72 protein-coding genes and 1 tRNA gene (1 of these 73 running past the window's edge) are annotated in these 83,165 nt (G+C 61.7%); 47 read left to right on the forward strand and 26 right to left on the reverse strand.

Annotated features, from left to right (window positions below; all coding sequences use genetic code 11):
* Positions 1-397 carry the 5' portion of a Cna B-type domain-containing protein gene (locus tag ZBI01S_RS05670; protein ID WP_066057622.1) on the reverse strand. 1,922 nt of this gene lie to the left of the window's left edge, so only the first 397 of its 2,319 coding nucleotides appear in the window; its start codon is at positions 395-397; its stop codon lies off the left edge, out of view.
* Between the two features lie 363 nt (positions 398-760).
* Between ZBI01S_RS05670 and ZBI01S_RS10115 the strand changes: the two genes are divergently transcribed.
* Positions 761-1,501, forward strand: coding sequence for an antibiotic biosynthesis monooxygenase (locus ZBI01S_RS10115; RefSeq protein ID WP_245610548.1), 741 nt, complete (start codon positions 761-763; stop codon positions 1,499-1,501).
* A 68-nt stretch (positions 1,502-1,569) separates the two neighbouring features.
* On the opposite strand, the gene ZBI01S_RS05680 is transcribed toward ZBI01S_RS10115, so the two are convergent.
* A complete protein-coding gene (locus tag ZBI01S_RS05680; protein ID WP_083524548.1) occupies positions 1,570-3,159 on the reverse strand; it encodes a succinic semialdehyde dehydrogenase in 1,590 nt (529 codons plus the stop codon).
* Between the two features lie 99 nt (positions 3,160-3,258).
* On the opposite strand from ZBI01S_RS05680, the gene ZBI01S_RS05685 reads away from it, so the two are divergent.
* On the forward strand, positions 3,259-4,611 hold the full coding sequence (locus tag ZBI01S_RS05685; protein ID WP_245610549.1) for an alanine racemase: 1,353 nt from the start codon (positions 3,259-3,261) through the stop codon (positions 4,609-4,611).
* Positions 4,611-5,948: a D-arabinono-1,4-lactone oxidase gene (locus tag ZBI01S_RS05690; RefSeq protein WP_066057625.1), complete on the forward strand. Its 1,338-nt coding sequence runs from the start codon at positions 4,611-4,613 to the stop codon at positions 5,946-5,948. Before ZBI01S_RS05685 ends, ZBI01S_RS05690 begins: the two co-directional genes overlap by 1 nt.
* Positions 5,949-6,048: 100 nt before the next feature.
* Here ZBI01S_RS05690 and ZBI01S_RS05695 read toward each other — a convergent pair whose 3' ends face one another.
* Positions 6,049-6,963, reverse strand: coding sequence for a VOC family protein (locus tag ZBI01S_RS05695; protein ID WP_066057628.1), 915 nt, complete (start codon positions 6,961-6,963; stop codon positions 6,049-6,051).
* Positions 6,964-7,119: 156 nt separating this feature from the next.
* Here ZBI01S_RS05695 and ZBI01S_RS05700 point away from each other — a divergent pair, with 156 nt between their 5' ends.
* From ZBI01S_RS05700 to ZBI01S_RS05735, 8 genes are all read left to right on the forward strand, one after another.
* Positions 7,120-7,563, forward strand: a complete 444-nt coding sequence (locus ZBI01S_RS05700) for a YbaB/EbfC family nucleoid-associated protein (RefSeq protein WP_066057631.1) — start codon at positions 7,120-7,122, stop codon at positions 7,561-7,563.
* Positions 7,551-7,883: a type VII secretion target gene (locus tag ZBI01S_RS05705; protein WP_066057634.1), complete on the forward strand. Its 333-nt coding sequence runs from the start codon at positions 7,551-7,553 to the stop codon at positions 7,881-7,883. Before ZBI01S_RS05700 ends, ZBI01S_RS05705 begins: the two co-directional genes overlap by 13 nt.
* Entirely contained in the window at positions 7,883-9,748 is a 1,866-nt protein-coding gene (locus ZBI01S_RS05710) for a hypothetical protein (RefSeq protein WP_066057637.1), read from the forward strand. Before ZBI01S_RS05705 ends, ZBI01S_RS05710 begins: the two co-directional genes overlap by 1 nt.
* Positions 9,749-9,788: 40 nt before the next feature.
* Positions 9,789-10,292 (forward strand): DUF6301 family protein, encoded by a 504-nt coding sequence (locus ZBI01S_RS05715; protein WP_159421419.1) that lies wholly within the window; start codon positions 9,789-9,791, stop codon positions 10,290-10,292.
* A 97-nt stretch (positions 10,293-10,389) separates the two neighbouring features.
* The gene (locus ZBI01S_RS05720) at positions 10,390-10,800 is read left to right on the forward strand and encodes a DUF6301 family protein (protein ID WP_159421420.1); all 411 of its coding nucleotides are present in this window, start codon (positions 10,390-10,392) and stop codon (positions 10,798-10,800) included.
* Between the two features lie 112 nt (positions 10,801-10,912).
* Positions 10,913-11,491: a hypothetical protein gene (locus ZBI01S_RS05725; RefSeq protein ID WP_159421421.1), complete on the forward strand. Its 579-nt coding sequence runs from the start codon at positions 10,913-10,915 to the stop codon at positions 11,489-11,491.
* 166 nt (positions 11,492-11,657) lie between these two features.
* A complete protein-coding gene (locus ZBI01S_RS05730) occupies positions 11,658-12,083 on the forward strand; it encodes a hypothetical protein (protein ID WP_066057649.1) in 426 nt (141 codons plus the stop codon).
* A 209-nt stretch (positions 12,084-12,292) separates the two neighbouring features.
* Entirely contained in the window at positions 12,293-13,270 is a 978-nt protein-coding gene (locus ZBI01S_RS05735) for an SPFH domain-containing protein (RefSeq protein WP_066057652.1), read from the forward strand.
* Between the two features lie 129 nt (positions 13,271-13,399).
* On the opposite strand, the gene ZBI01S_RS05740 is transcribed toward ZBI01S_RS05735, so the two are convergent.
* Positions 13,400-13,759: a DUF2200 domain-containing protein gene (locus tag ZBI01S_RS05740; protein ID WP_066057654.1), complete on the reverse strand. Its 360-nt coding sequence runs from the start codon at positions 13,757-13,759 to the stop codon at positions 13,400-13,402.
* A 77-nt stretch (positions 13,760-13,836) separates the two neighbouring features.
* Here ZBI01S_RS05740 and ZBI01S_RS05745 point away from each other — a divergent pair, with 77 nt between their 5' ends.
* The 5 genes from ZBI01S_RS05745 to ZBI01S_RS05765 all read left to right on the forward strand — a co-directional run bounded on the left by ZBI01S_RS05745 (position 13,837) and on the right by ZBI01S_RS05765 (position 19,110).
* Positions 13,837-14,625 carry a siderophore-interacting protein gene (locus ZBI01S_RS05745; RefSeq protein WP_066057657.1) on the forward strand — a complete coding sequence of 263 codons (789 nt, stop codon included), beginning with the start codon at positions 13,837-13,839 and terminating at the stop codon, positions 14,623-14,625.
* Positions 14,626-14,796: 171 nt separating this feature from the next.
* Positions 14,797-15,843, forward strand: coding sequence for an alcohol dehydrogenase catalytic domain-containing protein (locus ZBI01S_RS05750; RefSeq protein WP_066057660.1), 1,047 nt, complete (start codon positions 14,797-14,799; stop codon positions 15,841-15,843).
* Positions 15,844-15,950: 107 nt separating this feature from the next.
* On the forward strand, positions 15,951-16,301 hold the full coding sequence (locus tag ZBI01S_RS05755) for a DUF488 domain-containing protein (protein WP_066057663.1): 351 nt from the start codon (positions 15,951-15,953) through the stop codon (positions 16,299-16,301).
* Complete coding sequence (locus ZBI01S_RS05760) at positions 16,298-17,044, forward strand: aminotransferase class IV (RefSeq protein ID WP_066057665.1); 747 nt, start codon at positions 16,298-16,300, stop codon at positions 17,042-17,044. The genes ZBI01S_RS05755 and ZBI01S_RS05760 overlap by 4 nt, the downstream gene beginning before the upstream one ends.
* Positions 17,041-19,110 carry a chorismate-binding protein gene (locus ZBI01S_RS05765; protein ID WP_066057668.1) on the forward strand — a complete coding sequence of 690 codons (2,070 nt, stop codon included), beginning with the start codon at positions 17,041-17,043 and terminating at the stop codon, positions 19,108-19,110. The genes ZBI01S_RS05760 and ZBI01S_RS05765 overlap by 4 nt, the downstream gene beginning before the upstream one ends.
* A gap of 35 nt (positions 19,111-19,145) precedes the next feature.
* On the opposite strand, the gene ZBI01S_RS05770 is transcribed toward ZBI01S_RS05765, so the two are convergent.
* Together ZBI01S_RS05770 and ZBI01S_RS05775 are read right to left on the reverse strand one after the other, a co-directional pair.
* A complete protein-coding gene (locus ZBI01S_RS05770; protein ID WP_066057672.1) occupies positions 19,146-19,595 on the reverse strand; it encodes a DUF6892 domain-containing protein in 450 nt (149 codons plus the stop codon).
* Positions 19,596-19,762: 167 nt separating this feature from the next.
* The gene (locus ZBI01S_RS05775) at positions 19,763-21,193 is read right to left on the reverse strand and encodes a dicarboxylate/amino acid:cation symporter (protein ID WP_083524550.1); all 1,431 of its coding nucleotides are present in this window, start codon (positions 21,191-21,193) and stop codon (positions 19,763-19,765) included.
* A gap of 269 nt (positions 21,194-21,462) precedes the next feature.
* On the opposite strand from ZBI01S_RS05775, the gene ZBI01S_RS05780 reads away from it, so the two are divergent.
* Entirely contained in the window at positions 21,463-22,251 is a 789-nt protein-coding gene (locus ZBI01S_RS05780) for an alpha/beta fold hydrolase (RefSeq protein ID WP_083524551.1), read from the forward strand.
* Between the two features lie 93 nt (positions 22,252-22,344).
* Positions 22,345-23,058 (forward strand): MOSC domain-containing protein, encoded by a 714-nt coding sequence (locus ZBI01S_RS05785; RefSeq protein ID WP_083524552.1) that lies wholly within the window; start codon positions 22,345-22,347, stop codon positions 23,056-23,058.
* A gap of 55 nt (positions 23,059-23,113) precedes the next feature.
* On the opposite strand, the gene ZBI01S_RS05790 is transcribed toward ZBI01S_RS05785, so the two are convergent.
* Together ZBI01S_RS05790 and arsB are read right to left on the reverse strand one after the other, a co-directional pair.
* The gene (locus ZBI01S_RS05790) at positions 23,114-23,551 is read right to left on the reverse strand and encodes an arsenate-mycothiol transferase ArsC (RefSeq protein ID WP_066057682.1); all 438 of its coding nucleotides are present in this window, start codon (positions 23,549-23,551) and stop codon (positions 23,114-23,116) included.
* Positions 23,552-23,611: 60 nt separating this feature from the next.
* Positions 23,612-24,763 carry an ACR3 family arsenite efflux transporter gene (gene arsB / locus ZBI01S_RS05795; RefSeq protein ID WP_066057685.1) on the reverse strand — a complete coding sequence of 384 codons (1,152 nt, stop codon included), beginning with the start codon at positions 24,761-24,763 and terminating at the stop codon, positions 23,612-23,614.
* Between the two features lie 214 nt (positions 24,764-24,977).
* On the opposite strand from arsB, the gene ZBI01S_RS05800 reads away from it, so the two are divergent.
* The gene (locus ZBI01S_RS05800; RefSeq protein WP_066057688.1) at positions 24,978-25,754 is read left to right on the forward strand and encodes a class I SAM-dependent methyltransferase; all 777 of its coding nucleotides are present in this window, start codon (positions 24,978-24,980) and stop codon (positions 25,752-25,754) included.
* A 75-nt stretch (positions 25,755-25,829) separates the two neighbouring features.
* On the opposite strand, the gene ZBI01S_RS05805 is transcribed toward ZBI01S_RS05800, so the two are convergent.
* The 4 genes from ZBI01S_RS05805 to ZBI01S_RS05820 form a co-directional block, all read right to left on the reverse strand.
* Positions 25,830-26,789 carry a diaminopimelate dehydrogenase gene (locus ZBI01S_RS05805; protein WP_066057691.1) on the reverse strand — a complete coding sequence of 320 codons (960 nt, stop codon included), beginning with the start codon at positions 26,787-26,789 and terminating at the stop codon, positions 25,830-25,832.
* 35 nt (positions 26,790-26,824) lie between these two features.
* The gene (trpB, locus tag ZBI01S_RS05810; protein WP_245610550.1) at positions 26,825-28,081 is read right to left on the reverse strand and encodes a tryptophan synthase subunit beta; all 1,257 of its coding nucleotides are present in this window, start codon (positions 28,079-28,081) and stop codon (positions 26,825-26,827) included.
* 259 nt (positions 28,082-28,340) lie between these two features.
* Positions 28,341-29,366: a DUF808 domain-containing protein gene (locus tag ZBI01S_RS05815; RefSeq protein ID WP_066057694.1), complete on the reverse strand. Its 1,026-nt coding sequence runs from the start codon at positions 29,364-29,366 to the stop codon at positions 28,341-28,343.
* A gap of 131 nt (positions 29,367-29,497) precedes the next feature.
* Positions 29,498-30,673: a pyridoxal phosphate-dependent aminotransferase gene (locus tag ZBI01S_RS05820; protein WP_066057697.1), complete on the reverse strand. Its 1,176-nt coding sequence runs from the start codon at positions 30,671-30,673 to the stop codon at positions 29,498-29,500.
* Positions 30,674-30,760: 87 nt separating this feature from the next.
* Here ZBI01S_RS05820 and tpx point away from each other — a divergent pair, with 87 nt between their 5' ends.
* On the forward strand, positions 30,761-31,258 hold the full coding sequence (gene tpx, locus ZBI01S_RS05825; RefSeq protein WP_066057832.1) for a thiol peroxidase: 498 nt from the start codon (positions 30,761-30,763) through the stop codon (positions 31,256-31,258).
* Positions 31,259-31,350: 92 nt separating this feature from the next.
* On the opposite strand, the gene ZBI01S_RS05830 is transcribed toward tpx, so the two are convergent.
* Positions 31,351-32,295: a patatin-like phospholipase family protein gene (locus tag ZBI01S_RS05830; protein ID WP_083524564.1), complete on the reverse strand. Its 945-nt coding sequence runs from the start codon at positions 32,293-32,295 to the stop codon at positions 31,351-31,353.
* Positions 32,296-32,359: 64 nt separating this feature from the next.
* Between ZBI01S_RS05830 and ZBI01S_RS05835 the strand changes: the two genes are divergently transcribed.
* The 12 genes from ZBI01S_RS05835 to ZBI01S_RS05890 all read left to right on the forward strand — a co-directional run bounded on the left by ZBI01S_RS05835 (position 32,360) and on the right by ZBI01S_RS05890 (position 46,771).
* The gene (locus ZBI01S_RS05835; RefSeq protein WP_066057700.1) at positions 32,360-32,926 is read left to right on the forward strand and encodes a hypothetical protein; all 567 of its coding nucleotides are present in this window, start codon (positions 32,360-32,362) and stop codon (positions 32,924-32,926) included.
* Between the two features lie 149 nt (positions 32,927-33,075).
* Positions 33,076-33,558, forward strand: a complete 483-nt coding sequence (locus ZBI01S_RS05840; protein ID WP_159421422.1) for a hypothetical protein — start codon at positions 33,076-33,078, stop codon at positions 33,556-33,558.
* Between the two features lie 71 nt (positions 33,559-33,629).
* Positions 33,630-35,048 (forward strand): MFS transporter, encoded by a 1,419-nt coding sequence (locus tag ZBI01S_RS05845; protein WP_066057706.1) that lies wholly within the window; start codon positions 33,630-33,632, stop codon positions 35,046-35,048.
* Positions 35,049-35,095: 47 nt separating this feature from the next.
* Positions 35,096-35,557 carry a Rieske (2Fe-2S) protein gene (locus tag ZBI01S_RS05850; protein ID WP_066057709.1) on the forward strand — a complete coding sequence of 154 codons (462 nt, stop codon included), beginning with the start codon at positions 35,096-35,098 and terminating at the stop codon, positions 35,555-35,557.
* A 128-nt stretch (positions 35,558-35,685) separates the two neighbouring features.
* Entirely contained in the window at positions 35,686-37,857 is a 2,172-nt protein-coding gene (gene malQ / locus ZBI01S_RS05855) for a 4-alpha-glucanotransferase (RefSeq protein ID WP_066057712.1), read from the forward strand.
* Positions 37,854-38,780 (forward strand): CPBP family intramembrane glutamic endopeptidase, encoded by a 927-nt coding sequence (locus ZBI01S_RS05860; RefSeq protein ID WP_066057715.1) that lies wholly within the window; start codon positions 37,854-37,856, stop codon positions 38,778-38,780. Before malQ ends, ZBI01S_RS05860 begins: the two co-directional genes overlap by 4 nt.
* A gap of 106 nt (positions 38,781-38,886) precedes the next feature.
* The gene (typA, locus tag ZBI01S_RS05865; protein ID WP_066057717.1) at positions 38,887-40,800 is read left to right on the forward strand and encodes a translational GTPase TypA; all 1,914 of its coding nucleotides are present in this window, start codon (positions 38,887-38,889) and stop codon (positions 40,798-40,800) included.
* 8 nt (positions 40,801-40,808) lie between these two features.
* Positions 40,809-41,393: a hypothetical protein gene (locus ZBI01S_RS05870; protein WP_159421423.1), complete on the forward strand. Its 585-nt coding sequence runs from the start codon at positions 40,809-40,811 to the stop codon at positions 41,391-41,393.
* Positions 41,390-41,710 carry a ferredoxin gene (gene fdxA, locus ZBI01S_RS05875; protein ID WP_066057724.1) on the forward strand — a complete coding sequence of 107 codons (321 nt, stop codon included), beginning with the start codon at positions 41,390-41,392 and terminating at the stop codon, positions 41,708-41,710. Before ZBI01S_RS05870 ends, fdxA begins: the two co-directional genes overlap by 4 nt.
* A gap of 279 nt (positions 41,711-41,989) precedes the next feature.
* The gene (locus ZBI01S_RS05880) at positions 41,990-43,276 is read left to right on the forward strand and encodes a citrate synthase (RefSeq protein WP_066057725.1); all 1,287 of its coding nucleotides are present in this window, start codon (positions 41,990-41,992) and stop codon (positions 43,274-43,276) included.
* A gap of 190 nt (positions 43,277-43,466) precedes the next feature.
* The gene (locus ZBI01S_RS05885) at positions 43,467-44,768 is read left to right on the forward strand and encodes a putative hexosyltransferase (RefSeq protein ID WP_159421424.1); all 1,302 of its coding nucleotides are present in this window, start codon (positions 43,467-43,469) and stop codon (positions 44,766-44,768) included.
* 164 nt (positions 44,769-44,932) lie between these two features.
* A complete protein-coding gene (locus tag ZBI01S_RS05890) occupies positions 44,933-46,771 on the forward strand; it encodes an AMP-binding protein (protein WP_083524554.1) in 1,839 nt (612 codons plus the stop codon).
* A 347-nt stretch (positions 46,772-47,118) separates the two neighbouring features.
* On the opposite strand, the gene ZBI01S_RS05895 is transcribed toward ZBI01S_RS05890, so the two are convergent.
* Positions 47,119-47,721 (reverse strand): superoxide dismutase, encoded by a 603-nt coding sequence (locus tag ZBI01S_RS05895; protein ID WP_066057730.1) that lies wholly within the window; start codon positions 47,719-47,721, stop codon positions 47,119-47,121.
* 361 nt (positions 47,722-48,082) lie between these two features.
* Between ZBI01S_RS05895 and ZBI01S_RS09550 the strand changes: the two genes are divergently transcribed.
* Positions 48,083-48,253 carry a DUF3117 domain-containing protein gene (locus ZBI01S_RS09550; RefSeq protein WP_083524555.1) on the forward strand — a complete coding sequence of 57 codons (171 nt, stop codon included), beginning with the start codon at positions 48,083-48,085 and terminating at the stop codon, positions 48,251-48,253.
* A gap of 110 nt (positions 48,254-48,363) precedes the next feature.
* Here ZBI01S_RS09550 and ZBI01S_RS05900 read toward each other — a convergent pair whose 3' ends face one another.
* Entirely contained in the window at positions 48,364-48,996 is a 633-nt protein-coding gene (locus tag ZBI01S_RS05900) for an O-methyltransferase (protein ID WP_066057733.1), read from the reverse strand.
* Between the two features lie 103 nt (positions 48,997-49,099).
* On the opposite strand from ZBI01S_RS05900, the gene ZBI01S_RS05905 reads away from it, so the two are divergent.
* A complete protein-coding gene (locus ZBI01S_RS05905) occupies positions 49,100-49,528 on the forward strand; it encodes a twin-arginine translocase TatA/TatE family subunit (protein WP_083524556.1) in 429 nt (142 codons plus the stop codon).
* A gap of 67 nt (positions 49,529-49,595) precedes the next feature.
* Here ZBI01S_RS05905 and ZBI01S_RS05910 read toward each other — a convergent pair whose 3' ends face one another.
* The 3 genes from ZBI01S_RS05910 to ZBI01S_RS05920 are packed head-to-tail and all read right to left on the reverse strand — an operon-like array spanning position 49,596 to position 52,793.
* Positions 49,596-50,708: an Mrp/NBP35 family ATP-binding protein gene (locus ZBI01S_RS05910; RefSeq protein ID WP_066057736.1), complete on the reverse strand. Its 1,113-nt coding sequence runs from the start codon at positions 50,706-50,708 to the stop codon at positions 49,596-49,598.
* Between the two features lie 17 nt (positions 50,709-50,725).
* Positions 50,726-51,427 (reverse strand): DUF1003 domain-containing protein, encoded by a 702-nt coding sequence (locus tag ZBI01S_RS09555; protein WP_083524566.1) that lies wholly within the window; start codon positions 51,425-51,427, stop codon positions 50,726-50,728.
* Positions 51,420-52,793 (reverse strand): magnesium transporter MgtE N-terminal domain-containing protein, encoded by a 1,374-nt coding sequence (locus ZBI01S_RS05920; RefSeq protein WP_083524557.1) that lies wholly within the window; start codon positions 52,791-52,793, stop codon positions 51,420-51,422. Before ZBI01S_RS05920 ends, ZBI01S_RS09555 begins: the two co-directional genes overlap by 8 nt.
* Positions 52,794-52,947: 154 nt before the next feature.
* Here ZBI01S_RS05920 and ZBI01S_RS05925 point away from each other — a divergent pair, with 154 nt between their 5' ends.
* The 3 genes from ZBI01S_RS05925 to ZBI01S_RS05935 all read left to right on the forward strand — a co-directional run bounded on the left by ZBI01S_RS05925 (position 52,948) and on the right by ZBI01S_RS05935 (position 55,321).
* Positions 52,948-53,724 (forward strand): YflT domain-containing protein, encoded by a 777-nt coding sequence (locus ZBI01S_RS05925; RefSeq protein ID WP_066057738.1) that lies wholly within the window; start codon positions 52,948-52,950, stop codon positions 53,722-53,724.
* A 230-nt stretch (positions 53,725-53,954) separates the two neighbouring features.
* The gene (locus tag ZBI01S_RS05930; RefSeq protein ID WP_066057741.1) at positions 53,955-54,320 is read left to right on the forward strand and encodes a PadR family transcriptional regulator; all 366 of its coding nucleotides are present in this window, start codon (positions 53,955-53,957) and stop codon (positions 54,318-54,320) included.
* Positions 54,321-54,334: 14 nt separating this feature from the next.
* Positions 54,335-55,321, forward strand: coding sequence for a permease prefix domain 1-containing protein (locus ZBI01S_RS05935; RefSeq protein ID WP_159421425.1), 987 nt, complete (start codon positions 54,335-54,337; stop codon positions 55,319-55,321).
* A gap of 78 nt (positions 55,322-55,399) precedes the next feature.
* On the opposite strand, the gene ZBI01S_RS05940 is transcribed toward ZBI01S_RS05935, so the two are convergent.
* A complete protein-coding gene (locus ZBI01S_RS05940) occupies positions 55,400-56,839 on the reverse strand; it encodes an aminopeptidase P family protein (protein WP_066057747.1) in 1,440 nt (479 codons plus the stop codon).
* Positions 56,840-56,947: 108 nt separating this feature from the next.
* Complete coding sequence (locus ZBI01S_RS05945; RefSeq protein ID WP_083524558.1) at positions 56,948-57,985, reverse strand: endonuclease/exonuclease/phosphatase family protein; 1,038 nt, start codon at positions 57,983-57,985, stop codon at positions 56,948-56,950.
* 149 nt (positions 57,986-58,134) lie between these two features.
* Here ZBI01S_RS05945 and ZBI01S_RS05950 point away from each other — a divergent pair, with 149 nt between their 5' ends.
* Positions 58,135-58,992 (forward strand): PHP domain-containing protein, encoded by an 858-nt coding sequence (locus ZBI01S_RS05950; protein ID WP_370664370.1) that lies wholly within the window; start codon positions 58,135-58,137, stop codon positions 58,990-58,992.
* 43 nt (positions 58,993-59,035) lie between these two features.
* Here ZBI01S_RS05950 and ZBI01S_RS05955 read toward each other — a convergent pair whose 3' ends face one another.
* Positions 59,036-60,526 (reverse strand): DEAD/DEAH box helicase, encoded by a 1,491-nt coding sequence (locus ZBI01S_RS05955; RefSeq protein ID WP_066057756.1) that lies wholly within the window; start codon positions 60,524-60,526, stop codon positions 59,036-59,038.
* 205 nt (positions 60,527-60,731) lie between these two features.
* Here ZBI01S_RS05955 and ZBI01S_RS05960 point away from each other — a divergent pair, with 205 nt between their 5' ends.
* Positions 60,732-61,367, forward strand: a complete 636-nt coding sequence (locus ZBI01S_RS05960) for a hypothetical protein (RefSeq protein WP_066057759.1) — start codon at positions 60,732-60,734, stop codon at positions 61,365-61,367.
* Between the two features lie 109 nt (positions 61,368-61,476).
* Here the strand turns inward: ZBI01S_RS05960 and ZBI01S_RS05965 are convergent, their stop codons facing one another.
* The 3 genes from ZBI01S_RS05965 to ZBI01S_RS05975 all read right to left on the reverse strand — a co-directional run bounded on the left by ZBI01S_RS05965 (position 61,477) and on the right by ZBI01S_RS05975 (position 63,955).
* Positions 61,477-63,285: a helicase HerA-like domain-containing protein gene (locus tag ZBI01S_RS05965; RefSeq protein WP_066057762.1), complete on the reverse strand. Its 1,809-nt coding sequence runs from the start codon at positions 63,283-63,285 to the stop codon at positions 61,477-61,479.
* Between the two features lie 113 nt (positions 63,286-63,398).
* Positions 63,399-63,728 (reverse strand): hypothetical protein, encoded by a 330-nt coding sequence (locus ZBI01S_RS05970; protein WP_066057764.1) that lies wholly within the window; start codon positions 63,726-63,728, stop codon positions 63,399-63,401.
* 2 nt (positions 63,729-63,730) lie between these two features.
* Entirely contained in the window at positions 63,731-63,955 is a 225-nt protein-coding gene (locus ZBI01S_RS05975) for a DUF3107 domain-containing protein (RefSeq protein WP_066057766.1), read from the reverse strand.
* A gap of 210 nt (positions 63,956-64,165) precedes the next feature.
* On the opposite strand from ZBI01S_RS05975, the gene ZBI01S_RS05980 reads away from it, so the two are divergent.
* Positions 64,166-67,792 carry a PD-(D/E)XK nuclease family protein gene (locus ZBI01S_RS05980; protein ID WP_066057769.1) on the forward strand — a complete coding sequence of 1,209 codons (3,627 nt, stop codon included), beginning with the start codon at positions 64,166-64,168 and terminating at the stop codon, positions 67,790-67,792.
* Positions 67,792-71,235, forward strand: coding sequence for an ATP-dependent helicase (locus ZBI01S_RS05985; protein WP_066057772.1), 3,444 nt, complete (start codon positions 67,792-67,794; stop codon positions 71,233-71,235). Before ZBI01S_RS05980 ends, ZBI01S_RS05985 begins: the two co-directional genes overlap by 1 nt.
* Here ZBI01S_RS05985 and ZBI01S_RS05990 read toward each other — a convergent pair.
* A complete protein-coding gene (locus ZBI01S_RS05990; protein WP_066057774.1) occupies positions 71,232-72,446 on the reverse strand; it encodes a phosphotransferase in 1,215 nt (404 codons plus the stop codon). The two genes, ZBI01S_RS05985 and ZBI01S_RS05990, sit on opposite strands and share 4 nt — an antisense overlap.
* A 168-nt stretch (positions 72,447-72,614) precedes the next feature.
* Here ZBI01S_RS05990 and nudC point away from each other — a divergent pair, with 168 nt between their 5' ends.
* Both nudC and ZBI01S_RS06000 read left to right on the forward strand, forming a co-directional pair.
* The gene (gene nudC / locus ZBI01S_RS05995) at positions 72,615-73,667 is read left to right on the forward strand and encodes an NAD(+) diphosphatase (RefSeq protein WP_245610551.1); all 1,053 of its coding nucleotides are present in this window, start codon (positions 72,615-72,617) and stop codon (positions 73,665-73,667) included.
* Positions 73,664-75,433 (forward strand): ATP-dependent helicase, encoded by a 1,770-nt coding sequence (locus ZBI01S_RS06000; protein ID WP_066057780.1) that lies wholly within the window; start codon positions 73,664-73,666, stop codon positions 75,431-75,433. Before nudC ends, ZBI01S_RS06000 begins: the two co-directional genes overlap by 4 nt.
* 925 nt (positions 75,434-76,358) lie before the next feature.
* Here ZBI01S_RS06000 and ZBI01S_RS06005 read toward each other — a convergent pair.
* Positions 76,359-77,780 carry a zinc-dependent metalloprotease gene (locus ZBI01S_RS06005; RefSeq protein ID WP_066057783.1) on the reverse strand — a complete coding sequence of 474 codons (1,422 nt, stop codon included), beginning with the start codon at positions 77,778-77,780 and terminating at the stop codon, positions 76,359-76,361.
* A gap of 188 nt (positions 77,781-77,968) precedes the next feature.
* On the opposite strand from ZBI01S_RS06005, the gene ZBI01S_RS06010 reads away from it, so the two are divergent.
* The 4 genes from ZBI01S_RS06010 (at position 77,969) to ZBI01S_RS06025 (ending at position 83,013) form a co-directional block, all read left to right on the forward strand.
* Positions 77,969-79,216: a YlbL family protein gene (locus ZBI01S_RS06010; protein WP_066057786.1), complete on the forward strand. Its 1,248-nt coding sequence runs from the start codon at positions 77,969-77,971 to the stop codon at positions 79,214-79,216.
* A 209-nt stretch (positions 79,217-79,425) separates the two neighbouring features.
* Positions 79,426-82,335 (forward strand): UPF0182 family membrane protein, encoded by a 2,910-nt coding sequence (locus ZBI01S_RS06015; protein ID WP_083524561.1) that lies wholly within the window; start codon positions 79,426-79,428, stop codon positions 82,333-82,335.
* Between the two features lie 134 nt (positions 82,336-82,469).
* Positions 82,470-82,546 (forward strand) — tRNA-Met (locus ZBI01S_RS06020).
* 263 nt (positions 82,547-82,809) lie between these two features.
* Positions 82,810-83,013: a hypothetical protein gene (locus ZBI01S_RS06025; protein ID WP_066057788.1), complete on the forward strand. Its 204-nt coding sequence runs from the start codon at positions 82,810-82,812 to the stop codon at positions 83,011-83,013.
* Positions 83,014-83,165 lie beyond the last annotated feature (152 nt).

The raw sequence follows: 83,165 nt of genomic DNA on the forward strand, positions 1-83,165 counted from the left end.
GGGCTTCGGTACCGCGTGCGTTCACGTCGGCGTTCAACGTGAGCGAGCCACCGGCATCGACCTGGACAAGTACACCGCGGAAACCGTCGGCGCGTGCGAGCTCTGAAGCGTCACCGTTTGCGACGATCTCGATGTCAGCGCCGGCCGGGATGCGCAGGGTTTGCGTGAGTGCGGTGCGGTCGGTTCCCAGCGTGATGGTCGTTGGAGTGGACCCCGCCTGCGTAATCGCATCGCGAAGCGCAGCGTCGGTGCAGGGCGTGCCGCAGTCAACCTGGGCGCGGGCGGCACCCTGTGCCGATGGCACCGCGCCGGTAACGACACCCGCAATTGCGAGCAAGAAGATAGATGCGATCGCGAGCAATCGGAAATAAACCGACCGCAACGAGGTACTACTCATTACCTAATAATCCTTCGCTAGGCGGTGAATTCGTGACGGGTGGTGCTCCTGGCATCAGCCGACGAAATTCAAAAGCAATTACCAGCTTAGCCAACCGCGTGTAGGAAGTCATGGGGTTCATTTGCAGTATCTGAACTGGCAATGAGCACTAGATCGATTCAGGATGCGATCGCTCGATCTGCGTAGGAATGCGAGGAGATTGCGTGCCAGCGATGATCGCCCTAACCTTGCTCTCCCTGGTGCCGCTGGTCTGGGTGCTGCGTCATCAAGAACAAGTGCCCGAGAAAACTCCGGGGCGGTGCAGCCAAGAAAATGCACGACGACGAAACCAACACGTGCCGCGAATGCAGCACAATGAATGGCATGAATCGCAGTGACAACGTTGTGCTCATCGGCGAGCTCGTCTGCCGCAATCCCGACGAACTGCGAACTGTGCAACAACACGTTGCCGAACACATCCGGCTGTCACGGGCAGAGCCCGGATGCACTCGGTTCAGCGTCGAGCAATCGCGTGAGCCGCTCGTCTGGTCGGTCAGTGAAATCTTCACCGACAGCGCTGCATTCGACGTACACCAGCAGCGGGTCCGAAACAGTGATTGGGGTCGGGCGACAGTAGCCATCACACGGCATTTCGTTGTGCGGCAAGGGGAACACTGCTGGGTGAAAAGCACGGATGTGCTCGGCACCGAATTTCACACGGCACAGCTAGGGGCATACGCATTTCCAGGACCGCTACGTGATCAGCTCGTCGACGCGATCCGTTGCGGTAAGAAAACCGCAACCGCATCCCTGTTCGAGGAACATCACCGATTCGAGGTGCCGTTACCTCAAGTGGGCGATCTTGAAGTGGTTATTGATTCTTATGGCAAGCCTGCGTGCATAACCCGAGTTACTGAGGTCCGTACCGTGCGGTTTGTCGATGTTTCCGATGCGCATGCGGTCGCTGAGGGCGAGGACTACGACACTGCCGAGGGGTGGCAGGATGCGCATCGAGGGTTCTGGACCGATCCAGAATTTCTCGATTACATGGGCCAGCCCACCGTTGAGATCAACGACGACACTGCCGTAGTGCTCGTGCAAACTGAGCTGCTTGCCAAGTTCTAGATCCCTAAACGCGTAACGGCCCGGCAGCTCGTGTGAACTGCCGGGCCGTTACAGGATTCGGAGCGGGATTACCGCATCCGCAGCGCGTTCATCGCCGCAAGTCCGAGGCTCATCACCGTACGGAACCGCTCCGGCGGCAGCAGTGGCGACGGTGCCAACGGCATACCGCGCTGCTGCGCAATTGTGCGGGTGTGCGTAAACGTGCGCAGCCCGGCAACTCCATGCCGGTGCCCAACACCCGAGTGCTTGATCCCGCCACTGGGCGCGGCAACCGAACCGTACGCCGCCGCGATCGCCTCATTGATGTTCACCATGCCCGCCTCCAACTGACGCGCGACCGCCCACGCATGGCGCGCATCCGCCGACCACACGCTTGCGTTCAACCCGTACGGCAGTGCGTTCGCCGCGGCAATCGCCTCGGCATCGCTCGCCACCCGGTAGATCGACACCACCGGTCCAAATGTCTCTTCGGCCGCCAAGGATGCGGTCGGCGGCACATCAACAAGCACGGTCGGTTCGTAGAACAACGGTCCAAGATCTGGTCGCGCACGGCCACCTGCCAGCACTCGCGCCCCCTGCGCCACCGCATCCGCCACGTGTGCCTGCACGCGTTCGAGTTGCCGAACCGAGGTGAGCGAGCCCATGTCGTAATCATCGCCAAACCCGACGCCCAAACGCACCGCCGTCGCAGCCGCCGCGAACGCCGAAATGAGGTCATCGGCGACCGCCTCATGCACGTAAATCCGCTCGAAGCTCAAGCACAATTGCCCGGCCGACGAGAAGCACCCGCGCACCAGCCCCTCGACCGCGCGATCGATATCGGCATCGGCGCAGACAACGGCGGCGTTCTTGCCGCCAAGCTCCAAGCCAAACGGCATCAACCGCTCTGCCGCACGGCGGGCAATACCAATACCGGCGCGCGTCGACCCGGTGAAATGCACGCCGTCGGCGTGATCGAGCAGTGCATCACCAACTTCGGCCGCGGGCCCAGGCACCAACTGCCACACGTCGTCAGGAAGACCGGAAGCCAACGCAAAGCGCCGCAGCACGATCGTCGTCAACGTGGTTTGTGTATCGGGCTTGTGCACCACCGCGTTACCGGCAACAAGCGCGGCCAGCACATCGGTGGCGAGGGCGGCCGGGTAATTCCACGGCGTGATGATCGACACCACGCCAACGGGCGAGTGCACCACGCGTGTCTTCGTCAGCACCGGCAACGCACCCGTCGTTGTCTCGTCGCGCAACGCTTGCTGGGCTGCGTTGGCGTAGAACCGGGAGCAGTTGTAGACCTCCATGACCTCGTCATAGGCATGGGCTCGCGACTTACCCGTCTCGAGCTGCACGATATCGAGCAGTAGCTGCTCGTTACGCGAAATGAGTCGATGCATCCGTCGCAGCACCTGTGCCCGCGCGGCAATCGAGCGCTGCGACCATTCGCGTTGCGCGATTCGGGCGCGCGAAAATGCGGCCGCGACATCGTCGGCGCCAGCCTGGGGGAGCGAGACGAGTTCCGTACCGGTCCACGGCACAATCGTTGCTTGTGCAGGGCCCGTCCCACGCACATCCAATTGCGGTACGGAGCCGAGCAGCTCGGTGAGCGCGTCGGTAGTTGCGGCGCGCGCGGCGGGTTCGGTTGTTGGCGACTGCGTTGACGTCATGGATGCATCGTGCCAGGTTGCGCTGGCAGCGAGCCAAATTCACCGCCGGAATCATTGATATTGGCGTGCACACTGGCCGTTCGTCGTAAACTCATCGGCATGCAATTCCCAAAGGCAATGACGCCGACCACGGGGCAGCGCGCGAAATCGGCCACGCCCGATGCTTGGGCTGCAGGAATCCGTCGCACTCGATCCGACGATGTGCCGCGCGAATTGCGTGCGGCGATCGCCAAGTTCGCGCGTGACCGTGTTGTCGCTGGCGAATCGGCGCAGCGATCAGCGCCGCTTAGTAGCACGGGACCGCTCGGCGTGCTCAACCTGGATGCATTGCGCACCAACGTCGCGGCGTTGCGCGAGCGCGCGTGCGGGCTACCGATCCGCGTGGCCTCCAAGTCGATTCGCTGCGTCGAAGCGCTGCGCTGGGTGCTTGATCAGGACGGCTATCGCGGCGTGCTCGGGTTCAGCGCTGCCGAAGCGATTTCGTTGGTCCGCGCCGGATTCCGCGACGTTGTCGTTGCCTACCCGAGCGTCGACCGGTTCGCGTTGCAGACCCTGTTGCAGGATGCACAGCTGCTGCAAGAAATCACGCTGATGGTCGATTCGACCGCGCACCTCGACCTGCTCGCATCCCTGCAGCGCGAAACTACCCAGGCAGCCGCCGACCTGCGCCTGTGCATTGACGTCGACGCCTCGCTGCGCGTGGCGGAACGCGCCCTTGGTGACCGCCTGCATGTGGGCTCGCGCCGGTCTCCAATTCGAACAGCCCCGCAAGCAGTTGCCCTTGCCGAAGCGATTGCCTTGCAACCCGGGATGCGTTTGGTCGGGTTGATGGCGTACGAAGGGCAGATCGCGGGCGTCGGTAACCGTCGTGACAGCGCGATGGGCCTGGTCATGTCGGCCCTGCAGCCCTGGTCGGCACGCGAGCTAGCGCAGCGACGCGGCGAGATCGTGGCTGCGGTGCGTGGCATCGCCGACTTGGAGTTCGTGAACGGCGGCGGCACCGGGTCACTTGAATCCTCGGCCGCCGACAGCTCCCTTACCGAACTCGCCGCCGGATCAGGCCTGTATTCACCCGGACTCTTCGATGGCTACGCCCACTTTCGCCATCGTCCGGCGGCCTTCGCTGCGTTGCCGGTGGTCCGCATCCCCGGCCCCGGTTGGGTCACCGTGTTTCAGGGCGGATGGGTTGCGTCGGGTCCCGCGGGTACGGACCGTTTGCCGGTGATCGCGTGGCCACCGGGCGCGCGATACGGTGCGAGCGAAGGTCCAGGCGAGGTGCAGACGCCGCTTACGGGGCCGGGCGTTTCGCAATTGCGTCTTGGCGACCATGTGTTTATCCGTCATGCGAAAGCGGGTGAGCTTGCCGAACATCTCGCGAGTTTCGCCATCGTCGACGGCGATCAGGTCACCACGTTGTGGCCAACCTATCGAGGAGAGGGCTGGGTGTTCTGATGCCGGGAACGTACCAATTTCAGAACTGGTCGGGTGCCGTAACCGTGGCGCCGAAACGTTACGTGCAGCCAGCAACGCAGGATGAACTTGATTTCGTGCTCGCTGCGGCCACGTCGGCGCACCTGCCGGTTCGCGTGGTCGGTGCCGGGCACTCCTTCACCCCGGTTGCCGCAACCGACGGGGTGCTGATCAACCTCGATCGGCTCTCGGGCATCATCTCGGTCGATCGCGCGCAGCAGCGCGTTCGGTTCCACGCCGGCACGCGATTGCGCGATGTGCCGGATCTCCTGGCACCATACGGCTTGGCGCTGGCGAACCAGGGCGATGTGAATCCGCAGTCGATTGCCGGGGCCGTTTCGACCGGAACGCACGGTACCGGACTCGGCTACACCGGGTTTGCCGGGATGGTGACGGGCCTCACGCTGCTGCTCGCCAACGGTACCCTGCGTCGATTGAGTGCGACCGAGCATCCGGAACAGTTTAACTTGGCACGGCTCTCACTCGGTGCCGTCGGTATCATCACCGAAGTCGAGCTGCAGTGCACTTCGGCATTCGATCTCATTGCCCAAGAATCGGTCGAAGACTTTTGGGAAATGGTGACGACGTTCGCCGAACGTAGCCGCCGGCACGACCACGTCGAGTTCTTCTGGTTTCCGTACACCTCGCAGGTCATGGCGAAGACGAATACGCGAATTGCACCGGATGCGCGGGCAGACTGGTCGGGCACGCGCGAGCCTGCTCCGCGGTCACATGCCGGCCGCTTCATCAGCGAAGAGCTACTCGACAACGGCGTTTTCCACCTGAGCTGCAGACTCAGCACCGCAGCCCCACGACTCACTCGGGCACTTAACCGCGCGGCAACGACCCTCGGATCCCAGCGTTGCTATCGCGGTCGGGCGCACGAAGTGTTCGTGTCACCCCGGCGCGTGCGATTCAACGAAATGGAATACGCGGTGCCGCTCGAGGCACTCGTCGACGTCATGCAAGACATTAAACGAGCATTCAAGCGACACGGCTGGCCGATTGGCTTCCCAATCGAGGTGCGTGCAACCGCGGCGGATGATGTGCCGCTGTCGACCGCATACGGTCGCGAATCGGCGTATATCGCGGTACACCGCTACATCCGGCAGGACTACGAGTCGTACTTCGCCGCGATGGAGTCGATCTTCGTGGCACACGGCGGGCGTCCGCACTGGGGCAAGATGCACACGCGCACGGCAACCGAACTTACCGAACTGTATCCACGATTCACCGACTTCACCGAACTGCGTCGCGAACTCGACCCGCAAGGAGTGTTTGCGACCCCGTACCTCGACGACCTATTCGGGGGTCGCTAATTCGCTGCACGCTAGTTCGGTGCACGCTAGTTCGGTGCACGCTAGTTCGGTCGGGTGGCTGATCACGACGCTAGTCGGGTTCGCTGCTTAGCGGCACAGCCTAGGCAGCGAGTAGTTCGTCTGCCGACTCGACCGGGAGCCCGAGCGTAATTTCGGTGCCCCACGGGTCGCGGGTGGTGACCGAGCGGCCGTCGTCTTCGGCAACGGCACCCCGAGCGCGCAACCGCGACACGGCCGCATCCAAATCGGCACGGGTCGGCACCGTGATCGCGACGTTGCCGAGACCGAGGCTTGCGGCACGAGGGCCGGCACCCTGGCTGTTCCACGTGTTCATGGCCATGTGGTGGTGGTAGCCGCCGGCCGACACGAACAAGGCGCTCGAGATCTGGTCAAAGGTCACGTCGAACCCGATCGCGTTGACGTAGAAATCGCGAGCCCGGGCGATGTCACCAACCTGCAGGTGAACGTGACCAACGACGCCCGGCTGTACTTCGGCGCGGTCAACGTCGGCCTCGACCAGGTGGCGGGTCAGGTAGGCCTTCGGGTCGAGGTAGAGCGTGTCCATCTGCGTTTGCCCATTGATGATGGTCCAGGATGCGCGGGGTCGGTCGCGGTAGAGCTCGATACCGTTTCCCTCAGGGTCAGTGAAATAGAAGGCTTCGCTCACGAGGTGGTCGCTGGCACCAGCAAATAGACTGCGCGGGTCGCGAGCTGCGCGGTACGCGGTTGCGGCGAGGCTCGCTTCGTTGTCAAACAGGAAAGCGCTGTGAAAGAGCCCTGCTGCCCGGCGGTTGGCAAGTGGTAGATCGCGCTGTTCAATCAGGCGCACCATCGGCACATTGCCGCGTCCGAGGACGCGACGTAGCGAGCCGGATGCGGTGGATTCTTCGAGCGGCTCGAGTGCGAGTGCCTGTTCGTAGTACGAGCTCATGTTCTCGAGGTTGCCGACGAGCAGCGTGACCGTGTCCATGTGCGTGTCAGCGGCAATTCGCTCGGGTGCAGCGGCGGAAGTCATGAGGAGCCTTTCATCGAATCGTCTGCGTGCAGCAAGGCACATTCCAGGATTCGACCAGGCTTTGAGCGGGGCATTCGGGTCATTCTCTGGGTGGATTCCGCTTCGAAACTGTCGATTCGCCTCGCGGATGAAACATGCAGTTTTTACACTTCCGGGGTGACTTCTGCAGATAACCAATTGTTCAACGATCCCGAAGCAATGCGTCGCCGCGTCGCCGAGCAAATCGAACAGGCGCAGCAGCGTGCCGAGAAAATGACTGATTTCACCGACCGGCTCAAGGCGCTCGAAGCGGAAGCGACGACCCCTCACGATGATGTTTGGGTGCGCGTAAATTCCGCCGGGCTGTTGCTGGATATTGCGTTCTCTGACCGGGCCCTCGAAGGTACTGCCGATCAGCTTTCGGCAATGGTGAAGCAGGTTTACCAGGATGCACAGCGCAAGGTCGCGCAGGCAGCCGTGGAATTTGCACAGCAGGAGATGGGTGACGACATCGCTGGGCGTATGCGCGGCGATTATGAATCGCGCCTAGGCGAACTAGACGAGGACGACGACACTGACGACTACCGTGACGGACTGCGAGGAATGCAATGGAACCGCTAAACGTAAGCCCTGACCGACTACGAACTCAAGCAACTCACGCGCGAACCGGATCCGCTGCGATTGGTGAAGCCCAGTCAGCGATCGGCTCGATGAACCTCACCGGCGGGGCCTTCGGCATCATGTGTTCATTCCTCGTCCCACCAGCCATGCTCGTCACCGGCGCCGCGTCGCTCATGCTTGCAAGCGCCAAGGGCATGCTCGATCGCGAAGCGACTGCACTCGACGAGACTGCAGGCGACTTCGAATCCACCGACTCGAACCGCGAAGGTCACTTCAACTCAGCCGACACGGGTGAGAACACCTCGGGAGCGTACCGCTGATGACTTCAGACCTCGTTGCTGCCCCGGTTGATGTGTCTTCGCCATTTGGCGGTCTGCTGGTAATTGAATCTGGTGCTGATCTTGCCGAAGCAATCGGCAATGGTGACTGGGCGATGGGTGTGCTTGCCGGTGCCGGTTTTGCCTTGGACGCAGTTGCGACCGTGATCGACCCACTCGGTTCGGTTATCGCGATGGGGATTGGTTGGGTGCTCGAACATGTCGAGCCACTCAAGTCGTGGTTTAACGAACTCACCGGTGATGCCGGCGAAGTTGCCGGGTTCGCACAGACGTGGGCGAACATCGGAACCCACCTGCAGACTGCCGGTCAAGAACTCTTGAACTCGCTCAATGAGGTGCAGGACCTCACCGGCGAGACCATGAACGCGTACCGTCAGCTTCATACGGACGCGGCAAATCACGTGATCGCGGCTGGTGGCTGGTCGAACGGAATTAGTGGCGGCATGCAGGCCGCGTCGACAATTGTGCAGATTGTGCACGAAGTGACCCGTGATGCACTGTCCGAGGTTGTGGGCACCGCAATTTCAGCTGCGATTGAAACGGCTTGCACATTTGGACTGGCAACGCCGCTGGCGATTTCGCAGGTTACGACCAAAGTTGCGGCGTTGTCGGCCAAGGTTGGCCGCTATGTTGACGATCTCTTGGCCTCGATTCGCAAGCTTTCGAAGCACCTGGATGAGCTCATGGCGCTTATTGAGAAGGCTGCGGGTGCGTTCCAGTCGGCAGTTCGCGGCGGCAACGGGGGCCCAATTCCTGCGACTGCAGGTGGTCCAAACGCTCCGGGGTCGACGTCAAATCCGAATGCACCCTCGACGCCCGGCGGCTCGTCAAGTGGACCATCGACTCCGGGCGGGGCACCAAGCGGTCCAGCAACGCCAGGCGGATCAACATCCCCGAGCTCGCAAGATTCGCCAACACCAGACCAGCCGGCGAACCCTGACGGGCCATCATCGACTGACGCAGCGGGTAGCTCGAATGCGCCAGACTCAACGCACCCCTCCGACGCGAAACCGGACGCTGCAGAGGGGGTGGAGTCGCCAAACTCATCCGAGGCGGCTTCGACGCCTCCGGAAACGACCCCTAATCGGGGAGACCGAGAACGGCTTTACGATGACGGCAACATTCCTGAGGATTTGAAGGAGCATGCGAATGCACGTCAAGAAGCTGTCGATACCGCAACCGAGACACAACAACGGTTTGACGAAGACCTAGGTGCGTTCAACAAGAGCCTCAACGAAGCAGGGTTGGGGGATATCGAAGCGAACCCTAAGGATTTCACCCAAAGAAACATTGATCGTACGGTAACGAAATACCAAGACCAGCTCGAAGACTATCCAGAGCTTCAAGAACAGTTCGATGACCTTCGGGACCTGCAGGCCGAAAGGCGCGAGGCGTTGGCAAATCAGCGCGACGCAGGTGAGGCGTTTGGTGAAGCAGCAGGTGAGGTAGCCGCTCGAGAGCACGGATTGGAGCCGGTCCTGACAGATCGCAATGCAGGGACTGGAACATTTGATCAGGTTTATAAGAGCCCGGATAATAGCTCTCTGGTCATTCAAGAGGCTAAGGGGCCATCAGCAAGCCTCGGTCCTCGAGACGCTGTCATCGACGGGGTGAAGGTTGAAACTAGGCAAGGGTCTGAGGCGTATCTCTACGATGTATTACGTCACGATGAGGGGCTCCGGCAGGCGGTTCTGAACGATGAAAAGTTGGCTCAGGGTCTGCTTGACGGCTCTACGAAGCTTGAGTATCGGATGGTGAAGCCAAATGCAGATGGCGTAGTGACGATCACGAACTTCGAGATTGACACAAATAAAATGGACATTGAGGGATGGCTGACCGGTAAATAAGTCTGCGTGACGGATATAAATGAACATGAGGTGGTAGGAAATGTCGAATATTAACGTGGTATCTGTAACTGAGCTCAGGCCAGTCCTTGAAGCACTGGACGAATACGAATGGCCGGTACCCTTTGACTCCGCGGACGGCCTGTTTCAGCGTCTCGGGTGGGAAAGGCAGCGTAAAAAGGGTGGTAGGACAAACTTCGCGGTGTCAAAACCATTTGTTGCTATCGGTGATCTTCACGGTGAACTTTCGCGAATCGAGTTTCGTGTATCCGACACCTATCCGGAGGCGACTGCCGAGGTAAAAGCGTCAATGCTGACGAAAGTTGAAGAACTCCGAGGTGTAGTTACGGAGGTGGTCGGTTTTGGTCCAACTGGCGCTCCTTGGACAGTTCCCGGGTATGTCTGGGACTTTGCTGATGGGCGTCAGATTCAGCTGAAAGCAATTGATCGCCTCATCGAGCTTCAGTACTGGTCGAAACGGTACGCAGATATTGAGCGTGCTGAACGGCGACAGCATGTCGACCCGGATAAGAACCTTGAACCGTAAATAACCGAGACAGGGAATGAACGAGTTCAAGCCCTATTCGAGTTGTTGCTTCGCCGACGGTTCAGGGGATTCCGCGCGAGAAGCGGTATGAGCCGTATTGGAAGCGCTCGGCTGGACGAAAGAACGGCGACGGGGCGGAAAGACCTCTTTCCCGATCAACTTGCCGATGGTGTCGGTAGGTGAACTCCGTGGCAACGTTTCCAAGATTCGATTCCGGATCTCGGACACGATCGCCAAACGTGGTGAGGCAACGAGCGAGGCGGTTCGGCAAGCATTTCCTGAAGCCGTCTCACGCATTGCCAGCTGTCTAGGGTTCGAGCCAACGGGTAAGCCCTGGGTGGATGAAGGTGCTGATTGGGACTTCGAGAACGGCAGCCAAGTGCGACTGTTGATCGGTGAAAACATGCTTGAGATCCAAGTTCGTTCAAAAGAAATCGCTGACAACGAGCGTTGGGAGCGCAGCCGAGGCATCGATCCTTCGGACAACCTTGCCAACCGTCCCGAGTAGAAGCGTCCAAGTTTGCGAATAGGTAGCCGCTAGTAAACAGCGGGGATGCATCTCATATCGGAGTTTCGATAAATCTCCACACTCAAACTCAAATCCGTGCTCGACGCACGGCATGAATTTGCCCGACCAATTCCATCCGCAACTGCAGAAGAAATTACTGGAAGCTCGGATGGACTCGACAGCGCAATACAGGTTGCGGCCAGATGCCGTTGAAAGCGAGGACTCCGTGAACGCTTGGGACCCGACACACTGTCTCGAGGTTAATGGCTCATCCATTAATGAGATCTCGCCATTGCTTGGGGCCGAACGTGTAGTTCGCCGTGCACCGACGTTGCTCGATGGACGGTCGCAGTTTGCGATCTCGCTGTGGCGTTTGCCTGAAGGTAAGCGGCTTTGGGATGAACGCCCAGGCGGTTGGCCTGTTCATTTTGTGCAAGCCGCTGGTAGTGCTGAACGCATGATGATTGAGGTGGCGCTCGACGATGTCAGCGGAGATTGGCACCTGTACCGATTGGGGCATGCGGAAAGCGGTGAGGGTGAAATCGAAGTCGCCGAAATTGAATGGGGAGAGCGAACAGATCACGTAGCAGCGAACGAAATGTTTGACGCAACTGAAGCGGGCGACATCTTCTGGCACTATTACGAAAACGGCAATGTGCCTTCCAAATTTCAGCTAAACGAGATCGAGTAATCGCGTTTATCCGTAAAGGCCGCTAACCGTTTCGAGCGCATTTGGACAAGTGCAGACTTCGAAGTAATGAATTGATGTCATCCGGGCGGCCCATTTACCCGGCCGCACGTTGACGGCGAGGATACGCTGGCTGCAACGGAACCTACGCAGCAGTTGGAGTGCATCCATGAACCGACGAACACTACTCGGCGCAGCGCTATTGGTGCCGCTCATCGCATCAGGATGCGCGCCCACAGCACCTGCGCGGCCCGAGTATGAACTCGTCATCAGCGCCACGTCGTGGGGATACGGGGAAGACGGATTGCACACCACCGACCGGAAGTATGCCTTCGACGTTTCGCCAAACTCGAGTTTTTCCATCCCCGGGTTCATCGAAGACCAGCTCACCTTTACCGTTACCGAGATCCGCGACGGCGAAGTGAAATTCACGACGAGCGAACCACTGGCGCCTGGAGGGGACGCCAGTGGGCACGACTACCGAAACACGCGTACTCACTGGCGCGCGACACTGAGCACGCCGGCATCATTCGCGACGCCCAGCCTAGACGCGGGCGTGAACTACGAAGTGCACCTCGAACGAACCGGTGGCTAATCCCGATCGGTGCGGAATCGTGCCGTCAGCCCTGCTCCTCGTAGTTGGCGTGGATGCGAGCAGATCGTGCCGCAGTGCACGCGAACCCGCTTGGTACCGGGATTGGCCGCCGGAACGGTGAAAATCGTTCCGTCTGCTGATTGCTTGGGGCGGTCCCGTGCGCGAAAATGAACGCGATACCACCGAGAACACTGAAAGGCAGTCGAACCATGGAAGACATCATCACGCAAAGCATGGGGCTGATCGTCGCCGCCCTCGTGGTGCTGCTGCTCATCCCGCAGACGTTTGTGACCACTCGATCGGCAACGAACAAGATCATCGAACGATTTGGAAAGTTCGTGCGTGTCACCCAGCCGGGTCTCACCGTCAAGATCCCGTTCATTGACCGCATTGCCGTGGTGATGGACCTTCGCCTGAAGCAGCTCAACGTCATGGTCGAGAGCAAGACCAAGGACAACGTCTTCGTCAACATTCCCGTGGCCGTGCAGTACCGCCCGCTGTTCGACCGCGTGCCCGAGGCGTATTACTCGCTGTCGGCACCCGAAGACCAGATTCGCTCGTACGTTTTCGACACCATCCGCACCACGCTCGCCGCGCTGACGCTCGACGAGGCCTACTCGAACAAGGACGCCATCGCGAACGACATTGAAAGCCGCCTGCAGCAGCAAATGGCCCAGTACGGCTACCAGATCGCGAACACGCTCGTCACTGACATTTCGCCGACCGACCCGCGCGTGCGCGAATCCATGAACCGCATTAACGCCGCACAGCGTGAACGCGAAGCCGCAAGCGCCGAGGGTGAGGCCGTCAAGATTCGCTCGATCAAGGCTGCCGAGGCCGAGGCCGAAACGAAGCGCCTGCAGGGTGTGGGTGTTGCCAGCCAGCGCAAGGCCATCGTTGAAGGTCTGGCTGAGCAGTACGAGGTGCTCCGCAAAATCGGCATCGAAGAGTCGCCCGAGCAGCTGCTTATGATGACGCAGTACTTCGACACGCTCCGTGACATCGGTACCCAATCGCGCACCAACACGATTTTCGTACCGTCGAACGCCGGCGGGCTGTCGAGCTCGCAGGAAGAAATTCGCAATACGCTGCTTGCGGTCGCCGCGCAGAATCAGCCGACGCCGCCGCGCCGCCGCGCCGAGTCACACACCCAGGAGTCCTTCGATGACACCGAACTCGGCGAGTAGGTTTTCGCAACCGTAATTCTCGCAATCGCGATGCCGCGGGCGCACACCGAATCAGTTGACATCGACTCACTGATCGGCTGGCGCTCGCGGCATTTGCGTTGACGGTCGCGCCGTTGCACGCAGGCTCGGCTAGCTACGGGGTGCGCGCATGATCGAGGCAATCTTCTTGCCGCGCGCGAGTTCATCCACGACCTTGTCCATGTAGCGGATCTCGCGCATCAGGGTGTCGTCGATGTCTTCGACGCGCACACCACAAATCACACCGGTAATCAGTTCACGATTCGGGTTGAGCGCAGGAGCCTGCGTGAAAAATTCGCGCAGTGTCAGCGCGGCCGTTGCGTCGTCGGCCAGCTCGGATGCGGTGTACCCGGTCAGCCAGGAAAGTACCGTGTCGAGTTCGTCGCGCGTGTGCCCCTTGCGCTCAACTTTGGCGAGGTAGAGGCGGTAGATGTCGCCGAAGGGATACTCGAATACACGATCGGAATTCATGCGCTAAGTTTGGCATAGCGGCGTATCCCGGCACCGCAAACGCTGCTAAGTTAGGGGAACCTAACTTAAGGAGATTCATGGTTCAGCTCACGTCACCCGCCACTGAAACCCAGCGCTTCGCACTTCGTCGCCGGTTGGTCAGTGTGGATGCGGTCGAATCGCGCGGTGCGGGAATGGTGCGCTGCTGGTTCCGTGGCGATCTTGCGGACTTTGTCTCACCGAACGCGACCGACCACGTGAAGCTGCAGGTGCCGAACGCGAGTGGAGCACTCGTGGAACCGGTCCGCGATCCGGAAACCGGCAACATCCTGAACCGTGCCGAGCTTGGCCTGCGCGACATGACGCCGCGCATCGTCGTCGACGGCCGCGTCGCCATCGACTTCGTGCGACACGAAGGTGGCGCCATTGGTTCCTGGCTGCAGCGCGTCAATGTGGGCGATCCGTGCGCGTTCTTGGGTCCGCGGGGGAGTAAGTCAATTGTTGAGTCGCTCGATTCGTTCGTTGCCGTTGTCGACCTGAGTGCGCTTCCGGCTGCCGAGCGTCGAATTGCCGACCTCGATCTTCCTGGGGTGCTGCACCTGGTTGGCAATGGTGTGGATGCGGTCGCCGTGCCGGATGCGGTCACCGTGGTGCACCATGCCGAAGTCCAAGGTTGGGGTGAAGTCGTGGCAGCGGCAACCGCGTCCATTCCCGAAACTGGTCGGGTTCTGGTTTGGGGTGCCGGTGAAGCGGCCGGTGTATCGAACCTGCGAGCGGCAGTGCGGGAATGCAATCGCGACGGGCTGTTTGCGCAGTTCAATGGCTATTGGCAGCGCGGGGTAGATGAATACGACCACCACGCTGAGCTACCGGCGCCATCGCTCTAGGGATGTTTGCCGAGGGGGAGCACGCTCGTTCGTGACCCGGGTGTTGTGCTTGCTCGCGCACAAGGTATGCGCAAAACATTAATGTGTTGCTGTCCAGGGGTTATTTATCCAAATTGGGCAATCTGGTCGTGCCATCACTGGTCGCAGGAATGCTGAACAAAGGAGCACGACATGAAGGCGCTTGTTTACAAAGGTCCAGGCAAGAAGGCCTGGGAAGAAGTCCCAAACCCCGAGATTCTTCACCCGACCGATGCCATCGTCAAGATTGACACCACCACGATCTGCGGCACCGACCTGCACATCCTCGGCGGCGACGTTCCTGCCGTAACCGAGGGCCGCATCCTCGGACACGAAGGTGTTGGACACGTCATTGCTGTGGGCGACAGCGTCACCAACTTCAAGGTTGGCGATCGCGTCATCGTGTCGTGCATCTCGAAGTGCGGCGTTTGCGAATTTTGCCAGAAGGGTTTCCCTGACCACTGCCAGTCAAACGAAGCCGGCGTTGGCTGGATCCTCGGCCACATGATCGACGGTACGCTCGCCGAGCAGGTTCGTGTTCCATTCGCTGACGGTTCGCTGCACCACTTGCCTGACCACGTCACCGACGAGCAGGCCGTGTTCCTCTCGGACTCGCTGCCAACCGGTTACGAAGTTGGTGTGCTTGCCGGTCAGGTTCGGCCCGGTGACACCGTTGCCGTTGTCGGTGCGGGTGCCGTTGGTCTGTCGTCGATCCTCACCACCTCGCTCTGGGGTGCGTCGAAGGTGATCGCGATCGACACCAACGAGTTCCGTCTCGAAAAGGCACTCGAGTTCGGTGCAACCGACGCCATCCTCTCCGACGAGAACACCCGCGAAAAGGTGCTCGCCCTCACCGACGGCCTGGGCGTCGACGTGGCCATGGAAGCGGTGGGCTACCCCGAAACCCTGCAGCTGGCCGCATCCCTCGTGCGCCCACGCGGCCACATCGCGAACCTCGGCGTGCACGGCAAGCCGGTGGAACTGCCGCTGGACACCATGTGGATCGGTAACTACACCCTCACCATGGGTCTCGTGGACGCTACCTCGACGGCGACGCTGCTGAAGATGGTTGCCTCGGGCAAGCTGCCGAGCGAGAAGATGGGTACGCACGAGTTCAAGCTCGACGAGATCGAGAAGGCCTGGGACGTCTTCGAGAACTCGGCCAAGGAGCGTGCGCTGAAGGTCGTGCTCAAGGCCTAACCTGCCCACGGTCAAGCGGGCGCGGTGTATCGAATGTGGATGCACCGCGCCCGTTTGCGTGGCGGCGGCGAACGGTTGCAGAACGGGATGCACGTAAGCTGGGATACATGACTACGGTGCGCGTGAAATCGGTGCGTGACGAACCCGCATCGACCGACGGGTACCGCATCCTCGTCAATCGGCTTTGGCCGCGCGGTATCAGTAGAGAACGGGCCGCGATCGATACCTGGTGCAAGGACATCACGCCCAGTACCGAGTTGCGCAAGGACTACCATGCCGAACGCATTGACTTCGAGGTGTTTCGCGAGCGCTACCTCGACGAAATTACCGAGAACGCGGCAGCCGCGGCCGAGTTTCGCGCGCTCGTTGCCGAACAGGGCACGGTCACGCTTGTCTACGACTCCAAGCTCGAAAACAACCACGCCACCGTGCTGCGCGAATGGCTGGCGAACGAATGACGGCATGCAACGCGACCGGCGGTGCGATGTCGCTACCCGCACCGATTTTTGAGTCGTTTCTCGTGCTCGACGGGCGCGTGACGGCATTTGACCTGCACGTTGCGCGATTTACCGCAGCGGTCACCGATGCGTTTGGTGCCAACGTCGCCGCGCAGATTCCCGCGGTCGTGGCCGAGCTTCGTGCCGGATGCGGTGCGGGCGCGCGGTTTCCGAAACTTGTCGCGACACCCGACGGCGTGCACTGGCAAGACCGCCCGGCACCACCCCGCACCGCGACGCTAACGGTCGCACCGCATCCGGTAACCGACACCAGAATGCATCCCCAATTCAAGGGACCAGAGCTTGCCTGGCTGCAGGAACAGATGGCCGCAGCAGGCAACGATGTTGTGCTCGTCCGCGACGGCGTCGTTGCCGAAACCGCGACCGCGGCCATCCTCGTTACAGAGGACTCACACGGCGGGGCGGGCACGCGCATCCTGACCCCAAACGCGCCCGCACTCGCCTCGACCACGCTTGCCTGGTTCGCCGCGACCATTGCCAAACCCGAACGCGCCGCGATCACCTGGCACGAGCTATCTGCTGCCGCGGCGGAAGGCCGCGCCGTTGCGCTGAACGCGTTGCACGGCCCGCGCACGCTGCAGATTCGCGGCATCGAACCACCGGCATTGCTCGCGCGCGCAGCCCAGCAGCGCGCCGATGCTTGGCGTGAGCGCTGGTACTCCGACGGGCAGCCATGCACATGACCCGGTTACTGTGCATCGACTTTCACGACTCGTTCACCTACAACCTGCGCGACCTCGTCGTGCAAGCCAGCGGTATCTTGCCCGAGGTCGTGCCCTTCGATGATCCGCGACTTACTGCGGCCTTCCTCGCTGAATTCGACGCGATCATCCTCTCACCTGGACCGGGCGACCCGAACAATCCTGCCGATACCGGCCGCATCCCGCAGCTCATTAGGGCCTATCAGGGGCCGGTGCTCGGAGTCTGCTTCGGCCACCAAATTCTCGCGCTCTTGAGCGGCGCTACCGTCGGCCGCATTACGCCGCAGCACGGCTACTGCTCGACCCTGCGCGTTCCCGAAGCCACGAACCCCGGTGCGGTGATCGTGCGCGACGGTCAGCAGGTCGTTCGCTACCACTCGCTCGCCATCACCGGTGGTACGCAGCGCCTCATCGTTGACGCGGTGGCCGAAGACGGCAGCATCCAGGCCATCCGGGTACCCGACCGACGCTGGTGGGGCGTGCAATTCCATCCCGAATCGGTGAAATCCCAAGACGGTATCGCGCTCATCAAGCGGTGGATGCACGCCGCCGCGCTCACCCAATCGGTCACGTCCCAAACGCCATCGGTTACGGCCACCGCACCACAGCCCGTCGCTTCCGATCAACCCGCGCCACCAGCAGGTCGCAACGTCCCGCTCCACTGGCGCGAAATCCCCAGCCCGCGCCGCACCGCGCCCGAAGCGTTCACGGCCATTGCTAACGGTGCCAGTGCCGCTTTCTGGCTCGACAGCGCCGCACTAACGGCCGGCGCTCGGTGGTCGTTCCTCGGTCTGGCGGGCGAAGTGCTCACCGCCGACGCACACGAAGTGACGGTGCGGGATGCCGACGGCCGCGTCACTGCCCGCGAACCGGGCGGCGCGATCGCAGCGCTACGACGCCGGGACATTACGGGAGTAGGTGGGCCCGACGGTGTGCCGCTACTCGGTGGCTGGGTCGGCGCGCTCGGCTACGAGGCCCGGCGTGAATTCGGGTTTGCAACCACCAAGACACCCAACGAGCCCGAGGCAATGTGGCTGCGTGCTTCGCGCTACCTGGCATTCGATCACGAGTGCGGGCGCGTGTGGGCGATTGCGGAGGTGCAGGGACCGGCGGCAGAAACGTGGCGACCCGCTGCGGCATGGGTTGACGCCATTACGCAGTGGATGCAGACGCCGGAAACGGAAACCGAAGCGGCGCCGCGGCTGCCTGCGGGGCAGCTTGACCGCATCCGCCAACTGCCAGAGCACCGCGCCGCCGATGACGCCCGCTACCGTGCACTCGTTGCGCGAGCGCAGGAATCGCTGCACGCCGGCGACTCATACGAGGTCTGCCTGACGACGACGGCCGAGCTCGACATCGACCTGACGCCCACCGAAACGCTGGCCCTGTACCTGCAGCAGCGGGCCGCGAACGCCGCACCGTACGCCGCGTACTTGCGGGCATTCGACACGGCCATTATGTGCTCGTCACCGGAACGCTTTCTGCAGATTCGCGACGGCTTCGTCGAAACGAAACCAATCAAGGGCACCGTTGCGCGCAGCGAGGATGCAGCAACCGACGCGCAGCTTCGCGAGTGGCTGCAGCACGACGCCAAGACCGGTGCCGAACTGCTGATGATCGTCGACCTCTTGCGCAACGACCTCTCACGCGTGTGCGTACCGGGCAGCGTCGTGACGCCGGATGCGGCAATCGTTGAAACGTACGCCACCGTTCATCAGCTACTCGGACGCGTCTGCGGCCAACTGCCTCCGGAGGCGAACCCCTGGGATGCGATCGCCGCGGCATTCCCGGGTGGATCAATGACCGGCGCACCCAAAGAACGAACCTGCGACATCATCGACGAACTCGAATCGCGCGCTCGCGGGTTCTATGCCGGCACGCTCGGCTACGTGAGCGGCAAGACCGCCGACCTGAACATCATCATTCGTTCATTGACGTACCACGCGGGGACGCTGCGTGCCGGTGCCGGGGGAGCCGTGGTGCTCGCATCCACACCCGAAGGCGAACTCGACGAGATGCTCGTTAAGCTCCGCGCCGCGATTCCCTAATGCGGTAGTTGCCAGAACAACGGCAGCGCCAGTGCTTAGAAGTCGAAGATCTCGACGCCCGCGGCAGCCAGTGGTTCGCGTACCGAGGCGTCGGGCTCATCGCAAGCACCGTAGCCGAGCTGCTGCAGGTTCGGGAAGTTGGCCACGGTGACCTCGGCCCACGACTTGACGGTAAACAGCTCGGTTTCACCATCCCACGATGGGCACGCGATGCCGTACAACTCGTTGCCGCCGTCCCAAATGAGTTCGGTGATGGCGGCGAGCTGCTCGGGTGTGAAGTCGACGTCCTTGATCCACGCTTCGGCAGCGGGGAGCAGCTTGTCGTATAGCTCTTCGCCGTAGATCAGGTCTTCGGCGCCGTCCCAATCAACGTTGTACGCGGCCTCAACCCAGTCGTGACCGTGGTCGTACGGGGGAGCGATCTGTTCAAGCTCCATCAGCGCATTTACCACGAGCGCTTGAACGCCAAAGTCTGCAAACTTCACGGTTACTCCAATTGGTTCGGCACCAAGTCGGTGGCTGCAATGTTGCGAGGCCCATGGCCCGGAAACCCAGGCGGCCACGTTTCACCAGGAGCGTAGGTGCTCGCGGTGAAACGTGGCCGAGAATCCCGCCGTGTCAGAGCAGATTCAGTCCAAGAGCGTGGTCGATATCAGTTTCGGGTCGGATGCAGTTCGGCGCGTTCGTCATCCGTGGGTTCGATGACGTCATGGTCGCTGGTCGACGGCGCGAGGTTGCCGCTGAATGCGTCCGGAGCGTTGTACACGTCGAGGTCGAGCGTGCCGTCGCGCTTTGCGACGATTACGGGTACCAGCGCCTGGCCCGCCACGTTCAGGGCCGTGCGGAACATGTCGACGATCGGGTCCACGGCCAGGAGCAGTCCGAGGCCTTCGAGCGGCAGCCCGAGGGTGGAGAGCATCAGTGTGGTGATGACCGTGGCGCCGGTCAGCCCGGTAGTTGCAGCAGAGCCGAGCACGGACACGGTGATGATGAGGAGGTAGTGGTAGGCCTCGAGCGGAATGCCGTAGAAGTTCGCCACAAAGATCGTGGCAATTGCCGGGTAGATTGCGGCGCAACCGTCCATCTTGGTGGTCGCTCCGAGCGGAACGGCGAACGACGCGTAGGCCTTGGGCACACCGAAGTTCTCGATGGCGACGGCGCGGGTGACGGGCATGGTGCCAAGCGAAGAGCGCGAGGCGAACGCAAGCGCCACGGCCGGCCAAACTCCCGAGAAGTAGCGGCGCACCGACAATCCGTTGAGCTTAACGATTACCGGATAGACGATGAACCCGACCGCGAAAATTCCGATAAGCAGGGCCGTGATGAAGGTGCCGAGGCTGCCGAGTGTGGTCCAACCGTAGGCAACTACGGCGTAACCGAGCAGTGCAGCCGTACCGATCGGTGCGAGTCGAATGACCCACCACAGGGCCTTTTGCACGATTTCGAGCAGCGAATCAACGACCTTCAGGAACGGAGCCGCCGCATCCCCAACACGCAGCGCAGCCACGCCGGTGGCGATCGAGATCACCAGGATCTGCAACACATTGAATCCGACCCTGGCGCCGTCTTCAGATACGGAGACCGTCAGTCCAAGGAAATTCTGTGGAATGAGCCCCTGCAAGAAGTCGAACCAGCCACCGGTCTTGCTCGGCGCCTGTGCTTCGCTCACGACGAGGTTCTCACCGGTACCCGGGTGGAACAGCAACCCCAGGCCGATGCCGATCACCACGGCAATGAGCGAGGTGATTGCAAACCACAGCAGCGTGCGCCAGGCGAGGGACGCGGCGTTGGTGACGCCACGGAGCTTCGCGATCGATGACACAACGGCCAAGAAGATGATCGGTGGCACCAGGAGCTTCAGCAGCGTAATGAAGCTCGAGCCGACGGTGTCGAGCGTGGTAGTGAGCCAGTTGGGAGCTTCGACTGCGTCAGTGCCGGCAGTTGGCCCGATCTGCGCAGCCAATAATCCGAGACATACGCCAACCACCAGGCCGATGATGATTTGGGCACCAAACGGCACGCGGAATCGACGGATGCGGCCGGTATCGCCGCCTGCTGGATTAGTTGTAGTTGAAACAGTCACCCGTGAAGCGTACGACCAATACGTGTGCGCGCATACGTTTGTTACTTCAGATGACGATCTGTGACGTCACATTGCAGCGGTTGCGCGAGGTTGGAATCGACAGGTTGAATGCTGTGTCGACACTGTTTATTTGTTACCTCGGGTCAATCCGGTGAATGCCGGTCGCCACTGGTGAAGGATGCGGTCTGGCTGGTGAGCTACATAGTCGGCCCGCTCGGCCTTGCTATTGGCTGAGCTAGCCCCGAAAACCATGGCGTACAGTCATAGCTGTGACTCGCATTGCCTCATCCACCGTCGGATCCGGCCCGCAGCGAGTGGTGTTCATCCACGGTCTGCTTGGGCGCGGAAAAAACTTCAACGCAATCGCGCGGGCGCTTGGCGATCGCTGTACCAGTCTGCTGATTGACTTGCCGAACCACGGTGAGTCTGAGTGGACTGAGCGCTTCGATTACACCGAGCAAGTCGACATTGTGGCCGACTTTCTGCGCGCCGACTTTGCCAGCGCTGGTCCCGTTGCGGTTGTTGGGCATTCGATGGGTGGCAAAGTGTCGATGCTGCTGGCGTTGCGCTATCCAGAGCTCGTCGAACGGCTAGTCGTTGTCGACATGGCGCCGAAAGACACCGGCGAAGCCTCGGATGCCATCAAGGGCATCATCACGGCCATGCGCGACCTCGACCTCAAATCGCTGAAATCTCGCGTCGAAGCCGATGAGATCCTGCAAGCCTCGATCGAATCGCCTGCGGTCCGAGCATTCGCGTTGCAAAACCTGCGCCGCGTCGACCTCGGATTCGGCTGGCAGCCCAATCTAGAGGTGCTCTACCACTCGCTCGCGATCATTCGGGACTGGCCAGACATGTCGTCGTATACCTACGACGGCAAGGTGCTGTGGATCGCCGGCGGTCGCTCGGCGTACACCAGCGAAGAAGACGCGCAGGCGATGCGGCGCCTGTTCCCGAACGAACGTCGATTCGTCATCAAAGATGCTGGTCACTGGGTGCACTCCGAAGAACCGGCGATCTTCACGCAGGGGCTGCGGCGCTTCCTCGAACGCGTGTAACCGCTCGCCGCGAGATTCCGGCGTATTCGGGTGCCATGCATCCGGATTCGCGTAGGCTCCCAGCAGACCATTCCCGGTAACAAAGGAGTTCCTATGGACACGCAGCAACCAGTCGACCCGCAGCTTGCCGCGCTGCAGGGCAGCGTTGTTGTGGTGCGGGTTGGCAAAGTAGCACCACGGTCGTGGAGCGGGCGTTCGTTTGATTCGGCTGCCGTTAAAACGCCGCAAGCGGATGCGGTGGCGATTGGCACGCTCGGATTGGCCGGTGACGAACAAGCCGAGAAGATTCACGGCGGCCCCGAGAAGGCCGTACTCATGTACGCGCAGCATCACTATCCGGCATGGCAGTCCGAAGGATATGACCTGCCCGAGGGCGCGCTGTTCGAAAACATTACGATGACCGGTCTCGACGAGACGTTGATCCACCTCGGGGACACCGTGCGTGTTGGTACTGCGTTGCTCCAGGCCACGCAGCCGCGACGCCCCTGCTACAAGATTGCCGCGCGTTGGGGCATCAAGAATCTGCCGCGATTGGTGCAGGGTAAAGGGCGAACTGGCATCTACTTTCGGGTGCTCGAACCGGGCGAAGTGCGCGCGGGGGACCGCATCCAAGTGCTCGAACGACTCGAGAACTCGGTGCCTGCCGCAGAGGTTAATCGCATCATGAACGTCGACCGCGACGATGTCGCCGGCATCCAGGCGCTGCTCGCAAGCCCCGAGCTGCCGCCGCGGTGGCGCCAGCAGCTCGAGCGCAGGCTCGAGGGGCACTTCGAAAGCGACGCAGCGCGCCTGGGCGAAGACGACTAGTTCGGTTGCCTATTGCGTGGGATTTGCGCAGCAGGCAACCGAAGTCAGCAGCTCGTTAGTGCTGCGTGAGCTCTTCAATCAGCGCGAGCACACGACGGTCAATGTCGTCGCGCACCAGTCGCATCCGTTCTTCGCCATCGATACCGCGTAGCGACGGCTCGTCGATCTCCCAAACCACGGCTGGGTGGCGCAGCTCGAGCGCCGGGTCGAGCTGCGCTTCAGTACCAACGAGCACGATGCGATCCATGCGTGCCGTCAGCGCCGGGTCCATGGGCTTCGGGATTTCGCCGGCCATGGATGCACCGAGTTCAGCAACGCTTTCGGCCGACAGCGCGTTGATGGTGCCGCCAGGTGTTGGCGCAGTACCGGCCGAGTGAATCTCTAAGGTATCGCCCGCGTGCAGCCGTGCCAGGGCGGCGGCCATCTGCGATTTGCCACCGTTCTTGACGCAGACAAACATGACTGCGGGTTTCGCGGCTGGGGTGTTGTTCATGGTGAAGTCCTTTGATCGTGAGTGCTGGGCTGATGGTGAATTTTGGATACGTGGTCGGCGTTAACCACGCGGGGCACGGTCGGGGAGCGCGGCCTTGGCATCAGCTGGTTGCGGATGCGGGAAGTTGCGTCGCAGTGCAAGCGATACGTAGACGAGCGCCACGAGAATCGGCACTTCGATGAGCGGACCGACAACGCCGGCAAGCGCTTCACCCGAAGTGACACCGAACGTGCCGATAGCGACGGCTATGGCGAGCTCAAAGTTATTGCCCGCCGCGGTGAATGCGAGGGTGGTCGTGCGCGCGTACGACATGTGCAGCAGGCGTCCAGTCAAGTAGCCGGCTCCCCACATGATGGCGAAGTAGCACAGCAGCGGCAGCGCAATTCGCACCACGTCGAGTGGGCGACTGGTGATCTCGCCACCTTGCAGCGCGAACAGAATCACAATCGTGAACAGCAAACCGATCAGCGCGAACGGCGAAATCACCGGCAAGAAGCGCGACTCATACGCTTCGCGGCCAGCGCGGGCCTCGCCGATTCGGCGCGAGAGGTAACCAGCCAACAGCGGAATGCCTAAAAAGATCAGCACCGACTTGGCAATTTGCAAGGGCGAGGCGTCAAGGCCCTGAGTTGGCAAGCCCAGCCACGAGGGCAGGACATCGAGATAGAACCAGCCGAGCACAGCAAACATCAGCACCTGGAATACCGAGTTGATCGCGACGAGCACCGCGGCAGCTTCGCGATCACCGCAGGCCAGGTCATTCCAGATAATCACCATGGCGATGCAGCGGGCGAGGCCAACGATGATGACGCCGGTGCGGAACTCGGGAAGATCCGGCAGGAACAGCCATGCCAGCGCAAACATGATCGCGGGGCCGAGTACCCAGTTGAGCACGAGCGAGGATGCGAGCAGCTTGCGGTCGTGCGTGACGGTGTCGAGTTCGTTGTATCGCACCTTCGCAAGCACCGGGTACATCATCACGAGCAACCCGATCGCGATTGGCAATGAGACGCCGTCGATCTCGATTGCGGCGAGCGCGTCATTGAGCCCCGGAATAAACCGGCCCAGTGCGAGCCCAGCGAGCATGGCCAGCAAGATCCAGACCGGTAGGAATCGGTCAAGTGCCGAGAGTTTTGGGGTTTCGCTGGATGCGGTGCTCGAGGCAGCCGCGGACGTCGCGCAGCTTGTGGCCGACGATGGCGATTCAGGCATAGGGCAATTCTCGCGTTCGGCATCCGGCATCACAATGGCGAATCGCCGCCATTATTCCGCTATTGGCGTTTGCTCGGGCAGCACGTCAAGTTAGTGAGAATGATTCACAACAGGTACCCTGACGGCACCGTCGTGTCACACCGTGCTCGTGCAGCGTGTCGATGCGGCAAACCCCGAATCACGGAGCCACATCAACAACACGCGAGGAGCTTGCATGAACGAGATGCTGTCAACGATCTGGTGCGCGAGTGACTACACCCCGACCGCACACCGGCTCGAACGGGTGGTGCCGCAACTTGCCGACCGCATCCGCAGCTTGGTGCCCGCAAGCGGCACGCCACACCTCGTTGACATTGGTGCGGGACATGGCGAGCTCGCACAGCTACTCTGCGACAGCGGATATCAGGTCACCGCCATCGAGCCGGCGTTCCGGATGCGCGAAACCGCAGCCGCACGAGGTATCGCCCGGCAGGCAACGTGGTCGGATGCAGTTGGCGAGGCGACCGGCTTGGAAACCGGCAGCGTCGAAGGGATCGTCAGTAATTTCGGGGCATTCATGTGCCGAGTGCCGGAAGGCCCCGCCGAATGGGCTCGCATCCTGAAACCTGGCGCGCCACTCGTATTTTCTGCCTGGGACAACACCGGATTTCTGTCGGACATGACCGACCGCATGCTCGCGGTGTCTGGTGGCGAGGCACCCCACCTGCACTGGCGTGAACACGTGCACGAACGATTGGGCGAGGCCTTCACCCAAGTCCAGGTCGACCGATACGAAATGCCGTGGGAATTCGATTCGGTCGAGGCGGCCATCGAAGAAAACGAAACCGGTAGCCCCGTGCACGCATTCATGATGTTGGCGCTGGGGGAGCGTGCCGGTGAACTGCGCGAAGCGCTGCGCACCTGCTTTAGCGAATACGTTGACCCGTCAACCGGCCGAGTACGTGGCACTGCCGCCTACCTGATCGTGCAGGCACTGCGCGCGGCTGCCTAACCACACGCAAAACAAACGGTGGGCTGGATGCGAATACCTGCATCCAGCCCACCGTTATCTTGGGTGCGCCCCGCGTTACAGCGTTGACGCTACGAGGTCATCAAGCGACTTCGGCGAGAGGAGGTATGGTGCCACCTCAAATGGCGTGATTGCACCGACGGTGCCCTGCGCCCGCAGACGAGCTGCGGCACGGCCGTAGGCGACCATGACGGCACCGGTGAAGTCAGGGTTGCGGCCGAGCTCGAGCTCGAACGAAACAGCGTTGTGCGAGTCAACGAGCTGACCGGCGGTAATAACCTGGCCACCGTGCGGCATGCCGGTGTGGTTGGCTTCGAACTCTGCTTCGCTCACGAATTCAACCGTGGTGTCGTAACCGACGAAGTAGTCGGGCATGGTCACGATGGTTTCGCGGATGCGGTCGTGGTCGGCGGCGTCGGCCACGATGACACACTGACGCTTGTGCGCCGCCTTCGGGTCAACCGGCTGGCCGGCCTTAGCGGCTGCGACGGCGTCTTCGCTCGGCACGGTGTACTGCACGCCGCGCTTGACGCCTTCAATGCGGCGGATGGCATCGGAGTGGCCCTGCGATACGCCAAGGCCCCAGAACGTCGCCTGCTGCGGCTGTGGGAACAGCGATGCGGCGAGCACGCGGTTGAGCGAGAACAGGCCCGGGTCCCAACCGGTGGAGATCAGCGCGAGGTTGTCGCCTTCCCGTGCAGCCGCATCCATCTTGGCGCGGTGCTCAGGAATGAGGTTGTGGTTGTCGTAGGTGTCGACGGTGGTGAACTGCTTCGCAAACGAAGCGGCCTGTGCTGGCATGTCCGTGGCGCTACCGAGGCAGAGGAAGAGCACATCGACTTGGTCGCGATGTGCGGCAATGTCATCTACCGAAAACACCGGGGTCTGGGTGTCGAGCGAGTCGCGGCGCGAGAAAATACCGTGCAGGTCCATGTCGGGCTGCTGGGCGATCAGTGCTTCGACACTGCGGCCGAGGTTGCCGTAGCCGACAATGCCGGCGCGGATATTGGTGGTCATGGAAGTCCTTAGGTAATTCGAGTTAGACCCGGCCGTTAACTGCGGCGGGCTGCGAGTCGTTCGGCAACAAAGTCAACGTCTTTGTCGCCGCGGCCCGAGAGGTTGGCGATGACGATGTCATCGCTCGAGAGCGTCGGCGCAAGCTTGCAGGTGTAAGCAATGGCGTGCGACGACTCGAGGGCAGGAATAATGCCTTCGGTGCGCGAGAGCGTGCTGAACGCATCGAGGGTTTCGTTGTCATCAACCGAGACGTAGGTGACTCGGCCGAGGGTCTTGAGGTGCGAGTGCTGCGGGCCAACACCCGGGTAGTCGAGGCCAGACGCGATCGAGTGCACTGGCGAAGGCTCACCCTGTTCGTCTTGCAGCACGATGGTCTTCATGCCGTGCAGGGTGCCGGGGGTACCAAGGGTCATGGTTGCGGCGTGACGGGTGCCTTCGAGGCCTTCGCCGGCTGGCTCGACACCGAAGATTTCGACCTCGCGGTCATTGAGGAAAGCGTCGAACAGTCCCATGGCGTTTGAGCCACCGCCAACGGCAGCGACCAGGGCATTCGGCAGTCGACCTTCTGCTTCGAGAATCTGCGCACGGGCTTCGCGACCGATGATTGACTGGAAATCCCGAACCATCGACGGGTAGGGGTGTGGGCCCACAACGGAGCCGATCGCAAAGAAATACTCGTGGTACTTGGCGGCATAGGTTGCAAACGCCGAGTCAACGGCCTCCTTGAGCGAACGGCCGCCTTCTTCCACGGCGACGACCTTCGCGCCGAGCAGCTCCATGCGCACAACATTGGGGTGCTGCTTGGCAACGTCAATGGCGCCCATGTGAATTTCACATTCGAGGCCGGTCAGCGCGGCCGCGGTGGCGAGCGCAACACCGTGCTGACCCGCGCCAGTTTCGGCAATGAGCTTCGTCTTGCCCATGCGCTTGGCGAGGAGTGCTTCACCGAGGCAGTGGTTGATCTTGTGCGCACCGGTGTGGTTCAGGTCTTCGCGCTTGAGGTACACCTTGGCACCGCCGAGCTTGGCGGTGAGGTTCTCGGCAAAGTACAGCAGCGATGGGCGGCCAACGTACGTGCGCAGCAATCGCTCGTACTCGCCCATGAACGTCGGATCCTGGCGGGCTTCCGCATACGCATCCCGAACCTCAGCAATCGGCTCGACCAAGAACGGCGGCAGCTCGGCGCCACCGAATTCGCCGAAGTATCCGTCGTCGTTGGCGCGATACTGCGGGTTCGGCACGTGCTGCGTTGCGGCGGCGTCGGCGGATGCGTCGTGTTGGGTATCAGTCAATTTGGGCTCCTTGCCTCGTCACGGTGCCACCTCCCGGAAACCAAACGAATCGCCTCCGAAAAGGGGCGATTCGAACAGATTGCAATGTTGAAGAACCGCCTCTCAGGCGGCCCACCAATTCCGTGCAATTTGCATGCTGAAAAGCGTAGCACCAGACACCCCGAAAACCGCGGCATATCGCGATTCACGCACACGAACGTGATTGCCGGTGCACTGTTCGAGCGCCGCAACTGTGGGTGCAGCGCTCGAACACTGTCGCTTAGGACTCTTGGTCGGAGGCAGGCGTACCTGCCGCCGAAGTGGTTGCCTCGGGCGTTTCCGCGTCGGCTGCGGCGTGCCCCTCGTGCTTGCCGTGGTGGTTACCAAACGGCAACACGTGCAGCACACCGACGATGATCGAACCGAGAATGAGGCCGAATACGAGCGAGCAGCCGGTGTTAATCAGCCAGCCGAGCAGTCCGCCGATGGTGGGTACTGCCGCGCCCATCAACTCCAATTGGTGCACGAGCGAATACGGTGCCGAAACACCCAGCGAGTCGAGCCCGACCAAGAACAGGTGGCCACCGACCCAGAGCATGGCCACGGTGCCAACGATGGAGATGACGTCGAAGACCCGCGGCATGATTTGTACGAGCCACAGACCAAACTTGCGCTTGCCTGCACGGCCGCTTTCGGCCATCCGCAGACCGATGTCGTCAACCTTCACCAAGAACGCGACCGCACCGTAGACGGCAGCGGTGATCACGATGGCAACGACCACCAAGATTGCCAAACGCTGCCAGAACGGCTGGTTCGACACCTCGTTGAGCGCGATCACCATGATTTCGGCGCTCAGGATCAGGTCGGTGCGAATGGCGCCCGAGGTAATCGCCTTTTCGTCTTGCGGATTGTTGTCGGCAACCGCGGGCGTTTCTTGTTCGGCGTGGTGTCCCGAGAACTTTTCGATGACCTTTTCGGCGCCTTCGAAACACAGGAACGCGCCACCGAGCATGAGCAGCGGCTGCAACAGCCACGGGATGAACTGGCTCAGCAGTAGCGCCACCGGCAGGATGATGAAGAGCTTGTTGATGATCGAACCGCGGGCGATCTTCCAAATGATCGGCAACTCGCGGCTCGGTTCGATTCCCTGCACGTACTGCGGCGTCACCGCCGCATCGTCGACGACGACACCGGCAGCCTTGGCCGAGGCCTTGACCGCGGCGGCGGCAACATCGTCGATGCTGGCCGCGGCAGCGCGTGCCAGGGCCGCAATATCGTCAAGGAGCGCAACAAGACCCACAGACATCTGCGTGGTTCCTTTCGTATGTCTCGAATACTGTGTGCAGTGACCGAGACGGTGCGAGAAATGAACCACTTACTTTACGCGGTAATGGTGTCGTTACGACGATGAATTTCGAGTGGCGGCGCCGGTCTGCGCTAGGGAAGCCGACCGAGTGAGCGCGCTAATTGCCGGAGCCGTTCGCCGGCTTCGCGCAGCACCTGCGGCTGCTTACTAAACGCAAATCGCACCAGTGTGGGTGCAGCGGCCGCATCACGGTAGAAGGGCGACATCGGAATGGCCGCCACACCGATCTGTCGGGGCAATTCCTCGCAGAATGCGCGGCTATCGGTGAATCCGAGCGACGCAATATCGGCAACGACGAAATAGCCGCCCTCGGGAACGAACGGCTGCAGGCCCGCGCGAGTCAACGCATCCAACAGCAGGTCTCGCTGCGCTTGCAGACCATCGCGAATTGCGGCGATGCGGTCGGCGGGCAGGGCTAACCCAGCGGCAATGCCGCGTTGCATTGGGGCGGGGCTCACAAAGGTCAGGTGTTGCTTCACCGTGGCGATCGCGGCAATCAGGTTCGCGGGGGCCGTGATCCAACCGACCTTCCAGCCGGTGGTCGCAAACGTCTTGCCGCCAGAGCCGACCGAAACGGTGCGTTCGCGCATCCCGGGCAGGGATGCGATCGGCAGGTGCTGCCGCCCGTCAAACGTCAGGTGCTCGTACACCTCGTCGGTGAGCACAACCAGGTCGTGCGCGCGGGCAAGCTCCGCAATGTGTTCGAGCTCCTCGCGGCGGAACACGCGTCCGGTCGGGTTATGCGGTGAATTGCACAAGATCATGCGCGTGCGCGGGGTCACGGCTGCCGCGAGTTCATCGGCATCGAACCGAAACTCTGGGGCGTGCAAGCGAACTGGCACGAGCGTCGCACCGGCGAGTGTGGCGCCCGCGTCGTATGAGTCATAGAACGGCTCGAAGGCAATGACCTCATCACCCGGTTCTAATAGCGCCAATTGTGTTGCCGCCAGGGCTTCGGTGGCGCCGACGGTCACCAGGATTTCGGAATCGGGGTCATAGCGCAGCCCGAAGAAGCGGGATCGGTGCTCGGCGATCGCCTCGCGCAGCGCGGGAATACCTCGTGCGGGGGGATACTGATTTTCACCGGCAAGGATGCTGCGGCTTGCGGCTTCGAGTACCTCACGCGGGCCATCGCCGTCGGGAAAGCCCTGGCCGAGGTTGATGGCACCGTACTCGGCCGCCAATGCCGACATCTCGGCAAAGATCGTGGTCGTAAAGCGTTGCATGCGTTCGTTCAAGCCAGCCATTGCGACAGCCTAGCGAGGCGCACCTTGGTCGATCCGCGGCGCACGTAACCCAAGGTCATGTTCAGCCTGGCTTGCCAAACTCTGCGCATGGCTACTACTGCATATCAAGGAACCACCATCAATCTCGTCGGCATGCTCCCGAACGTGGGTGATGCCGCCCCCGACTTCACCCTCACTGGCGAAGAGCTCAACGACGTCACGCTGCAGGACTTCGCGGGTAAGCGCGTCGTGCTCAACGTGTTCCCTTCGATCGACACCCCGACCTGTGCTGCATCGGTTCGCCGCTTCAACGAAGAAGCCGCATCGCTCGATAACACCGTCGTCATCACCGCTTCTAAAGACCTGCCGTTCGCGCTCTCGCGTTTCTGCGGTGCCGAAGGCATCGAGAATGTTGTCGCCACCAGCGCTTTCCGTTCGACGTTTGGTGTGGACTACGGCGTCGAACAGGGCGACGGCGACATGCACGGGTTGTTCGCGCGCGCGGTGATCGTGGTGGATGAGTCGGGCAAGGTCGCGTACACCCAGATCGTTCCCGAGATCGCCGATGAACCGGACTACGAACCGGTACTCGCAGCACTCAAGTAGAACAACGAGACGACGACCCAGCACGGTGGTGCTGGGTCGTCGTTGTCTAGAGCTCGGTGGCGAAATGCTGCGAGGCGAGTGGTCAGCCGTTGTTACTCACCCGCGTGGATGAAGTCGAGCATGGCCGCCTGCTCGCGCGCGGTTTGGATCTCGCCGAGTCGGTACTGGTGCTCAAGCTTGGCGACATTGGTTTCGCTATTTGAGATCGTCAGGTTCTCGGGGCAGAAGAGATAGGCGCGGCCTTCCTTCTCCAAATCAAAGAGTTCCGCCCGCGTGTGGTTGTAGCGTGCCGGACGCTGCAAGATGCCGTTAATGACAGCGGGATGCTTGCGGAACACCTGGCGAATCAGGGTCGATACGCGTGCCGGTGGTTTGTAGTAGTCGCGCGACCGAGTCATCACCACCAGGAACCGTTCGTACCCAGCCCGCTTTGCCGCATCCAGCGCAAACCCGCCGGTCGGACCGAGCGCACCGTCGACGAACACATTGTCGCCAATTGTGACCGGCGGCATCAGAATCGGCAGCGATGACGAAGCTCGCACCCGAACCAACAAGTCTCGCATCACCGATACATCGCTGCGTGACCAGTAGTGCATCTTGCCCGTGCGCATTTCAAACGCACCGATGCCGAAGTCGGTCTGGTTCGCCTGATACGTCGCCCAGTCATAGGGGAATGCCTGGTGCGGTTCGGCTGTTTGCTCGTAAATGTATTCCGCCGAGAACCGGCCCTTGCCTTCGAGCCAGGTGCGCCACGACCCGAAGTTTGGGTCGGCCGCGAAATCAACAAACGATTCTTTGGCACGCTTCGCGTCACGCGCCAGGTAGCTCGCCGAAAGGCTCGAGCCAGCTGAGATGCCACCGACCCAGTCAAACCAGACGCCCTCGTTGATGAGCATGGCGCAAACTGCCGAGGTGTACGCCGCACGCATGCCACCGCCTTCAAAAATCAGTGCGGTGTTGTGCACATTCGTGGGCAATACGGTTGCCGGCACGATCGACTCGGATGCGGGCGACTGCGGGTTCGGTGAATCGTTCACGTGCACCAGTGTGACAGCACCACATGACCACCGCCGCCGACCGACATGCTGTTACCGTGCATCCATGCCCGCAAATGCTTTGCCACGCAACGACGACGCCAACGCGCTCGACGACCTATTACAGCGCGTCGCACGTGATGCGCGCGACCGCTGCGTCGCAGCCGGTATTCCGCTCGAGCATTTGGCCGAGTACGTGCCACCAACCAGACGGTTGTTCGGGATGCGCCCGGCACGGTTCGCGTCGATCGGTCGCGGCTGGCGATTGGGCGTCGTGGTCATCGATGAACACGGACAGCTCTGGCGCGCCGGTGCGACGCTTCGCGCTCACGAGCCACCACCGCACAAGGGGTACACCGCAGAAAGCGCTCGCGCCCGAGACGAGATGCGCCACGCAGCGATTCGCGGCGGATATGCCGAGGGAACGGTCGTGCATTACGACTGCCGCGAGATCACGGCGGCGTCACTGCAACAAGCTAGCGCAGCCGGTGACGCGTCGCCCGCCGACGGAGACCAGCCCGTAGTGCTGCGCGGCCAGGCAATCTACGTTCGTTGGTCGGCACACTGCGCCATCGAGAATGCTGTTCCGCTGGAGCAGTACCTCGCTGAACGGCTCGAACTCATCGGTGCTTAGCACGCGCCTGATGGTTTGTGCTTGTGCCGAGCCACCAAGAAACTGGCTAATCACACGGAAAGGTGCCACCATAGGGCACCGTGCCTAACGGAACCGCGCAATTGACGAACCTAGTCGGTAGTGTCCTGAAGCCCGGGGAGACCCCTCTGGTGATGCAACCGGCTCGCTTTGTCGAATGCGAATTTGAGCTCACCGACCACCGCTTTGCTGACGAAGACGAACACGCTGGTGAAGACACGGCAACCGACCGCGCCGCCGCATTGCAGCAGCCCGGCGAATCGGATGCACAGTGGCAGAAGCGCGTCGTGGCACTGCTTGAGGATGGCTCGTACTACGGCTGGTCGGGATGCGAAGCCCTCGCGTTGCGCAAGGCGCTCGACGCACCAACCACCAACATCCTGGTCACCGATGACCGCGTGCTCGTCATCGACGTCAACAATGTGGACGAACCAGAAATTGAGTGGGAGCAGTCCCGGACCGCAATGCACCGCGTGTGGAAGCACTCGCGGTTCATGGAACCCGGCCGCGTCATTATGGTCTTGAGTGATGGGTCGGTGCTGGTTGTGCACGTCGGCGTTCTTGGCGGCAAGCGGGCTGAGAGCTTGGTCACGGCCTGCACCGAAGCTCGCTAGCGAGACGGATCCAGCGAGGACGGTACCTATGCGCCGTCAACGACTGCGCGGTTTCGGCCTAGCATTGATGCATGGCTGACCCCGCAACACCGGTCACCGCAAGTGACCTCACCCGTAATGAACGTCTAGACCGACTGCCCTACGGCAAGCGTCACAACCGCATGCTCTTCGGGTCGGGAATTGGCTGGGCGCTCGACGCCATGGACGTCGGGCTGATTTCGTTTGTCATCGCCTCGCTCATCAGTCAGGGCCTCATTACCAAGGGCGAGGGTGCGCTGCTGGCGTCGATCGGTTTCGCGGGCATGGCCGTTGGCGCCACTCTCGGTGGGCTGTTCGCTGACCGAATAGGTCGCCGCCAGGTATTCGCGCTGACGCTGGTTATCTACGGTGTCGCAACTGGTATCTCGGCGCTTGCCGCCGGCGCCTGGATGCTGACGCTGCTACTCGTGCTGCGGTTCTTTGTAGGGCTCGGACTCGGTGCGGAACTTCCCGTTGCGGCAACGCTGGTCTCGGAGTTCGCACCTGCTCGCATTCGCGGTCGCGTGGTCGTGTGGCTCGAATCGTTTTGGGCGGTCGGATGGATTCTGGCGGCAGTTATCGGCACGTACGTGATCGCCCCGCACGCCGACGGCTGGCGCTGGGCACTCCTGCTCGGCGCGGTTCCGGCTGCCTACGCACTCGTCGTGCGCATGGGATTGCCTGAATCGGTTCGATTCCTCGAGTCCAAATCACGCCACGACGAAGCCGAGCGCATCGTACGCGACTGGGAACGCGCCAGCAGGATCACCGCGACGATCGAGCAGGCCGAGCTCGATCGCATCCGCAGCCAGCGTGAGCGCGAGCAACGCGAACTCGAGCAGCTCGGTCGTGACGTTAACGACGCCTCACGCACCACGATCTGGTCGCCCAGGTATCGACGCCGCACGCTCGGGCTTTGGATCATCTGGTTCTGCATCAACCTCAGCTACTACGGTGCGTTCATCTGGATTCCAAACCTGCTGGCTGGCGCTGGGATGTCGCTGGTGAAGTCGTTCACCTTCACCCTCATCATGACGCTCGCGCAGCTTCCCGGCTATGCGGTGTCCGCAGGGCTCGTGGAACGCTGGTGCCGCCGTAGCACGCTGGCGACGTTCCTCGCCGGTTCGGCGCTTGCCGCGGCATTCTTCGGTTGGTCCGGGCTCGAAGGCAACACCGGTTTCGTGATCGCGGCCGGATGCTTGCTTTCATTCTTTAACCTCGGTGCCTGGGGTGCGCTCTACGCCATTGGGCCGGAGCTCTACCCGACGGCGATTCGTGGCACCGGCTCGGGCGCGGCCGCTGGCTTCGGGCGCATTGCCTCGATCATCGCGCCGTTGCTGGTGCCGTTCGTGTTGGATAAGACCGGCGGCGCGACGATCGTCGTGTTCATCGTGTTTGCGATCGCCTTTGGCATTGCCGCGGGTGCGGCATTCCTGCTGCCCGAGCAGCGCGGCAAGCAGCTTGCCGACTAGCGCGGCGCCTGCTGGCAGACGCAACGTGCGCTGGCTAGTCTCGAAGCATGACTGATTCAGCTGCTGCCGCATCCTCGCAACCGACTCCGCGCATCCCGAACGTGCCGCTCACGCGCCGCGCGCTCGTGCGCAACACCGCACTCGTCGGTGGCGGTACCGCCGCAGCCATGCTGCTCAGCGGCTGCAGCGAACAGGGTGGCGGTAGCCAGAAGGCCGCCGAACCGTTCGAAATTGCTGCAAGTGAGGTGCCGGTTGGTGCCGGCATCGTGCTGGCGCAGTACCGCGCCGTGGTGACGCAGCCACAGGAAGGCACGTTTAAGGCGTTCAACGCCGAGTGCACCCACAAAGGCTGCCTCGTTTCGGAGATTCGCGAAAAGGGTGCGTTCTGCGGCTGCCACTCGAGCTACTTCGACATCAACACCGGTGAGGCCGTGTCGGGCCCGGCCCAGCTGCCGCTGCCAGAACTCACCGTGACGAAGAACGGCGACATGCTCTCGGTAACGCCGTAATCACGGGCGTCGCAACCGCACCAGCCAATAGCAGCGTCGTCACCTGGCGACCCATGACGTCCTGACCGTCGAGCGATACGTGCTCGGCGGTCAGATTTCGTTCGAGCACGCTGCCTACACTCGCGAGTGTGACTGAAACGGTAACGCAACAGGTCTTGGTCGAACTCGCTCAGCAGTACGGCATTGCCACTCGCTATTTCGATTGGCGCGGCAATGAAGTCACGGTGAGCGATGCCACGCTCAGCGCCGTGCTCCGCGCGCTGGATATCGATACGTCATCGCAGGCGGCGGCCGAACAGGCGCTCGACTTCGCTCGCTCCCGTCACTGGCGACAGGTACTGCCACCAACTGTGGTTATGCGAGCCGGATGCGACCACGACGTACTCGTACACGTTCCGGCAGGTGCCCCGGTCACCGTCGAGGCCGTGTGCGAAACCGGTGACCGCATCCAGCTCGAACAGCTCGAGCACCTGGTCGCCAACGGCAATGTTGAAGGCGTCGAGATCGGTGAAGCCAAGTTCCGGCTGCCGGGGCAGATCGCCGCTGGCTGGCACGAACTCGAAGCCCGCATCCCGGCCGCTGCCGTGAACGACCACACCGCTGGTGTCATGCTGCTGGCCGAACAAGACGGCGAAGAGGTGATTGCGCGCAGCACACTGATTTGTGCGCCGCAGCGCAGCTCGTTTGCCGTTGACGAACCGGCCTGGGGCATCATGGCGCAGCTATACCAGGCGCGCAGCGAATCATCGTGGGGGATGGGCGACCTCAGCGACCTGCGAACCCTCGGTACCTGGGGCGCCGAGCGCGGCGCGGATTTCGTGCTCGTCAACCCATTCCACGCGCCATCGCCGGTGACACCGCTGGAGCCGTCGCCCTATCTGCCGACTTCGCGGCGGTTCGTCGACCCATCACTCATTAACGTCGATGATGTGACCGGCCAGATCGACCTTCGCGACACCGCGGCCACGCGCATTGCAGAACTCGCTGAGATCGCGCGTGCCACCGCATCCCGCGACGAAATCGACCGCGACACCGTATGGACCGCCAAGCGCGAAGCGCTCGGCCTGTGCTTTGCGGCAGCGCACGAAAACGCGGATCATTGGCACGACTTCGGCGCGTTCTGCGAAACCGAGGGGCAGGGACTCATTGACTTTGCGACCTGGTGCGCGCTATGCGAAACCCACGGCTGGAACTGGCGCGACTGGCCCGAGCCGATGCACTCGCCGCGCACCCACGCCGTTGACGAGTTCCGACAGGCCAATGCCGACCGCATCCAGTTCTACTGCTGGTTGCAATTCGTTGTTCGCGAGCAGGCGCTCGCGACACAGCAGGCGGTGCGCGACGCCGGCATGCGCATTGGCGTGATGCATGACCTCGCCGTGGGTGTTCACCCGTCGGGCGCCGATGCTTGGTCGCTCGATGATTCGCTCGCGCGCGGAGTTTCGGTGGGCGCACCGCCAGACGCATTCAACCAGCTGGGCCAGGACTGGTCGCAGCCACCGCTTCGCCCGGACGCCCTCGAACGTACCGGCTATGCGCCGCTTCGAGACATGCTTCGCGCGGCATTCACCGGTTCGGGAGCGCTGCGTATCGACCATATCCTCGGCATGTTCCGGCTGTGGTGGGTACCGACCGGGATGCACGCCGGTGCCGGTACCTATGTCACCTACAACCACGAAGCCATGATTGGTGTGCTGCTGCTCGAAGCTGACCGCGCCGGTGCGCTGGTGATCGGTGAAGACCTTGGCGTCGTGAGTGATCTGACGCGATCGGTCATGACGGAACGTCACGTGTTTGGCACACAGATCATGTGGTTTGAGCGCGACGAACACGATGCACCGATCGCGCCGAGCGAGTACCGCACCGAATGCCTCGCCACGGTCACGACGCACGACCTGCCGCCAACGGCGGGATACCTCGAACTCGCACATGTGCGCATCCGACACGAACTCGGGCTGCTCTCTCGAACGCTCGATGACGAACTTGCCGCCGAGCGCGACGTGGTCGCCGCGTTTGTGCAGCAGGTAGTGGATGCGGGGCTTGTGGCTCCGAATGCTTCGACCGATGACCAGGTGGTCGCGTTGCACGAATACTTGGCCAAGGGTGCGTCGAAGCTGTTCGGTGTGTCACTCGCTGACCTTGCGGGAGACCGCCGGCCGATTAATCAGCCGGGAACGTTCCGCGAATACCCAAACTGGACGCTGCCTTTGGCCGGAGCTGACGGCACACCGCTCATGCTGGAAGCCGTGCTGGCTACGCCCCAGGCAGAGCGGATCGCTGCCGCATCCCGTCGTCGATGAGCGCCGGCCCCGAGTCGCCGACGCCTGCACCACACGCGGCACCCGCATCCGTCGACGCGACACCCGTTGTATCGACGGTGCATCGAGGGGTGCGGCCGTGGCTGCGGGCCACCCGTCAGCGTGTTCGTGCCGAGATTTGGATCGTGCTCGCGTGTTCGCTGATTCCCTCGGCATTGCTGGCCGTACTGCGGCTTGTCGAGTACCTGCTCGCACCGGAACCAATTGGCCAGCAGCAGGTGGCGCTGAACGACCCGACGTCGCAGGCGATCGTGTTCGACCTCATCCGTCGCACCATTTACGTTGCCGCGAGTCTTGCTCCCGTAGCGTTGGCAATGCTGCTGCTGAGCAATCGGTTTCAACACGGGTTCACCCGGCTCGGTATGAACCTTGGTGCCGGGGTTCGCGTCGACGCTAGTGATCGTGCGCAGGTTCGGCGGATGCGCGTGTTCGGTCGCGATTTCGGTCGCGGTGCGCTTCTGGCCGCTGCGATTGGGATCCCTGGCCTTGCGCTCTATGTGATCTCGCGTGCTGCCGGGCTCACGGTGCAAGTTGCGGCGGGTGATGTGACGTTCCGATGGTCGACGCTCATCGCGTTGGTGCTGGCGGCACTTGAAGCCGCGCTGCTCGAAGAAATCATCGTTGTCGGGTACCTCTCGCTGCGGCTACGCACGCTGGGGTGGTCGGTGTGGGCGATCATTCTCGTGTCATCGTTGCTGCGCGGAAGCTACCACCTGTACCAGGGCGTGCCGATGGCGTTGGGCAACGTCGTCATGGGGCTGGTGTTTGCGAGTGCGTATTGGTTCTGGCGTGCTTCGGACGGTCAGCGGCGCGTGCTTCCGCTGATCATCGCGCACGCGATTTTGGATGCGGTGGCCTTTATTGGCTACCCGTTCGCGAAGCAGATTTGGCCCGGCGTCTTCTAGATTCAGCAAAAATGCACACAAGTTTGCCCGAATACATATCGCTAACCCGGGGTACTCACCTAGACTTGACGGTCTAACCGCATATAAGAAAGCACAAGAAACGCGTATGACTTCATCGCTTACCCACCGTAACGACCTCCGAAACGTGGCCATCGTCGCCCACGTTGACCACGGCAAGACCACCCTGGTGGATGCGATGCTCAAGCAGACGCACACATTCGGTGACCACTCCGTTCACACCGACGAAGACCGCGTCATGGACTCGAACGACCTCGAGCGCGAAAAGGGCATTACGATCCTCGCGAAGAACACGGCCATTCGCTACGAAGGCGAACACGCGAGCGATGGTCCGATCACCATCAACGTGGTCGACACCCCGGGTCACGCCGACTTCGGTGGCGAGGTTGAGCGTGCGCTCTCGATGGTTGACGGTGTGGTTCTGCTCGTTGACTCTTCGGAGGGCCCGCTGCCGCAGACTCGCTTCGTGCTTCGCAAGGCACTCGAAGCGCTGCTGCCGGTCATCCTGCTTGTAAACAAGACCGACCGCCCTGACGCTCGCATCGACGAGGTCGTTGGTGAAGCCCACGACCTGCTGCTCGGCCTGGCAAGTGACCTGTCGGATGACGTTCCTGACCTCGACGTCGACTCGATCCTCGACCTGCCGGTGCTGTACGCATCCGGTCGTGCCGGTGCCGCGTCGACCAACAAGCCTGCCAACGGCGAGCTGCCCGACAATGACAACCTCGAGCCGCTGTTCCAGGCCATCCTCGAGAACATCCCGGCGCCCAAGTACGAGGCCGACGCTCCGCTGCAGGCGCACGTCACCAACCTTGACTCGTCGCCGTTCCTCGGTCGTCTCGCGCTGCTGCGCGTCCACAACGGCGTTCTGAAGAAGGGTGAAACGGTTGCTTGGGTACACGAAGGTGAAACCCGCACCGTGCGTATTACCGAGCTGCTCGAAACGAAGGGTCTCGAACGCGTACCGACCGACTCGGCCGGCCCCGGTGACATCGTGGCAATTGCCGGTATCGAAGACATCACCATTGGTGACACGATTGCCGACCTTAACGACGTGCGCCCACTGCCACAGATCAAGATTGATGACCCGGCCATCTCGATGACCATCGGTACCAACACTTCGCCGCTCGTGGGCAAGGTCAAGGGCCACAAGCTCACCGCACGCATGCTGAAGGATCGTCTCGACCGCGAACTGGTCGGTAACGTGTCGATTCGCGTACTCGACATCGGCCGCCCAGACGCCTGGGAAGTACAAGGCCGTGGTGAGCTGCAGCTCGCAATTCTGATTGAGAACATGCGCCGCGAGGGCTTCGAGCTCACCGCCGGTAAGCCGCAGGTGGTTACCAAGGAAATCGACGGCAAGAAGCACGAGCCGTTCGAGCACGCCACGATTGACGTGCCCGAGGAATTCCTTGGCGCGATTACGCAGCTGATGGCGAACCGCAAGGGACGCATGGACAGCATGGAAAACCACGGCTCCGGCTGGGTTCGCATGGAGTTCACTATTCCGGCCCGAGGCCTGATTGGTTTCCGCAGCGAGTTCATGACCCTCACCCGCGGTACCGGTATCGTCAACTCGATTGCGGCTGGCTACCAGCCGTGGGCCGGCATGATCACGACTCGTACGAACGGCTCGATTGTGGCCGACCGTGCCGGTGTGGCAACGCCGTACGCCATGATGGCGCTGCAGGAACGCATGACGTTCTTCGTCGACCCAACCGATGAGGTCTACGAGGGCATGGTCGTTGGCGAGAACTCGCGTGCCGATGACATGGACGTGAACATCACCAAGGAAAAGAAGCTCACCAACATGCGTTCGGCAAGTGCCGACGAGCTTGAGCGACTTACGCCACCGCGTCAGCTCACGCTGGAAGAATCACTCGAATTTGCCCGCGACGACGAGTGCGTTGAGGTTACGCCCGAGAAGATCCGCATCCGCAAGATCGAACTCGACTCGAACCTGCGCGCCCGCGCAACCGCTCGCGCAAAGCGTGGCGAATAGGCGGTTTCTTGCGAACGCAACACCACAACAGCGATGGTCAGGTAGTGAACCGGATGCGGATGCATCGGTTCGGTGAACGCCTGGCCGTCGCCGTGTCGTACGGTGCCTTCGGTGTGCTCGCCGGTTCGTTGGGAACGGCGATGCACCGAGCACGCGTGCTTGCGGGGGAGACGTACCTCTGGTTTGGCGTCATTGCGGCGCTGCTTGCCGTGACGCTCACGGCTTTTGGCCTGCGCTGGTACCTGCGCGATCGCCTGACGAACGTGGCATTTGCTGCCGGTGTGTTGATTGCGGTGCAGCTTCTGGCGATGCCAGGAATCGGCGCATCGATCGTGATTCCCGCCGACCCAGCCGGTGGCCTTGGTGTCGGTGAAGTCTGGAGTTTCGCCGCCCCGGTTATCGCCTTCCTGCCAGCAATTTGGCCGGATTTGCGTGCGGCTCGCGCGGAGGGCGAAGCAAGAGCGGCACGTGCGCGGTACGCTATCCATCAGCAGGAGGCACAGACCTCTACTGGTGCTGCCGCTGCATCCCCGCAGCCGCAGACGGCACCAGACCCCGTTTTGTCAACGATCCCTGAGGAGGACCGCTCATGACCTACGTCATCGCTCTGCCTTGCGTCGACCTTAAGGACCGCGCGTGCGTAGACGAGTGCCCCGTGGACTGCATCTACGAGGGTGAGCGGATGCTCTACATCCACCCCGACGAGTGCGTCGACTGCGGTGCGTGTGAACCGGTTTGCCCCGTCGAAGCGATCTACTACGAAGACGACCTGCCCGAAGAGTGGGCCGACTATTACCAGGCCAACGTCGATTTCTTCGAAGAAATTGGTTCACCTGGCGGTGCCGCAAAGCTCGGTGTGCAGCCATTCGACCACCCGCTTATTAGCGCACTTCCGCCACAGGGCGAATAGGCAGAGAAATGCAATAAACGGCTGCAGCGAATTCTGCGGCCGTTTATTGGTTGTGCGGTAATGAACGCGTTGCCGCGATTGTAGTGAACGTCAATCACTCGGTGAATGCATTGTGGTTCACCGGTACACCAGGAATCAGGGGTTAGGCTTGGTGAGGTTGTTCGGGCATTGAGGCCCGTCCAAACTCGAGTCCATGGCTTGCCAAAAGGAGGATCAGTGAGCGAATCAACTCACTCACACAAGGACGCACCGCCAGTTGCGACGCTGACCTACCCGGAGATGGATGGACATGCAGGCGGCTCCGTAGATCTGCCGATCTTGTCGTCGACCGAAGGCAAGCGTGCCATTGACACCTCTGGCCTGCTCAAGCAGACCGGCCTGACCGCGCTCGACTACGGCTACGTCAACACGTCATCGACCCAATCGTGGATTACCTACATCAACGGTGATGAGGGCATTCTGCGGTACCGCGGTTACCCGATCGAAGAACTCGCCGCACGCTCGACGTTCCTTGAAGTAGCGTTCTTGCTCATTTACGGTGAGCTGCCAACAAAGGAACAGTACGAAGCATTTGAGCAGCGCGTCACCCGGCACACGCTGCTGCACGAAGACATTAAGCTGCTGTTTGAGGCGCTGCCGTTCACGGCGCACCCAATGTCGGTGCTGTCGAGTGCCGTCGCGGCGCTGGCAACGTACTATGAAGACTCGCTTGATGTCCACGATCCCGAATCGGTAGAAATCAACACGATTCGCCTGCTCGCGAAGATTCCGGTCATCGCCGCCTATGCGCACAAGAAGTCGATTGGCCAGGCCTTCCTATACCCCGACAACTCGCTGAGCTTCGTCGACAACTTCCTTAAGCTCAACTTCGGCAACTACGCCGAGCCGTACGAGGTTAACCCGGTGCTCTCGCGCGCCCTGGACCGCCTGCTGATTCTGCACGCTGACCACGAACAGAACGCATCCACCTCAACGGTGCGTTTGGTTGGTTCGACCGAAGCGAACATTTACGCATCGATCTCGGCCGGTATCTCGGCGCTCTACGGTCCGCTGCACGGTGGTGCTAACGAGGCCGTGCTCACGATGCTTGCCGACATCCGTGACTCTGGTGACGGTGTGGCCCGCTTTGTTGAGCGTGTCAAGAACAAGGAAGACGGCGTACGCCTGATGGGCTTCGGCCACCGCGTGTACAAGAGCTACGACCCACGCGCGAAAATCGTCAAGCAGTCGGCAGATGAGGTACTCGGCGCCCTCGGCGTGCACGACCCGCTGCTCGAGATCGCCCTCGAACTCGAACAGACGGCGCTGAACGACGAATACTTCCAATCGCGTCGCCTGTACCCGAACGTCGATTTCTACACCGGCATCATCTATAAGGCCATGGGCTTCCCAACCCGCATGTTCACCCCGCTCTTTGCAATTGGGCGACTGCCGGGCTGGATTGCGCAGTGGCGGGAACAGAACATCGACCCTCGCTCGAAGCTCGGACGTCCGCAGCAACTGTACCGGGGTAGTGGGGAACGTCACTATCCGGACGGCCGCGAGTTCATTACGAACGTCCGCTAGTCAGTGGTGCCAAGGGATGCAGCGTTACGTCGCTGCATCCCTTTAGACTTGCACCCATGTGCCAATTCTTGTTCAGCGGATTGACGACATCCATCGACCGCGGCAATCGCGTTACGGGATTGTTCGGGTCCACGCGTACCCAGCCTGGCGAACGGCGGAACGCACCGTTGCCGAACGAGGGGACGGTCGCGTGATCAGCAAACTGATCAAGAAGCCCATGCCGCAGGGACTGCCGGAGCGCTACGAGCATCCATCGGTCAACCGCGGCGAGGTACACATCACGCGCAACGTCGCATCCAATTGGTTCTCGCAACGCTGGCTGCGATTGCACCCAATGGTGCAGGTGTTCCTGATCTACCTGATCAGCCGCGTTGTCACCTCGTTGATCATGCTGACGTACGCGTCGAAGCAAGAAGTCACGTGGCAGACGCCGACGGCGCAGCCCGGATTCTTCGAGTTCGCCAACCTGTGGGATGCTGCCTGGTATCGGCACATTGCTAATGACCTGTATCCGACGCAGTTGCCGGAACAACAGGGACTCGTCACCGAGAATGCTTGGGCCTTTATGCCGCTGTTCCCGCTCATGGTGCGCGGGATCATGGCGATTTCCGGCCTGCCATTTGAAGTCATCACCGTTTGCATTTCGCTCATCGCCGGATTCGGCTGTGCATACGGGCTGTACCAACTGCTGATCAAGTTCACCAACCACAACACGGCGATGTTCTCGGTCGTGCTGCTGTGTGTTGGGCCCATCTCTCCGATCTTCCAAGTTGGCTACGCCGAAGCGCTGCACTTCTGGATGCTGACGGCACTGCTGCGGCTCATGGTCGCCCGTCAGTGGTACACGATGCTGCCGTTGATTTTCATCGCCTCGTTCACCAGACCTACGGGCCTCGCGTGGGCATTCACGCTGGCGCTCTATATCGGCTACCGGTACTGGAACTGCTACTGGAAGGAACGCGAAGCGTTCCACATGCGTGAGCAACGGGCCGTGTGGGTGGCGGCGATCTTCTCCGGCATCATGGGGCTCGCCTGGCTCATCATCGCGGGAATCGTCACTGGACACCCGCGCGCGTACCTCGAGACCGAGTATGCGTGGCGTCGCCATTACACCGGTGACAAAGAGACGCTGCCCTTTACCCCGTGGTTCCACGGCGCAGACTTTTGGTTTGGGCAACCGGTCGGCACCATCGTGGTGCTGGTTATCCTGGTTGGCGTCGCGCTCTGGTTGAGCTCGCGCGTGCTGCACCGGTTCGGCATTGAAATTCGGCTGTGGGCCATCGCCTATTTCTCCTACATCTTCGCGGTGTTCTTCCCGCAATCGTCTACCTTCCGCATGATCATGCCCATGTTCCCGGCCATTGTGGCGCCGCTCGCGCTACCACGGTCGCCCGTCTATCGCGTCTGCGCAATAATCTGTTCAGTGCTCGCGCAGGTCGTTTGGATTCACTGGATGTGGTTCGTGATCGGCCGCGACTGGACCCCGCCGTAAACCGAACCCAGTTCACCTGGCAGCACCACTGCATCCGAGCCTCGTACTCAGGCGGTTGTCTGACGCAACCGTCACGACGCAATTGTCGAAATTGCACAAGAAACCTCGGAAACACGCAGCGGTGCTGCGTCTTTTTCCAACGGACCGCGAACTACGCTTGCAGAATGAATGACGACAATGCGGTAGGCACTGACGGTCAGCTGGCCGGTAACGGTGTTGAGCAGGATGCAGCAGGTTCGGATACGGCGCGCTATCGACAGGCGCGTGATCTGCTTCAGGCATGTTCGCACGACACCGAAACCGCGCATCGCACGTTCACCTGGCCCGTGGTGAGTGACCAGTTCAACTGGGCACACGACTGGTTTGACGCGATTGCCGAAGGCAATGACCGCACGGCGCTGTGGATCGTCGAAGATGACGGTAGCGAGGCGAAGTACAGCTTTGATGCGCTTCGTCGACGCTCGAACCAGGTGGGCCGCTGGCTGCAAGAACTCGGGGTGAAACCCGGGGATGGCGTCATGCTGATGCTCGCAAACCGCGTCGAGCTCTGGGAGAGCATGCTCGCGGTGATGAAAATCGGTGCGGTGATGCTGCCAACAGCCGTGGTGCTCGGCGCTGCTGAGCTTGAAGATCGAATCGAGCGCGGTGGCGTCAACTGGGTCATTACCGACGAAGCCGATGCCGAAAAATTTGACTGGTTCCCGGGCGACTTTCGCGTCATTTCGGTCAGCGGTGCTCGCGGCGCCGAGCGCGTCGCCATCGGTATCGCCAACGACTACGACCTGAACCGGCCGCGCATCGATTACCGCGACGCACGTGAACAGAGCGATGCCCCAGTTGCACGTAGCCGGGGTGGAGACGATCCCGCAATTGCGTACTTCACCTCGGGTACGACTTCGAAACCAAAGATTGTCATCCACTCCCACCGTTCGTACCCGGTCGGACACCTCTCGACCATGTACTGGATTGGGGTCAAACCGGGGGACACGCACATGGTGATCTCATCGCCCGGATGGGGAAAGCACGCCTGGAGCGCGTTCTTTGCGCCCTGGATCGCCGAAGCGACCGTATTCGTCGACAACTACGCCAAGTTTGATCCAGAGCGCCTGGTCGACCGTCTCACAACGGCCGGAGTAACAACGTTCTGCGCGCCGCCGACTGTTTGGCGCATGCTCATCAAGCACCGGCCAACAGCGCGTCCGAGCAAGCTGCGCGAGATTCTATCGGCAGGTGAGCCGCTGAATCCCGAAGTTATTGCGCGCATCCGCGAATGGTGGGGACTGGAAATTCGCGACGGTTACGGCCAGACCGAACTCACCGCCAGCATCGCGAATGCCCCCGGTGACCGGGTCGTACCGGGTTCGATGGGGCGAGCCCTGCCGGGTATTCGGGTGGTGCTGGTCGATCAGCACTCCGGCGAGCGGATTGGCGATGATGTACCGCGTGCCGAAGGCGAAGTGTGTATCGACCTCAGTGATGGTGGGCCGGTCTCGATCATGTCCGGCTATGCCGACAACGAGGCCGCAACTGCCGAACGTATGGCCGGGGGAGTCTTCCATACTGGCGACGTGGCACAGCGTGATCCGTCTGGTCGCCTGACCTTTGTGGGTCGCGTTGATGACGTGTTCAAAGCCAGTGACTACAAAGTGTCGCCCTTCGAGGTCGAATCGGCGTTGGTCGAACATCCGGCCGTGGCCGAAGCTGCGGTCGTGGGTGCGCCGGATGCGACGCGACTCAACATCACGAAGGCCTACGTGCAACTGGCTAGTGGGTACGAGCCAACCGAAGAAGTTGCCTTTGACATTCTGCTGCACGCGCGAACAGCACTGCCACCCTATATGCGGGTGCGTCGACTCGAATTCCGAGAGCTGCCAAAGACGATCTCGGGCAAGATTCGACGCGTTGAATTGCGTGACCGCGAGCAGCAATTCGCGCGCCGTGGCGAGCGTCTCCCGCTGGAATTCCGCGAAGAGGACTTCCCTGACTTGAAGAAGCGCCGTTAGCGATCTGGCGTTCGTGAACGCACATTGGGGCCGTACCAAGAAGTTTGGTACGGCCCCAATGCAATAGTTCGGAGGCATTAATGCGGCGCGGTTCGTTGCCGACCTACCTGCAGCGAATGCAATTCCGAGAGCCGGTTGATTCGAATTCGTGCTATTGAGCATTGCACCAAGAACAGTTCAATCTGGCATCGCAGAGGCGGTTGGAACAATGTTCAACCAAATGGTCGGGAAATTTTGCAGTGCGGTCGGTAATTAGGTAGTCCGGTGTCAGGGGCTGGCGGGCACGGAAACGAAACGTGCGGACGACCGAAACCCCGGCCATCCGCACGAAACGGTACTGCGCGCGACTACTTGGCAGCTACCGCTGCGTCGAGACGCTCGCCAACATTCTTCCAGTTGACGATGTTCCAGAAGGCCTTGACGTAGTCAGGCTTGACGTTCTGGTAGTCGAGGTAGAAGGCGTGCTCCCACATGTCGAGCATGAGTAGCGGGGTGACGCCGAACGGCACGTTGCCCTGCTGGTCGAAGAGCTGGAAAGTCGAAACGTTGCCGGTCACGTTGTCGCGACCGAGCACTGCCCAGCCCGAGCCCTGGATGCCCAGAGCCGCTGCGGTGAACTGTGCCTGGAACTTGTCGAGGCCACCGAACTCGTTGTCGAGCAGGTCCTTGATCGAACCGGTTGGCTCCTCGAAGTCAGGGGTGAGGTTGGTCCAGAAGATCGAGTGGTTGTTGACACCACCGGCGTTGAACGCGAGGTCCTTCTCGAGGCGGTTGATGTTGCTGAAGTCGCCGGCCTCGCGAGCTGCAGCGAGCTGCTCAAGGGCAGCGTTTGCGCCCTTAACGTAGGTTGCGTGGTGCTTCGAGTGGTGAAGCTCCATGATCTTGGCCGAAATGTGCGGCTCAAGAGCGCTGTAGTCGTAGGGAAGATCAGGAAGGCTGAACTCTGCCATGAGTGTTGGTCCTTTCATCGTGCGCGGTGACGGGGAGTGTCACAAACTGCAAACGCAGCCGAGGTCGAGCCTAACCAACCCGGTTGAGCGTTTGGGCAATGTTGTGCTGACAGTGAACCGCTGCGCGTGCTAGTCGAACGGCATACGCCTGCTGCACCGTTCACCAGACAATACGCCTGCTGCACCATTCACCAGACAATCTGTATTGCCCGGGGTGCGGTAGGTGTCGGCCAACCCGCAGATGCCGTAACCCGGCATGAAAACATGCGCAAAATGCAATGCAACTTCCGGGGCATTGGCAGCGCATTGTCGCAAGTGCGATAATGGTTTGCAAGTATTGACCACAGGAAGGCAGAAACTCATGGCTGCAATGAAGCCACGCACCGGTGACGGTCCGATGGAAGCAGTTCGCGAAGGACGACTCATCATCGTTCGTGTACCGCTTGAAGGTGGTGGACGCCTGGTCGTGTCGGTTAACGACGCCGAGGCTAAGGAGCTTGCCGATGCACTGAACGGTGCCGTAGCTAGCTAGACAAATGACGATCCGCCGAGAAGGTTGTGGCGGATGCAGTGAGCGGGTGTGTTACACCCGCTCACGTTGTTTTTCCGGTTCGCGGGTGTGTCGTGGCTCGAGCCACCTAGCTACCGGCTCGGCAACGAGATCTGCAGCAGGCCACCGTCGATCGGTAGCGTCGCCACAATGAAGTCCGGGTGACGTGAGAATTCGCGGATCAGCGACCGCAAGGACTGTGTCACCGGATCACGACGAGCGGGATCGGCAACTCGTCCGTGGTTCAACGCGTTGCAGACGAGGATGGTGCCGCCGGGGCGAACCAGTCGCAGCGCGTGCTGAATGTGCGCGGCGACGTGGTCGAGCGTTGCGGAGATGAGCACAAGGTCATAGGACGACTCGCTCATTCGGGGGAGTACCTGCAGCGGATCGCCGCTGATATTGCGGATCCAAGCCGGTGCGTGTCCCATGCGGAGCAAGCTGCGACGTTCACGGTCGAGCGCTTCACTGTCGTGATCAATGGTGGTGATGATTGCCTTGGGTGCACCCCGGTGTATGGCGGCACCGGCGACGCCGGCAGTGGCACCGATCTGGATGATCTGGTCGGGAGCTGACACGCTGGCAACGAACGCCAGGTGCGCAGCCAGTGCGGTGCTGACCACCGGAAGCGAATTGGCAAGGGCTTCGACACGAATTCCGTGCTGCAGCGACGTTTCGACGGCTTGTTCGTCGACGTAGCGTCTGCTCAATTCGTATTCGGCCATTGCACTAGGTTAGCGTGTGCCTCTCTTGAGTAAGAATTGGATGCGTTCGGTTTCGGCGCGCTGGCAACGTCGCAATTCCCGGCGTCGGCGGTAAACTGGCGCAATGGCCGGATTGACGTTTGAGAAGCTGCTGCTGATCGGTGTCATTGCCATGTTCATTTTCGGGCCTGAACGACTGCCCGAACTCGCCTCCCAATTCGCGGGGTGGATCAAGCGCGCTCGGTCCTGGGCCGATGGTGCCAAGGACCGTGCTCAGGCTGAGCTCGGCGACGAATTCGATATCGACGAATGGCGCAAGCTTGACCCCCGCCAATACGATCCGCGTCGAATTATTCGCGACGCGTGGAACGAAGCGGGTAACGAAACGGCTGCTGCCGCGGTAGCTGGAGCGACCGCATCCGCCGCCGTTGCCGCAACGCCTGCGGCAAGGCAAGTCGACGGCATGAGCTCGGCACCTGCCTGGGCGCTGGGCGCTCGTGGCGCCGACACGCTCGTGCCGGGCAGGGCGCCATTCGATAGCGAGGCTACCTAGGTCGAATCGCGTCGCTGATGGCCATGAGCTAGCGGGCCTTCAGCCGGCCTCGTGAAGCGGCCCCTTGCTAGCGCGTCGAAATGCCGAGCGATCGTCCGCTCAGGCCTCGCGGTTTGTGCATGATCGCGCGTGCGGCTTCGGTGAGGGAAACGGCCGCAGGGTCATCGGGATGGGACGTCACGATCGGGGTGCCCGCATCGCCGGCGGCGCGCAGCGTCTCGCTCACCGGTACTTGCGCGAGCAGCGGCACCCCCAAACGGTTGGCAACCTGCGCGCCGCCGCCAGCGCCAAAGAGTGCGAATTCGGTGCCGTCGGGCAGACGCGTGGGCGAAAGCGTTTCAACGACGCCAATAAGCCGCTGCCCAGTCTTCGCTGCCAATGCGCCGGAACGCCACGCCACATCGGCCGCCGCGGGCTGCGGTGTGGTGACGACGAGCACCTCGCTGTGCGGCAGCAATTGCGCCAGGGAGATGGCGATGTCGCCAGTTCCCGGCGGTAAATCAAGCAGCAGGATGTCGAGGTCGCCGAAAAATACGTCGCGCAAGAACTGCTCCAGGGTGCGGTGTAGCATCGGGCCGCGCCAGGCCACTACCTCTTCGGCATCGCGCAGGAACATGCCGATCGATACGGCTTTAACGTCGTGCGCCACCGGCGGCAGCATGAGCTCGCCCACCTGTGTGGGCTGGGCGCCCGGGGGCATGCCGAGTAAGCCCGGTACCGAGAAGCCATAGACGTCCGCATCCACGATGCCTACGCGAAGCCCCTGACTGGCCAGCGCGACCGCCAGGTTCACGGTCACCGTCGACTTACCGACACCGCCCTTGCCGCTGGTTACCGCAATAACCCGCGTGAGTGAGTCTGGGGTAAACGGATGCGCATCGCGGCGACCACCGCGCAGGCGTTCGGTGAGTGCGGTGCGCTGGGCGGCGGTCATGACGCCAACCTGCAGGGTGTAGGCGCGGTCGCCGATTGCGCGTTCGATGGCGGCGCGCACTTCGGTTTCAATCTGCGAGGCGGCCGGGCACCCAACGATGGTCAGCCGCATCGACACGGTGATCGGCCCGGATTCGGGTACGTCGATGTCACCGATCATGTCGAGTTCGGTGAGCGGTCGGCGAAGCTCCGGGTCGAGAACGGTCGCGAGTTCGCGGTGGATGCGGTCAGCCAGCGGTTGGGTCATCGGGGAGCGGGGCAGCGTTAGCGTGTTGGTGGGGTTTGATCGTTGTTCGGTGCGCCATGGGGCGAGTCGAGGCGAGCCGCTTCCTGCGCGGCGATCTGTTCTCGCTCGATCTGCCGCTGCTCAAGTTCTTCGGCAATGGAACGCACCTCGGCACGAACGAAATCCTTCGAGGCCAGCTCGCTGGCGAGCATCCGCAGCGCCACCATTTCGCGCGTCAGGTATTCGAGATCGGCGACTTGGCGTTCGGCGCGCTGACGGTCCTGTTCGATCTGCACGCGGTCACGGTCGTCCTGACGATTCTGCGCGAGCAGCAGCATTGGTGCGGCGTACGAAGCCTGCAACGAAAGCGCGAGGGTGAGTGCAATGAACCCGAGGTCGGCCGAGTCGAAACGCCATTCCTTCGGTGCCATCGAGTTCCACATCATCCATGCGGCGACAAACACCGAAAGGATAATGAGGAACGCTGGCGTACCCATGCCGCGGGCAATGGCCTCCATGGAACGGCCAAGTAGATCACCGCTAGTGCGTTCCTTGCGTTCCTTGCGCTCGCCGCGTTCGTTCCGGTCGCTACGGTCTCCTCGCTCGTTGCGGTCGCTCGAGGCGTTACGCGAGGTGCTACGGTCACGCGATGAGGTGCGTTCGCGAGGTGGGCGAGCCTTGGCTTTTGTTGCTGACTTTGGAACAGACAGCAGCTCGTCGTTCTGATCGATTTCAGCCATGAACACCTCCACGGTTTTGCTGGGCACCCGACTGCGAGGCCGAGTCGCCCGTGGCGACCGACTGTGTCAGCGGGGGCAGATCGATCGCAGCCGTAAACGTGCCAGGTTCGCTACGGTCGTCGGCCGCGGCCTTGGCACGCCAGTCATCGGGCAGGATGTGGTCGAGCACGTCGTCAACGGTGATGACGCCGACAAGGCAGTCATCGTCGTCGACAACGGGGAGGACGACCAAGTCATATCGTGCCAGGGCTCGCACGACGTCAATGTCGGGGCTCGACGTGTGTACCGGCTCGACACGCTTGTCGAGGATCGTGCCAACGCGTTCGTGGGGCGGGTAGCGCAACAGGCGCTGGAAGTGCACGAGACCGAGGTAGCGGCCCGTTGGCGGTTCGTAGGGGGATGCGGTGACGAACACGGCCGTGGCGAGTGCAGGCGCGATTTCGCCGCGGCGAATAAGCACGAGGGCTTCGGCAACGGACGTATCGGCCGAGACGATGATCGGGTCGGTGGTCATCAAACCACCGGCGGTGTTCGGCTCGAATTCGAGCAGCATACGCACGTCTTCGGCCTCTTCGGGCTCCATGAGCTCGAGGAGTGCGTGCGACTTTGCTTCATCGAGGCGGCCGATGAGATCGGCAGCATCGTCGGGCTGCATCTGGTCGAGGACGTCAGCGGCGCGTTCTTGATCGAAGTGCTCGATGATGACCAGCTGGTCGTTTTCGTGCATCTCTTCGAGCACGTCGGCCAGACGCTCGTCTTCCATTTCTTCGACGACCTCAAGCCGACGGCTTACCGGCAGCTCGAGCAGCGCATCCGCGAGGTCGCTCGGTTCCATTTCGGAGTGCGCGGTGAGGAACTGCGTGGCGGGTGTGTCGACTTCGGGGTTGAGATCGAGTTCGATCTGTTCCCATTCGATATAGCGGGTCGGTGCTTTACCGAACAGTGTCTTGGTGGTGCGGGGGAGCCGCACGTAGAGCTGCCCGACCGACCAGTCGCCGGCGTCGTCTTCTTCGATCGACAGGTCTTCGATGGTGCCGCGCACCTGTTGCTTCTCGCGCAGCGTGCCGGAGTGGTCGAGGATGTCGGTGAACACGCGAACTTCTTCGCCGCGCTGTTCGAACGGACGATCGTCGACCTCATCCCAGTCAACGATGAGCTGCGAGGAACCGATAGCGAGCACGTGTCGCATCGGCACGAACATGCCGCGGCGGAAGCCTTGCGGTTCGACGAGGATGCCGTTGACCGATGGCGCGCCTTCAGAGCGGTAGGTGACGATGACGTCGCGGAACTTGCCAACGCGGTCTCCGCCGGGGTCAAACACGGCGGTGTTGGCAAGACGGGCTACAAATACCTTGGCTGCGGACACGCCCCCAATGCTACTTGCGGGTGGATGCGTTGGGGCTGTGCCAAGCCGAGCGGCGCGGTGGTCGCCCGGGTCGCGGCGTGATGTTCGCTGCCAGCATGTGCGCCATTCGAGCGGAATCCAGCACTCGGGCAGCGATGGCGGCAACAATGGGAACATGAGTACTCCGCGCGCCAACTTTGGTAACCAGCTCCCCAAACTTCCTGAGGGAGTTGTTGTCGCGTCGTATCAGAGCTACGACGAAGCCAGGGCTGCGGTCGATACCCTCGCACGCCGCGACGGTTTCTCGCTGCAACAGATCTCCATTGTCGGTAGTGACCTCAAGTCGGTTGAGCGGGTCATGGGTCGGATGAGTGCGGGTCGAGCTGCTGCCAGCGGTGCCGTGACCGGTGTAATGATGGGGCTGTTCGTCTCGCTGATGTGGCTGCTGATTTACCCGCAAGCGCAATTCAGCTCGATCATCGGCGTGTTCTTGCTGGCGATTGCCTTTGGCGTGATTTGGAGCCTGCTGGCATACCTCGTATCGCCGCGAAAGCGGGAGTTCACCTCGATGATGCAGCTCACTGCCGCGAAGTTCGACTTGCTCGTGCCCGCATCGCTCGCAGCTGAAGCGGGGCAGGTGCTCGGTGTCGGGCGCAATGCGGGTGCTGGGCGTTTGGCATCGGCACCGGATGCGCACGGTCAGTCGCAGGCAGTGCCCGGTTTGCCGTCGTGGCCCGACGTAAACCGAACGCTGCAGCAAGAACCGGTGCCGGGCGCATCCACGCAGCCGCCGAGTATGGCCGACCAATCGAACGCTTCGTCATCGAGCGCCGATACTGACGCCAACACCCCACCACAGCGGCCGCGTACCTACGGCGAGATGCAGGATGAACTGCGCCGGCAGGCGGCAGCTGAAGCCGCTCGAAACGCGGAAAGAAACGAGGGTAGCTAGTTGCAGTTGTGCCGCTGAGTACGCACGCCGGTCATGACGGGGAGTCATGGCCGGCGTTTTGCATTTGTGAAGATTGCGTCTGCTGGTGTTGCTGGTGTGTCGAGCGGTAGTACGTTGCGGTGTGCCGCGAATACTCGGTGACACGTACTGCGCGTTGCACACTGTGTGTTGCATACTGTGCGTGACGTAGTTATGGTGGACGTGTTCAAACGCAATGAAAGGCAGCAGCGATGATCAGCCCTGAGGTGATTCGCGGATACATCGACCTGATCGTGCTCGAGTCGTTGCTTGACGAACCCTCGTACGGCTACGCGATTTCTCGACGCGTTGAGTCGCTTACCGCAGGGGAGTACGAAATCAAAGAGACCACCCTGTATTCGGCGCTCCGTCGCCTCGAAAAATCAGATTTCGTCAGCTCGTACAAGGCCAAAGCCGAAACCGGCCGCATCCGCACCTACTACGAACTCACGGCTACCGGGCGCGAACACTATGCCAACCGCGTCGCCGAATGGGTGAGCACCGGAGCACTCGTGCGCCGATTCATCCGCGATGAGCACCTTGCCAGCGTCGGCACCACACCCAAGTCCACCCAATAGTGCTAGGACCCATCATGGAAACCCTCACCAGCTATGTAGATCACATGTTTCGTGCGCTGCCAGCCAATGACGAAGTTCGTCGGGCCCGCGCGGAACTCGAGCAAATGGCACTCGACCGCTACCACGAACTGCGCGATGAAGGCTGCAGCGAAAACGAAGCCGTAGGTCGCGTAATTACCCAGTTCGGTAACCTCGACGAACTTGCCGATGATTTGGGCATCCGCAGCGAATACGATCGTTCGCAGCAAGACCGGCCGGTATTTATCCAGCGTGCTGAAGCCGATGGATTCCTCAAGGCCAACGGACTGGTTTCGCGGTTGATTGCGAGTGGTGTTGCGACGGTGCTCACCGGTGTAGCGGCGTTCATGCTGATCGGTGGCACGACTGACCCAACTATGACCGGGGGCGACAAGCTCATACCGCGCGAAATTCTCGCACTTACCGTGATGTTCCTCATGATCGGGCTTGGCGTCATGCAGTTCATCTTCGCTGGTGTCAAAAACGAGAAGTTTGAACGACTCGGCGAAACGGGTGCGGAACTCGACCCAGCATCTCGGGCGCACTTCAGCAGCCTGCGAGAACGCGAAGGAACGCCATTCGCGCTGGGCATCGGAGCCGGCGTCCTTGCAATCATGCTCGGTATCAGCACGATGCTCATGCTGCTCTCGATCCGTGGCGAAAACGACATCCTCGGCCCGGCAGTGTTCCTGCTGTTCGTCGCCGCTGGTGTGGCGCTGCTCGTAATCTGCGGTATGCGACGCTCTGCCATTAGCCTGCTCGCAGGCGAGGGCGACTACACCCCTGAGAAGCGCAACACCAACGAACTGCTCGACAGCATCGCAGGCATCTACTGGCTCCTCGTTGTCGGGATCTTCCTTGTGTGGGGACTCGCCTTTGACGGTTGGGAGCGCAGCTGGGTCATCTGGCCGATCGCCGGTGTGCTCTTCGGCGTGATCGCGATTGTCTCGGAGATGGTTGCCAAGAACCGCGAACGCAAGTAGTGCATCGCGACGTGTAACTATCGAGGGGCCTGCCGAACTGTGACGTTCAGGAGGCCCCTCGTCTTTGCTGCTGCGCGACTAACGCTGGCCGGACTCGGTTCGTACGGTATGCATCCACGCCTCAACATCGTCGGCGGTACGCGGGATGTGGCGCGACAGGTTTTCGGCACCCGTTTCGGTGACGAGAATGTCGTCTTCGATGCGCACACCGATGCCGCGATACTCGGCAGGGACGGTCAGATCATCGGGCTGGAAGTACAAACCCGGCTCGATGGTGAAGACCATGCCCGCCTCCACCGTGCCGTCCATGTACATTTCGCGACGCGCCTGGGCGCAGTCGTGCACATCAATGCCAAGGTGGTGGCTGGTGCCATGCACCATGTATCGACGGTGCGGCACCTGATCCGGCTTCAGCGCGTCTTCGAGTGGCATCGGCAGTAGTCCGAACTCGTCGAGCGATTCAGCGATCGAACGCATTGCCGTGTCATGCACATCGCGGAAAGTGATACCCGGACGAACGATCGCGAACGCGGCGTCGGCGGCTTTACGAACTGCTTCGTAGACGCGGCGTTGCACCTCGGTGAACGTGCCATTCACAGGCAGCGTGCGCGTGATGTCGGCGGTGTAGTACGCGTCGCCCTCGACACCGGCATCAATCAGAATCAGATCACCATCGCGAACCGCACCGTCGTTGTCGGTCCAGTGCAGGATGCACGCATGCGCACCGGATGCCGCGATAGTGCCGTAACCGACGTCATTGCCCTCGAGGCGTGCGCGCGAAAAGAACGAGGTCTCGACGATGCGCTCGCCGCGTTCGTGGCCGATCGCGCTGTCGAGGTTCCGAATGATGTCGTCAAAACCGCGAGCCGTCGCATCAACGACCGATCGCATCTGCGCGATTTCCCACGCATCCTTAACCAGCCGCTGCTCGCTGATGACCTGGGCGAGTTGCGGGTTCGTGCCGGTGCGGTCGCCGCGATGCGGGGCGAAGTCGGCAATCGGCGCCGTTGCGATTCCGAGCATGGTCGCAACTTCGTCGAGCGAGGGGCGAGGACCCGTCCAGAATTCGCCAATGGCCGCATTGGCATAGAACTCGTCGGTGTCGCGGCCAGCTGCCTCACGGAAGTACAGCGTGGCTTCGTGCCCATCGGCGGACGGATCGAGCACAAGTACAGCTCCCGGTACCGTGGCCGAGCCCCAGCCGGTGAGGTAGGTGAAGGCGGTGTCCGCGCGGTACGGGTAGTCGGTGTCGTTCGAGCGAACCTTCGGGTCGCCAGCTTCGATGACGAGCCGTTCGCCACGGAATGCCTGCGAGACTCGCTCGCGGCGTGCCGCAGCGAAGTCGGCGACTTCGGCACGTACCGGCATCGGGCGCTCGCGGTCGGCCCAACCCGACATGATGAAGTTGCGGAAGGAATCGGAATCGGGCGTCGAGCTGCGATTCTCGTCCTGACCTTCAGGGACCGATTTCGTCGATTCGACGTTGTCAGTGAGGTTGATCTTGTCGGAATCTGTCATATGCCAAGTGTTTCATATTGCCGGCTTTGCGGCGGCAAATGGATTAGGGGTCGATCCCGTGCAATGACAGTCGACAGTGCAGCAACCGGTACCGAGTTTGGTAGCTGTCTAGCCTGCTGGCGAGAGCTCGGCAAACACCGGACGGTGGTCAGAACCCGAACGGTCTTCGCGGGTGATCACCTCAAAGCCGGTGACGTCCCACTGATCGGTCGTCATCACGTGGTCAATTGCCGCGACAAGTAGCGGGGGCTTGCCGCTGGTCCAGGTGCCCGCAGCACCGGCACCTGCCGCAACTGCCGCATCCCGGCAGTCACCAAGGTGTGCGCCCGAACCGTTACCGAGCCCCGACAGGTGATCGATCGTGGCGTTCATGTCACCGGCGAGGATCGTGTTGCCGGTACAGATTGACGCCACCCACTCGAGGTCAGATTTCCAGGTGTCCATGCGCTCGGGCACGGGCGCGAGTGGATGCGCGGCCACGAGACGGGGTCCGTCACCGTCTGCAGGCTCCGCGATTACCGTCGCTAGCGCGCTGGTGTCGCCGAGATCATCGATCTTCACGTAGGTACCGAGCTCCTCCGACACCAACAGCGTCGTCTCGGCCGCACGGAAACCGGGGGCACCGGTGCCAGAAATCACCTGCATCGGCTTGCCGAGGTCTGCAAGCTGCGCGGCGATCTCGATGCCCATATCTTCGGTGGTTTCGGGCAACATGAGGACGTCGACGTCGTAGTCGGCTGCCAATTGGGCGATCTTGGGGGAGCCCGGTTCGTTGCCGAGCGTGTTCCAGGCGAGCACGCGAATCGCATCATCGGCACCGGTAGGGGGCTTCACGAGTGCTACACCACGACCGAATAGGTCGAGCGTGCCGAAAGCCAGGACTACGGCAACGGCAAGTGAAACCACGCTGAACACGGCGCGCCCGCCGTGCCGGAGCGCGAACGCCAGCGCGACACAGATGAGCAGCACACCGGCACCGACCAACAGGTGAATCAACCTAAACGGCACCGCCTGCGCAAACGGCACCGTGTGGTGGAGGCCAAGCAGCTGCGGCCACATAGCCAACACACCTACGCCCACCGCGATGGCGGTGAGCACACTGGCGACCAAAGTCACCAGAACGGGTGAGGTGCGGCGTTGATTCATAACCGCCTGAGCTTAGCGCGGTTGGCTGTCGGCACTATCAGCAAACAAGATGACCTTGCCATGACACAACGCATCACTGCGCTGGCATCGACGCCAACGCGTTCGGGTCGGTAACGTGAATGTACCCGCATCAACGGAAGGCGCACGTTTTGCACAACGAACACGGCATCGACCTGCACACGCATTCGAATGCCTCAGACGGCACCGAATCGCCTGCCGATGTGGTGCGTGCTGCTGCAGCAAGCGGTCTACACACGATTGCTCTCACCGATCACGACACGGTTTCGGGGTGGGATGCGGCCAGTCGCGCGGCGCTGGAATGCGACATCACGCTCCTGCCCGGTATCGAAGTGTCTAGCAAGTTCGGTGGCGCCTCGGTACACGTGCTGGCCTACCTGCCCGACCCATCGCATCCCGCGCTCAACGAATCGATGGCGCGCGTACGCTACGACCGCATCCACCGAGCCGAACGCATCGTGGCCGCGATCGGTGCCGATTACGAACTGACCTGGGCCGACGTTCAGGCAGTTAGCGAACCGGGGGCGACCATCGGCCGCCCCCACATTGCCGATGCCCTCATTTCGCTGGGAATCGTTGGCGACCGAGGCGAAGCATTTGCGGGAATCCTGCATCACCGCAGCAAGTATTACGTGCCGCACGAATCGCCGTCGCCGGCCGACGTTGTGTCGCAGATCGTCGCTGCCGGGGGAGTCCCCGTACTCGCGCATGGTGGCAGCCGAGGCGCGGCGTTGCTCACCGAAGCGCCCTTTGCCGCGCTCGTCGAGGCCGGGCTTGCCGGTGTTGAGGTTGGACACCGTGAGAATGATGCGGCGGCCCAGCAGACGCTCCTTGGCTACGCTGAGCGGTACGACCTCATCGTCACCGGCTCGAGCGACTATCACGGCGATGGCAAGCCAAATCGTCTGGGCGAACACACAACGGCGCCGGACCAGCTGGCTCGAATTATCGAGCAGGCAGCTGGCACGGCGCCGGTGAATTTGCGCTAATACCTACCGTTTGGGGCACGGTACGCGTCCGTCCCGAACGCAACTACTCCGTAGCGGCGTCGGATGCGGTCGGTGCCGATCCGCCATCTGTACCGTTGGCGCCGCTCGGCTTGCGGCGACGGCGGCGACGTGGCTTGCGCGGGGATTCGCCATTCGCATCGCCAGCAGTCGGAGCCGGCGAGGATTCGGCGTTGTCGCTGGCCTGGGTCGAAGCATCTGCCGGGGTCGAACCATCAGCCTCAACCTTGCGGCGAGTGCGGCGACGTGGGCGCGACGACTTGCGTGCCGAGCTGCCGCCCGACTTGCCGTCGGAATTGCGCGACGACTTGCGTGCATTCACTGCGGGAGCGGCCGAAGCCAGACGACCCTTGGTGCCCTCAGGAATATTGAGTTCTTCGTAGAAGTGCGGGCTCGACGAGTACGTCTCCAGCGGCTCATCGTCACCGAGCTCCAGCGCCTTCGCAATCAGGCCCCAGCGGCGCAGGTCATCCCAATCGATAAGCGTGACGGCAATACCGGTGCGGCCAGCGCGGCCGGTGCGGCCAACGCGGTGCAGGTACGTTTCTTCGTCGTCGGGAATCGTGTAGTTAATGACGTGGGTGACATCATCGACGTCGATACCGCGAGCAGCGACGTCGGTAGCGATCAAGACGTCTTTCTTGCCAGCCTTGAACGCCGCCATGGAACGCTCACGCTGTTCCTGGTTCATGTCGCCGTGAACCGCAGCCACCTGGAAACCACGATCGCGCAGCTCATCGAGCAGCTTCGACGCGGAACGCTTCGTGCGCATGAAGATTACGGCCTTTTCGCGTCCTTCAGCCTGCAGCATGCGGGCAATCATCTCGTCCTTGTCGAGCGGGTGCGCGCGGTAGACCAGGTGGCGAATGTTCTTCTGCGTAATGCCCTCATCTGGGTCAGTAACGCGGATGTGCACCGGGTTCGACATGAATCGACGGGCGAGATTCAGGATGGGGCCCGGCATCGTTGCCGAGAACAGCATCGTGTGGCGCACGGCAGGGAGGCGGTCGAAGATGCGCTCAATGTCGGGTAGGAACCCGAGGTCGAGCATCTTGTCGGCCTCGTCGAGCACGATTTCGGTGACGTTGCTCAGCGAAATGATGCGCTGGTTCATCAGGTCGATCAGTCGGCCCGGCGTCGCAACCAGAACCTGTGCGCCGTCCTTAATTTGCTTGATCTGTTCCTCGTACCCCTTGCCACCGTAGATCGGCACAACAACCGTTTCACGATCGCGTACGGCCAGCTCGAGATCTTCATATACCTGGGTCGCAAGTTCGCGGGTCGGCGTCACCACCAAAGCCTTGACACCCGGGGTCGGTGCGGTACCGATGCGCTGCAGCAGCGGCAAACCAAAACCGAGCGTCTTACCGGTTCCGGTCTTAGCCTGGCCAATGATGTCCTGGCCACTCAGTGCCAGCGGAATGGTCTGTTCTTGAATGGGGAAGGCATCAATAATGCCCTTTTCGGCGAGTACGCCGGTGATGTCGGAATCAATTCCGAGTTCAGTGAAATTCACGAATTATTGCCCTTACACAGGTTGCGGTGCGAGCGCCCACTTACCCAGGGCGCGCAGGTGCGGTCGACAGCACCGTTCTTTAGCCTAGTCGCCCGACATCGGATGCCGCCGGATTCACAGATTGTGCGCAATTCGCTCGGCCCTAATTGGTGGCCTTGAAACCAACCTTTATGTCGGGCGTCATTTGGGTCGATAGGATGGCGAAGTGACCGACGCAACTGCCGAAACGAATCCGCAAACCGCACCCTTCGCATCCCTCGTACTTGACGAACAGCGATTGCACGCACTTGCTGATGCGCTCGTTGCGCGGCAGCGACGAGAACTCACCGCCGTCGCAGAATCGACCGAGTTCAGTGACGACGCCCGTGCATCGCTTGCCGATGCGATTGCCGCGCTGCCTGCAGCTACCGGTGCTCAGGACGAAGCTGCCGTGGCACTGCTCGAAGTGCTCTGGGCCCGAGTCACCGGCCGCGACACGGCGGAACACGTCTGCTCGCTCGTTATCGCCAGCGGCATCGCGATGGACGCAATTGCCGAACTCGCGAAGCTGTCGGGCACATCGATCGAAGCACACGAAGCCTTCACCGCCAGCACTGCGGCCATCATTTCGGCGTTGGAAATCTGCTTTGCCGCTGACACCAAACTCGATGACCGCCTGGCCATGTGGGGACGCCGCGTAGCTGGTGACACCGTGGTCTGGTCGCGAGAAATCGTTGGTATTGAACCGGGAATGAGCGCCGACGAGCTCACAGCCGGTGCCGAGGCCGGTGCCGAACGCTTTGCCAAGGCGCTGTTCGCGGAGCACTCGCGTCGCATGAACCTACTGAAGCTCGCAGCGTAAACCTGCGCTAACGATTCGAGGCCCGTCGCACCAGGTGCGCGGGCCTCGAATCGTCTGGTCGACAGCGGGCGAGTATCCCCTGCCGCTGAGTATCCCCTGCCGCCGTGACCTAACGGCGCTTGAGCAGGCTGCCGAACACCGTGCGAACAACCTCACGAATCACGGTCTTGCCGGTGCGTGACGAAGCAATCTCTTCGATGATTGACTTTTCCCGGCGCACGGACGTGCGGCTGCGCGTCGAACGTGACGTGTCGCGTTCGCGGATTTCGCGTTCGATGCGCGCAGCTTCGTTTTCGGCAGCCTTGGCTTGAGCTTCGGCTTCGGCTGCGGCGGTTTCCTCGGCGCGTGCCGCGGCGGCGGCATTGTTGATCTTCTTGGCCAGAATCTCGGCGGCCGACTCAGGGTCGACCGGCGTGCCATACTTCGCCAACAGCGGGGATGCTTGTACCGCGGCCTGAATCTGTGCCATCGGTGTCGGGTCCATCGACCCCTGCGGTGCCCGCATGCGCGTCCAGGCCACCGGTGACGGTGCACCCTTTTCGTTCATGACCGTGACGATTGCCTCACCCGTGGCGAGCTGCGTCAGCACCTGTTCGAGGTCGTAGCCCGAATTCGGGTAGGTGCGGACAGTGGCGCGCAGGGCTTTTGCGTCGTTCGGGGTATGGGCACGCAATTGGTGCTGGACTCGCGAACCGAGCTGCGCTAAGACATCCTCTGGCACGTCCTTCGGCGTTTGCGTGACGAAGAAAATACCGACACCCTTCGAACGGATCAGCCGCACCGTCTGCACGATCTGCGCAACGAAGTCCTTCGAGGCGTCCTTGAACAGCAGGTGGGCTTCATCAAAGAAGAACACCAGCTTGGGTTTGTCGAGGTCACCGACCTCGGGTAGCGAACCGAATAGATCCGCCAACAACCACATCAAGAATGTCGAGAACACCTGCGGCTGCTGCGCGACACCGGGGATCTCGAGCAGCGACACGATGCCGCGGCCATCGGCAGCCGTACGCATGAACTCGGTCGTATCGATCTCGGGTTCGCCGAAGAACACATCGGCGCCTGCGGCCGCAAAATTCGTGAGTTCTCGCAAAATCACCCCGGCGGTCTGCTTGGATACTCCGCCGATGCCGTCGAGTTCTGGCTTGCCCGCATCACTTGTCAGGTACTGCAGCACCGCACGCAAATCTTCGAGGTCAACGAGTGCCAAACCGTTCGCATCCGCGTAGTGGAAGACAAGGCCGAGGCACGATTCTTGCGTTTCGTTCAGACCGAGTACCTTTGCGAGCAAGAGCGGGCCGAAGCTCGAGACCGTTGCACGAATGGGGACGCCTTCGCCGCGGCCGCCGAGCGAGAAGTACTCGACCGGAGCGGCAACCGGCTGCCAGTCTTGACCGATGCTCTTGGTGCGGGCCAGCAGCTTTTCGCTGCCAACGCCGGCCGTGGCGACGCCCGAGAGGTCACCCTTGATGTCGGCGGCAAAAACGGGGACGCCTGCGGCCGAGAGCTGTTCGAGCATGACCTGCAGGGTCTTCGTCTTACCGGTACCCGTCGCTCCGGCGACCAAGCCGTGACGGTTGGTCATCGCGATCGGGATGCGTACTGGTACGTCGGCGAGCGGGGCACCGTTGACGAGCGCGCCGAGTTCGAGAGCTGGTGCGTCGAAACCGTAACCGTCGCGGATCGCGGTTACTGCATCCGGATCGAGCGGGCCATTGGTTTCAGGTGTCGTCGCGGTGGATGTGGCGGCGGGGGTTTCCGATGCAGGTACCGCGGCTGCGTCCGCCGCAGTCTCGGCTGATGTCGACGCTGATGCCTGCGCGGCTGCCTGCTCTGCCGCGGCAAGATCGGCCTGCGCCTTGGCGAGGGCCTCGCGGGCCGCCTCGAGATCGGGAGTTGCTTGCGTTGCGTCTTCAGCCATAGGTTCAGCCTACGCAATCTCGACCAACGGGCGCCTGCGAAAACCGATTCGGGGCGAACCGGAAGTACCGATTCGCCCCGAATGCGCCGTCTGGCGATGAACGCCAGAACGACCTACGAAATTGAGCTGCGGTGGCTCAAACGCTCGAGCAGGTCTTCGTCTGCTTCGGCGCGGCGCTTGGGCAGCATCAGCGCGATGCTGAAGCAGACGGCAGCCACGATGACCACGAGGTACAGCCAGATGTTGCCGGCGTCGTAGCGCAAGAACGTCAGATTAAACAGGCGCATCGCCCAGCTGGCGGCAACCCAGTAGATCAGTGCGGTTGCGCCACCGATTCCGGGGAGCAACGCCAGACCGATCGTGGAAAGTGGCTTGGCAAACGGAATTGCTGCGGCTCCGATCAGGATGCCGAACAGACCGGCAAAAATGAGTTCAAGATCCATGACTATGCGGTGAATCCGACGCGACGAACGGTTTCTTCACCGATTTCGACGAACGCGATCTGCGCTGCGTTGACGAGGATGACGCGGTCACGTTCGTCAGTGAAACGGGCAACGCCAGCGTCGGCGGCAATCGCCTCGGCGACGAGCTTCTCAATTTCGGCAGCCGATTGATTGGTCTCAAAAGCGAGTTCACGCGGCGAGTGGAGGATGCCAATGCGCAGTTCCATGAGCTTGTCCTTTCTAAGGGAAGACAACGCGACCACAATACCCGCAGCTCGCCGCATCCTTTGGGAATACCGCGTCAAGCGAACTGATTCCCGTCTCGAGGTGGATGCGGCTGGTCACGGCCACATCTGTGCGTCAGTCGGATGTCGGAGGGTGTGGATACAGTGTCGATATCGGGAACTTCCGCATGGATTCGCACGAAGGGCAGCACGATGGCACCGGACTCAACAACATCAGGCGCAGCCGCGTCGCAGGCGACGTCGCACGCAACGCCAGCGACTCATTCACTGCCTGGCGCGATCGTTCTGGATGCATCACAGCAGGCAGTTGTCGATGCTTCGGCGACCTCGTCGCTCGCGGTGCTCGGCGCGCCGGGTAGTGGCCGCACCACGACGCTGATCGAGCTGGTCGCTGCCGAAGTTGAGCAGCGGGGGACTGACCCCGAACGCATCCTTGCTATTGGTGCAAACCGTCGCACGGCCGCGATGCTTCGCGACCGCTTGCAAGCACGACTCAATCGTGCGGTGCGCGGTCAACGACTCGGGCGCACGCTGCCGTCGATTGCCATGGAAATCCTTGCCGAAGACAGCATCCGTACGGGGGCACGCGAACCCCGCTTGCTGACCGGTGCGCAACAAGACGCCATCTTGCGGGACCTGCTCGAAGGCGATGTTGTTGATTATGAAACGCACGGTGTTTGGCGTTGGGGCGCAATTGATCCCGAAACCCTGCGATTGAACGGGTTCCGAGACGAGGTGCGCGCGCTCCTGGCCGCAATGGTTGAACAGGGAGTTACCCCGAGGCAGCTACGGGAGCTCGGTACCGCCGACGACACGGATCCTGATTGGCTCGCGAAGAACCGTTTCCGCATTCACTGGCCGGAAGCCGCGGACTTTGCCGATCGGTACTTTGATGTGCTCGAGTCCGGTTACGAGGGCGTCCTCGACACGCCGATGGCGGCTCGCGATGCCGCGCGAGTGCTGGCCAGCCGTGTACCGGGCACAGAACGGCTCTATGACGATCTCGCACTCATCGTGGTTGATGACGCGCAAGAACTCACGGCTTCGGCACGTGCGCTCATGCTGGCACTCCACGCACGGGGAGCGCGATTGGTCACATTCGGTGACCCCGATGCGGCGACCGGAGCCTTCCACGGTGGCGAAGCCACGTTCGCGTCGGGATGGACCGACGCGGCAACCGGACGAGTGGTATCGCAGCACGTCTTGCACACCGTGTACCGGCACCCGCAGTCGATTCGAGACGTTGTTCGTGCGCTAACGAATGGACTTGGTGCGGCCGGTGCTGGTGAACAGCGTCAGGCAAATGCCGCGTCGGCCCCGTCACCAACCGCAGCAGCCACGACCGCTGATGTCGCCGGCGCGTTCACGGTTTTGGGCGACTCAGACGTCGACGAAGCAGCCCAAATCGTGCAGTACCTGCGTTGGAACCACTTGATGAACGGCATCGCGTGGCGCGACATGGCCGTGATTGCCCGTAGCGGCGGGGCACTGCCTGCACTCGCGCGAGTGCTCGAACGCGACGGAGTTCCGGTGACACAGTCGACACCGAACGATCCGGCGAACGACGCTACGGTACGGGCGATTCTCAATATGGGCACGATGATCGCCAGCAATGAGATTGCTGCGCCGATGCTCGAATCCGTCTTGCAATCGCCACTTGTTGGCATTGATCCCCTGCAGATGCGCGCGCTTCGACGCCTGGCCTACTTCGCGCACGACGAATTGCGCCTTCGCACGACGGACGCAACGCAGACTCCGCAATCGCAAAGCGGAACCGACGCGGAATCGCTTCGAGACGTTGCCGATGCTGCAGGCGCTCGATCACATTCGTCTGGAGCCGCCGTGCTTGCCCGAGCAATTGCAACGGAAATCGGCCAGCGCACTCCGCAAACCAGCACACTGACACTGCAAGCGATCATTGACGCGAATCGTCGCGGATCTGTCTGGCCCGACACGATCGCCAAGCTGCGTTCGCTCGTGGACGCACTATCACGGATGCAGACCCGCTTCGTGCGGCAGGAACCGATTGATTCCGTGCTCTTTGAAGCTTGGGCCGACGAAAAACGCGCCGAACGCTGGCAGGAGATCGCGCTCTCGAATGAGCCGGGTGCATCCGAGTTGAACCGTCGACTCGATGCAGTTGTCACGCTTTTTGAACGTGCAAAACGCCTTGTCGAACGTGAACCTGGCACGGCACTGGAGTCGTTTATTGCACGATGGCAGGCCGGAGGCGTGCAAGAAGACACGCTGATCGCGCGCAGTTGTCCCGACGCGGTCACCCTGACCACACCCGCGGGCAGTGCCGGGCAGCAGTGGCCGGTCGTCGTCGTGGCCGGGGTCACCGACGGTGTCTGGCCAAATCTGCGCCTGCGTGACTCGCTCTTGGGCGCGACCCGCTTGGCTGAGGCACGGGACAATTCGACGGCCATCTCGTTAGTTGACCGACGCAAGGCCGTCTTGTTCGATGAGACAAGAATGTTGGTCTCGGCCGTGTCTCGAGCCCAACAGCAACTGCTCGTCACGGCAGTTGCGAGCGCCGACCAACAACCCTCGTCGCTCTGGCAACGGATGCCGCTGGCATCGGTGCCGGATGACATTGCTGCGCCTTTCGCGGCGCTAGCAACGATCGATGCTGTTCGAACGGAACACGAATCTGCGGTAGACGATGAGCAAGGCGCAACGCAGCGACAGCGAGCTCGACGACTCGACCTCGATGGCCTTGCTGCCTACCTGCGTCGAGTACTGATTCACGAGCGCTTACTTGCGTCCAAACAACTCATTAATCACGAAGAGGCCATTCAAGCGCTGGCGCAGCTCGCTCACGCCGACGTTCCAGCTGCCGACCCAAAGACCTGGTTTGGCATTCGGGAGATGAGTACGACGGCTCCGCTGGTCGAGGTGCGTGACGGTCAGGCGACACTTTCGCTATCGCCGTCGGCAATTGGCAAGCTTCGAGACTGCCCGGTCGAAGCATTCCTCGACCAACACGCATCCAGCATGGCGACAGAAGCACAGTGGCTCGGGACCATGATTCACGACTTGGCCGAGCACGAAGACGACTATCCGAGTCACGAGTCGATGCTTAATGAAGCCCTCGCTCGAGTTGATGCGTATCCGGTCCAGGCGGAGTGGATGCGCGAGGTTAACCGAACGACCGTGCGCACACTGGTCACCGGTTTATGGGACTACCTGAAGGAGGCGGGCGACGCCATTGGGCACGAGCAGTCGTTTGTGTCGCCGCACACGGTGTCTGCCATCGACAAGTCAGGCGAACTTGTTGACGTCGAGGTTCGAATGCGAGGCAAGATCGACCGCACCGAATTGACCCAAGACGGCGTGCGCATCGTTGACTTCAAGACGAGCAAGCAGGCCGACACGAAAGCGAATGACAACGCACAGTTGCAGTCCTATCAACTCGCCTGTGTGCGTGGCGACATTGCCGATGTACCGGCCAACACCGCATTTGCCTCAGCCGCATTGGTGTACCCGCGAATCACTAACGGAAAGGGCGCAAAACAGAAGTCCTGGAAAGAAACGGTGCAGAAGAAATTTGATGATTCGCAGCTGGCCGAGATTGTGACGGAGTTCACCCGGTTAGCGTTCGCCCGAGTGGGCATCAACCTGCAGGACGTGCCACCACCGCAAGAACACGGCGAATTTGAATCGCCGCACCAGGCAGCAAAATCCACCGGTGAGCTGCCAAACCTTGCAAATCCGCCTGCCTTTCAACGAGACGTCGAACATCACTGTGCCAAGGAATCACACGGTGGTTTCACCCACAGCTGCCGACTCCACACGATTGCCGAGGTTTGCGACTAATGACCAACGTCACCGTCACCCACGAACAGATTGCACAGGCGCTCGCCGGTCCCGGCAACAAGTTCTACCCACCCACAGCCGAACAAGAAGCCATCATTGAAGCTCCGCTAACACCATTGTTGGTAACCGCTGGTGCGGGTAGCGGTAAGACCCAGACCATGATGAATCGAGTGCTTTGGCAGGTCGCTAACGGTCGCGTCGCGCCGAGCGAGATCATCGGACTCACGTTTACCCGAAAGGCCACGGGGGAATTGCGGGAGCGCCTGTATGCCGGATTGGACCGGTTGCGTAAGGCCGGTCTCGCCGACATCGACGAATTCGACCTACCCGAGGTCAGCACCTACAACTCGTTTGCCGACACGCTGTATCGACAGAATGCGTTGCTCATTGGCTATGAGCCCGACGCGCAATTGCTTGATGCACCCGCGGCAATTTCGCTGATGCGTGAGGTCGTCCTTGACTCGAGGATTCCTGAACTCGAGATGCTTGAAAGCCCGAGCGTGGCAACGCTGGTCAAGGACTCGCTCAAGTTGGCGAACGAGATGCGTGACAACCAAGTCAGCGCTGCAGATATCCGTGCCTATGGTGAGCAGCTGCGGCAACAGCTTGCAACCGCAACCGGCGGGGACAAACTCGATCAGAACTCCGAAGACAATCTCATTTGGCAACTTGACGAGTTGAACATCCATGCGCAGCTTGCTGAGTCATACCAGCGCGTTAAACGCGAACGCGGTCTGATCGAGTTTGCCGACCAAGTGGTGCTCGCTCGCCAAGTCATTGCCAATGAACCGGCGGTCGCACAAGAACTCTGCGATCGATTCAAGCTCATTATTTTTGACGAGTACCAGGACACCTCGGTATCGCAGGTCAAAATGCTCTCCGAGATTTTCCGAGGTCGAGGGGTCGTCGCCGTTGGTGACCCGAAGCAATCGATCTACGGCTGGCGTGGGGCCAGCAGCGAGAACATGTCGAAGTTCTATCGAGATTTCGGCAACAGCGCCCAAACTCCACTGAGTCTGTCGACATCATTCCGAAACGACCGACAAGTGCTCGAAGCCGCGAACATCATCGCTGGAAAACTGCCGGAATCTGCGGATCTGTACGCCAAGCCGCTCGAGGCGAAGCCGGGCGCAGGCCAAGGATCTGTTGAGTTGCAGTTCTTCGCGCGCGACGAAGACGAAGCCGAGTCGGTGGCGAATTGGATGCGGTCACAGCTGAATTGCGATCCGAACCGCACCGCGGCCGTTCTCGTGCGCAGCCACCGGCAGATCACGCCCATTGCCGAAGCGCTCGCCGCTAAGGGGATCCCGTTCAACCGAGTCGGACGCGGCGGGCTGCTCGAAACTCCAGAAATCACCCACATCACCTGCTTGATCCGTGCGGCCGCAAATCCGTACGCGGGCAACGAACTCATCCGCATCCTTACCGGCGCTCAGTATGCAATCGGCTTGGCAGATGTTGTCGGTCTGAACCGACTGGCAACACAGCTTCACCGACAAGACCCGCGTGGCTATTCGGTCCTTGATGATGACGCTCGCTCACGCGAAGAACTCGACCCGGGCGCCATCGATAGCAACGCTTCGCTCGCGGAAGCGCTTGAGTACTTGCGCACGCATCCGAACGCGAACGTGCAGGTAAGCGAGACCGGACGCGAACGCATGGTCGCCGCAGCGGAACTCCTGCACCAGATCCGGCAGCGGCTGCAACTGCCGCTGCCGCAGGTGGTCGACTTCTGCATCACGGCATCCGGAGTGCGCTTGGAAGCGATTGCGAACCCCAGCCTGGCCATGGCCGATGCCAACCTCGACGCATTCGTTGACGCGGTCAGTCAGTTCACGATGTCGGCGCCAGGCGCTGACTTCAATGAGTTTCTTGACTGGCTCGATGTTGCCGAACAGCAGAACGAGCTAGAAGAAGTCGTTGAAGTGACTCCGGAACACGGCGTCGTACAGCTCATGACCATTCACGCGGCGAAGGGACTCGAATGGGATGCGGTCGCGATCCCCGGGTTCCTCCAAGGAACGCTGCCGAATTACAACGGTGCTCGGCGGTGGCTGTCAAAGTCGGCGTTGCCGTACCCGCTACGGGCCGACCACGAAAGTCTGCCGTCCTTAGACCTGACCGAATGTGCAACGAAGAAGGACGTCCAGCAGCAGGTACACGGCGGTAAAGCACTCGATATCTTGGATGATGTCGAATTGTCGGACACATTCATTGTTCAGAACCTGCAGCACAAGCTTCATGAAGCCCGACGGCTAACGTACGTCGCGATGACTCGTGCTCGCGAAGACCTGCTCATCACCGCTGCGGCAACTCGTCGCCAAACTACGACCGTCAGTCTTCCCTCGGAGTTCTGGTTTGAACTGCAGCCGAAGGTGCCGGTCCTCGCTGGCACCGACATGACAGCCGTGCAACAAGACGGTCAGCTGTGTGATGAACACGGTGAACCAATGCACGTCATGGCCGAGCACCTTTGGCAGGCGGCGAAACGAGATCACTCGGGCGACGCACTTGTTGACCAGCTTTACCGCGTGGTGAAAGGTAATGAAACCGTTCGTCAAACGACCGACACCTGGCCGCGTCTGCCGATGGGCGAGCAAAAGCGAGCGCAGGTACTGTCGCTCGCAACCGAAGTGCGCGAGGCCATGGACGCATCGGCAACACCCACCACGTCGGGTGGTGCCACCGGCGCATTGGCCGGGTTGGTCGACCTCTTGCTGGCCGAGCGTGACGATACGAGTGGCCCGGTCCTGGCACTGCCCGAACGATTCGGTGCATCCAAACTGAGCGATATCGTGACCGATCCGGTTGGTGTTGCCAAACAGCTCGCGCGGCCAATACCGCAGCGACCGTTCGCCGCCACGTTGCTCGGAAACCTCTTTCACAACTGGGTCGAGTCGCTCTACGGCGACGCAGTTGTCGGCGGTGCGCTCTTTGCAGAAGGCGAAACCCTCGACGAAGACCGTGTCGAAGCTTCGCTGCAGCTCGCCAGCGAAGCCGAACGAGAAAAACTCGCGTCGCTGCAAGCAACGTTCCTCGCCAGCCGGTTTGCAGTGCAGGGCAACACACCCAAGGCCGTTGAGCTGCCGATCCACATGCCGCTTGGCGACTTCGCACTCGTCGGCAAGATCGACGCCGTCTACGAATTCGAAGACGGCACCATCGAGATTGTGGACTGGAAAACCGGTCGTGCACCGACGACCCCCAAAGAAATTGAACAGCGCGAGCTGCAGCTCATGTGTTACGCCCACGCCTACGCGGCGGGCTACGAGGTGCCGATCGAACGCATCCGCGCGACGCTCTACTACGTCGCCGATGATCGAGAAATCAGCATCGATCGCATTGAGTCACTCGAACGACTCGAAAGGCGCTTGCACGAGGCTGAGCAACAGCTCCGAGACGCAGCAGCTTCGTCAGCGCGGTCGGAGCAGGCCCAGAACTAGTTACGGTCGCCGAGCGGGTCGAAGGATGCGGTGGCATCGTCGACCCGTTCGGCGTCGGACGCCGACAGCTCGGTATCAGAAGCGTCGTTTTCATCAGCATCGGATGCGTCAGCGGCAGCATTGATGGCAGCGCGTTCCGCGTCAGTCAGGTCGTCGCCCAGGTCTTCCGGGGCCTCCATGTCGGAGTGCATTGGTCGTGAGGGCAAGCCAGTGCGGGCCCGGGTGCCCGCGTCGGCAAGCAGCGCCTGGACTTGTTCGAGGTCGAGTACCGGCAACGTCTCGTGACGGATCGTGGACTCGTCGAGGGCGCGCACCCGCGTGACCAAACCATCGAGCAGCTGCTCCGCATCCGCAATAATTGCCGGATCTTGCGTGGTGACGCCGTGAATCAGCCAACGAGCAAGCTCGAGCTCGGCATACAGCAACGAACGCTGGCGAATCTGTCGATCGACCGAAGCCCCGCGGGCATCTGTGTACTCATCGAGCAACGCGCGAACGACCGCACCGTCAAGCGTGTGGATCCAGCGCATGTCCAGAGCCGGGTCGCCGATCTGCAAGTCGCTCCAGCCCAAGACACCCGTGATACCGGCGCCGTTCGTTACAAACGAGTAGCGCTCGAGCGAGCCGTGAATGACCGACGGCACAAAATCCCAAAGCTGCGGGTCATCAATCGCCGCGCCCCAACGATCAGCCAATGCCGCTGGCAATCGGTTCGTCGTGTCGGCACGATCCAAGAGCTGCTCCACCTGTTGGCGCGACTGGCTCGCGGTGCGCTCGGGTAGACCAGCCGCGGCAACAAACTGGCGAGGCAGCGCGTGAATAGCCGCAAGCGCACGGCCAAGATCAGGCACGATCATCGAATCGAAATCAAGCTGCACGCGGTCCAGGGTCGTGCCCGGAATGAACCCGTAGACGCCGACGCTTCCGGCGCGGTCACGCAGCACACCGAACTCGTGCGGTACCGCGAACGCGAGTCGCGCACGAATACCCTGCGTCATGACCGCCAGGGCCCGGCTACGAGCAACAAGCTCGTTCTCGGCGTCCTCGGTTACGGCGCGGCGAACCAACAGCGTGACACCATCTTCGGTGCGCACAACCGCCGAGTCGTAGTTTCCGCCAGAATCGGTAGTCCATTCGGCAGCGCCGCTAATTCGCAGATCCGGCACTGCCGCGGTCGCGAGACCGGCAAGTTCAAAGCAAAGACCACTCATGCGGGCTAGCCTACGGCGAATGTTGCCCAGAATCATGGCGCCACACGCATCCCGACGGGTAGTCCACAAATGCGCAGACTGTGCGCTCGAAACTGGACAACGGTCGGGCATGCGGGCACACCGGCGTGCAGGTGCCAGCGGCTGCCGAAATCTAGACTGGTGACCAACATGAATGACAACGGGATGCAGGACTTCAGGCAGCGCCTCGCACTGGCGCGAACGGCACACGACCGGAACGATGCCCGGCGGCGCACCGTCGAGTTCGCCGTGGGCAGCAGCCGTCAACGAGTCCTGTATCTCAATAATCTTCGCGCGCTGTGCCTGCCAGAGCGGGCTGCGGTCGCGCGCGACGGGCAGCAAGATACCTGCCGCACTGTGGCACTCGACCTGCGCACGGCTGACCACAACACGGCACGAATGCTGCCACCGATCTACCTCGGCACGATCCTCGACAACGAATACGCCGGCGAAGTGACCAATGCAGCTGTAGCTGGCGGTCAGCACATCGACGTCTTCGCGGTTACGGTCGACGACGTAACGGCGCAAGAAATCGAACCGGATGCATCCCGGTGGCAGAGTCTGCGAACGATTGCGGCCAAGCTCAGCGATCGCGATGTCGGGCTGCTGAGCCAGGCTGTCGCCATGACGAACTTTCACCAACACCACCGGCATTCGCCGGCCGACGGCGCGCCAGTGCGTGCCGAGCGCAATGGCTGGGTGTTGCGAAGTCGCGACTCGGATGCGGTGACGTTTCCGCGCACCGACCCAGCGGTCATCGTTGGCGTCGTCGACCGTGACGGTCGCATCCTGCTCGGCGCGAACGCACGCTGGCAGCCCAAGCGGTACTCCGCATTCGCTGGATTTGTGGAGCCGGGGGAGTCGCTGGAAGCGGCAGCAGCCCGCGAGGTTTGGGAAGAAGCCGGCGCCCGCATTACCAACCTGCGTTATCTCGGATCACAGCCCTGGCCGTTCCCCGCGAGCCTCATGGTGGCGTATCTGGCCGAACTCGCGCCCGACCAAGACCCGGAATCCGTGCGTGCCGACGGCGAAGAAATCATCGAAGTTCGATGGTTTGACCGCAACGACATCCGTGACGTTGTCGACCTGCTGCCTGACGAAGTCGCCATAGCTCGCGTCATTATCGAGGAATGGTTTGGCGGGCCGCTACAGGTAACACACGAATCAGACCGGCCCGGAAATGCATCGGCGGCCCAACGATGAACCAACCCGATATCGCACCCGACTTGCCGAGAGCTTCGTCGCCCGGCGCGAGCCTGCTCGCCGATCTCAACCCGCAGCAGCGGGAAGCTGCCATGGCACTCGTTGGCCCAGTTTGCATCCTTGCGGGTCCCGGTACCGGCAAGACCCACACGATCACCCGGCGCATCGCCTACGGTGTGCAGACCGGGGCTTACGCACCCGACCGCGTGCTGGCCTTGACCTTCACAACCCGCGCGGCAGGCCAGCTTCGTGGTCGCTTGCAGCAGCTCGGTATCGAAGGCGTACAAGCGCGCACGTTCCACGCTGCGGCACTGCGCCAGCTCGGTTACTTCTGGCCGCAGGTGATTGGCGATTCGATGCCGAACATCGTGTCTGCAAAATCGGCAATTGTTGCCGAGGCTGGCGAGCGAATTGGTAGCCGAATCCAGCCCGCCCAGGTGCGCGCAATTGCCGAGGAAATTGAATGGCGCAAGATCAGCGAGCTTGACTTCGAAACGTACGAGCAAGCGCTGCGCAGTGGTGAGCGGCACATTCCTACGGGACTGAGCCTGGCGCAAACGAGCGCATTGGTACAGGCATACGAGCGGGTCAAAGATGAGCGTCGTCAGCTCGACTTCGAAGACATTCTGTTGGCCACTGCCGGCATGATCGAGGTCGAACCCTGGATTGCGGGCCAAATCCGTGAGCAGTACCGGTTCTTTGTGGTTGACGAGTATCAGGACATTTCGCCGCTGCAGCACAAGCTCCTGCGGCTGTGGATGGGGAAGCGCCGCGAACTGTGCGTGGTCGGTGACCCTGCCCAGACGATTTACTCGTTCGCCGGCGCTCGCGCGTCGTTCCTTACCGACTTTCAACGCGAGTTTCCCGAAGCTCGCGAAATCGCGATCACCGGTTCCTACCGATCCTCACTGCCGATCATCGCCGCCGCTAACGCGCTGGCAACGCAGATTCCACACGCCCTGCAACTGGAACGCCAGGGCGATCAGGCCACGAACCATGCGCCGCGGCCGACCTACACGGAGTTCTCGCGTGACATCGACGAAGCCGCAGATATCGCATCCCGCATTCGCGAAGCGATCGGCAACGGTGAACGGCCATCGACCATCGCCGTGCTCGTGCGTACGAATGCGCAGACCGCGGTAATCGAACAAGAACTTCAACGCCTCGGTGTGCCATTCCGTGTGCCCACCGGCAAGCCGTTCTTTCAGCGGCCCGAAGTTCGTCAGATCATCGCCGGTCTCCATGCCGCCGTGGTTGCGGGACAAGACCACGGTCCGCTGTTTCAGCGCGTAAGTGACGTTCTTCGATCGCGCGGCTGGACGCAAGAACCGCCAAAGGAACAGGGCCCGGTACGCGAAGCTTGGAACGCCATGGACGCGATCATGCGGCTGGCAGATGACCAACCAGCCGGCACCACTCTGGCGCAGTTTGCCCGCGATATGCAGCGTCGGGCACAGCAGCAGCACGAACCGCAGATTGAAGCCGTGACGCTCTCGACGATGCACGCGGCCAAGGGTCTGGAATGGGACCGGGTGTTCGTCGCCGGGCTCAGTGAAGGGCGGATGCCGGTGGTGCAGGCCGATTCCGAAACGCTAATTGGCGAGGAACGACGGTTGTTGTACGTTGCCGTTACCCGCGCACGAGCACACCTTCGCTGCTCGTCGGCGCGACAATCTGGTGCACCGTCGCGGTTTCTGCCGGAATTCGGCAACCGCATCCGGCATGAAACGCCAACTGCAACGAATCGCGCCGACCCGGCTGAATAATCTCGCGTCGTCCCGCGTACCAGTGTGTTGTCGGTTCCGTCGTGTCGGGTGCCGAACTCGGTGCGCGGCTGGTGATGGACTCGCGGGGCGACGATCGCGCAAGCGCATCCACCGCCATACCGCATTCGAGCGCAGCTATGAGCTCCACGTCGAGTGGCACGGATGGCGGCGGCAGGTCGAGTAGCTGCGTCGCGGTGACCAGCCAGCCGGGTTCGTGATCGAGTCGCTCAAGGTCACTGCACCGGATGCAGGGCGATAGCCCGGGCACAACCAGCGGGCCAATCACCACCGCGCGCACATCCCGAATCATCAGCAGATGCGGCACATCACGCGACATCAACGGCAAGTATCGAGTTGGTGCGACGACTCGATCACCAATATCCACCACCAGATCGGTCGAGTCCGGCACTGCCACATCTGCGCCACCCACCCGCACGGTGACCCCGCGTCTGGCGATCTCCGACGCAACTAACTGGGTAAATGCATCCGCCGATGCCGGTGCCCGCACAACGACCCGCAACCGTGACGCGCCACCGGTGATGGGCTCGCACTGCGTCAACAGCAGGTTCAGGATGCGGTTCCCCTCGAGCGCAGACTCGGTACTTGCGCGCACGGTCCCTTGAAGTAGTTGCAGCTCGGCGGTCTGGCGCAGCAGGTCGATCAGGTCATGCGTGAGTTGCGAATCGGGAACAATGACCGCATCTAGTGCGGTACCGACACGTAAGTGCGTACCGCTGACCCACGTGATCGCAACGTCATGGTGTAACTGGTAGCGCATGCCAGGCATTGTGCAGATTGGCGTTAACACCGGTGGTGACTTGTCCACAGGTCGGGCGCACACCGGCGAACGACACCGCGGATGCGTGCGGTCAGTTTCTTGCCGCAGCGCACTACGGCAGCTGGTCTCGCGCTAGACCAAATGAGACTAGGCCGTCGGGGGAGTCGAACCATCCCGACCGGTCGAATCACCGGGCGCGGTGTCGCCGCCGGCCGGGGCGTCACCAAACGACGATGGGTCGCCCAACAATCGCTCAAGGTCGCTATCGAGTTCGTCCTTGGCATCGCTGCCGCCGCCCGAAAGGCGCTCGAGCAGCGCGAACGGGTCGTCGATGTCGTCCGAGGTGGGAACCGCATCACGGTGTTCCCAGAGCTGGTCGCGGGCTGCGTTACCGAGCTTGTCGCTCACCAAACGCCACATGTTCGCGGCATCTCGCTGACGACGAGGACGGATCTCCAAACCAACAAGTGAGCCGAACGCGTGCTCGGCAGGCGAGCCGGTGGCGCGACGACGGCGCACCATTTCGGCAAGCGCCCCCGCGTTGGGCAAACGGAACGTTGCCGCTTCGGTGACCACGTCAACCCAGCCTTCAATGAGCGCGAGCACGGTTTCGAGACGTGCCAGCGCGAGTTCCTGTTCGGGGGTGCGCGGCGGGATGAGCTTGCCGGACTTCAGCACCGACTTGAGATCTTCGGGGGAGTTCATATCGATCTCACGCACCAGGCCTTCGACCTGATCGACGTCAATGTTGATGCCGCGAGCGAACTCGGTGATCGACGAGACCAGGTGTAGTCGCAGCCAACGCGCATGTTCGAAGAGCTGCGCATAGGCGAGCTCGCGAACGGCGAAGAACAGCAGGACTTCGTTGCGGTCGTTCTCGAGGTCTTTCGACCAGGTATCCAGATTCTGCGGTACCAGCGATGCCTTGCCCGGAGGCAGCACGGGCATGCCGATGTCGCCGCCAGAAAGCACTTCCTTCGCGAGCTGACCGAGTACCTGACCGAGCTGCATCGCGAACATCGAGTGTCCAACCGAACGCAACATCTGCCCCTGCTGGCCAATGGCCATGCGGAATTCTTCGGGTACATTCTCGGTGAGCATCGTCATCAATGCGTTCGAGATGCTCGTGGCAACCGGCTCGCTCACCTCGGCCCAACCGTCGAGCGATTGATTCAGCCACTCATAACGGGTGATCGTCGTTGGCGTCACGCCGACGCTGTTCAGGGTTTCGCCGGTGACCTCGCCGAGCCACATCTCCGCAAGCGTGAACGCCCGGGCGTACTCGTCAGCGAGCTCCTGCGGAATTTCTTCGTTTGGCGTGGCCGCCGAACGACCCGAATCCCGCACGATTTCCCAATTGAATTCATCCGAGGGAGCCATGAGCGACTGCTGCAATTGCTGCAGCATCTTCGCGAGCGCTGCCGCATCGCCAGGGAGTCCCGCTACACCCGCCAATTGATCGGGGTTAATCGTGCCGCCGGTACCGCCGCCACGAAGCATCTGCTCAATGAGGCGACGCAGCTCGTCTTCGGGCGAGTTGTCGTTGTCGGCGTTATTGCGCTCGGCCATGGTGGAACTCCTCTCAGCGCGTGGTCTTACAGTATCGACAGTCACTCAGCGGTTGCCGGAATCCGGGCCTTGGTTCACTCACAGCGAAGCGTCAGTGGTCTGCCCGATCGTGACGCGACTACACTCGCACTGCAGCGAACGCAGCATCCGCTTGCGCGCATCCACTCGGAAACCTGACGAAAGACCACATGCACGTCGACGACGCATCGAGCCCAGCTAACGCCACCGGACACACCGAAGCTGGCGTCGACCACGACGCGCACGCCGAGCAGACCGCGCAGGCCGAACAGGCTGCGGCGTCACAAACGCGCGACAAGGGCGGATGGCGAGCTGCATTTGATAAGGAACGCGCCGGCAAATGGATGCTCACGCTCGGTGTGCTCATGTTCGCGTTCTTTGCGTTTTTGCCAGCGCCCTATGTGATCAGTTCGCCAGGTCCCGCCTTCAACGCGGTCGGCAACGCGAAAATCACCGTCGACGGCCAAGAACACGAGCAGGACGTCATCTCGATTTCGGGCGCCGAAGAATATGAGCCGGATGCGGGTCAGATTTTTGTCATGACGGTGAACGTTGCCGGCAACCCGGAATCGCAGCCGCGATGGTTCGAAGTGATGTCGGCGTGGTTGGACCCGAGCCGCGACGTGAAACCGGTGGAACTGTACTATCCGGAAGGTGTGACGACCGAGCAGCGAAACCAGCGCACCACGCAGATGATGCTGGAAGCGCAGGACACGGCGATTGCTGCCGCGCTGAGTGAACTCGGCTACGACATCGAAGAAGAGATCGTTGTGGGCGAGGTACTCGACTCGAGCGCGGCGAAGGGGATCCTGCAGCCGGGTGACAAAATCATCGCCGTCGGTGACGAGCAGGTTGCCACGATGGAGACGCCCGGCAAGTTCCATCTCGAAGCCAAGCCGACCGTCGTGGAGTTTGAGCGCGACGGCAAGCGACAGCGCGAAACCATCACGCCAACGCTCATGGAAACCAGCGAAGGACAGCGGCCCATGCTCGGCATCACCCTGCAGTATTCGTTGAAGTTTCCGGTCGACATCAATATTGAACTTGGTGAAGTAGGCGGCCCCTCAGCTGGCCTTGCCTTCGCGCTGTCGATTTATGACCTGATGACACCCGACAACCTCACGAAGGGCAAGAACGTTGCTGCCACCGGCACCATCACGCCCGACGGTGAGGTTGGCGGCATCGGAGGGGTGCGCCAGAAGTTCCACGCCGCGGTCGAAGTTGGGGCGGATTACTTCCTCGTTCCCGAAAGTAACTGTGCCGAGGCGATCGGTAGTGGGGCACCGACGGACATTCCCGTGTACGCCATCCGCGATCTCGACGAAGCGTTGCAGACCGTCAAGTCACTGGGCGAGGACAGCGAGACTGGCGTGCGCACGTGTAAACAAGCGGTGGATGCGGGCATTCCGCAGGAATAGCCGTCGCGAGGCTGCCCACAACTAGCACTGTCGGAGCACGCGCTCGCCATGCGGTCTTGGGTACCATGGTCGCAACATACGGCGGGTTCACGAACGACGCTCGAGCCCGTAGTACCAAGTATTGAAACTCCGATGACAGGGTCCTAGTGAGCTCAACTACTCCAAACTCCCGCCCGCAAGCCGCCACGGGAGGCCAAACGGCGCGCCCGATGATGCCGCTGATCATCACTCTCGCTGTTGTGGGTGTACTGATCGCGGCGTTCTTCTGGTTTGCCGGGGTGTACACCGACATTCTGTGGTTCGACCAGCTCGGTTACTCGAGCGTGCTGTTCACCCGTTGGATCGCCACCGGCAGCATGTTCGCTGTCGGACTGCTCGCGATCGCGGTGCCGGCGTTCTTGATGATTTGGCTGGCGTACCGCAACCGTCCGACCTACGCCAAGCTCTCGCAGCAACTCAACGAATACCAGCGCATGCTCGAGCCGATGCGCCGACTCGTCTTCATCGGCGTGCCACTGCTGTTCGGTATGTATGGTGCGTTCGCGCTCGCGACCTCGTGGCCGACGGTGCTGACCTACTTGAACCGCACTCCGTTCGGCGTCACCGACCCAACATTCGGCCACGACATCGGGTTCTACGTATTTGAGCTGCCATTCCTTCGCGGCCTCGTGGTGTTCCTGAGCTCGCTGGCGCTGCTGTGCTTTGTGCTCAGCATCGGCGTGAACTACCTCTACGGCGGCGTCCGCGTCACCGGCTCTGAAATGGTGATTTCGAAGTCGGCACGCATTCAGATCGCCGTGACCGGTGCGCTGTTTATTGCCGCGCAGGGTGCCTCGTTCTGGCTCGACCGCTACAACCCGCTAACTGCCAGCAACGGCCGCTGGACCGGTGCCCTGCACACCGACGTGCACGCCCGCATCCCTGGCATGACGATTTTGGCCGGTGCCGCGGTGATCGTGGCATTGCTGTTCGTCTTCGCCGCAGTGGCCGGTCGCTGGCGTCTGCCGTTCATCGGTGTTGGTGGTCTGCTCATTGTCGGGCTCGTGACCGGTGTCGCGTACCCGTGGTTCGTGCAGAACTTGCAGGTTGGCCCGAACGAACAGCAGCTCGAAACCGAGTACATCCAGCACAACATCGACTCGACCCGAGCCGCGTATGGGCTCGACAAGGTCGAAGAGACTGACTACGAGGGTGTCACTACGGCCGAGCCTGGCCAGCTGCGTAAGGACGCCGAAACGACGGCAAACATTCGTCTGCTCGACCCCGACCCCGTGTCCGATACGTTCAAGCAGTTTGAGCAGGAGCGCGCCTACTACAGCTTCTCGGATGACCTCGACGTTGATCGCTACCAGATCGATGGCAAGACCCAGGATGCGGTCATGGCCGTCCGTGAGATCAATGTCGACGGTCTCGGCGGCGACTCGAAGTCGTGGGTGAACCGAACGATCGTGTACACCCACGGTTATGGCCTGGTTTCGGCCTACGGTTCGCAGCGTGGGCCTGACGGTCAGCCAGTGTTCTTCGGCTCCGGTATGCCGCAGGACGGTGCACTCAAGGACTTCGCACCGCAGGTGTACTTCGGTGAGCGCTCGCCGGAATACTCCATCGTTGGTGCGCCTGAGGGCAGCAAGCCGGTCGAGTTCGACCACGTTTCGGGTAAGGATGGCGCAAACCAGACCTACACGACGTTCAAGGGTGAGGGTGGCCCGTCACTGGGCAGCTGGTTCAACCGCCTCGCCTACTCGATCAAGTTCCAGTCCGAGCAGATTCTGCTCTCGGACCAGATCCACGATGAGTCGCAGATTCTCTACAACCGCAACCCGGTTGATCGTGTGCAGGCAGCAGCACCGTACCTGCAGATCGACAGCGACCCGTATGCATCCGTCGTTGACGGTGAACTCGTGTGGATTCTCGACGGCTACACGACTTCGGCAAACTACCCGTACGCCACGCGCACGTCGGTAGAGGGTGCGAGCAGTGGCCGTACCGACCTCGTGGGCGTTAACGAGTTCAACTACATGCGGAACTCGGTCAAGGCGACCGTCAGTGCATACGACGGCAGCGTCAAGCTCTACGCCTGGGACACGGAAGACCCGATTCTGCAGACCTGGCAGAAGGTTTACCCGAACACGCTCAAGCCGATCGACGAGATGTCGGGCGAACTGCTGAGCCACGTTCGATACCCGGAAGACCAGTTCCAGGTACAGCGTCAGATGCTGGCGACCTACCACGTCACCAGCGCCGACGAGTACTACAACCAGACGAACGCTTGGCAGCTGCCAAACGACCCGGTGGGTGGCGGAAAGGGACCGCAGAAGCCGTACTACCTGACCATGCAGATGCCGGGGCAAGAGCCCGCGTTCTCGCTGTACTCGACGTTTATTCCGAAGGTTTCGGGTGACGGCACGCGTAACGTGCTGACCGGCTACCTGGCGGCAAATGCGAATGCTGGGGCAGAGAAGGGCAAGGTTGCCGAGGACTACGGCAAGCTGACGCTGCTGCGAGTGAAGAATGACTCGGTTAACGGCCCCGGTCAGGTGCAAAACATCTTTACCTCGAACGAGAAGGTCGCCAACCAATTGGCGCTGCTCGAGCGCGGGCAGACCAAGGTGGAGCGAGGAAATCTGCTGACCGTGCCGGTCGGTGACGGATTCCTCTACGTACAGCCGGTGTTCGTGCGCTCGACGGGTGAGACGAGCTACCCGCTGCTGCGTCGCGTGTTGGTGGCGTTCGGTGACGAGATCGCGTTCGAAGACACGCTGGATGCGGCACTCGACGAGATCTTCGCCGGTGACGCGGGTGCGTCGGCCGGTGATGAGAACGTTGATGCGACGCCGAAGGATCCGAACGCCAAGGTGCCGGATGCCGGCGACGACGTGCCAGACACGGGTGACCTGCCAGAGGACGGCGGCAAGGACGAGACGGCGAAACCAACGCCAGCTCCGTCGGCACCGACTGACGGTGGCACGGGCTCCGAGGTGCAGAAGGCGCTGGATGAAGCGGCGCAGGCCCTTGAAGAGCGTACGAAGGCCTATGAAGAAGGTGACCTCGTGAAGGCTGCAGAAGCGGACAAGCGCATGACGGATGCGTTGAAGCGAGCAGCTGAAGCTGACAAGTAGGCCAGCTGGGCCAACCCAGTGAGCGGGATGCGTAACTACGGTTGCGCATCCCGCTGTTCGTTTGGCCGCGGGGAGTGGTCAAGCGTACGCGAGTAGACATCTGCGTAAACAGGTGGTAACGTTATCTCTTGTGCCGCGGGGTGGAGCAGTTCGGTAGCTCGCCGGGCTCATAACCCGGAGGTCGTAGGTTCAAATCCTGCCCCCGCAACCACATAAGGCCCTGACCAGGGAAAACTTGGTCAGGGCCTAGACCTTTTCCGGGGTGCTCGAGAGTGTCAGCCTGGTGTGCGTATCGCCTGTGCTCAAGTCGAGTTGTGGTCTGCATTGCACAGATCATTTGCTTGATACTGTGCGATGTCGGCCGGAACTTGGGCGGTGCTGTGAAGTTGTGGCCGAATTTGGCGGTATCGCTTGCGGTTGGGTTGGTGGCGGCGATTATTAGGCTGTCGTGTTGGCGCTGGGTGTGCTTGTGACATGCGCACGGCGCAGCCTGCACCCGGTGCATCCGGGTCGCAACCGGTATCGCCAGGCAAACCTGCAGCCGAGACGCTGATCGAAGCCGACAAGGTGCTGCAATACGTGATCGAAGCAGAGAAGCTCGCGCACGATGTGTATGCGGCGCTATACGCGCAGTACAACCGCGAGAACCACTTGGCCGCGTTCGAGCGCCAACAATAGGACCAGCAACTCACCGCACTGAAATCGCGTAAGGCATCTGGAAACGCGGGGTGGAGTCCACAGTAGTGAACTCCACCCGGCGCCTGCGGTTCCGTGACTGCCCCTGAATCTAGTTCAGCATGGCAACCGGGCTACCTTCGCGGATGCGTCGT

It is taken from the genome of [Zimmermannella] bifida NBRC 103089, from assembly GCF_001570925.1.
GTDB classification, from domain to species: Bacteria; Actinomycetota; Actinomycetes; order Actinomycetales; family Microbacteriaceae; genus Gulosibacter; species Gulosibacter bifidus.

Excerpts from the sequence above, each read along its gene's own strand:
- ZBI01S_RS10115 (WP_245610548.1), top strand. The coding sequence starts at position 761 with ATGAATCGCAGTGACAACGTTGTGCTCATCGGCGAGCTCGTCTGCCGC.
- ZBI01S_RS05680 (WP_083524548.1), bottom strand. The coding sequence starts at position 3,159 with ATGACGTCAACGCAGTCGCCAACAACCGAACCCGCCGCGCGCGCCGCA.
- ZBI01S_RS05685 (WP_245610549.1), top strand. The coding sequence starts at position 3,259 with ATGCAATTCCCAAAGGCAATGACGCCGACCACGGGGCAGCGCGCGAAA.
- ZBI01S_RS05690 (WP_066057625.1), top strand. The coding sequence starts at position 4,611 with ATGCCGGGAACGTACCAATTTCAGAACTGGTCGGGTGCCGTAACCGTG.
- ZBI01S_RS05695 (WP_066057628.1), bottom strand. The coding sequence starts at position 6,963 with ATGACTTCCGCCGCTGCACCCGAGCGAATTGCCGCTGACACGCACATG.
- ZBI01S_RS05705 (WP_066057634.1), top strand. The coding sequence starts at position 7,551 with ATGGAACCGCTAAACGTAAGCCCTGACCGACTACGAACTCAAGCAACT.
- ZBI01S_RS05710 (WP_066057637.1), top strand. The coding sequence starts at position 7,883 with ATGACTTCAGACCTCGTTGCTGCCCCGGTTGATGTGTCTTCGCCATTT.
- ZBI01S_RS05715 (WP_159421419.1), top strand. The coding sequence starts at position 9,789 with ATGTCGAATATTAACGTGGTATCTGTAACTGAGCTCAGGCCAGTCCTT.
- ZBI01S_RS05725 (WP_159421421.1), top strand. The coding sequence starts at position 10,913 with ATGAATTTGCCCGACCAATTCCATCCGCAACTGCAGAAGAAATTACTG.
- ZBI01S_RS05730 (WP_066057649.1), top strand. The coding sequence starts at position 11,658 with ATGAACCGACGAACACTACTCGGCGCAGCGCTATTGGTGCCGCTCATC.
- ZBI01S_RS05735 (WP_066057652.1), top strand. The coding sequence starts at position 12,293 with ATGGAAGACATCATCACGCAAAGCATGGGGCTGATCGTCGCCGCCCTC.
- ZBI01S_RS05740 (WP_066057654.1), bottom strand. The coding sequence starts at position 13,759 with ATGAATTCCGATCGTGTATTCGAGTATCCCTTCGGCGACATCTACCGC.
- ZBI01S_RS05745 (WP_066057657.1), top strand. The coding sequence starts at position 13,837 with ATGGTTCAGCTCACGTCACCCGCCACTGAAACCCAGCGCTTCGCACTT.
- ZBI01S_RS05750 (WP_066057660.1), top strand. The coding sequence starts at position 14,797 with ATGAAGGCGCTTGTTTACAAAGGTCCAGGCAAGAAGGCCTGGGAAGAA.
- ZBI01S_RS05755 (WP_066057663.1), top strand. The coding sequence starts at position 15,951 with ATGACTACGGTGCGCGTGAAATCGGTGCGTGACGAACCCGCATCGACC.
- ZBI01S_RS05760 (WP_066057665.1), top strand. The coding sequence starts at position 16,298 with ATGACGGCATGCAACGCGACCGGCGGTGCGATGTCGCTACCCGCACCG.
- ZBI01S_RS05765 (WP_066057668.1), top strand. The coding sequence starts at position 17,041 with ATGACCCGGTTACTGTGCATCGACTTTCACGACTCGTTCACCTACAAC.
- ZBI01S_RS05785 (WP_083524552.1), top strand. The coding sequence starts at position 22,345 with ATGGACACGCAGCAACCAGTCGACCCGCAGCTTGCCGCGCTGCAGGGC.
- ZBI01S_RS05790 (WP_066057682.1), bottom strand. The coding sequence starts at position 23,551 with ATGAACAACACCCCAGCCGCGAAACCCGCAGTCATGTTTGTCTGCGTC.
- arsB (WP_066057685.1), bottom strand. The coding sequence starts at position 24,763 with ATGCCTGAATCGCCATCGTCGGCCACAAGCTGCGCGACGTCCGCGGCT.
- ZBI01S_RS05800 (WP_066057688.1), top strand. The coding sequence starts at position 24,978 with ATGAACGAGATGCTGTCAACGATCTGGTGCGCGAGTGACTACACCCCG.
- ZBI01S_RS05805 (WP_066057691.1), bottom strand. The coding sequence starts at position 26,789 with ATGACCACCAATATCCGCGCCGGCATTGTCGGCTACGGCAACCTCGGC.
- ZBI01S_RS05815 (WP_066057694.1), bottom strand. The coding sequence starts at position 29,366 with ATGTCTGTGGGTCTTGTTGCGCTCCTTGACGATATTGCGGCCCTGGCA.
- ZBI01S_RS05820 (WP_066057697.1), bottom strand. The coding sequence starts at position 30,673 with ATGGCTGGCTTGAACGAACGCATGCAACGCTTTACGACCACGATCTTT.
- tpx (WP_066057832.1), top strand. The coding sequence starts at position 30,761 with ATGGCTACTACTGCATATCAAGGAACCACCATCAATCTCGTCGGCATG.
- ZBI01S_RS05835 (WP_066057700.1), top strand. The coding sequence starts at position 32,360 with ATGCCCGCAAATGCTTTGCCACGCAACGACGACGCCAACGCGCTCGAC.
- ZBI01S_RS05845 (WP_066057706.1), top strand. The coding sequence starts at position 33,630 with ATGGCTGACCCCGCAACACCGGTCACCGCAAGTGACCTCACCCGTAAT.
- ZBI01S_RS05850 (WP_066057709.1), top strand. The coding sequence starts at position 35,096 with ATGACTGATTCAGCTGCTGCCGCATCCTCGCAACCGACTCCGCGCATC.
- ZBI01S_RS05860 (WP_066057715.1), top strand. The coding sequence starts at position 37,854 with ATGAGCGCCGGCCCCGAGTCGCCGACGCCTGCACCACACGCGGCACCC.
- typA (WP_066057717.1), top strand. The coding sequence starts at position 38,887 with ATGACTTCATCGCTTACCCACCGTAACGACCTCCGAAACGTGGCCATC.
- fdxA (WP_066057724.1), top strand. The coding sequence starts at position 41,390 with ATGACCTACGTCATCGCTCTGCCTTGCGTCGACCTTAAGGACCGCGCG.
- ZBI01S_RS05880 (WP_066057725.1), top strand. The coding sequence starts at position 41,990 with ATGGATGGACATGCAGGCGGCTCCGTAGATCTGCCGATCTTGTCGTCG.
- ZBI01S_RS05890 (WP_083524554.1), top strand. The coding sequence starts at position 44,933 with ATGAATGACGACAATGCGGTAGGCACTGACGGTCAGCTGGCCGGTAAC.
- ZBI01S_RS05895 (WP_066057730.1), bottom strand. The coding sequence starts at position 47,721 with ATGGCAGAGTTCAGCCTTCCTGATCTTCCCTACGACTACAGCGCTCTT.
- ZBI01S_RS09550 (WP_083524555.1), top strand. The coding sequence starts at position 48,083 with ATGGCTGCAATGAAGCCACGCACCGGTGACGGTCCGATGGAAGCAGTT.
- ZBI01S_RS05900 (WP_066057733.1), bottom strand. The coding sequence starts at position 48,996 with ATGGCCGAATACGAATTGAGCAGACGCTACGTCGACGAACAAGCCGTC.
- ZBI01S_RS05905 (WP_083524556.1), top strand. The coding sequence starts at position 49,100 with ATGGCCGGATTGACGTTTGAGAAGCTGCTGCTGATCGGTGTCATTGCC.
- ZBI01S_RS05910 (WP_066057736.1), bottom strand. The coding sequence starts at position 50,708 with ATGACCCAACCGCTGGCTGACCGCATCCACCGCGAACTCGCGACCGTT.
- ZBI01S_RS09555 (WP_083524566.1), bottom strand. The coding sequence starts at position 51,427 with ATGGCTGAAATCGATCAGAACGACGAGCTGCTGTCTGTTCCAAAGTCA.
- ZBI01S_RS05925 (WP_066057738.1), top strand. The coding sequence starts at position 52,948 with ATGAGTACTCCGCGCGCCAACTTTGGTAACCAGCTCCCCAAACTTCCT.
- ZBI01S_RS05930 (WP_066057741.1), top strand. The coding sequence starts at position 53,955 with ATGATCAGCCCTGAGGTGATTCGCGGATACATCGACCTGATCGTGCTC.
- ZBI01S_RS05935 (WP_159421425.1), top strand. The coding sequence starts at position 54,335 with ATGGAAACCCTCACCAGCTATGTAGATCACATGTTTCGTGCGCTGCCA.
- ZBI01S_RS05940 (WP_066057747.1), bottom strand. The coding sequence starts at position 56,839 with ATGACAGATTCCGACAAGATCAACCTCACTGACAACGTCGAATCGACG.
- ZBI01S_RS05945 (WP_083524558.1), bottom strand. The coding sequence starts at position 57,985 with ATGAATCAACGCCGCACCTCACCCGTTCTGGTGACTTTGGTCGCCAGT.
- ZBI01S_RS05965 (WP_066057762.1), bottom strand. The coding sequence starts at position 63,285 with ATGGCTGAAGACGCAACGCAAGCAACTCCCGATCTCGAGGCGGCCCGC.
- ZBI01S_RS05970 (WP_066057764.1), bottom strand. The coding sequence starts at position 63,728 with ATGGATCTTGAACTCATTTTTGCCGGTCTGTTCGGCATCCTGATCGGA.
- ZBI01S_RS05975 (WP_066057766.1), bottom strand. The coding sequence starts at position 63,955 with ATGGAACTGCGCATTGGCATCCTCCACTCGCCGCGTGAACTCGCTTTT.
- ZBI01S_RS05980 (WP_066057769.1), top strand. The coding sequence starts at position 64,166 with ATGGCACCGGACTCAACAACATCAGGCGCAGCCGCGTCGCAGGCGACG.
- ZBI01S_RS05985 (WP_066057772.1), top strand. The coding sequence starts at position 67,792 with ATGACCAACGTCACCGTCACCCACGAACAGATTGCACAGGCGCTCGCC.
- ZBI01S_RS05990 (WP_066057774.1), bottom strand. The coding sequence starts at position 72,446 with ATGAGTGGTCTTTGCTTTGAACTTGCCGGTCTCGCGACCGCGGCAGTG.
- nudC (WP_245610551.1), top strand. The coding sequence starts at position 72,615 with ATGAATGACAACGGGATGCAGGACTTCAGGCAGCGCCTCGCACTGGCG.
- ZBI01S_RS06000 (WP_066057780.1), top strand. The coding sequence starts at position 73,664 with ATGAACCAACCCGATATCGCACCCGACTTGCCGAGAGCTTCGTCGCCC.
- ZBI01S_RS06005 (WP_066057783.1), bottom strand. The coding sequence starts at position 77,780 with ATGGCCGAGCGCAATAACGCCGACAACGACAACTCGCCCGAAGACGAG.
- ZBI01S_RS06010 (WP_066057786.1), top strand. The coding sequence starts at position 77,969 with ATGCACGTCGACGACGCATCGAGCCCAGCTAACGCCACCGGACACACC.
- ZBI01S_RS06015 (WP_083524561.1), top strand. The coding sequence starts at position 79,426 with ATGATGCCGCTGATCATCACTCTCGCTGTTGTGGGTGTACTGATCGCG.
- ZBI01S_RS06025 (WP_066057788.1), top strand. The coding sequence starts at position 82,810 with ATGCGCACGGCGCAGCCTGCACCCGGTGCATCCGGGTCGCAACCGGTA.